Below are 115,343 nucleotides of genomic sequence, written 5' to 3' on the forward strand. Positions count from 1 at the left end.
AAAGCATGAAGTTGAAGAGAGCCAGCTTCCACTAAAAGAGGTGTGAAGGGAAGGCTCTCAGAGTCTGGACTTAGTACGCCCCTATGGGGCGTTATCAATGCCACCTGCTATGCAGGTGGTTTTTTACGCCATTTATTTCTCGTTAAACCGTTTACCGGCCAGGTTTTCAGTGTCGGCGTTTCGCCACCAGCGTGAAGTTGTAGTCGTCGCTATTGAATACGTTACGGCTGAACTCAAACACTCTGCCGTCTTTCAAAAACCCGCGAGAGACTTTTTCGAGGATCGGTTTTGCCGGATCGAGCGACAGGGCGGCGATCGCCTCTTCTGAAGGCATGACCGGCAACAGCTCCTGCTCGCTGCGATCGATAACCATCTTTTTGATCTGCTCAATATAGTGATATTTCGAGTTTTCCATCACCTCCCAGGTGAGGTCGGCAAACAGCGCCAGCGGCATCCAGGTCTCTTCCAGATTGACCGGTTTTTGCTTGATAAAGCGCACGCGTTTAACGTGCCAGACCTTGTCATCCGGGGCGAGCTGTAACTTTTCGGCAAGCCTTGCATCGGCTTTTATAACCTCAAACACTTTCACATCGCTGTGGGTGTCGACGTTGCGGTCCGCCAGTTTTTCGTAAAAACCGGTAAGCTGATAGATGTCGTAATTCACCCGCTCCTCTTTTACGTAAGAGCCGCTGCCCTGAATACTTTCGATAATCTGCTCTTCCGTCAGCCGCTTTAAGGCTTGCCTGATCGTCACGCGGCTGACGCTGAACATCGCCTGAAGCGCTGATTCGGTGGGGAGCGCGTCACCCGGCTTCAGTTCGCCGCTGCTGATCTGTTCGCGCAGGGTGTCGGCGATCTGGCGGTACATCGGTTTCTGACTCATAAACGTCCATTTTTGTATTGTTCAGCTAATACCATTCTTTTGAATTATGCCCTGAGTATTCGGATTGTAAATAATACAATATTAATACAAATTTAGCGGTTAAGTGAAAATGATCACATAAAGGTATTATCTGGTGTGCCAGAATCTGCCGTACATTAAAACGACAATTCTGTGAGGATCTGATGAACCTGACGACTCTGACCCATCCCCAGGCGATCTTTCTGCATGCGCGATTTACCGATCGTGACGATGCGATCCGCCAGCTGGCACAGCGGCTACACGATCTGGGAAAAATAGCCGATCCGGAGCGTTTTCTGGCTGATGTTTTACAGCGCGAAGCGCAGGGACCAACCGCGCTGGGTGAGGGGCTGGCGGTTCCGCACGGTAAAAGCGCGGCGGTGAACGAAGCGGCTTTTGCGGTCGCGACGCTGCGCAATCCGCTTGAGTGGGAGGGGGTCGATGGGCCTGAAAACGTCGAGCTGATTTTCCTGCTGGCGATCCCGCCTGCCGAAGCAGGGACCACGCACATGAAAGTGCTGACGGCGCTGACCTCGCGTCTGGCCGATGATGTATTGCGGGCGCGTGTGATGGCGGCTGATACGCCCGACGCCCTGCTGGCCGCGCTGGACGAAGCACCCGAAGAGCAAACCGTGGCGCTGCTGTCAGATGCACCGACGATTGTTTGCGTCACGGCTTGCCCGGCGGGGATCGCCCACACGTATATGGCGGCGGAATACCTTGAGAAGGCCGGGCGCAAGCTTGGCGTCAATGTGATTGTCGAAAAACAGGGGGCGAACGGCATTGAAGGGCGCTTAACGCCCCAGCAGCTCAAGGAGGCGAAGGCCTGCATTTTTGCCGCCGACGTGGCGATTAAAGATCATGAACGTTTTAACGGCATTCCTGCACTGTCGGTCCCTGTGACCGAGCCGCTGCGCCACGCCGAAGCGCTGATCACTCAGGCGCTGGCCCTGAAAACTTCTGAGGTTCAACGGCAGCATCAATCCGACGCCGACGGGCGAAAAAGCCTGAAAACGGAGCTGAAGCAGGCCCTGCTGAGCGGGATTTCGTTTGCCGTGCCCTTGATCGTTGCAGGGGGCACGGTGCTGGCAGTGTCGGTATTACTGGCGCAAATGCTCGGTTTGCAGCACCTCTTCGATCAGGAGAATTCATGGCTGTGGATGTATCGCAAACTGGGCGGCGGGATGCTGGGCGTTTTGATGGTGCCGGTGCTCGCAGCCTATACCGCGTATTCGCTGGCAGATAAACCCGCGCTGGCCCCCGGTTTCGCGGCGGGACTTGCCGCCAACATGATTGGCTCCGGGTTTTTGGGCGCTATCGCCGGGGGCCTGATCGCGGGCTATCTGATGCGCTGGGTGAAAAATCACGTTCGCCTGAGCAATCGCTATAACGGTTTCCTGGTCTATTACCTCTATCCGGTGATAGGCACGCTCGGCGCGGGCAGCCTGATGCTGTTTGTGATCGGTGAGCCGGTGGCGTGGATCAATAACGCCCTGACTGCCTGGCTGAACGGACTGTCTGGCGCAAACGCGCTGTTGCTTGGCGCAATCCTCGGATTTATGTGCTCGTTCGATCTGGGCGGTCCAGTGAATAAAGCGGCCTACGCCTTTTGCCTGGGCGCGATGGCGAATGGGGTGTACGGCCCATACGCTATTTTTGCGTCGGTCAAAATGGTTTCAGCATTTACCGTGACGGCCTCAACGCTCATCTCCCCGCGGCTGTTTAAACCTTTTGAAATCGAAACCGGAAAATCGACCTGGCTGCTGGGGCTGGCAGGGATCACCGAAGGGGCGATTCCGATGGCAATTGAGGATCCGCTGCGGGTGATTGGCTCGTTTGTGCTCGGCTCCCTGGTGACAGGCGCGATAGTCGGCGCGATGGGAATGGGGCTTTCCACTCCAGGGGCCGGAATTTTCTCCCTCTTTTTACTGCATCCCGCCGGACTGAGCGGCGTTGCGGCCGCAGCGGGCTGGTTTGGCGCCGCGCTGGTGGGGACCGCCATATCGACCAGCGTGCTGCTCCTTTGGCGGCGTCAGGCGGTAAAAAACGGCAAATACATTCCCAATAGCATCATGCCTTAACTGGACAGGAAACGAAGATGAAAGCTGTATCTCGCGTTCACATCACGCCGCACATGCACTGGGACCGTGAGTGGTACTTCACCACCGAAGAGTCACGCATTTTGCTGGTCAATAATATGCAAGAGATCCTCGCGCGCCTTGAGCAGGATGAGGAGTACAAATACTACGTTCTCGACGGGCAGACGGCGATTCTGGAAGATTATTTCGCGATAAAGCCGGAGAGCAAAGCACGCGTCAAAGCGCTGGTGGAAGCCGGAAAGCTGATTATCGGGCCGTGGTACACCCAGACGGACACCACGATTGTTTCGGGCGAATCTATTGTGCGCAACCTGTTGTACGGAATGCGTGATTGCCTGGCCTTCGGCGAGCCGATGAAAATTGGTTATTTGCCGGATTCCTTCGGCATGTCGGGTCAGCTTCCGCACATCTACAACGGGTTTGGCATCCAACGCGCGATGTTCTGGCGCGGCTGTTCTGAACGTCATGGCACCGACAAAACGGAGTTTTTGTGGCAGAGCAAAGACGGCAGCGAAGTGACAACACAGGTGCTGCCGCTGGGCTACGCGATTGGTAAGTACTTACCGGAGGACGAAGCCGGGCTGCGTAAACGGCTGGACAGTTATTTCGACGTGCTGGAAAACGCCTCGCTCACGAAAGAGATTTTGTTGCCGAACGGACACGACCAGATGCCGCTGCAGCAAAACATTTTTACGGTGATGAAGACGCTGCGGGAGATCTATCCCCAGCGGGAGTTTGTCATGAGCCGCTTCGAAGAGGTGTTTGCGCATATCGACGCTCATCGTGATGCGCTGGCAACGCTCAACGGCGAGTTTATCGACGGGAAATATATGCGCGTTCACCGGACCATCGGCTCTACGCGTATGGATATCAAAATGGCCCACGCCCGCATTGAGAACAAAATCGTCAATATTCTGGAGCCGCTCTCTACGTTGGCCTGGACGCTGGGCTTTGAGTATCACCATGGGCTGCTGGAGAAAATGTGGAAGGAGATTTTAAAGAATCACGCCCACGACAGCATCGGCTGCTGCTGTAGCGATAAAGTGCACCGTGAGATCGCATCCCGTTTCGAGCTGGCGGAGGATATGGCCGACAATCTGATTCGTTTTACTCTGCGTAAGATCGTCGACAACATGCCGCAAACGGATGAAGACAAACTGGTGCTGTTTAATCTGATGCCGTGGCCGCGCGAAGAGGTGGTCAATACTACCGTGCGCCTGCGCGCGAGCGCGTTCCGACTGCTGGACGATAAAGGAAATGAAATTCCCTACTTTATCCGCGCCCGACGGGAGATCGATCCGGGCCTTATTGATCGGCAGATTGTGCATTATGGCAACTACGAGCCGTTTATGGAGTTTGATATCCAGTTGAGCCAGATTTTGCCTTCGATGGGCTATCGCACCCTCTATATCGAACCGCACGTCGCAGGAAAAGTATTGCCGGGCCATGAGGCGACGGCGGCGCTGCTGGAAAATGCTTTCTGGCAGATTGACCTGAATGATGACGGCACGCTGCGCCTGATGGATAAAGACTCCGGCCTTATTTATGACCGCGTGCTGGAGATCGAAGAGAGTTCCGATGACGGGGACGAATACGACTATTCGCCTTCGCGGGAAGAGTGGCGGCTGACATCACGTGAGGCGCAGCATACCGTCGAGGTGTTTCACGACGCCTGGCAGAGCAGGGCGGTGATCCGAAGCCGCATGGCTATCCCGGTCAATCTGGCTGCGCGCTCTGCCCGCCGGCGAGACGGCCACCTGGGCATTGAAATTGAGGTCACGCTCAGCCATCACAGCCGTCGTATCGACGTTGAGGTCCGCCTGGATAATCAGGCTGACGATCACCGGGTGCGGGTGCTCATTCCGACTCCCTTCAACACGGCGGAGGTGCTGGCAGACACCCAGTTTGGCTCGGTCGTCCGCCCTGTGCGTGATGAAGCGATGGACCGCTGGCAGGAAGAGGGCTGGAAAGAGGCACCGGTGCCGGTGTGGAACTTACTGAATTATGCGGTGTTACAGGAGGGGCGCCACGGTATGGCGTTGTTCACCGAAGGATTACGCGAGTTTGAAATTGTCGGTGAGGAGAAGAAAACCTTTGCTCTGACGCTGCTGCGTGGCGTTGGGTTACTCGGAAAAGAGGATCTGTTATTACGCCCAGGCCGACCCTCTGGGATAAAAATGCCGGTGCCAGATTCGCAGGTGAGGGGAGCGCTGCAGTGCCGTTTCAGCCTGTTTAACTTTTGCGGAACGCCTCTCAATGCGGGCGTTGCCCAGCAGGCCAGGGCCTGGCTGACGCCGATCCAGTGCTATAACAAAATCCCATGGGATGCGATGAAGCTCAACAAAGCCAGCGTCGTCACTCCTGCGACCTACAGCTTATTGACCATGTCTCCCGTTGGCTGCCTGGTGGGGGCGCTGAAAAAAGCCGAAGATCGCGATGAGATTATCCTGCGGGTGTTCAATCCTTCCGAATCGGTTTGTTGTGATACCTCGTTCAGCTTCAGCGGTGAGATCAGCCGCTGTGCTGAAACGGGAATGGATGAAGAGATTCATAAGGGCGATAGGGTCGTCAACGGGACGGCTGAAACCCTGCGGCCCTGCCAGTCCAGAACCTTTAGCATCAAACTTGCCTAAAAACCCGGCGAACGAATCAAAGGTCACATTTTTGTGACCTTTTCGGTTTCTAAATAGTCACGCCGTGGTGTTAATTTAAAGATTAATAAAAGTAAAATAGATGTTTCCGCTTCGACTGAAAACATCGCGATGGAAAGTCACGTTAAAGCAGCTATCCTTAAGTGTTTGTCAGTGAAAATGACCAGACGGCAAACAGCGTTAAAAAAAATCACTTCAATTTATTTTCATCTCTGTATTTGATAACCATCACCTTGCTTAAATCTACATATCATTAACATTGATTTTACTATGGCTACTGCATTTAAACACCATTAACATAAAGTCGCGTTTTTGATTTAAATCAATGTTTAATGCTTGGAAAAACACCTCAAAAGGCGCTAAATTGTCGGCGATCAAACTGGCTGAAAATGTGTAAATTCGCTATATATTGATCACCGTCGTAAAACGTAAATCTCCTTCAATAAAAACCTGTTTATTGTAAGGGCTTTGCAGCGTATTATATTCGCGGGATCAATTAGAGTTTTTTCTTAACGTATTTGTAACCTTTCATCATGACTTTTTCCTCTAGTGAAGAAAATAAGTCACGACGAAGGGAACAGATAACTTTGTATTGGGGCATGTGTGTGAACCCTTCTCAGGGATTCACTCTCGGAGTCTTCATGCGATGAGCAAGGAGTCATGATGTTAGATATAGTCGAACTGTCGCGCTTACAGTTTGCCTTGACCGCGATGTACCACTTCCTTTTTGTGCCACTGACGCTCGGTATGGCGTTCCTGCTGGCCATCATGGAGACGGTCTACGTCCTTTCCGGCAAACAGATTTATAAAGATATGACCAAGTTCTGGGGCAAGTTGTTTGGTATCAACTTTGCACTGGGCGTGGCGACCGGCCTGACCATGGAGTTCCAGTTCGGGACTAACTGGTCTTACTATTCTCACTATGTTGGGGATATCTTCGGTGCGCCGCTGGCCATTGAAGGTCTGATGGCCTTCTTCCTCGAATCCACCTTTGTAGGTCTGTTCTTCTTCGGTTGGGACCGTCTGGGTAAAGTTCAGCACATGGCAGTGACCTGGCTGGTGGCCTTAGGCTCCAACCTGTCCGCACTGTGGATCCTGGTCGCTAACGGCTGGATGCAGAACCCTATCGCGTCTGATTTCAACTTTGAAACCATGCGTATGGAGATGGTCAGCTTTGCCGAGCTGGTCCTGAACCCGGTTGCTCAGGTGAAATTCGTTCACACTGTGGCCTCGGGTTATGTCTGCGGCGCGATGTTCGTACTCGGCATCAGCTCCTACTATATGCTGCGCGGTCGTGACTTCGCTTTCGCCAAGCGCTCCTTTGCCATCGCGGCAAGCTTCGGTATGGCGGCAATCCTGTCTGTTATCGTGCTGGGTGATGAATCCGGTTACGAAATGGGTGACGTACAGAAAACCAAACTGGCGGCTATCGAAGCCGAATGGGAAACTCAGCCAGCTCCGGCGGCGTTTACCCTGTTTGGTATTCCTGACCAGGATGCGCAGGAAAACCGTTTTGCTATTCAAATTCCTTACGCCCTCGGCATCATCGCCACCCGTTCTGTTGATAAGCAGGTGACGGGCCTGAAAGATCTGATGGTGCAGCACGAAGAGCGTATCCGTAACGGTATGAAAGCGTACGGGCTGCTGGAGCAGCTGCGTTCAGGCTCTACCGATCAGGCTGTTCGCGATCAGTTCAATGACGTGAAGAAAGACCTGGGTTACGGCCTGCTGCTGAAGCGTTATACCCCGAATGTGTCTGATGCGACTGAAGCACAGATTCAGCTGGCAACCAAAGACTCCATTCCACGCGTTGCGCCGCTGTACTTCGCGTTCCGTATCATGGTCGGTTGCGGCATCCTGATGCTTCTGATTATCGCGGCCTCCTTCTGGTCTGTGATTCGTAACCGTATCGGCCAGAAAAAATGGCTGCTGCGTACCGCGATGTACGGTATTCCATTGCCATGGATTGCTATCGAGTCCGGCTGGTTTGTTGCGGAGTATGGCCGTCAGCCATGGGCGATAGGTGAGGTGCTGCCAACGGCAGTGGCTAACTCATCCCTGACTGCGGGGGACCTGATTTTCTCCATGCTGCTGATTTGTGGTCTGTACACCCTGTTCCTGGTGGCCGAACTGTTCCTGATGTTCAAGTTCGCACGCCTTGGCCCGAGCAGCCTGAAAACCGGTCGCTATCACTACGAGCAGTCCAACGTGGCTACTCAGCCGGCACGCTAAGACAGGAGTCGTCAAATGATCGATTATGAAGTATTGCGTTTTATCTGGTGGCTGCTGGTCGGTATCTTACTGATTGGTTTTGCGGTCACGGACGGTTTCGACATGGGGGTGGGCATGCTCACCCGTTTCCTCGGTCGTAATGACACCGAGCGTCGAATCATGATCAACTCCATCGCCCCGCACTGGGATGGTAACCAGGTGTGGCTGATCACCGCGGGCGGCGCACTGTTTGCCGCCTGGCCGATGGTCTACGCGGCTGCGTTCTCCGGCTTCTATGTGGCGATGATTCTGGTGCTGGCATCCTTGTTCTTCCGTCCGGTCGGCTTTGACTACCGCTCGAAGATCGAAGATACCCGCTGGCGTAACATGTGGGACTGGGGCATCTTCATCGGTAGCTTCGTGCCACCGCTGGTGATTGGCGTGGCGTTCGGCAACCTGTTGCAGGGCGTTCCGTTCCACCTTGATGAGTATATGCGTCTGTACTACACCGGTAACTTCTTCCAGCTGCTGAACCCGTTTGGCCTGCTGGCGGGCGTGGTGAGTGTGGCGATGATCATTACTCAGGGTGCCACGTATCTGCAGATGCGTACGGTGGGTGAACTGCATCTGCGTTCCCGTGCCACCGCTCAGGTTGCGGCGCTGGTGACACTGGTCTGCTTCGCGCTGGCAGGTGTTTGGGTCGTATACGGTATTGATGGTTATGTGGTGACGTCTGCTATCAACCATGCTGCGCCGTCTAACCCGCTGACCAAAGAAGTCGCGCGTCAGGCAGGGGCATGGCTGGTGAACTTTAACAACACTCCTGCGCTGTGGGCTATCCCGGCTCTGGGTGTGTTGCTGCCGCTGCTGACGGTCCTTACCTCTCGTCTTGAGAAAGGCGCTTGGGCATTCGTGTTCTCTTCACTGACACTGGCGTGCATCATCCTGACTGCGGGCATTGCAATGTTCCCGTTCGTGATGCCATCCAGCACCATGATGAATGCGAGCCTGACCATGTGGGATGCGACGTCAAGCCAGTTGACGCTTAACCTGATGACGTATGTTGCTTGCGTGTTCGTACCGATTATCCTGCTCTACACCACCTGGTGTTACTGGAAAATGTTCGGTCGTATCACGAAAGAAGACATCGAAAGCAACACTCATTCCCTGTACTAAGTAAGGAGCTGAATATGTGGTATTTCGCATGGATTTTGGGGACGCTTCTTGCCTGTGCATTTGGTGTCATTACCGCGCTGGCGCTTGAGCATATCGAAGCGACCAAAACCGGTGAAGAAAAGCACTGATGATGAATGTTATCGCAAAGCTATATGCGGTAATGGACAAGCGCCCGTTACGGGCGCTTTCCTTAGTGATGGCATTACTGCTCGCAGGCTGTATCTTCTGGGACCCGTCGCGCTTTGCGGCGAAGACGAGCGAACTGGAAATCTGGCATGGTTTCTTGATCATGTGGGCAGTTTGCGCGGGCGTCATTCACGGTGTGGGCTTTCGCCCGAAAGCCGTTCACTGGCAAGGCATTTTCTGCCCGCTGGTCGCTGATATTGTGCTTCTCGCCGGACTTGTTTTTTTCTTTAGCTGAATAAGAACTGTCCGTTAATCTTATGGGCTTACTCGAGCCCATAAAAATTTACTCTCCGTTTACTTTCCCCCATTCCAAACCATCATTCCCGCGCGTATAGTAGCGAAGTTTAAAAGCTCTAACTTTTGTTGCATTACCAGGATGTAAAGTGAATACAACGCTGTTTCGATGGCCGGTTAGGGTCTACTACGAAGATACCGATGCCGGGGGTGTGGTCTACCACGCCAGCTACGTTGCTTTTTATGAACGGGCACGCACTGAGATGCTGCGCCATCATCACTTCAGTCAGCAGGTTTTGTTGGCTGAGCGAGTTGCCTTCGTGGTACGCAAGATGACGCTGGAGTATTTTGCACCCGCCAGACTCGACGATATGCTCGAAGTCCAAACGGAAATAACATCAATGCGCGGGACCTCACTGGTTTTCACGCAGCGGATCGTCAACGCAGAGAACACAGTACTGAACGAAGCAGAAGTCCTGATTGTTTGTGTTGATCCACTCATCATGAAGCCTCGTGCGCTTCCTAAGTCTATTGTCGCGGAGTTTAAGCAGTGACTGACATGAATATCCTTGATTTGTTCCTGAAGGCTAGCCTTCTGGTTAAACTTATCATGTTGATTTTGATTGGTTTTTCAATCGCATCCTGGGCAATCATTATCCAGAGAACCCGTATTCTTAACGCTGCTGGCCGTGAAGCCGAAGCCTTTGAAGATAAATTCTGGTCTGGTATTGAGCTTTCTCGTTTGTATCAGGAAAGCCAGGGGCGCCGTGATAACCTTTCAGGCTCCGAACAAATTTTCTATAGCGGTTTCAAAGAGTTCGCTCGCCTCCATCGCGCAAATAATCATGCGCCTGAAGCGGTCGTTGAAGGGGCATCGCGTGCCATGCGCATCTCGATGAACCGTGAGCTGGAATCACTTGAAACACACATCCCGTTCCTTGGCACGGTGGGTTCCATCAGCCCGTATATCGGTCTGTTTGGTACCGTGTGGGGGATCATGCATGCCTTCATCGCACTGGGTGCGGTTAAACAGGCTACGCTGCAAATGGTTGCACCGGGCATCGCAGAAGCACTGATCGCGACCGCAATCGGTCTGTTTGCCGCAATTCCGGCAGTTATGGCGTATAACCGACTGAACCAGCGAGTGAACAAACTGGAACTGAACTACGACAACTTCATGGAAGAGTTCACTGCGATTCTGCACCGTCAGGCGTTTACCAGCACCGAGAGTAACAAGGGGTAAACCATGGCCAGAGCGCGTGGACGAAATCGTCGCGAACTTAAGTCCGAAATCAATATTGTACCGTTGCTGGACGTATTGTTGGTGCTGCTGCTGATCTTTATGGCGACAGCGCCAATCATCACCCAGAGCGTGGAAGTTGATCTGCCGGATGCGACAGAATCACAGGCGGTAAGCAGCAATGATGAACCTCCGGTTATCATTGAGGTTTCCGGCGTGGGGCAATATAGCGTTGTGGTAGAGAAAGATCGCATGGATCAGCTGCCGCCTGAGCAGGTTATTGCTGAAGCGCAGCGTCGCCTGACGTCGAATCCGAAAACGGTCTTCTTAATCGGTGGCGCCAAAGATGTGCCTTACGATGAAATAATTAAAGCGCTGAACTTGCTACATAGCGCGGGTGTTAAGTCGGTAGGCTTGATGACGCAACCGATTTAATCCTCTGCACAGTTTTTGGGAACCGATAGTGTCAAAGGCAACCGAACAAAACGACAAGCTTAAGCGAGCGATTATTATCTCCGCGGTGCTGCATGTGATTCTCTTTGCAGCGCTGATCTGGAGTTCGTTCGATGAGCATATTGACGCGTCAGCCGGCGGCGGTGGAGGCTCTTCCATCGACGCCGTCATGGTGGACCCAGGCGCGGTAGTGCAAAACTATAATCGTCAGCAACAGCAGCAGGCGAGTGCAAAACGGGCAGAAGAGCAGCGTGATAAACAGGCGCAACAGCAAGCCGAGGAGCTGCGTGAAAAGCAGGCCGCGGAGCAGGAACGTCTGAAGCAGCTCGAGAAAGAACGTTTGCAGGCGCAAGAAGCGGCGAAGGAGCAGGCAGAACAGCAGAAGCAGGCTGAAGCTGCGGCCCAGAAAGCACAAGAGCAGCAAAAGCAGGCAGAAGAAGCGGCAGCTAAATCCGCTGCGGATGCCAAAGCAAAAGCAGACGCTCAGGCAAAACAAGCTGCTGACGCAGCGAAGAAAGCCGCTGCTGATGCTCAAAAAGTCGCAGAAGCGGAAGCCGCGAAGAAAGCTGCCGCCGACGCACAGAAAAAAGCGGAAGCAGAAGCCGCGAAGAAAGCTGCTGCCGACGCACAGAAGAAAGCAGAAGCGGAAGCCGCGAAGAAAGCAGCCCAGGAAGCGGAGAAGAAAGCCGCTGCCGATGCTGCGAAGAAAGCGGCTGCAGCAGAGAAGGCCGCTGCTGAAAAAGCCGCCGCTGCTGAGAAGGCTGCGGCCGACAAAAAAGCCGCTGCCGCTGAAAAAGCTGCTGCAGATAAGAAAGCCGCTGCCGATAAAGCAGCAGCCGCCAAAGCCGCCGCAGCCAAAAAAGCGGCAGCAGAGAAAGCGTCGGCATCTGATGTTGACGACCTTTTCGGTGACCTGAGTTCAGGTAAGAATGCGCCGAAATCGGGCGGTGGGGCGAAAGGAAACGGCCAGCCAGCTAAAGACAGCGGAACGAGTGGGGCGAATGGCGGTGCATCGGGTGCGGACATCAGTGCTTACGCCTCGCAAATCCGTACTGCTATTCAGAGCCGTTTATATGGCGCTGATCTGTACGCCGGTAAATCTTGCGTCTTGCATATCAAGCTTGCGCCAGATGGACTGCTACTGGACGTAACCCAAGAAGGGGGCGATCCAGCGTTATGTCAGGCTGCTTTGACGGCTGCCAAAACGGCCAAAATTCCTAAACCGCCTTCACAGGCTGTTTATGAGAAGGTAAAAGATGCCAAACTGGACTTCAAACTGTGATGTTTTCCCGCTCAAAGTGGGAAATACAGGCTAAGGTTTGATGCTGGGGATGGGTAGTTTTGTCTATTTGAGTTTGTTAACATTCTGCTAAATTATCGTGGGTAACGTTACCCAGATAAGGGAGATATAATGAAGCAGGCATTACGTGTAGCAGTAAGTTTCTTTATGCTGTGGGCAGCCGTGCTGCACGCAGAGGTACGCATCGAGATCACCCAAGGGGTGGACTCTGCGCGTCCAATTGGCGTTGTTCCGTTCCAGTGGGCCGGCCCTGGCGCTGCCCCTGAAGACGTTGGCGGCATTGTGGCGGCTGACTTGCGTAACAGCGGCAAATTCAATCCCTTAGATCGTTCTCGCCTGCCACAGCAGCCGGGTACCGCTCAGGAAGTTCAACCGGCAGCCTGGTCTGCGCTCGGTATTGATGCCGTGGTAGTGGGTCAAGTGACTCCGAATCCGGACGGTGGCTACACAGTGGCTTACCAGCTGGTTGATACTGGCGGCGCTCCAGGTACTGTTCTGGCGCAGAACTCGTATAAAGTGAACAAGCAGTGGCTTCGCTACGCGGGTCACACTGCGAGTGATGAAGTGTTCGAGAAGCTGACCGGTATTAAAGGTGCCTTCCGTACCCGTATCGCCTATGTGGTTCAGACCAACGGCGGCCAGTTCCCGTATGAACTGCGCGTCTCTGACTACGACGGCTACAACCAGTTCACCGTGCACCGTTCACCACAGCCGCTGATGTCTCCGGCCTGGTCTCCGGACGGTTCTAAACTCGCTTACGTGACCTTCGAAAGCGGTCGCTCTGCGCTGGTGATTCAGACTCTGTCCAACGGCGCTGTGCGTCAGGTTGCTTCGTTCCCGCGTCACAACGGTGCGCCAGCGTTCTCACCTGATGGGACTAAACTGGCATTTGCTCTGTCTAAAACAGGCAGCCTGAACCTTTACGTGATGGATATCGGCTCCGGCCAGATTCGCCAGGTCACGGATGGTCGCAGCAACAACACTGAACCTACCTGGTTCCCGGACAGCCAGAACCTGGCGTTCACATCTGACCAGGCCGGTCGTCCTCAGGTGTACAAAGTCAATGTAAATGGCGGTGCACCGCAGCGCATCACCTGGGAAGGTTCACAGAACCAGGATTCTGATGTAAGCAGTGACGGTAAATTTATGGTAATGGTCAGCTCTGCTGGTGGCCAGCAGCACATTGCCAAACAAGATCTGGTAACGGGTGGCGTGCAAGTTCTGTCGTCAACGTTCCTGGATGAAACGCCGAGTCTGGCACCTAACGGCACGATGGTAATCTACAGCTCTTCTCAGGGGATGGGATCTGTGCTGAATCTGGTTTCTACAGATGGGCGTTTCAAAGCGCGTATTCCGGCAACTGATGGACAGGTAAAATCACCTGCCTGGTCGCCGTATCTGTAAATAATAATTAATTGATTACTAAAGGAATCATAGAAATGCAACTGAACAAAGTGCTGAAGGGGCTGATGATCGCTCTGCCTGTAATGGCAATCGCGGCGTGTTCTTCCAACAAGAATGCAAGCAACGACCAGAGCGGCGAAGGCATGATGGGTGCCGGCACTGGTATGGACGCTAACGGTAACGGCAATATGTCTTCTGAAGAGCAAGCGCGTCTTCAGATGCAGCAGCTGCAGCAGAACAACATTGTTTACTTCGATCTGGACAAGTATGACATCCGTTCTGACTTCGCTGCGATGCTGGATGCGCACGCAAACTTCCTGCGTAGCAACCCATCTTACAAAGTCACCGTAGAAGGTCATGCTGACGAACGTGGTACTCCTGAGTACAACATCTCCCTGGGTGAGCGTCGTGCGAACGCCGTTAAGATGTACCTGCAGGGTAAAGGCGTTTCTGCTGACCAGATTTCCATCGTTTCTTACGGTAAAGAAAAACCTGCAGTACTGGGTCATGACGAAGCGGCTTACTCCAAAAACCGTCGTGCCGTACTGGTTTACTAAGAGAATTGCATGAGCAGTAACTTCAGACATCAACTTTTGAGTCTGTCGTTACTGGTTGGAATAGCGGCCCCCTGGGCCGCTTTTGCTCAGGCACCAATCAGTAGTGTCGGCTCCGGCTCGGTCGAAGACCGTGTCACTCAACTCGAGCGTATTTCTAACGCTCACAGTCAGCTTTTAACCCAACTCCAGCAGCAGCTCTCTGATAACCAAAACGATATTGATTCTCTCCGTGGTCAGATCCAGGAAAGTCAGTATCAGTTGAATCAGGTTGTCGAGCGTCAGAAGCAGATCCTGTTGCAGATCGACGGCATGAGTAACGGCGGCGCTGCAGCGCAACCTGCGGCGGGCGATCAGAGCGGGGCGGCGACAGCCACTCCGGCACCGGCAGCAGATGCGTCAGCTTCGACAGGCGCGCCTGTACAGAGCGGTGATGCAAATACTGACTACAACGCAGCTATTGCCCTGGTGCAGGATAAATCGCGTCAGGACGATGCCATTGCGGCGTTTCAGAACTTCGTGAAAAAGTACCCTGACTCAACTTATCAGCCAAATGCGAATTATTGGCTTGGTCAGTTGAACTACAACAAGGGTAAAAAGGATGATGCGGCGTTTTATTTTGCCTCTGTGGTAAAAAATTACCCAAAATCGCCTAAAGCCCCTGATGCCATGTTTAAGGTCGGCGTCATCATGCAGGATAAAGGCGACAGCGCGAAAGCGAAGGCCGTTTATCAGCAGGTGGTCGCGAAGTACCCAGGCACCGAAGGTGCGAAACAAGCGCAAAAACGTCTTGGATCGATGGGTTGAGTGTCGCATGACCAGAAATCGCGTTATTTCTGGTCGTGCCGCCTGATTCGTAAGCAGTTAAGTGATCTTCGTCGAAATTTTTGTTGCGCTGAATTCTTAAATCAGTAATATATGCCGCCGTTGCCAAGGGATATCGAACAGCCCGAAAGCCGCGAAAAAAGTGGGTCGTTAGCTCAGTTGGTAGAGCAGTTGACTTTTAATCAATTGGTCGCAGGTTCGAATCCTGCACGACCCACCACTTAAGATTTTCCTGTAGTGCCCTGTAGTACGGCGTTGGGTGATTAGCTCAGTTGGTAGAGCACCTCCTTTACACGGAGGGGGTCGGCGGTTCGAGCCCGTCATCACCCACCATCGGGTCGTTAGCTCAGTTGGTAGAGCAGTTGACTTTTAATCAATTGGTCGCAGGTTCGAATCCTGCACGACCCACCAATACTACAAAATTCAGGCAACACCCGAATGGGTCGTTAGCTCAGTTGGTAGAGCAGTTGACTTTTAATCAATTGGTCGCAGGTTCGAATCCTGCACGACCCACCAGCCTGAATAAAAATTTGCAAGTCCCGAAAGGGGTCGTTAGCTCAGTTGGTAGAGCAGTTGACTTTTAATCAATTGGTCGCAGGTTCGAATCCTGCACGACCCACCAATGTAGAAAGGCGCCCTAAAGGCGCCTTTTTGCTATGCGCGATTCGGCAGGATGAGAACCTGCTGCAGGTTCGAGTCGAACGCAGTGAGACAACGGAGCCGCCTGCGGCGACGGCCCGAAGGGCGAGCGAAACGAGTTATCCTGCACGACCCACCAATGTAGAAAGGCGCCCTAAAGGCGCCTTTTTGCTATCCAAATATTGTGACTTTTTTCCCTCAACGCGCTATCTTGTTTAGTATACAAAACACAATTGTCGTATCTTTCGTTCATAACGCAAAAGAGAGACATTATTGTTAAGCCAGTAAAACGAGAAGCAATGATGAGCGTGATGTTTGATCCTGAAGCCGCAATCTATCCTTTCCCGCCTAAGCCCGTGCCTTTAAACCGGGACGAAAAACAGTTCTACCGTGAAAAAATAAAGCGCCTGCTGAAGGAGCGTGATGCGGTAATGGTCGCTCATTACTACACCGATCCCGAAATCCAGCAGCTGGCCGAAGAGACCGGCGGTTGTATCTCCGATTCTCTTGAGATGGCCCGCTTTGGTGCGAAACATCCGGCCTCAACGCTGCTGGTGGCTGGCGTTCGCTTTATGGGCGAGACGGCAAAGATCCTCAGCCCGGAAAAAACCATTCTGATGCCTACGCTTAATGCGGAGTGTTCTCTGGATTTAGGCTGTCCGATCGACGAATTCAGCGCGTTTTGCGATGCCCATCCGGACAGAACCGTCGTTGTTTACGCCAACACCTCCGCCGCTGTCAAAGCGCGTGCAGACTGGGTGGTCACCTCCAGTATCGCCGTCGAACTCATTGAGCATCTGGATAGTCTCGGGCAGAAGATCATCTGGGCGCCGGACAAACATTTGGGCAACTACGTGCAGAAGCAAACTGGCGCGGATGTGTTGTGCTGGCAGGGTGCATGTATTGTGCACGACGAATTTAAAACCCAGGCGCTGGCACGCATGAAAGCCCTCTATCCTGACGCCGCGATCCTTGTCCACCCGGAGTCACCTCAGTCGGTAGTCGATATGGCTGATGCGGTGGGGTCCACCAGCCAGCTGATCAACGCCGCGAAAACTCTGCCGCAGCAGAAGCTGATCGTCGCCACCGATCGCGGCATCTTTTATAAAATGCAGCAGGCGGTTCCGGACAAAGAGCTGTTCGAAGCCCCAACAGCCGGAGAAGGCGCCACGTGCCGCAGCTGCGCGCATTGCCCGTGGATGGCGATGAATGGTCTTAAGGCGATTGCTGAAGGTCTGGAGTCAGGCGGAGCGGCACATGAGATCCATGTGGACGCTGCGTTGCGTGAGGGGGCGTTAATTCCTCTTAACCGTATGCTCGATTTTGCGGCTACACTACGCTCCTGAGATGAGATAACGCGTATCAGTACGCTCTGGGGAAAAGATGGATTTTTTTAGCACGCAGAATATCCTGGTTCATATACCAATCGGGGCGGGCGGCTACGACCTGTCATGGATTGAAGCTATCGGCACCCTGGCGGGGCTGCTCTGCATTTGGCTCGCAAGTCTGGAGAAGATCAGCAACTACGCGTTCGGCCTGATTAACGTCACGCTGTTCGCGATTATCTTTTTCCAGATCCAGCTCTATGCCAGCCTGCTGTTGCAGCTCTTTTTCTTCGCCGCGAATATCTACGGTTGGTACGCATGGTCCCGGCAAAACAGCGCTCAGGAAGCGGAGCTACAGATTCGCTGGCTACCTCTGCCAAAAGCCATCGCCTGGCTCGCGGCCTGTGTCGTCGCCATTGGCCTGATGACGGTCTACATCAATCCGGTATTTGGTTTCCTGACGCGGGTGGCAGTGTCGGTGATGTCCAGCATGGGGTTAAACGTCACCATGCCTGAACTGCAGCCCGATGCGTTCCCGTTCTGGGATTCCTGCATGATGGTGCTGTCGATCGCAGCGATGATTCTGATGACGCGTAAATACGTCGAGAACTGGCTGCTGTGGGTCATCATTAACGTGATAAGCGTGGTGATCTTCGCGTTGCAGGGCGTCTACGCCATGTCGCTGGAATATCTGCTCCTCACCTTTATCGCCCTGAACGGCAGCCGGATGTGGATTAACAGCGCGCGTCAGCGTGGCTCCCGCGCGCTATCCAGTTAATGGTGGTGATGGTGTGAATGGTCGGGCTGCGTCTCATTGAGATGGCAGTCCGGCCCGCTACAGGTCTGATACTCCATCTGAATAGTGGCGTGCGAAATCTCGTAGTGGTGCTCCAGGAAGTGCTGAATGCGACCCAGAAGTGCATCGTGGTCGTGCGGAGGGATCACCTGGACATGCAGGGTCATCACCGGTTTCTCGCCCACCAGCCAGACATGCACATGATGAACATCGCGCACTTCCGGAATATCCCGGCACAGCTTGCGCTTCAGCGCCGAAATATCCAGCGAAACGGGCGCACCCTCCAACAGTTCGTTCACACTCTCGCGTAACAATCCCCATGCACTGCGCAGCACCAGGCAGGAGACCAGCACCGACAAGATGGGGTCGATCGGTGTCCAGCCGGTGGAGATAATCACCAGTGCCGCCACAATCGCCCCGACCGAGCCCAGCAGATCGCCCAGCACGTGTAACGCGGCCGCGCGGACGTTGAGGTTTTTCTCTGCGCTACCGCGATGCAAAATCCAGAAGGCGAGGACATTGGCCAGCAGCCCGGCCACGGCAATCACCATCATCGTCGTTCCGGCGACAGGCTGCGGGTCGCGGAAGCGCTGGAACGCCTCCCAGACAATCAAAATCGTAATCACCACCAGCGCAATGGCATTGACGAAAGCGGCGAGAGTCGTGAGACGCAGCCAGCCGAAGGTGTGGCGCGCGTTGGGTGGACGGCGGGAAAACTGCACGGCGATCAGCGCAAACAGCAGCGCTGCGGCATCCGTGAGCATATGGCCCGCATCCGCCAGTAATGCCAGAGAGCCAGAAATCAGCCCGCCGATAACCTCGATAACCATAAACGTGGCCGTGACGCCGAAAGCCAGCATCAGACGTTTAGCGTTTTCGTCCCCTGGAGAGTGTGAATGCGAATGCGTGTGCGCCATGAACTCTGTCCTGATGAGTAATCATTCTAAGTGTAGATTTTTTAACATTTTGCACAAAAAAGAAAGGAGAGCCTTCGCTCTCCTTCATTTATCCGATCCGACTCGTATTACTGCGTTGTGCCATCGGTTTTGGTATCAACATCGTTGTTGATGCCGTTGCCGGTTTCAACTTTCTTATTGATGTCCGGACATTTCCCGTCTTTACACATCGAGTTTTTGTGAATTTCGTCCTTGGTCATCCCGTCATGGTTCATGGTGCCCGAGTCGGTCCCGTTCGGGTGCAGCATGGTACCGCCGCTGGTTCCGCTGCCCGTGTTGATATTATTGTTATCAACATTGTTTGGCGCCACGTTCTGTTTGGCGTCCGGCGCGACCTGGCCTGCTGCAGCTGCAGCGTTCGCCTGGCCATTATTATCTGAACCCGTAGAATCTGCTGCAAGCGCTGCGCCGCTCGCCATGGTCAGGGTTGCTGTCAGGAAAAGGGTTGCCAGTTTAGTCATTTTCATCATGCTGCTCCTGTTCTGGTCGTTATTTGCTGGATAACTTCTTCCAACAGTGCATCCGCGAAATCAATCGCTGAGTGGTCAAAGATTCCATTATCTGAGCTTATGTCAGGATAGAATCACGTTTAAATGCATAAACAGAGTGGTTACATTTAAAAAGTTTAGGGCAGATCTCGTTATTCGCTACTTTGTCGCGTTTTTTAGGGTAATTCCAGGAATTATCCGTGCGAAGTGTAAAAGCCCGTTTACACTTCCAGGCTGACAAGTTAGATTGAAAGGATTGCATTCATTACTAAAAATATGTCAGAGCCGGAACGATCATGAATTATCAGAACGACGATTTACGCATCAAAGAGATCAATGAGTTATTACCCCCTGTAGCGCTCCTTGAAAAATTTCCCGCCACGCAAAACGCCGCCAATACGGTTTCTCATGCCCGCAAAGCGATCCATAAGATCCTGAAAGGTAACGACGATCGCCTGCTGGTGGTGATTGGCCCTTGTTCCATTCACGATCCTGCGGCGGCAAAAGAGTACGCTGCGCGCCTGCTGACCCTGCGTGAAGAGCTGCAAGGTGAGCTGGAAATCGTCATGCGCGTCTATTTTGAAAAACCACGCACCACGGTGGGCTGGAAAGGGCTGATTAACGATCCGCACATGGATAACAGCTTCCAGATCAACGACGGGCTGCGCATCGCGCGCAAACTGCTGCTGGAAATTAACGACAGCGGATTACCGGCCGCAGGCGAGTTCCTGGACATGATCACCCCGCAATATCTGGCCGATCTGATGAGCTGGGGCGCGATTGGTGCGCGTACCACGGAATCTCAGGTTCACCGCGAACTGGCGTCGGGTCTTTCGTGCCCGGTCGGTTTCAAAAACGGTACCGATGGCACCATGAAAGTGGCGATCGACGCCATCAACGCCGCCGGTGCGCCGCACTGTTTCCTGTCGGTCACCAAATGGGGGCACTCTGCTATCGTCAATACCAGCGGGAATGGCGACTGCCATATCATTCTGCGTGGCGGTAAAGAGCCTAACTACAGCGCAAAACACGTCGCAGAAGTGAAATCGGGCCTCGAAAAAGCGGGTCTGTCACCGAATGTGATGATCGATTTCAGCCATGCTAACTCCAGCAAGCAGTTCAAAAAGCAGATGGAAGTGGGCGCGGACGTTTGCCAGCAGCTGGCTAACGGCGAGAAAGCCGTGATCGGCGTGATGATTGAAAGCCACCTGGTGGAAGGTAATCAGAGCCTGGAGAGCGGCGAGCCGCTGGTTTACGGTAAGAGCGTCACTGATGCCTGCATCGGCTGGGAAGATACTGACGCGATCCTGCGCCAGCTGGCAAACGCGGTTAAAGCGCGTCGCGGTTAATCCTTCTTAATCCAATAAAAAAGCGTGGATTGCTCCACGCTTTTTTTATATCGGGCGAATCATTACTTCGCTTTACCCTGGTTCGCTACCGCCGCCGCTTTCGCTGCGATTTCGTCAGCGTTACCCAGATAGTAACGTTTGATTGGGTTGAAGTTCTCATCGAACTCATACACCAGCGGTACGCCCGTTGGGATGTTCAGTTCAAGGATTTCGTCTTCGCCCATCTTATCCAGGTATTTCACCAGCGCACGCAGGGAGTTACCGTGAGCGGCAACGATGACGCGCTCACCGCTTTTAATGCGCGGCAGAATGGTGTCGTTCCAGTAAGGCACAACGCGATCGATGGTCAGCGCCAGGCTTTCAGTCTGTGGCAGCTCAGCATCAGTCAGTTTCGCGTAACGCGGATCGTGGCCCGGATAACGCTCATCGTCTTTGGTCAGCTCTGGTGGCGTTACCGCAAAACCACGACGCCACTGCTTAACCTGCTCGTCACCGTATTTTTCAGCGGTTTCAGCTTTGTTCAGCCCCTGCAGCGCACCGTAATGACGCTCGTTCAGCTTCCAGGATTTCTCAACCGGCAGCCAGGCCTGATCCAGTTCGTCCAGCACGTTCCACAGAGTGTGGATGGCACGTTTCAGCACAGAGGTATAAGCAAAATCAAAGCTGAAGCCTTCATCTTTCAGCAGTTTACCTGCAGCTTTTGCTTCGCTTACGCCTTTCTCAGACAGATCAACATCATACCAACCGGTGAAGCGGTTTTCGTTGTTCCACTGGCTTTCGCCGTGGCGCACCAGGACCAGCTTAGTTACAGCCATATTGCACTCCTTAAGCTTATTGAATGATAACAATTCTCATTATATTGCCGTGATCGCTCAGGCGGCAACGCTTAACCCTAACCATAGCGAAAATAGTGGCCCAGTGTAAGATGCTTGTGAATTGAGGGTTATGATTTTGTCCGCGATCGACGCTATTTTCAGCAAGACGGACAAAAAAAGCCCTCAGCATGAGGGCCTGGCGGGATGTCGTTCGGGTGGGGCCGGGGAAACAATGCGCCACCCAATATTGTTAGCGGGCGATAAACTGATAAACGGTCTCGCTCACATATTCCTGGCCCGGACGCAGAATGCAGTCAGGCTGTGGCCACTCGGCATGGTTAGGGCTATCCGGCAGAAACTCACTTTCAAGCGCCATTCCCTGCCAGTCGTGGTAATCACCCTGTTCGCGCGCAGGCGTACCGCCGAGGTAGTTCCCGGAATAGAATTGCAGGGCGGGAGCGCTGGTATACACCGTCATCTGCAGCTTTTCGTCGGCGGACCACACCTGAGCGGCAGGTTGGGTAGCATCTCCCTTGGCCTGCAGCAGGAATGCGTGGTCATAGCCTTTCACGTTGCGCTGATGGTCGTCGCTCAGGAAATCCGTTGCGACGGTTTTCGCGACGCGGAAATCAAAGCTGGTGCCCTCTACGGACTTCAGTCCTTCAAGGGGAATTCCCATCGCATCGACCGGTAAATACGCATCGGCCAGGATCTGCAATTTGTGATTGCGCACATCCGTCTGATCGCCGTCGAGATTGAAATAGGCGTGGTTGGTCAAATTGACCGGACAAGGCTGGTCGACCGTCGCACGGTATTCAATACTGATACGGTTATCGTCCGTCAGGCGGAAGAGGGCAGAGGCGGAGAGGTTACCGGGGAAGCCCTGATCGCCGTCGGCGGATTCCAGCGCAAACAGCACTTCGCTGTCATTCTGCTGCACGATACGCCAGCGGCGTTTATCAAAACCTTCCATGCCACCGTGGAGCTGATTCTCGCCCTGGCTTGGCGCTAAGGAATAGGTTTTACCGTCCAGATCGAAGCGGCTTTTGGCGATACGGTTAGCGTAGCGTCCGACAGAGGCGCCCAGGTAAGCCGCCTGGTTGACGTACTGTTCCGGCGATGCGCAGCCGAGCAGGGTCTCGCGCACGCTGCCGTCTGGCATGGGTACGCGGGCAGAGAGTAGCGTTGCGCCCCAGTCCATCACCGTCACCACCATTCCTCCGCTGTTACGCAGGGTCAACAGGCGATACGGCAGACCGTCAGGGGCGAGGGTTGGCGTTTCGTTTAGCACTGTCCAGCTCCTTGGGTTGCTTTGCAGACATAGAAGGTTTCTTTAATACCGGTTTTGGCTTCATACTGTTTCGCCACGGCATCCTGAACGGCGTGAACCAGCTCTTCCGGAATCAGCGCCACAATGCAGCCACCAAAACCGCCGCCGGTCATGCGCACGCCGCCTTTCTCGCCGATGGTCGCTTTCACGATCTCAACCAGCGTATCAATTTGCGGAACCGTGATCTCGAAATCATCGCGCATGGAGGCGTGGGATTCCGCCATCAGTTCGCCGATGCGTTTCAGATCGCCTTTCTCCAGCGCAGAGGCTGCTTCCACGGTACGGGCGTTTTCGGTCAGAACGTGACGCACGCGTTTGGCCACGACCGGGTCCAGTTCGTGCGCCACTTTATTGAATTCGTTTAACGAAACATCACGTAGTTTAGGCTGCTGGAAGAAGCGCGCGCCGGTTTCACACTGCTCACGGCGGGTGTTGTACTCACTGCCGACCAACGTGCGTTTGAAATTACTGTTGATAATAACCACCGCCGCGCCTTTCGGCAGGGAGACGGCTTTGGTGCCCAGCGTGCGGCAGTCAATCAGCAGGGCATGCTCTTTTTTACCGAGCGCAGAAATCAGCTGGTCCATAATCCCGCAGTTACAGCCGACGAACTGGTTTTCCGCTTCCTGGCCGTTGAGGGCGATTTGCGCCCCGTCCAGCGGCAGATGATAAAGCTGCTGGAATACGGTGCCTACCGCCACTTCCAAAGAGGCAGAGGAACTCAGGCCTGCGCCTTGCGGAACATTACCGGTGATCACCAGATCCGCGCCGCCGAAGTTTTTATTGCGCTTTTGCAGGTGTTTTACCACCCCACGCACGTAGTTTGACCACTGCTGGGTATCATGAGCCACAATCGGCGCATCAAGGGAAAACTCGTCGATCTGATTGTCGTAATCGGCGGCAATCACCCGCACGGTGCGGTCGTCACGTTTGGCGCAGCTGATGACGGTCTGATAATCGATCGCACAAGGCAGAACGAAACCATCGTTATAGTCGGTGTGCTCACCAATCAGATTAACGCGGCCAGGAGCCTGTATCGCGTGGGTGGCAGGGTAGCCGAATTTTTCAGCAAACAGGGATTGTGTTTTATCTTTCAGACTCATTTATTAGACTCCTGATTCGCGGTAGTGGACATCGCTGACGGCACGAAGACGTTCTGCCGCCTGTTCTGCCGTCAGATCGCGCTGGGTTTCTGCCAGCATCTCATAGCCCACCATAAATTTACGCACCGTCGCGGAACGCAGTAGCGGCGGATAAAAATGGGCGTGTAACTGCCAGTGCTGATTCTCTTCGCCATTAAACGGCGCGCCGTGCCAGCCCATGGAATAGGGGAAAGAGCACTGGAACAGATTGTCATAGCGACTGGTCAGTTTTTTCAGCGCCAGGGCCAGATCGTCACGCTCGGCATCGCTCAAATCGGTAATGCGCAGGACGTGGGCTTTTGGCAGCAGCAGCGTCTCGAACGGCCACGCCGCCCAGTATGGCACTACGGCGAGCCAGTGTTCGGTTTCAACGACCGTGCGGCTGCCGTCAGCCATCTCGCGCTGAACGTAATCCGCCAGCAGCGCTGACTGGTTTTCATCGTAATAAGCTTTTTGCAGACGATCTTCGCGCTCAACTTCATTTGGCAGGAAGCTGTTCGCCCACACTTGGCCATGCGGATGCGGGTTAGAGCAGCCCATCGCCGCCCCTTTGTTTTCAAAAACCTGCACCCACGGATAATCCTGTCCCAGCTCGGCGGTCTGCTGTTGCCAGGTGTTGATCACGTCGGTGAGGGCGCTGAGGCTCAGCTCCGGCAGCGTTTTGCTGTGGTCCGGCGAGAAGCAGATCACCCGGCTGGTGCCGCGCGCGCTTTCGCAACGCATTAGCGGATCGTCACTTTCCGGGGCATCCGGCGTGTCGGTCATCAGGGCAGCAAAATCGTTGGTAAACACATACGTGCTCTGATAATCCGGATTTTTATCGCCGGTGACGCGGGTATTCCCCGGACACAGGAAGCAGTCCGGGTCATGCTGAGGCAGCGTCTGTTTCGCCGGCGTCTCTTGCGCGCCTTGCCATGGGCGCTTCGCACGATGCGGAGAGACCAAAATCCATTGCCCGGTTAACGGGTTATAACGCCGATGCGGATGATCGACGGGGTTGAATTGCGTCATGTCGGATCCTTAATCCGGATAGCCCTGGGGATGGCGTGACTGCCAGTGCCAGGTATCCTGTGCCATTTCTTCCAGTGTGCGCGTGACACGCCAGTTAAGCTCTTTGTCGGCTTTGGAGGCATCTGCCCAGTACGCGGGAAGATCGCCATCGCGGCGTGGCGCGAAGTGATACGCCACCGGTTTGCCGCAGGCTTTGCTAAAGGCGTTAACCACGTTCAGCACGCTGCTGCCCACGCCAGCACCGAGGTTATAAATATGCACGCCGGGTTTATTCGCCAGCTGCTGCATTGCCGCCACGTGACCATCGGCCAGATCCATGACGTGAATGTAGTCGCGCACCCCGGTGCCATCTTCGGTTGGGTAGTCGTTGCCAAATATTGCCAGCGAGTCGCGGCGGCCCACGGCCACCTGCGCGATGTAAGGCATCAGGTTATTCGGGATGCCCTGCGGATCTTCGCCCATATCGCCTGACGGATGTGCGCCAACCGGGTTGAAATAACGCAGCAGAGCGATGCTCCAGTCCGGCTGCGCTTTTTGCAGATCGGCCAGAATCTGTTCCACCATCAGCTTGCTTTTGCCGTATGGGCTTTGCGGCGTGCCGGTTGGGAAGCTCTCGACGTAAGGAATTTTAGGCTGGTCGCCGTAGACGGTGGCCGATGAGCTGAAGATAAAGTTTTTCACGTTCGCGGCGCGCATCGCGGAGATCAGGCGCAGGGTACCGTTCACGTTGTTATCGTAGTATTCGAGAGGCTTAGCGACGGATTCGCCGACCGCTTTCAGGCCCGCAAAGTGAATCACCGTATCAATGGCGTGGTCGTGAAGCATTTCGGTCATCAGCGCTTCGTTGCGGATATCGCCTTCCACAAACGTGGGCTGTTTTCCGCCAAGGCGCTCAATGACGGGCAGCACGCTGCGCTTACTGTTGCACAGGTTGTCGAGGATGATGACATCATGGCCATTTTGCAGCAGTTGCACACAGGTATGACTTCCAATGTAACCGCTACCACCCGTTACCAGAACTCGCATATTTCGCTCCATTAGGCTTATGGTATGTAATAACCATAGCATAACAGAGACGTGAAAAGTGTGACATGGGATAAAATAGTGGAATCGGTTACACTGAATCACGCACGCGAATTTGTAATGAGATGGCCCATTATAAATCAAAGAGATAACAATGTATTACTGCAGGTTGTCTGAAAAAGAGGGGCACGCCCCTCTGAGAGAACGATCAGCGAATGCGGCTTAACTCATAGCGATAGTGCTCGCCGTCAGGAACAAACTCCAGCCGGTGGGTGATACAGGATGGCGCATCTTCCGCATGGTGGGAAACGAACAGCAGTTGCGTTTCGCCTTCGCTGATTAAAACGTCCACAAAGCGGCGGATCAGCTGGCGATTAAGCGGGTCGAGGCCCTGCAGCGGTTCATCCAGAATCAGCACCGTAGGGTGCTTCACCAGCGCGCGGACGATCAGCGCCAGCCGCTGCTGTCCCCACGATAAACTGTGAAACGGCGCATCCGCCACGCGTCTATCCATCCCCAGAATATCCAGCCACTCCTGTGCCAGCTTGTGCTGTTTGTCAGAAACTGCCTGATAGATACCAATGGAGTCGAAATATCCCGACAAAATCACGTTTCGCACCGTGGTGCTGACGCGGTAATCGAGGTGCAGGCTGCTGCTGACGTAGCCGATGTGTTTTTTGATATCCCAGATGGTTTCGCCGCTGCCGCGACGACGGCCAAATAGCGTCAGATCGTTACTGTAACCCTGGGGATGATCGCCGGTAATCAGGCTGAGCAGCGTGGATTTCCCCGCGCCGTTGGGGCCGGTGATCTGCCAGTGCTCGCCGGGGTTCACCGTCCAGCTCAGCCGATCGAGGATCGGGCGATCGTTATAAGAGACGGTACCGTTTTTCAGCTCGATGCGCGGCTGGTGGTTGTCCAGCAAATGCCGCGCCGAAGGGGCGTCTGGCTCGGGGAGTGCAATACCGTCGAGTTTTTCGCTGTGTGCCAGCTGGGCGATCAGGGCCTGCTGAAGCAGCGCCTCTTTTTCGCCGGTTTCTGTCAGACAACAATCCGCCAGCACGCCCGCGAACTGCACAAAATCGGGGATCTCATCGAAACGGTTCAAAACCAGCATCAGGGTATAGCCCTGCTGGTTCAGCGTCGCGAGCAGGGAGGCCAGCTGCGCGCGGGATTGCACATCCAGCCCGTCGAACGGCTCATCGAGGATCAACAGATCCGGCTCGTTCATCAGCGCCTGGCAAAGCAGAGTTTTGCGCGTTTCCCCTGTCGAGAGGTACTTAAAGCGTCGCTCCAGCAGGCCAGTAATGCCAAATAGTTCGGCCAGCTGCTGGCAGCGAGCAGCGTCTTTTCTTTCGTCCTGAATGATTTCAGCGGTGGTACGGCCCGTATCCTCTTCGCCTGGGCTGAGCAGATCGGTGTTATTGCGCTGCCACTCGTCGCTGACCAGTTTTTGCAGCTGTTCGAAGGAGAGGCGCGTGATGCGGGTAAAACTGCACTGACGTTCTCCCTTAAGCAGGGTGAGCTCACCCGCCAGCGCGCGAGCCAGCGCGGACTTGCCGCTGCCGTTGGTGCCGACAAACGCCCAGCTTTCGCCGGCGCGCAAGTTGAGTTCGGGCAGTGAGAGAGTTCGTGTGTCGCTAAGACGAAACGTGCCTTGCGAAATTTGCAATGATGACATGACTTATCCCATTTTTTGCAGCGATATGCATCAGGGATACTCACTGGCGGCAGGTTTGTCAACGCACTTAGCACAACGTGGCGATAATCACCCGGTCAGCATTAAAATATGCGGTGACGTCAGCACCTTCCGATAAATCTTCTGATTCGGCCAGCGGGACCGTGGCGCACAGCACTTGCCCGTCGGGCAGGGTCATAAGCACTTCGCTCTGTTCGTCGCCACGCGCAATATGGCAGATCTTTCCGTGCAGCTGGTTATCGGCGTCTTGGGCCTGCTTTTCATCCAGCGTGATATTCACCCACGGCGCTTTCAGCAACACCAGCACTTCTTTGCCTTCGTCCAGCCCCAGTCGTTCGCCGCTCTGCGCGGTAATCGCCACTTTGAGCCGCGTCGTGCCGTCGGCCAGCAGAATATCCACGTGCTGCTGAACCTGGTCGCGATCGCGTGCGGTCACGGTGCCAAACCACTGGTTTCGCGCGCTGGTTTGCAGGGAGAAGCGGGAGATGGCGGCCAGCAGGCTGTCGAGGGGTAACGCGTCGTCGTCGCTCAGTACATCGAAGGCTTTTTGCTGGATCTGCGCCAGCAGATCGTAGAGCTGAATCAGGCGCTGGCCGTAGCGGGTTAGCATCGCGCCGCCGCCGCCCTTGCCGCCGGTCGCCCGATCTACCAGCGTCTGTTCGCTCAGGCTGTTCATCTCATTGATGGCGTCCCAGGCACTTTTGTAGCTAATGCCCGCATTCTTTGCGCCCTGGCTGATTGAACCGGTTTGTTCTATCTGTTTAAGCAGGGCAATACGTCGCGGATCGGCGAAAAGCTTCTGCTGAAGTCGAAGGGTAAGGAGAATTTCGGCCTGCATAGACGGTGTCCTGGCAAAAAGCGTATTGTGACCCAATTGCCCGACAGCGCAAAGCCTACCGCACAAAAGGGGATGTTTTTCTGACTTTTCAGGGTAGAATACGCCATTCACAGTGTCTGGAGAAAACCATGTTAGAGTTGTTGAAAAGTCTGGTATTCGCCGTGATCATGGTACCCGTAGTGATGGCCATCATCCTCGGCGCCATCTACGGCCTGGGTGAAGTGTTCAACGTCTTTTCGAACATCGGTCACAAAGACCAGCCTAAAAAGCAGCATTAATTCCTCCCAAAACGCCCGGTCAGTCCGGGCGTTTTGCTCTCAAGTTTCCGCCTCTCCCGCCGATAGTAGTTTCAGAATCAGCTTTGTTTACCCCTTAAACGGTACGATTTAACGCTAGGTTATCCCTGCAGTTATCGTTATATTTGTCTGTATATAACGACACTCACAGGAGCTACAAATGGCACGTACATGGTTACGCCTTTTCGCAGGGGCAACACTGACACTTACCGTCGCCGGACAGGTACTGGCTGACGAAGGGAAAATCACGGTCTTTGCGGCGGCGTCGCTGACCAACGCAATGCAGGACATTGCGGCGCAGTATAAAAAAGAGAAAAACGTCGATGTGGTTTCGTCGTTCGCCTCGTCTTCCACTCTGGCTCGCCAGATCGAAGCCGGTGCGCCTGCGGATCTGTTTATTTCTGCCGATCAGAAATGGATGGATTACGCGGTGGAGAAAAAATCGATCGATACGGCCACCCGTGAAACCCTGCTGGGTAACAGCCTGGTGGTGGTTGCGCCAAAAGCCAGCGCGCAGGGTGAGTTCACCATCAACAAAGAGACTAACTGGACCAGCCTGCTGAAAGACGGGCGTCTGGCGGTGGGCGATCCGGACCACGTTCCGGCAGGCATCTACGCGAAAGAAGCGCTGCAAAAACTGGGTGCCTGGGATACATTATCGCCGAAACTGGCTCCGGCTGAAGATGTGCGCGGCGCCCTGGCGCTGGTGGAGCGCAACGAAGCGCCGCTGGGGATTGTCTACGGTTCCGATGCGGTTGCCGGTAAAGGTGTGAAAGTGGTTGGGACCTTCCCGGAAGATTCGCACAAGAAAGTGGAATACCCGATCGCTATTGTTGATGGACATAAAAATGCGACGGTCAGCGCCTTTTACGACTATCTGAAAGGGCCTGAAGCGTCTGCCATCTTTAAACGTTACGGATTTACGACTCACTAATGATATTGACCGATCCTGAATGGCAGGCCGTGCTGCTGAGCCTTAAAGTCTCTTCCCTGGCAGTTGCCTTTAGTTTGCCCTTTGGGATCTTTTTTGCCTGGCTGCTGGTTCGCTGCCAGTTTCCGGGCAAAGCCCTGCTCGACAGTGTGCTTCATCTTCCTCTCGTGTTGCCGCCGGTGGTGGTCGGGTACCTATTGCTGATCGCGATGGGGCGACGCGGTTTTATCGGCCAGTGGCTGTATGACTGGTTCGGCCTGACGTTTGCTTTTAGCTGGCGCGGCGCGGTTCTGGCGGCGGCAGTGATGTCTTTCCCGCTGATGGTGCGCGCGATACGCCTGGCGCTGGAAGGGGTGGACATCAAGCTGGAGCAGGCGGCACGCACTCTCGGTGCCGGGCGCTGGTGGGTGTTTTTCACCATTACGCTTCCCCTTACGTTGCCGGGGATTATCGTCGGTACGGTACTGGCGTTTGCCCGTTCTCTGGGTGAATTCGGCGCGACCATTACTTTTGTTTCAAACATCCCCGGCGAAACGCGGACCATTCCGTCGGCGATGTACACCCTGATTCAAACGCCGGGCGGGGAAGGGGCTGCCGCACGGCTGTGCATTATCTCCATTGTGCTGGCGCTGGTGTCGCTGCTGATTTCTGAATGGCTGGCGCGTCTGAGCCGCGAGCGGATGGGGAAATAATCATGCTGGAACTCAACTTTACTCAAACGCTCGGCAACCACTGTCTGGTGCTCAACGAAACGTTGCCCGCCAGCGGAATTACCGCCGTCTTTGGCGTTTCGGGCGCGGGAAAAACCTCGCTGATTAATGCCATCAGCGGGCTGACGCGCCCGCAAACCGGGCGGATCGCGCTGAACAATCGCGTGCTTCACGACGCGGAAAATAAGATTTACCTGGCCCCTGAAAAACGGCGCATCGGCTATGTGTTCCAGGACGCGCGCCTGTTTCCGCACTATAAAGTGCGCGGCAATCTGCGCTACGGCATGGCGAAAAGCATGGCCGGTCAGTTTGATAATCTGGTCGCGCTGTTGGGGATTGAATCGCTGCTGGACCGGCTTCCGTCGTCGCTCTCCGGCGGTGAAAAACAGCGTGTGGCGATTGGCCGCGCGCTGTTAACCGCACCGGAACTCCTGCTGCTGGATGAGCCGCTGGCGTCGCTCGATCTGCCGCGTAAGCGCGAGTTGTTGCCTTATCTGCAACGCCTGGCGCGGGAAATTAACATTCCGATGCTCTACGTCAGCCACTCGCTGGACGAGATTCTGCATCTGGCGGACAACGTGCTGGTGCTGGAAAACGGCAGCGTGAAGGCCTTTGGGCCGCTGGAAGAGGTGTGGGGCAGCAGCGTGATGTATCCGTGGCTGCCGAAAGAGCAGCAGAGCAGCATCCTGAAGGTCAGCGTGCTGGAGCACCATCCGCACTACGCCATGACGGCGCTGGCGCTGGGCGATCAGCATCTGTGGGTCAATAAGATCGACAAGCCGCTGCAATCCGCGCTGCGTATTCGCATTCAGGCGTCGGATGTTTCTCTGGTACTTCAGCCGCCGTTGCAAACCAGTATTCGTAATATTTTGCGCGCGAAAGTGGCCCAGTGTGTGGACGATAACGGCCAGGTGGAAGTGCAGCTGGAAGTGGGCAGCAGAAAGCTATGGGCGCGCATCAGCCCGTGGGCCAGGGATGAGCTTGGCATCAAACCTGGCCTGTGGCTTTACGCGCAGATCAAGAGTGTCTCGATCACCGCCTGATCACAGCAGATGGGTGTAAATGTACTGCGCGATGCTGTCGGTGGTGTTGTCGCCAATGACAACGTTGGCGCGCGCTTTCACGGCATCGTCGGCATTGCCCATCGCCACGCCAGTGCCGGCAGCCTCCAGCATGCTAATGTCATTGTAATTATCCCCGAAAGCGATCACGTCTTTCATTGACCCGCCCTGAGATTCAACAAACTGCGTCAGGCGTTTGCCTTTGCTGTTGCCTTTACGCGCGATATCCACCTGATCGTGCCAGGACCATTCGCACTCCAGCCCCAGCGTCTGCTCAACATGTTTCGCGAACGCGTTCAGCTTGTTCGTATCTTCGTCCGTCAGGGCAAATTTCCAGATAGCATCGACGTCGGCAGCCGCCTGGCGTAGAGATGACACCTGCGTAAAGACCGGACGCTGGGCCTCGGGCAGTGACTGCGCCCAGTTGCTGGTACGGATGACATGCCCGGTCGGGCGCTCATAGACCATGGCGTTATCCACGTACATCAGGCCGTGAATGGCGTGCTCATCCAGCAGATCAATCAGTTGTAACGCCTCAGTCACCGGCAGCGGATCGGACTCAAGAACCTTTTTTGCATGATAATCATACAAATAAGTGCCATTACAACAAATTGCAGGTGTATCTAACGCCAGTGCCTGATAAAAAGGATGAATGGCAACGTGATGTCGACCGGTAACAATCAGGAGTTGATATGCCGCTTCCTGAGCACGTTTCAGTGCTTCGAGCGAAGAGGGGAGCAGGGTTTTTTGCGGGGTTAACAGCGTACCGTCTAAATCCAGAGCAATCACACGCGAGGTCATTTGTTCTTCCGGGTTAATGTTGAATTATGGTCTTAGGGGATGGTACACCGAGAGGCGTGACCCACAAAATGCCAGGCTAAAATTCAGCATTCACCGTTAAAAAGTTAATCACTTTCACGCGCAGTGAGGAGAGGAGTATTCATGAAACAAACCGTTTATACCGCCAGTCCTGAGAGCCAGCAGATCCACGTCTGGCGTTTGAATGCGGAAGGCTCGCTCACGCTGGTGCAGGTTGTTGATGTGCCGGGACAGGTGCAACCGATGGTTGTCAGCCCGGATAAACGTTTTCTGTACGTAGGCGTGCGTCCTGAGTTTCGCGTGCTGGCCTACCGCATTGCACCGGACGATGGTGCCCTGACCTATACCGCCGAAGCGCCGCTCCCGGGTAGCCCGACGCACATCTCGACCGATCGCAAAGGCCAGTTCATCTTCAGCGGTTCTTACAATGCGGGCTGCGTGAGTGTCACGCGTCTGGAAGATGGCCTTCCGCGCGACACCGTGGAAGTGGTTGAAGGGCTGGAAGGCTGCCACTCGGCCAATATCTCTCCGGACAACCGCACGCTGTGGGTTCCAGCGCTGAAACAGGATCGAATCTGCCTGTTTACCTTGGGCGACGACGGCCACCTGGCTGCGCAGACTCCGGCGGAAATCACCACCGTTGAGGGCGCGGGCCCGCGCCACATGGTGTTCCACCCGAATCAGCAGTACGCCTATGTGGTGAATGAGCTAAACAGCTCTGTTGACGTGTGGGCACTGAACGATCCGAACGGCAAGATTGAACGCGTTCAGACCCTGGACATGATGCCGTCAGACTTTACCGACACCCGCTGGGCGGCGGATATTCACATCACCCCGGATGGTCGTCATCTTTACGCCTGCGACCGTACTTCAAGCCTGATTACCATTTTCAGTATCTCTGAAGATGGCAGCGTGCTGGCAATCGAAGGCTTCCAGCCAACCGAAACCCAGCCGCGCGGCTTTAACATTGATAACAGCGGTAAATTCCTGGTGGCGGCGGGGCAGAAATCCCACCACATCGCGCTGTATGAAATCAAAGGCGAGCAGGGCCTGCTGGAAGAGAAAGGCCGTTATGCCGTAGGCCAGGGCCCAATGTGGGTGGTGGTAAACGCGCACTAAGTGGCGTGAAAACAAAAAACCTCGCATTTGCGAGGTTTTTTTATGCCCGGCGTTCGGGATTACTGCTTCGGCTCTGCAACCACTTTGCTGCCCAGACCGCGGTTGTTGTATTCCCACATGCGGTTGAAGTTAGCGTCGTTCAGGTTGCGCTGCACGTTTCCTTTATCATCCATCGCGCCGGTGTTACCGGAGTAAGGACGTTTGGAGATCGCCGCGTCGGCCCATGGTTTTGCCATGTTAAAGCCTTCGTTAATCACGCTGTCGCGGATCACGACCTGACCGTTGGTGGCAGAGTCGATGTCCAGCGAACGTCCCAGCTGCGCCACGCCGTCACCGGCTGCGGTAAAGCGGCTGTTCACGGCCAGGAAGCCGTAGAACATGTTGGACAGCGTTGCTGGTGCAAACACGTAACCTTCCTGCTGAGTACGGGAGTTCACCACGCGGAATTCGGTGTTATCAAACACCACCGCGCCGCGACCGGAGACGATATCCACATCACCTTCGATATAGCTGTTGGTCACCTGAGTACGGGTCAGACGGTTATTCTGCAGGGTGTTCTGCACACCGCTGTTGGTCACGAAGAAGGTGTTCTGACGACCCAGAATATTCACGTTGTTGATCTGAACTTTGTCGCCGTCAGTACGCAGCGCCACAGCCTGATGGTTACCCGCATCCACGCTGTCACCCAGGGTGTTCTGAATGGTCAGGTTCTGCAGTTGCAGGCCGTTGTTCTGCGACCAGAACACCGCCGAGCACATCATGCCGATAGTGGCGCTCTGCTTGCTCTGGCAGCTGTCGAACATATACCACGCTGGTTTGCCCGGCATATATTTACCGGCCGGGTTCACCAGGTGACGCCAGGTGTTGCGGTCGATTTCAGAGTCGATCGCCAGACCGATTTTCACGTCAATCGCTTTATCACCGGTACCGTAAATCGTAATGCTGCCCGGTGCGGCGGGAACGTAGACCGTCCCTTCGTACTCGCCTGGCAGAATTGCGATGTACTGGCGTGATGCGCTGTGTTTCGTGATGGCAGCGTCAACGGCAGCCTGAATGCTGGTGTGCGTCACGCCCTGCGTGCCTGCCGGGCCAACCACGAAGTTAGGCTGCGCAGGAAAGTTAATAGAAGAAGGCGTCCACGGTGCCGCGTTCGGGTCCATGGCAGTGTAATAATGTGCGGCGGTGAAGTTTTTCGCTTCGCCAGCAGACAGAATTGGGCGAGATGCCGTGCCTGGTGCGGCCTGCTCAGAGGGCAGCTGGTCAGGTGGCGTTGAGCTGCACGCTGACAGCGTCACGCCAAAGGCGAGTGCCAACGCCAGACGAGAAATCCTGGAAATATTCAAGGGAAAGCTCCTTGCTTCGCGAGTCTTAACGGGATGATCGAAATAGCCTGCTTTTTTATACTAAGTTGAGCGAAACGGGAAGATGAAATACGAAAAAGTTGCATATTTCACCCGCGCCCGCCGGGGAAGTCGTCACAAATAAATAACAATTTCCGTAAAGCCGGTTGACACGGGCAAACGAATGAAAATAAATGTCTATACAACCCATGACAAGCGGAAGTCCTATGCATCAGCTTCATCCCGACGATCTTATCTGGCGTAACGCACGACTGGCGACCATGAACCCTGATGAACCCGCACCTTACGGCCTGCGTGACAATGCGGCTCTGGTGGTGCGCGGCGAGAGGATTGTGGCGATTATCTCTGAAACGGCGGTCCCGGTTGCACATGCTCATCAGGTCGATCTCGGGGGACGACTGGTGACACCTGGTCTGATCGATTGTCACACCCATCTGGTGTTCGGTGGCGATCGCGCCGCAGAGTGGGAACAGCGTCTGAACGGCGTCTCTTATCAGACCATCAGCGCTCAGGGCGGCGGAATCAATGCGACCGTGGCTGCCACCCGCGAAAGCGATGAACCATCATTACTGAAGCGGGCGGAACAGCGCCTGCATCGCCTGATGCAGGAAGGCGTCACCACCCTTGAGATTAAGTCGGGCTATGGCCTGAATGCGCAGACCGAAGAGAAAATGCTGCGCGTCGCCCAGACTCTGGCGCAAAGCCATCGGGTTGAAATCAGCCCAACGCTGCTCGCCGCTCACGCCGTACCGAAGGAGTACCGTCAGGATCCGGACGCTTATCTGACGCAGGTTTGCGAGCAGATCATGCCGACTCTCTGGCGTGAAGGGCTGTTTGAAGCGGTGGACGTATTTTGCGAAAACGTCGGCTTCACGCTGTCGCAAACCGAACGGGTATTTCAGGCGGCCGCCGCGCTGGGCATTCCCGTCAAAGGCCATGTCGAACAGCTTTCCAGGCTGGGGGGCGCCGCATTAGTGAGCCGCTACCACGGCTGGTCCGCCGATCATATTGAGTATCTCGATGACGCGGGGGTCAACGCGATGGCGCACAGCGACACGGTCGCAGTGCTGCTACCCGGCGCGTTTTACTTCTTACAGGAACGTCAGCGCCCGCCTGTCGATCAGCTGCGTAAACAGGGCGTGCCGATGGCTGTCGCCACGGACTACAACCCCGGCACCAGCCCGTTTGCCAGCCTGCATCTGGCGATGAACATGGCCTGCGTGCAGTTTGGTTTAACGCCGGAAGAGGCATGGGCAGGCGTGACGCGTCACGCGGCACAGGCGCTGGGTCGGGGGGCCACCCACGGTCAGCTTAAGGCCGGTTTTGTCGCTGATTTCGTCATCTGGGATGCCGAGCGGCCGGTGGAAATGGTCTACGAGCCGGGGCGTAATCCGCTCTATCAGCGTGTGTTTCGAGGGAAAGTATCATGACACTCTGGCGGCCAACGCCCGCTGATCTCTGGCAGGGGCGCGATGACAGCAGCGAAGCCAGCAACGCGCTGCGAATTTTTCAGACTATCGCCCAGACCGATCGTTTTGCGCCCCAAAGTTCAGGCATTGCGCTGTTAGGTTTCGAGTGTGATGCAGGCGTGCGGCGCAACCATGGGCGGACCGGTGCTGCGCAGGCGCCCGACATGCTGCGTAAAGCGCTGGCAAATATGGCCAGCCACAGTGGGCACGACACGCTGACCGATATGGGCACCATCGCCGTTGCGGGCGATCGGCTCGAAGATGCTCAGCGCGCGCTGAGTGATGCGGTGCTGGCCTGCCAGCAGTCGGGCATGCGCACGCTGGTGTTCGGCGGCGGCCACGAAACGGCCTGGGCCCACGGTCGCGGAGTGCTGGATGCCTTTCCCCACGAACGCGTTGCGATTATCAATCTCGACGCGCACCTTGATCTCCGCAAGGCCGACCACGCCACATCAGGCACGCCGTTCCGCCAGCTCGCGCAGTATTGCGAGGCGCAGAACCGCGAATTTCAGTACGCCTGTCTGGGCGTCAGCCGGGCGGCGAATACGCAGGCGCTGTGGGACGAAGCGGCCCACCTTAACGTAACACTGGTGGAAGATCTCGATTTTCGCCGCGAGGCGTTACCGGTGCTGGAAAGCGTCCTGGCGCAGGCCGACCGCGTCTATCTGACCATCGATCTCGACGTACTGCCCGCCGGTGAAATGCCTGCCGTCTCAGCCCCGGCGGCGCTCGGCGTGTCGGCCCTGGATATAATGCCGGTGATTGGCGAAATCTGTCGCAGCGGAAAACTGCAGGCAGTAGATTTGGTCGAGTTTAATCCGGTTTACGATCGCGACGGACAGGGCGCGCGGCTCGCGGCGCGTCTGGCCTGGCAAATTGCTCACTGGTGGGCATAAATCATTTTAAGGAGTAACAATGTTTTCACGCTCACCGAATCCGCCTTCCAGCGCGCCAGCCCCTTTCTACGAAAAGGTGAAACAGGCCATCAGCGAGAAGATCGCCACCGGCGTCTGGCAGCCGCACGACCGCATCCCCTCCGAGGCCGAACTGGTGGCCCAGTTTGGTTTCAGCCGTATGACCATCAACCGCGCGCTGCGTGAACTCACGGACGAAGGGCTGCTGGTGCGTTTGCAGGGGGTGGGAACGTTCGTCGCCGAGCCGAAAGGGCAGTCGGCGCTGTTTGAAATCCGCAGCATTGCCGACGAGATCGCCTCGCGCAATCATCAACACCACTGTGAAGTGCTGGTGCTTGAGGAGACACAGGCCAGTGCCGAGCAGGCGGTTGAGCTGAATGTCAAAGAGGGGGCGCGGATTTTCCACTCGGTGATGGTGCATTTCGAGAACGACGTTCCGGTGCAAATCGAGGATCGCTGCGTCAACGCCGAACGGGTGCCCGATTATCTTCAGCAGGATTATACCCAGACCACGCCCCACGCCTGGCTGTCACAGGTCGCTCCGCTGACCGAGGGCGAACACATTGTCGAAGCGGTGCGCGCCACGCCGCAGGAGTGCGAACGACTGCGCATTAAAGAGCACGACCCGTGCCTGCTGATCCGCCGCCGCACCTGGTCTTCCGGGCAGATTGTCTCGCACGCCAGACTGTTATTCCCCGGTTCCCGTTACCGGTTACAAGGCCACTTTATGTCATAGATTTTCAAAGCGTGATAGCTAACACAATATAACAAAATTGTATCTTTATTGTTAAATCTGACCTTGTGCGTGGTTGTCTATACAAGTATATCTGTTTGTATCTTTCATCCCGTATGAGGACCACACAATGTCGTCAGGTAAATACCGTCAGCAGGATGTCCGCGCCCCGCGCGGCACCACGCTCACCGCCAAAAGCTGGCTCACCGAAGCGCCGCTGCGCATGTTGATGAACAACCTCGATCCCGACGTCGCCGAAAACCCGCACGAGCTGGTGGTGTACGGTGGCATCGGTCGCGCGGCGCGTAACTGGGAATGCTACGACGCCATTGTGGACGCGCTCACCAACCTCGAAATCGACGAAACCCTGCTGGTGCAATCCGGTAAACCGGTCGGGGTGTTCAAAACCCATAAGAATGCGCCACGGGTGCTGATTGCCAACTCAAATCTTGTTCCGCACTGGGCAACCTGGGAACACTTTAATGAGCTGGACGCCAAAGGGCTGGCGATGTACGGCCAAATGACCGCGGGCAGCTGGATCTACATTGGCAGCCAGGGCATCGTGCAGGGCACCTACGAAACCTTCGTCGAAGCCGGACGCCAGCACTATAACGGCTCCCTGAAAGGGCGCTGGGTGCTGACCGCCGGACTGGGCGGCATGGGGGGCGCACAGCCGCTGGCAGCAACTCTCGCGGGTGCCTGTTCCCTGAATATCGAATGCCAGCAGAGCCGCATCGATTTCCGCCTGCGCACCCGCTATGTCGATGAGCAGGCCGACAATCTCGATGACGCGCTGGCGCGCCTTCAGAAATACACCGCCGAAGGCAAAACCGTGTCGATTGCCCTGTGCGGCAACGCGGCGGAGGTCGTTCCGGAACTGGTGGCGCGCGGCGTGCGCCCGGACCTGGTCACCGACCAGACCAGCGCCCACGATCCGCTTCACGGCTACCTGCCAAAAGGCTGGAGCTGGGAAGAGTACCAGCAAAAATCCCAAACCGACCCGGAAGGGACTGTGCTGGCCGCCAAACGCTCGATGGCTGAGCATGTGTCGGCGATGCTGGCGTTTAGCAAAATGGGCGTACCGACCTTCGACTATGGCAACAACATTCGCCAGATGGCGAAAGAGATGGGCGTGGAAAACGCGTTCGACTTCCCTGGTTTTGTCCCGGCCTATATCCGTCCGCTGTTCTGTCGCGGAATTGGCCCGTTCCGCTGGGTAGCGCTCTCGGGCGACCCGGAAGATATCTACAAAACTGACGCCAAAGTGAAAGCCATCGTCGCCGACGACGCGCACCTGCACCACTGGCTGGACATGGCGCGCGAACGCATCAACTTCCAGGGGCTGCCCGCGCGTATCTGCTGGGTAGGGCTGGAGTGGCGCCAAAAACTCGGCCTGGCCTTTAACGAAATGGTGCGTAGCGGCGAAGTCTCCGCGCCGATTGTGATTGGTCGCGACCACCTGGATTCCGGCTCAGTCGCCAGCCCGAACCGCGAAACCGAAGCCATGCAGGACGGCTCTGACGCGGTCTCTGACTGGCCATTACTCAACGCCCTGCTGAACACCGCCAGCGGCGCGACCTGGGTGTCGCTACACCACGGCGGCGGCGTCGGGATGGGCTTCTCCCAACACGCGGGCATGGTGATTGTCTGCGACGGTACCGACGAAGCTGCCTCCCGCATCGCCCGCGTACTGCATAACGACCCGGCGACAGGCGTCATGCGCCATGCCGACGCGGGCTACGACATCGCGATTGACTGTGCGAAAGAGCAGGGGCTGAACCTGCCGATGGTCGCCGCCACACAAGGAAAACACTGATGAATGCACTGACTATTACGCCCGGCGCGCTGACCTTCGCTCACCTGCGCAGCGCCTGGCGCCACCCGGTGACGCTGACACTGGATGAAAACGCCCATCAGGCGATCAACGACAGCGTCGCCTGCGTGGAAGCCATCGTCGCCGAAGATCGCACGGCCTATGGCATCAACACCGGTTTCGGCCTGCTGGCGCAGACGCGCATCGCCACGCACGATCTGGAAAACTTACAGCGCTCGCTGGTGCTGTCACACGCGGCGGGGGTCGGCGAACCGCTGGATGACGAGATCGTCCGTCTGATGATGGTGCTGAAAATTAACAGCCTGGCGCGCGGTTTCTCCGGTATCCGCTTGAGCGTGATTCAGGCGCTTATCGCTCTGGTCAACGCGCAGGTCTATCCGTGGATCCCGGCCAAAGGCTCGGTGGGTGCCTCGGGCGATCTGGCGCCGCTGGCGCACATGTCGTTGCTGCTCCTCGGCGAGGGCAAAGCTCGCTGGCAGGGGCAATGGCTGTCCGCCAAAGAGGCGCTGCAAAAAGCCGGATTAACGCCAATTACCCTGGCGGCGAAAGAGGGGCTGGCCCTGCTGAACGGCACCCAGGCTTCCACAGCCTTCGCCCTGCGCGGTCTGTTCGAAGCTGAAGACCTGTTTGCCTCGGCGGTGGTGTGCGGTGCGCTGACCACGGAAGCCGTGCTCGGTTCGCGTCGTCCGTTTGATGCCCGTATCCATGAGGTGCGCGGCCAGCGTGGGCAAATTGATGCGGCGGCGATGTACCGTCATCTGCTGACCGACACCAGCGCAATTGCGGATTCGCACCATAACTGCGACAAGGTGCAGGACCCGTACTCCCTGCGCTGTCAGCCGCAGGTGATGGGCGCGTGTCTGACGCAAATTCGTCAGGCTGCCGACGTGCTGCTGGTGGAAGCGAACGCGGTTTCCGATAACCCTCTGGTGTTCGCCGAGCAGAATGACGTGGTGTCGGGCGGGAACTTCCACGCGGAGCCGGTGGCGATGGCCGCCGATAATCTGGCGCTGGCGATTGCCGAAATAGGTTCGCTCTCTGAGCGTCGTATCGCGCTGATGATGGATAAACACATGTCGCAACTGCCGCCATTCCTGGTGCGCAACGGCGGCGTAAATTCCGGGTTTATGATTGCGCAGGTGACGGCGGCGGCGCTGGCGAGCGAGAACAAAGCGCTGTCCCATCCGCACAGCGTGGACAGCCTGCCGACCTCGGCCAATCAGGAAGACCATGTCTCTATGGCGCCGGCGGCCGGGCGTCGTCTGTGGGAGATGGCCTACAATACGCGCGGCGTGATCGCGGTCGAGTGGCTAGCGGCGGTGCAGGGGATCGACCTGCGCGAAGGGCTGAAGTCCAGTCCACTGCTGGAGCAGGCGCGCCAGACGTTGCGAGAACACGTCACGCACTACGACGACGACCGTTTCTTTGCGCCGGATATTGATAAGGCGATGGAATTGCTGATGGCGGGGAGCCTGGTGACGTTATTACCCGCGGTGCTGTAAAGCAAAGCCCGGCAGCGCTGCGCTTGCCGGGCCTGAAAACGACGTTTTCGTGATGAATGAACCGTACAGGTCGGGTGAGGCGACGCCGCCGCCCGGCTTTTTTTACGAATACATCGCCGTAATCGACGCACTTCCCAGCGTGTGAAAATGCACGTTAAAGCCGACCATTGCGCCGCTCGCGCCTTCATCCACATCGATCTTCTCAACGTCCAGGGCATGAACGGTGAAAATATACCGGTGCGTCTCGCCCTTTGGCGGCGCCGCGCCGCCGTATCCCGCTTTGCCGAAATCGGTGCGGGTCTGAATAGCCCCTTCCGGCAAGGCCGTTAAATCAGAGCCGGAGCCCTGCGGCAGCACGCGCGTGTCGGCGGGCAGGTTTGCCACAATCCAGTGCCACCAGCCGGAGCCGGTTGGCGCATCCGGGTCGTAGCAGGTGACGACAAAACTCTTCGTCCCCGGCGGAACATCATCCCAGGCCAGGTGCGGCGAAATATTATCGCCCTGATAACCCATGCCGTTAAACACGTGACGCTCGGGTAATTTTTCACCGTCGCGCAGATCCTGACTGATTATCTTCATGCGATCTCTCCGTACGTAGCCATGCAAAAAGTGTACTGCATAAAACAGCATACCGAAGCTAACGCGTTGGGTTAAATCGCAAAATGTGCGGGAATGTTAACAGCCTCATTCACCGCGCGGGTCAGCTTCTGCAGTTGCTCTGGGGTAATGATGTACGGCGGCATCAGGTAGATCAGTTTGCCGAACGGTCGCACCCACACGCCACGATCGACGAAGAAACGTTGCAATGCCGCCATGTTCACCGGATGGCGCGTTTCGACCACGCCAATTGCGCCCAGCACCCGCACGTCGGCCACGAACTCTGACTGCGCCGCGCTCGCCAGTTCACGCGAGAGCTGGGATTCAATCGCCGCAACCTGCGTCTGCCATTCACCGCTTTCCAGAATAGCCAGACTTTCACTGGCGACCGCGCAGGCCAGCGGATTGCCCATAAACGTCGGGCCGTGCATAAAGCAGCCGGCTTCGCCGTCGCTGATGGTGTCGGCTACGTGACGGGTCGTGAGCGTTGCGGAGAGGGTCATGGTGCCGCCCGTCAGGGCTTTACCGAGGCACAAAATATCCGGGGCGATGTTCGCATGGTCGCAGGCAAAGAGCTTGCCGGTGCGGCCAAATCCAGTGGCGATTTCGTCGGCAATCAGCAGGATACCCTCCCGATCGCACATCTTTCGGATGCGTTTCAGCCACTCGGGATGATACATGCGCATTCCGCCCGCGCCCTGTACGACAGGCTCAAGGATCACGGCAGCAATTTCGTGGCGATGGGCGGCCATCAGACGGGCAAATCCGACCATATCCATTTCGTTCCACTCGCCGCCAAAACGGCTTTGCGGCGCCGGGGCGAACAGGTTTTCCGGCAGATAACCCTGCCACAGGCTGTGCATCGAGTTATCGGGATCGCAGACCGACATCGCGCCGAAGGTGTCGCCGTGATAGCCGTTGCGGAAGGTGAGGAAACGCTGGCGCGGCTCGCCTTTCGCCTGCCAGTACTGCAGCGCCATTTTCATCGCCACTTCCACCGCCACCGAACCGGAATCGGCGAGGAAAACGCATTCCAGCGCGTCCGGAGTCATGGAGACCAGCCGACGACACAACTCAATCGCCTGCTGATGGGTGATCCCGCCAAACATCACGTGGGACATCTGGTCAATTTGCGTTTTCATCGCCGCGTTCAGGCGCGGATGGTTGTACCCGTGGATGGTTGCCCACCAGGAGGACATCCCGTCGATCAGCGTTTCGCCGGTGGCCAGATGCAGTTCACACCCGTGCGCCGAGGCGACCGGATAAACGGGCAGCGGCCGGGTCATGGAGGTGTAGGGGTGCCAGATATGTTGCTTGTCGAAGGCGAGATCGTCCGGGGTCATAATCGACTTGTAAACCATTTTGAAAAGTTTTAGGTTTACAAGTATAAACCGAACCCACAATGAACTGAACCCCTTTTTGGAGAAGCCCGATGGCTAACCCTGTACGTTGGACAATGTCGCAAGTCACCGAATTATTTAACAAACCTTTCCTCGAACTGATGTTCGAAGCCCAGCAAATCCACCGCCAGCACTTCGATCCGCGCCATGTGCAGGTCAGTACGCTGCTGTCGATCAAAACCGGTGCCTGCCCCGAAGACTGCAAATATTGCCCACAAAGTGCGCGCTACAAAACCGGGCTGGAGGCCGAGCGGCTGATGGAAGTGGAGCAGGTGCTCGACTCGGCACGCAAGGCGAAAAACGCCGGTTCGACCCGCTTCTGCATGGGAGCCGCGTGGAAAAACCCGCACGACCGTGACATGCCGTATCTGGAGCAGATGGTGCAGGGCGTGAAAGCGATGGGGCTGGAAGCCTGCATGACGCTCGGCACGCTCAACGAAACGCAGGCGCAGCGCCTGTCGGCGGCGGGTCTGGACTACTACAACCATAACCTCGATACCTCGCCGGAATTCTACGGCAACATCATCACCACCCGTACCTACCAGGAGCGTCTCGATACGCTCGACAAGGTGCGCGACGCGGGGATTAAAGTCTGCTCCGGGGGGATTGTCGGTTTAGGTGAAACGGTAAAAGATCGCGCGGGTCTGCTGTTGCAGCTGGCGAATTTGCCGACGCCGCCGGAAAGTGTGCCGATCAACATGCTGGTGAAGGTCAAAGGCACGCCGATGGCCGATAACGACGACGTGGATGCGTTTGATTTTATCCGCACGATTGCCGTCGCGCGCATCATGATGCCGACCTCGTTTGTGCGCCTCTCCGCGGGCCGTGAGCAGATGAGCGAGCAGACTCAGGCGATGTGCTTTATGGCGGGCGCAAACTCAATTTTCTACGGCTGCAAACTGCTCACCACGCCAAACCCGGAAGAGGACAAAGACGTCCAGCTGTTCCGCAAGCTGGGGCTGAATCCGCATCGGACCGAGGTGTTGACGGGGGATAACGAGCAGCAGCACCAGCTGGAACAGCAGCTTTTCAACGCCGACACCGAACAGTTCTACAACGCGGCAGCCCTATGACCTGGCAACACCGCATCGACGCCGCACTGGAGGAACGCCGGGCGGCGGACGCATTTCGCTCGCGCGCGGCGGTCGAAAGCGGCGGGCGTTTTCTGATCCGCGAAACGCGCCGGTTCTGCAACTTTTCGAGCAACGATTATCTCGGCCTGAGCCAGCATCCGGCGATCATTCGCGCCTGGCAGCAGGGGGCGGAAACCTGGGGCGTCGGCAGCGGCGGGTCGGGGCATGTGACGGGCTACACCACCGCGCATCAGGCGCTGGAAGAGGCCCTTGCCGACTGGCTCGGCTATCCCCGCGCGCTGCTGTTTATCTCCGGTTTTGCCGCCAATCAGGCGCTGATTGCGGCTCTGATGGGAAAAGAGGATCGGATTGTCGCCGACCGCCTGAGCCACGCCTCCCTGCTCGAAGCGGCCAGCCTCAGCCCGGCGCAGCTGCGCCGGTTTGCCCATAACGACGCCGCCCAGCTCAACGCGCTGCTGGCGAAATCCTGCGACGGGCAACAGCTGGTGGTGACGGAGGGGGTCTTCAGCATGGACGGCGACTGCGCTCCGCTGGGTGAACTCCATGCCGCGGCACGTCAGCACAACGCCTGGATGCTGGTGGACGATGCCCACGGCGTTGGTGTGCTGGGCGCGGAAGGGCGCGGAAGTGCCGCCCGCCAGGATGTTAAACCGGAGCTGCTGATTGTGACCTTCGGCAAAGGGTTTGGCATCAGCGGTGCGGCGGTGTTATGCAGCGAATCCGTCGCGGATTACCTTCTGCAATTCGCCCGCCATCTGATCTACAGCACCAGTATGCCGCCTGCGCAGGCCGTGGCGCTGCTGGAAGCGCTGAGGGTTGTTCGCAGCGCAGAGGGCGATCAGCGGCGACACACTCTGGCTGCGCACATCCAGCGCTTTCGGGAGGGCGTGCGCGAGCTACCCTGGCAGATGACCGATTCGCAAAGTGCCATCCAGCCGCTGATTGTGGGCGAGAACAGCCGTGCCTTGCATCTGGCGCAGCAGCTTCGCGAGCGTGACATGTGGGTGACGGCGATCCGCCCGCCAACCGTTCCGGCGGGTACCGCGCGTTTACGCCTGACCCTGACGGCCGCACACCACACGCAGGACATTGATGATTTGCTGGAGGCGCTGCATGACGCAGGTTAACAAGCAGGCCATCGCCTCTGCTTTCGGGCGGGCGGCGCAAAGTTATTCCCGACACGACGACCTGCAGCGCCGGAGCGCCCAGGGGCTGAAAACGCTGCTCGGCGAGGGGCGTTTCCACGCCGTGCTGGATGCAGGCTGCGGGCCTGGCGCAAACAGCCGTCTCTGGCGCGAGGCGGGCAGCCATGTGACGGCCCTCGACCTCTCCCCGCAAATGCTGGAACAGGCGCGCTATCAGCAGGCGGCCGATGATTATCTGGTGGGGGATATCGAGTCTATTCCGCTGCCGGACGCACAGTTTGATCTGGTCTGGAGCCATCTGGCGGTGCAGTGGTGCGCCAGTCTGCCGCAGGCGTTGCGCGAGCTGTATCGGGTCACGCGCCCAGGCGGCACGGTCGCCTTCACCACGCTGCTCGATAACTCTCTGCCGGAGCTTAATCAGGCCTGGCGTGCGGTGGATGAACGGCCGCACGCCAACCGTTTCTTACCGGCGCAGGCGGTGAACGACGCCCTCGCCGGGTGGCGCTACAGGGCCATCACGGAGGTCGTTACCCTCTCTTTCAGCGATGCCCTGAGCGCGATGCGCTCGCTGAAAGGGATTGGCGCCACCCATCTGCACGACGGACGGGCGCGAAAACCCCTCACGCGCGGCGAACTGACGCAGCTTGAGCTGGCGTGGCCGCGTGTGCGCGGGGAATTCCCGCTCTCTTATCAACTCTTTCATGGGATTATCGAACGTGACTGAACGCTATTTTGTCACCGGAACCGACACTGAAGTCGGTAAAACCGTCGCAAGCTCGGCGCTGTTGCAGGCGGCGCGTTTGCAGGGATTCATCACCGCCGGGTACAAACCGGTCGCCTCCGGCAGCGAGATAACGCCGGAGGGCATGCGCAACTCCGACGCGCTGGCGCTGCAACGCCACAGCACGCTTGCACTGCCGTATCAGGCGGTGAATCCGTACACCTTCGCCGAGCCAACCTCGCCGCACATCATCAGTGCCGACGAGCAGCGCCCGATTGCATTTTCGGTTCTTTCTGCAGGCCTGCGCGCGCTGGAGCAGCAGGCGGAATGGGTGCTGGTCGAAGGGGCTGGCGGCTGGTTTACGCCGCTCTCGGCGCATCAGACGTTTGCTGACTGGGTGCAGGAAGAACGGCTGCCGGTGATCCTAGTCGTGGGCGTTAAGCTCGGCTGTATCAACCACGCGATGCTCACCGCGCAGGCGATTCAGCAGGCCGGTTTACGCTTCGCAGGCTGGATCGCCAACGACGTGGTGGCCCCAGGTAAACGTCATCAGGAGTATCTTGCGACGCTGAAAAACGTCCTTCCTGCGCCGTTCCTCGGGGAGATCCCCTGGCTTGCTGAGGGCGCAGAGCAGGCCGAGACCGGGCAGTATCTCGATCTCAGCGTCTTGCATCCAGCGACATCCAGTGGGCGATAAGCTCATCATCCAGCTCGTTAACGTGGCCCTGAGCCACGTTACGCCCGCGATACAGCACGCAAAAACGATCGGCCACCCGGCGAATAAACGACAGCTGCTGTTCCGCTAACAGCACCGTCATTCCCAGCTCCCGACTCAACCGCATCAGCAGCTGCCCAAGCCGGATGGCAAAGGTGCTTCCCGTGCCGTGCAGCGGCTCGTCCAGAATCAGCAGGCGAGGGCGGCAAATGAGCGCATTGGCCAGCGCCAGCTGGTACTGCTCGTCGGGCGACATCCCCGTCGCTCTGGCGTGGCGCAGCGGCCAGAGCTGGGGAAAAAGCTCGTAAATATCACTGCTCGCCGCCGCATCGGGCGCACCTTTGGCGCGCATGGCCACGTGCAGATTCTCCTCGACGGTGAGCTGCGAGAAGATCCGTCGGTCCTGTGAGACATAGCCAATGCCCGGCATCGCGCACTGCTCAGGTGCAGCGCTGCTCAAATTGCACGGTGGCGCGCCCGCTTCATGCCAGATGATGGTGCCGCTCTCGATGGGCAACTGGCCGGTGATGCAGTTGATAAGCGTGGTTTTCCCCATACCCGGCAGCCCGATAACGCCTGTACACATCCCTGGCGGCAAATCCAGATCGACATTCCACAGCGTGTGCTGACTTCCATAGAACTGATTAACGGCGCGCAGACTTAGCATATTTCACTCCTTAAAACGCATGAGGGATGAGACGTCTCAGGATAATCTGCAAAACCCTTGCCATAACCGATGGCGTGGTTCGATATGCTGCACTTTTCAGATTTGGCTCACAGCCGTTAAAAGGGCGTGCTGTGCACATAATGACGGAAATGTGATTAAGATCTCGCCAGTCGGTTATGCGCGGTGGGGCTGAATATCATCAAAAAAGAGCTATAAATATTTTTTACGGACATGCCCTTGGGAAAAACCGGGAATTTGCGGAGTCGCGGTCTGTACGGGCTGGAAGCACTTATCCACTATTCCTGTGGATAACCATGTGCATTAGAGTTAGAAAACCTGAGGCAAGCGAGAGAAGACGCGGCCTGCGCATGAATTGATGCGAAACGCGGCTTTAAGAAATATCTTCTATGAATTAACGAGTTAGACAAAAGCAATCATCGTCATGAAAGTGTCACTGACTGCCATAAAACTATCATTACGTGGCTTGACAAATGTTAAAAATAGAAATGTTCTGGGGATAACCGAACATTGCTGGTGTTTTATCTCGTCACAGCCTAAATTTTGGCCCCTTTCGCGCTCATCAGGCGGATGCTAATCCAGATATCCTTACACGCCACTGGTTTTACATCCAGTATTTATTACTGGCAAATTTGCCAGCCGCGAGTAAAATTACTCACCTGCCGCTTTTTCCGTCATCAGGTTGTCGCCCATGAGTAAATTGTTCAAACTGAATTCTGCTTTCCGTCCGTCTGGCGATCAGCCGGATGCGATCCGTCGCCTGAAAGAGGGGCTGGAAGACGGGCTGGCGCACCAGACCCTGCTGGGTGTGACCGGTTCGGGCAAAACCTTTACCGTTGCCAACGTGATTGCGGATCTGCAGCGCCCGACGATGGTGCTGGCCCCTAACAAAACGCTGGCGGCGCAGCTGTATGGCGAGATGAAAGAGTTCTTCCCGGAAAACGCCGTTGAATATTTCGTCTCCTACTACGATTACTACCAGCCGGAAGCCTACGTACCCAGCTCAGACACCTTTATCGAGAAGGATGCTTCGGTCAACGAACATATCGAACAGATGCGTCTGTCGGCGACGAAAGCGCTGCTTGAGCGTCGGGATGTGATCGTGGTGGCGTCGGTCTCCGCCATCTATGGTCTGGGCGACCCGGACCTTTACCTCAAGATGATGCTGCACCTGACCATCGGGATGATTATCGATCAGCGCGCGATTTTACGCCGTCTGGCGGAGCTGCAGTATGCCCGTAACGACCAGGCGTTCCAGCGCGGTACTTTCCGCGTGCGCGGCGAAGTGATCGACATCTTCCCGGCAGAATCCGACGATCTGGCCCTGCGCGTTGAGCTGTTTGACGAGGAGGTCGAGCGTCTGTCGCTATTTGATCCCCTGACTGGCCACGTTGAGTCGGTGATTCAGCGCTTTACCATCTACCCGAAAACCCACTACGTCACCCCGCGCGAGCGTATCGTGCAGGCGATGGAAGAGATCAAAGTGGAGCTGGCGGACCGCCGTAAGGTGCTGCTGGCAAATAACAAGCTGCTCGAAGAGCAGCGCCTGAGCCAGCGTACGCAGTTCGATTTAGAGATGATGAACGAGCTGGGTTACTGCTCGGGCATTGAAAACTACTCGCGCTATCTCTCCGGGCGTGGTCCTGGCGAGGCACCGCCGACCCTGTTCGATTATCTCCCGGCTGACGGTCTGCTGGTGGTGGACGAATCTCACGTCACTATTCCGCAGATCGGCGGCATGTATCGCGGTGACCGCGCGCGAAAAGAGACGCTGGTGGAGTACGGTTTCCGTCTGCCGTCGGCGCTCGATAACCGCCCGATGAAATTTGAAGAGTTTGAGGCGCTGGCCCCGCAAACGATCTACGTGTCGGCCACGCCGGGGAACTACGAGCTGGAGAAATCCGGTGATGAAGTTATCGATCAGGTGGTGCGTCCAACGGGCCTGCTGGACCCTATTATCGAAGTTCGACCGGTGGGAACGCAGGTGGACGATCTGCTCTCAGAGATCCGCGCTCGCGCATCGGTTAACGAGCGTGTGCTGGTCACCACGCTGACCAAACGTATGGCGGAAGACTTGACTGAGTATCTGGAAGAGCACGGGGAGCGCGTGCGCTATCTGCACTCGGATATCGATACCGTTGAGCGTATGGAGATCATTCGCGATTTACGTCTTGGCGAGTTTGACGTGCTGGTGGGGATCAACCTGTTGCGAGAAGGTCTCGACATGCCGGAGGTGTCGCTGGTGGCGATTCTGGATGCCGACAAAGAGGGCTTCCTGCGTTCTGAGCGCTCCCTGATTCAGACCATTGGCCGCGCGGCGCGTAACATCAACGGGAAAGCGATTCTGTACGGTGACAAAATTACGGCGTCGATGGCGAAAGCGATCGGCGAAACGGAACGTCGTCGTGAGAAACAGCAGCAGTACAACGAAGAGCATGGCATCACCCCACAGGGGCTGAACAAGAAAGTGGTGGATATTCTGGCGCTGGGCCAGGGGATTGCGAAAACCAAAGGCCGCGGAAAAGCGCGTCATCCGGTTGAGGCTGATGCGGTGGAAGTGCTGCTGACACCGAAAGCGCTGCAGCAGAAAATCCACGAGCTGGAAGGGCAGATGATGCAGCATGCGCAGAATCTGGAGTTTGAAGAGGCGGCGCAACTTCGCGATCAGCTGCATAAGCTGCGCGATCTGTTTATCGCGGCGTCGTAACTCGCGTTGCCGGGCGGCATTGCGTCTGCCCGGCTAACCGTTCGGATGCGTTGTCGGCCCGGTTAGCGTAACGCCACCGGGCGCAGTTCGGTTATCCCAACGCCTGAATCGCTTTTTCCAGCGCCAGGCGCAGCAAATGCCGGTCGTGGCGATATTTAATATCACTCGCTTCCAGCTCTGTCTGCACCACCACACGGCCTTCCATACCTGAAACATCCACCTTAGGCCCTACGACCACGCCGTCGATGATTTTTTTACCGACGTACTGCTCCATCAGATTGAGTTTATCGGCAAGCGAAAGGCTGGCGGCGGCAGGGCTAAGTTCTTTCCCAAGATTACCGATATACACCATCGGCGCGGGTGTTCTGCGCAGCGCCTGAGCCAGCTCTTTTACCAGCAGCAGCGGCATCAGGCTGGTGTAAAAACTGCCAGGGCCGATGAGGATCAGATCCGCTTCGCTGATTGCTTCCACCGCTTCGCGCGTGGCGGGAACAGTTGGGTAGGTCATCAGCTCTTTGGGTGGGACTACCAGCTGGTCAATATTGACCTCGCCGTAAACTTCATGCCCTTCCATGTCGATCGCCATCAAATCGACCGGTTGTTCCGACATAGGAATCAGGAAAGCATCCACTTTCAGCAGATTTCGGATTAAATTGATCGCCTCAAGCGGGCGTACGCTCAGGTGATCCAGCGCCTTTAACATCAGATTTCCGAGGTTATGCCCGGAAAGTTCCCCGTTACCGCCAAAACGATACTCAAACATCGCCGATGCGACGCTTTGTTCGGTAATTAACTGGTTAAGACAGTTACGCATATCGCCCCAGGCGATACCGCCTTCTGAACGACGAATACGACCTGTTGAGCCACCGTTATCGGTGGTGGTCACGATCCCGGTGAGCCTGGAGCCCAGCGAGGATAATGACGACATAACCCGCCCCAGCCCATGCCCTCCGCCGAGAGCGACCACACGGTCAAGATCCGCAAAAGTGCGATTGCGCATACAGATTCCTTATGACATTTGATCCGCGTAACAGTAACCCAACTACCCCTAAAAGACGATGCCCGACCCCTGTCAAAATGACGTATATCAATGCGAAACATTGATTTTTACGTATTCTGTAGTGAAAGTGCACGATCAGGTCGCTATATATATAATTATATAGCGAAATCGGTGAATGGCGAAAGCGCCATTTCCGCGCTACTATCGGCATAACCCACGTTTTCAAATTTGAAAACATACACTCTAGCCCTGGCGCCTGTGTCACACGATATGGCGCCCTGGCCGTGACGGAAACGTCACCAGGGTACAGAAAGAAATGACTGTGCCTCCCGTACTGGAAAGGTGTACATGGCTTCTCAACTCACAGATGCTTTCGCGCGTAAGTTTTTCTATTTACGTCTGTCGATTACCGATGTGTGCAATTTTCGTTGCACCTATTGCCTGCCAGACGGCTACAAGCCGGGCAGCGTCACCAATAACGGATTTCTTTCCGTCGAGGAAGTGCGCCGCGTCACGCGTGCGTTTTCTGAGCTTGGCACGGAAAAAGTCCGTCTCACGGGTGGCGAACCCTCTCTGCGTCGTGATTTTCCCGACATCATCGCCGCCATTCGTGAAAACGAGAGCATTCGCCAAATCGCCGTCACCACCAATGGCTATCGCTTGGCCCGCGATGTGGCCCAGTGGCGCGATGCGGGTCTCACGGCCATCAACGTCAGCGTCGACAGCCTCGATGCACGCCAGTTTCACGCCATCACCGGGCAGGATAAGTTTCGCCAGGTGATGGAGGGGATCGATGCGGCGTTCGAAGCCGGTTTCGACAAAGTCAAAGTCAACACGGTGCTGATGCGCGATGTAAACCATCACCAGCTCGACACCTTCCTCGCGTGGGTCAAACCCCGCCGCATTCAACTGCGTTTTATTGAGCTGATGGAGACGGGCGAGGGCAGCGACCTGTTCCGTCGTCATCATATCTCCGGCATGGTGCTGCGCGATGCGCTGCTGAAGCGCGGCTGGATCCACCAGATTCGCCAACGCAGCGACGGGCCGGCGCAGGTCTTTTGTCACCCGGATTATGAAGGGGAAATTGGGCTTATCATGCCCTATGAGAAAGACTTCTGCGCCACCTGCAACCGTCTGCGCGTCTCGTCTGTGGGCAAGCTGCATCTGTGCCTGTTCGGCGACGGCGGCGTGGATCTTCGCGATCTGCTGGAAGACGATGCGCAGCAGGAGGCCCTCGAAGCGCGCATTTCTGCTGCTCTGACGCATAAAAAACAGACCCATTTCCTGCATCAGGGCGACACCGGGATTACACAAAACCTGTCTTACATCGGCGGGTAATCGGCTTAAAAGGAACCAGAAAATGAGTCAGGTCAGCGCTGAATTTATTCCGACGCGTATTGCTATTCTTACCGTTTCTGAACGTCGTGGTGAGGAGGATGACACCTCCGGCCACTGGCTGCGCGACGCCGCCCACGAGGCGGGGCACAGCCTCATTGATAAAGCGATAGTGAAAGAGAATCGCTACGCCATTCGCGCTCAGGTCTCCCAGTGGATCGCCAGCGCAGAGGTGCAGGTGGTATTGATCACCGGCGGCACCGGTTTTACCGCAGGGGATCAGGCGCCAGAAGCGCTGCTCCCGCTCTTCGACCGCGAAATCCAGGGCTTTGGCGAAGTGTTCCGGATGCTCTCCTTTGAGGAGATCGGTACGTCCACGCTGCAGTCGCGCGCCGTGGCCGGGATCGCCAACAACACCCTGATTTTCGCCATGCCAGGCTCCACCAAAGCCTGCCGCACCGCGTGGGAGAACATCATCGCTCCGCAGCTGGATGCCCGCACTCGTCCGTGTAATTTTCATCCTCATTTGAAGAAATAAGCTATGTCGCAATTGACCCACATTAACGCCGCTGGCGAAGCGCATATGGTGGATGTTTCCGCCAAGGCCGAAACGGTGCGTGAAGCGCGCGCCGAGGCTTTCGTAACCATGTTGCCAGAAACCCTGGCGATGATTATCGACGGCAGCCACCACAAGGGTGACGTTTTCGCTACCGCGCGTATCGCCGGAATTCAGGCCGCGAAACGTACCTGGGATCTTATCCCGCTGTGTCATCCGCTGATGCTCAGCAAGGTTGAAGTGAGCCTGCAGGCCGAGCCGGAGCACAACCGCGTGCGTATCGAGACGTTGTGCCGTCTGACCGGCAAAACAGGCGTCGAGATGGAGGCCTTAACGGCGGCCTCGGTTGCGGCGCTCACCATTTACGATATGTGCAAAGCGGTGCAGAAGGATATGGTGATTGGCCCGGTTCGTCTGCTGGCGAAAAGTGGCGGCAAATCCGGTGATTTCAGGGCGGACAATCATGATTAAAGTGCTTTTTTTTGCTCAGGTGCGAGAGCTTGTCAATACCGACAGCCTGACCCTCGAGACGCCGTTCGACAACGTCGAAGCCCTGCGTGCCCATCTGGCGGCGCAAGGCGATCGCTGGGCGCTGGCGCTCGAAGAGGGAAAACTGCTGGCGGCGGTGAATCAGACGCTGGTGGAGTTTTCCCATCCGCTTCACGCCGGTGATGAAGTGGCGTTTTTCCCGCCGGTCACAGGGGGTTAATCATGGCTGACACGCGGATTATTGTTGGACCGGAACGCTTCAATGTCGGCACGGAATACAGCTGGCTGGCCGAGCGCGACGAAGACGGCGCGGTGGTGACCTTTACCGGTAAAGTCCGGAACCATAATCTGGGGGAGAGTGTGAGCGCGCTGACCCTCGAGTATTATCCGGGGATGACGGAAAAGTCGCTTGCCGCTATTGTGGAAGAGGCCCGTCAGCGCTGGCTACTCGGTCGCGTCACGGTGATTCACCGCGTCGGCGAAATGTGGCCTGGCGAAGAGATTGTCTTTGTTGGTGTCACCAGCTCGCATCGCGGTAGCGCGTTCGATGCCGGTGAATTTATTATGGATTATCTCAAAACCCGCGCGCCGTTCTGGAAGCGTGAAGCCACACCGGAAGGGGAACGCTGGGTGGAATCGCGTGACAGCGACAAGCAGGCTGCCAGCCGCTGGTAACCGGATGGCGCGGATGTGTTAATCTTAAAAGGTGTGCCCACTTAATCAGGAGTTATCATGGACCGATTTCCACGTTCGGATTCAATCGTTCAGCAGACGCGTAGCGGCCTGCAAACTTATATGGCGCAGGTGTACGGCTGGATGACCTGCGGCCTGCTGTTAACTGCGTTTATCGCGTGGTACGCTGCCAATACCCCCGAACTGATGATGTTTATCTTTTCCAGCAAAATCACCTTCTTTGGGCTGATTATCGCCCAGCTGGCGCTGGTGTTTGTGCTTTCCGGACTGGTGCAAAAGCTCAGTGCGGGCATGGCGACCACGCTGTTTATGCTCTATTCGGCGCTGACCGGCCTGACGCTCTCCAGTATTTTTATCGTCTACACCTACTCCTCTATCGCCAGCACCTTTGTGGTGGCCGGTGGGATGTTCGGTGCCATGAGCCTTTACGGCTACACCACCAAACGTGATTTGAGCGGTTTCGGCAATATGCTGTTTATGGCGCTTATCGGGATTGTGCTGGCGTCGCTGGTAAACTTCTGGCTGAAAAGCGAAGCGCTAATGTGGGCGGTGACGTACATCGGGGTGATTGTGTTTGTCGGCCTGACGGCGTATGACACTCAGAAGCTGAAAAACATCGGCGAGCAGATTGACGTGCGTGACAGCGGTAACCTGCGCAAATACGCCATTCTTGGCGCGTTAACGCTCTATCTGGACTTCATCAACCTGTTCCTGATGCTGCTGCGGATTTTCGGTAACCGCCGCTGATTGCTGTGCCCGGCGGCGTTTACGCCTGCCGGGCATGCAATTCATATTTCTGATCAGTGGATCGCCACCCGGTTTTTGTTATTTCGCCATCGCTTTCTCATTCTTCGCCCGCAGCTTTTTCGCCCGACTCTCCAGAATCAAATAGCCGACCGTCGCCAGTGCCAGCGGCAGGAAGTAGTACAACATTCGATAGGCCAGCAGCGCCGCGATAATCGTGCCGTGAGACACGTGTTCCCCCGCCAGCAGGGCAATAAACACTGCTTCTAACACCCCGATCCCGGCCGGAATGTGGACAATTACCCCGGCTATACTGCTCACCAGCAGCACGCCAAGCACGAAGAAATAGTTCACCTCTTCGCCAATCAGCAGCCAGATAATGGCCCCCATCACCATCCAGTTAGCGCTGGAGATCACCATCTGCACCAGCGCGAACTTCCACGACGGCAGCACCAGTTTCTGCCCTTTGACGGTCATATGACGGCGTTTTGCGAATGCGCAGGCCCAGAGATACGCCGCGATGATCAGCAGCAGGACGATGCCCAAAATCCGCAGCGTCGTTTCGTCGATATACCAGTGGGCCGGAAGCTGCACCACGCCAATGGTGAAAATCACCCCGCCGAGCAGGATATACCCGAGCCAGTTGGTGGTGATGCTTAGCGAGAAAATGCGCGTGATGGTACTGCCCGGCAGCCCGAGGCGCGAATAGAGGCGGTAGCGCATGCCGATGCCGCCCACCCAGGTGCTGAGGGTCAGGTTAAAGGCGTAGCAGATAAACGATACCAGCATGACCTGGCGTTTCGCCAGCTTATGCCCGCAGTAGGCGCGGCCCAGCAGGTCGTAGCAGCCGTAAATCAGATAGCTGACGATCACCAGCCCGACGGCGCTGAGCAGCACCAGCCGGTTGTAGTTGCGGATGACTTTCCACACCTCTTCCCAGTCAATTTTCTGCGCGTAGACCACCAGCAGCACGGCAACAGCGATAAAAAACAGCCAGGTGAGAATGCGTTTAGCCAGCCGCCAGCGCGGATGTGATTTGCTCATTACGGTTTCACCCCTGAGTTTTCGGCTTCAACCCTGTCCTGGGTCTCCATTTCCGGCTGAACAGGCGCCGGCACCAGTGCGAGCTTGGGCGTATGAGCCGGCAGCCAGCCCACCAGCGCCGGGAAGTGGCGCAGGAAGTGGAACACCACCACGCTTTTGGTCAGATTCCACCAGGTGCGTTTCGGCACCATCGAATCATCTACCCGCACGCAATCGCGAGCGATAATGCCCGTAAGATTGTCGCGCAGGGTCTGGTTAAATGCGCGATCGTGGATGATCAGGTTAGCCTCCAGATTAAGGGACAGGCTCAGGGGATCGAGATTGCTGGAGCCAACGGTCGCCCAGTGATCGTCCATCAGCGCCACTTTTCCGTGCAGCGGGCGGCGGCGATACTCGTAAATCTGCACGCCGCCTTTGACCAGATAGTCGTACAGCAGCCGCGCGCCGACGGTGACAATCGGCATATCCGGCTCGCCCTGTACAATCAGTTTGACCCGCACCCCACGCCGTGCGGCATTGCGCATGGCGTGCAGCAGACGGTAGCCGGGGAAGAAATAGGCGTTGGCGATGATCACTTCGCGCTTCGCATTGGCGAGCATTTTCAGATAATGGCGTTCAATATCGTCCCGATGCTCGTCGTTATCGCGCCAAATAAACAGCGCCTGCGCCTCACCGGGCTGGCGGTTTTCTTCCGGGCGATGATGGCGTTTCCACCAGCGGCGCACCGCCGACTGCCCCGGCAGATTTTCCAGCTCAAAGAGCAAGATATCCTGCACCACCGGGCCTTCGACTTTCACCGCATAATCCTGCTTCGCCTCCGGGCCGTAGTCGGACATGTGTTCGTCGGAGTAGTTGATCCCGCCCACGAACGCGACGTTGCCATCCACCACCACAATTTTGCGGTGCATCCGGCGAAACACGTTGGTACGCATGCCAAACAGCGGCGGGCGCGGATCGTAATAGCGGAACACGACGCCTGCGGCGGTCAGCTCGTTGACGAAGCTGTCGCTGAGGTCGGGCGAACCGTAGCCGTCGAGCAGCACTTCGACTTTGACACCGCGCTGAGCCGCGCGCAGCACGGCCTGATGGAGCTGACGGCCCACGTCGTCCTCGAACCAGATAAAGGTTTCGAGAATAACTTTTTGCTCTGCGGCATCGAGGGCAGCAAAAACGGCGGGATAATACTCATCGCCATTTTCCAGCAGCGTAATTTGGTTACCTTCTCGCCATGAACTTTTCATAAGTGAATCTCCGCACTTAACGGGGCATGGTCAGACAGGTGACGCCAGCCGCGCAGCGCCAGGGTGCTCGGATGGCTGGCGTGGGCGTTTTTGACGTAAATGCGATCCAGGCGCAGCAGAGGAAAACTGACCGGGAAGGTGCGCGCCGGGCGACCATGCGCCCGGGTGAAAATCTCATCCAGCCCGGAATCGGCCTTCAGCGGGCGGTTTGCGCGCTGTCGCCAGTCGTTAAAATCACCGGCGATAACCACCGGATCGTTATCCGGCAGCGAATTGACCCAGCGGGTCATCATCTGCAGCTGTGCCTGGCGATGCGCTTCCCGCAGGCCGAGATGAACGCAGCCCACGTGAACCGGAAAGGCCAGATCCGGCGGTTTTATCCGACAGTAAAGCAGCCCGCGTTTTTCACTTTCTCCCACCGACACGTCGTGATTTTCATAATGTTCGATGGGAAAACGTGACAGCACCGCGTTGCCGTGGTGCCCTTCCGGGTAGACTGCATTGCGGCCATAGGCATAGTCGCTCCACATGGTATCAGCCAGAAATTCGTAGTGGGTGGTGTCCGGCCAGTTCTCGACGTGCAGCGGGTGAATATCGTGCGCGCCCATCACTTCCTGCAGGCAGACGATATCCGCGCCGACGGTACGTACCGCGTCACGCAGCTCGGGTAAAATGAAGCGGCGGTTAAATGCCGTGAAGCCTTTGTGTGTGTTAATCGTCAAAATTTTGAGCGAAAAATGCCGGGTTTTTTGCGTCATATGCTCCTGCCAGCGTCACTATCCTGATGAAAATAAAGTGTAGTCGGCGTCACAAAAAGATGCGGTGTTACGGAATTTTCCGTAAAGTGCGGTACTCTGAACTAGCAGAGAAATATCCTTCAGGAGAGAAGCCATGAAGTGGCAACAACGCGTTCGTGTCGCAACTGGCCTCAGTTGCTGGCAGATAATGTTGCATTTACTGGTCGTGGCGGTACTGGTAATGGGCTGGAAGAGCGGCACGCTGGTGCATGTCGGCTTGGGATTATGTGCGATGTATGGCGTGACCGTGCTGTCGATGCTGTTTTTACAGCGTCACCACGACGCGCGCTGGCGTGAAGTGGGTGATGTGCTCGAAGAGCTCACCACCACCTGGTATTTTGGTGCAGCGTTAATCGTCCTGTGGCTGCTGTCGCGGGTGCTGCATAACAACCTGCTGCTGGCCCTGGCGGGCCTGGTCATTCTGGCAGGACCCGCAGTGGTCTCATTGCTGACCAAAGAGAAAAAGCTAGGCGATATTGCGTCTAAACATCGCGTACGCCACTGAGCCTGTCGTGGCCGCTATGACCAGTAGCGGCCACAAACTTCCCCACACAATATCCAGACTCGCATCCTTCAGATAGATCTGCTTGGTGATATCGGTAAAGTGCCGAATCGGATTCACCCAGGTCAGGTCCTGTAGCCACACCGGCATGTTCTCGACAGGCGAAACATACCCTGAGAGCAAAATCGCCGGCATCATAAAGACAAACACCCCGATAAACGCCTGCTGCTGCGTTGAGCAGAGCGCCGAAATCAACAGCCCGAATCCCACCAGCGACAGCCCGTAAATCAGCATGGTGAAGTAAAACAGCGCCAGCGATCCGGCAAACGGAATTTGATACGCCCAGATACCTATGCCGAGCACAATACTGGCCTGGAAAGTGGCGACAATCAGCGCAGGCACGGCTTTGCCGACGAAAATCTGCCAGGTGGCGAGCGGGGAAACCAGCAGCTGATCCAGCGTCCCTTGTTCACGTTCGCGCGCGACGGAGAGCGACGTCACGATCATCACCCCAATGGTGGTGATCATCGCGATAAGCGACGGCACCACGAACCATTTGTAATCCAGGTTCGGGTTATACCAGTTGCGCACCACCAGCTCGCTGTTATTCGGCCTGGCTTTCCCCTCCATCAGCTCCTGCTGGTAATTCTTCACGACCTGCTGCAGGTAGTTGGCGGCGATTTGCGCACTGTTGGAGTTGCGCCCGTCGAGAATCAGCTGCATCGGCGCGGTCTGGACGTTATCCAGGTTACGCGAAAAATCGGCCGGGAAACGCACCAGCAGCAGCGCCTTTTGCGTGTCGATGGTGGGCTGGATCTCTTGCGGACTTTTCAGCAGCAGCACATGGGTAAAGGCTTTGGCGCGGGCAAAACGCTGGGTCAGCTCCACGGAGTGTTTGCCGTTGTCTTCGTTGTAGACGGCGATGGTGGCGTTGGTCACTTCCAGCGTCGCGGCAAACGGAAACAGCAGAACCTGGATCAGCACCGGCAGGATCAGGATCGCGCGGGTCTGCGGTTCACGCAGCAGCGATTGCAGCTCTTTGCGAATTAATGTCCATAAGCGATGAAACATCGTGTCATCCTCGTGTCGGGTGGCGCTTCGCGACCCCGACCTACAAAACCACGTCGGCCCGGCAAGCCTCTCTACCGGGTATGTTTTAGACGGCGTTTAATCCAGACGCCGTTTTGTTTTCAACCACGTCAGGCCGATAAACATCACCGCCGACGCCATCAAAAACAGAATATTGACGATCAACACCGCCGGAATATTGCCCGCCAGGAACAGGCTTTGCAGCGTGTTCACAAAGTAGCGCGCCGGGATGATATAGGTCACCGCGCGGATAATGGCGGGCATACTGTCGATCTGGAAAATAAACCCGGAGAGCATAATCGACGGCAGAAACGCCGCGTTCAGCGCCACCTGCGCGGCGTTAAACTGGTTGCGGGTGATGGTCGAAATCAACAGGCCCATGCCCAGGGTGCTGAGCAAAAACAGGCTGGTGATCAGGAACAGGAGAATCAGCGAGCCGCGATAGGGCACCTCAAGGATAAACACCGACACCAGCATACAGAGCAGCATCGCCAGCATGCCGAGGAAGTAATAGGGGATGAGCTTGCACAGCAGCAGTTCCACGCGCGTCACTTCCGTGGAGAGCAGGGCCTCCATGGTGCCGCGCTCCCATTCGCGGGCAATCACCAGCGAGGTGAGGATCGCGCCGATGACGGTCATGATTATCGTCACCGCGCCGGGGATAATAAAATGCTGGCTGATGGCGGCAGGGTTAAACCAGTAGCGGGTTTGCACGTCGATCAGCGGCTCAAACTTTTCGCCGCGATCTTCCGCTCGCTGCATCTGCCACAGCTGCCAGATCCCCTCGACATACCCCTGCACAAAATTGGCGGTGTTTGGCTCGCTGCCGTCGGTGATCACCTGAATCGGTGCGTCGGTATTTGCCCGTGCCATATTGGCGGCAAAATCCACGGGGATCACCACCAGCCCACGAATTTTCCCGGCCTGCATCTTCTGGATCAGCGCTTCACGGTTATCGCTGATGGTGGCGTCGATGTATGGCGAGCCGGTCATTGCATGGGTGAAATCGAGCGCTTCTTCGCTCTGCTGTTCCAGTAAAATCCCCACCCGCAGCTTGCTGGAGTCGAGGTTTATCCCGTAGCCAAAGATAAACAGCAGCAGCAGGGGGATCACCACCGCAATCAGCCAGCTGCTCGGGTCGCGCACGATCTGCCGCGTCTCTTTGACGCACAGAGCGCGCACCCGGCGCCAGGAAATCGCCTTAATGCTCATGGGCGTGCTCCTTATCCCAGTCGTTAATCAGGGTGATAAACGCTTGTTCCATGGTGGGATCGGGCTGCTCGTCGTCGGCCGCCTCAGCTTTTAAATCGTCCGGCGTGCCGTGGGCAATCAGCTTGCCGCGATAGACCAGCCCGATGCGGTCGCAATACTCCGCTTCATCCATAAAGTGGGTCGTCACCATCACCGTGACGCCTTTCTCCACCATGCTGTTAATGTGCAGCCAGAACTCACGGCGGGTGAGGGGATCGACGCCGGAGGTCGGTTCATCGAGAAACAGGATATCCGGCTCGTGCATCAGGGAGCAGGCCAGCGCCAGCCGCTGTTTAAAGCCGAGCGGCAGTTCGTCGGTGGCGTGCGAGGCAATATGAGTAAGACCAAAGGCATCGCTCATCCGGGCAATTTTTTCACTTTGCGCCCGCCCACGCAGGCCGTAGACCCCCGAGAAAAAGCGCAGATTCTGCTCGACGGTCAGGTTGCTGTAGAGCGAGAATTTCTGCGCCATATAGCCCAGATGCTGACGGGCTTTGCCGGAGCTGACCTTCAGATCCATATCCAGCACCAGCGCTTTACCGGAGGTGGGCACCAGCAGGCCGCACATCATTTTAAAGGTGGTCGATTTCCCTGCACCGTTCGGCCCGAGCAGACCAAAAATTTCCCCGCGCTTCACGGCGAAATTGACGTTATCCGTCGCGGCGAAATCCCCGAACTTTTTGGTTAAGGATTTGGCTTCGATCACCGTCTCGCCGGGCGTACCCTCCACCGTATGCAGAATGGCTCCCAGCGGTGACTCAGAGGTGCTGGCGCCGCCAAGGAGGTCGATAAACGCATCCTCAAAGCGCGGGGCGGTCTCTTCTATCTCAATTTGCGGCATGCCCTGTGCCTGGCGGATATCGTCGGCGGTGGCCTCTTTTTTGAGGATCACGCGCACCGAACGCCCTTGAATCATGCCGTCGCTCACCTGAGGACATTTCAGTACCCGCTGCAACAGTTTGCGGTTGGTCTCATCGGGGCTGTGCAGGAGAAAACAGCGCCCGGACATCTGCTGCGTCAGCGCCGTCGGCTCGCCCTGATAGAGCAGTTCGCCTTCGTTCATCAGCAGGACGTCGCGGCACTGTTCGGCCTCGTCGAGATACGAAGTGCTCCAGAGAATCAGCATTCCGTCACCGGCCAGTTCGTGGACCATCTGCCACAGCTCGCGGCGAGAAATCGGGTCCACGCCGACGCCGGGTTCGTCCAGCAATAACACTTTCGGTTCGCCGACCAGGGTGCAGGCCAGCCCCAGTTTTTGCTTCATGCCGCCGGAGAGCTTACCGGCCAGCCGGTCGGTAAATGGCCCCAGCGAGGTAAATTCCAGCAAACGGGCGAAGGTTTTTTGCCGCGTTTCGCCCGTGACGCTGCGCAGATCGGCATACAGATTAAGGTTTTCCATTACCGTCAGATCTTCGTACAGGCCAAATTTCTGCGGCATATAGCCGAGCATCGCATGCAGTTCGCTATCGTCTTTGATCGGGTCCAGCCCGAGGACTGAGGCCGTGCCTTCGTCGGGTTTCAGTAATCCGGCGAGCATCCGCATCAGCGTCGTTTTGCCTGCGCCATCCGGGCCGACCAGCCCGGTGACATAGCCTTTTTGCAGGGTGCAATTAAGGGGTGCTACTGCGGGCTTATCCATGCCCGCAAAGCGTTTCACCAGATTATTGAGCTGGATAACCGCATCATTCATGTCGGTCCCCATCGTTAAATTTCACCGTGATCGGCATCCCCTGGCGCAGCGCGTCGTCGGCATCGGTCACAATAATGCGCAGGCGATAGACGAGGTCCGTGCGCAGATCCGGGGTTTCAACGGTTTTTGGCGTGAACTCGGCGGTCGGAGAGACAAACCCGACTTTACCGTGATAGGGCTTATCGGGACGCCCGTCGGTGTAGAGCAACAGCTCGCGCCCTGGCTGGGCCTGATTCAGATTCGGTTCATCAATGTAGGCGCGCACCCATACCGGGCGGGTGAGGGAGAGCGTCAGCACGGTGCTGCCCGCGCTTAACATGCTGCCTGGCTCCACGGCGCGGGTCATCAGGGTGCCGTTGGACGGGGACACCAGCGTGGTGTCGTGCAGATCCAACTGCGCCTGCGCCAGCTGTGCCTGAGCCTGTTCGAGACTGGCTTTTGCCTGGGCGATATCCTGCGGACGGTTACCGGTGCGGTACTGGCTTAATTTGTCCTGGGCGGATTTCAGCGTGGCCTGGGCCTGATCGCGTGAGGAGCGGGCATTTTCCAGATCGTTTGCGGAAATGGTGCGGCTTTTCCATAACCCCTGCTGGCGGTTGTAGAAGTTCTGCGCATAATCAAACGCGGCCTGTGCCTGTTTAACGGCGGCTGCGGCCTGCGCGACCTCTTCATCGCGATAGCCCGCCAGCATCAGATCATATTGCGCCTGAGCCACGGACACGCTGGCTTTGGCCTGCATCAGCGCATTTTCGTACGGTGCTTTGTCCAGCTGGCCCAGCGTCTGCCCGGCGGTGATGGTATCGCCTTCGTCCACCGTGAGAGATTCCAGCCGCCCTCCGACGCGGAAGCTCATATTAAGCGTGCGGATATCCACGTTGCCGTAGAGCGTAAGACCGCGATCCTGCTGGCTCTGATACCACAGCCAGCCGCCGATCCCGGCTGCCAGTACAACGACCACCGCCAGTATGGCGACGACAGGTTTTTTCATGACTCCAGGCTCCTTTGCGTTAAACCTTGCAGGATCAGGTCGAGATGACAGGTGATGACCTGACTGATCTGCGCGGATTTATCCTCATCAAATTGTGTCCAGCCCGTGCGCAGCAGGATGGTTTCCCGACCCAGGCGAAAAGCGAGCACTTCGCCGAGTAGCGCATGGGTATGCAAAATGGTCTGTGTGTCGCTCGCGTCGCGCCCGGTGTAGGCCGCAATCAGCTGCGTCAGGTGGGTGTGCATCGGGGCAATCACCTGATCGTGGACCCGCTGGTAGGCGGCGGTGGGCGAGAGCTGCTCCCGCGAAATAAACTTACTCAGATTCAGCGTATCGTCGTGGGTGAGCAGGGCGATCATATTGTTGCAGGCGTTCAGGATAAGCGCGCGGATGGCGGCGCGATCCGGTGATGGCTCGCTAAGCAGCGCGGTGGCGGCGGCAACCTGTTCGTGAAAACGGCTGCCAATGAAATCGGCGATCCACTGGGCGCACGCGAGATACAAATCTTCCTTCGAACCGAAATAGTAGGTGATGGCAGCAATGTTTTGCCCGGCCTGCGCGGCGATATCGCGGGTGGTGGCGTGCAGGCCATATTCGCCAAACTGGGCAAGTGCTGCGGCAATCAGCTGGCTTTTGGCCTGTTCACCTTTGGTGGTCGTCGGAGTTGGATTCATAGCGTCATTAAAAATTAATCAATCGATTGATTAAGATTATGTTTAAATTTTCACCTTGTCCAGTCGGGTGGAGCAATATTTTGTTGATGAATCCCGCCGGGATATTTTATGCGCCATGTCACAAAATCTGCTACACTCCGCTGCTTCGTGACATTGTGGTTTTTGTCCTACTCGTTTCGTCTTATCTCCCTGAAAACTACACCTGTGACGGTCGGGGCGGTTCGGAGTTTTTATGTCTTTTGATACCCTTGGCCTGAACCCGGAAATTCTGCGCGCTGTTGCAGAGCAGGGCTACGTTGAGCCAACCCCTATTCAGCAGCAGGCGATCCCTGCGGTGCTGGAAGGCCGTGACCTGATGGCCAGTGCCCAGACCGGCACCGGTAAAACGGCTGGCTTTACCCTGCCACTGCTGCAGCGTCTGGTTCAGAAAGAGCCTCACGCGAAGGGCCGTCGCCCGGTCCGTGCACTGATCCTGACCCCCACCCGTGAACTCGCTGCGCAAATCGGCGAAAACGTCCGGGAATACAGCCGTTACCTCGACATCCGTTCGCTGGTGGTTTTCGGTGGTGTGAGCATTAATCCACAGATGATGAAACTGCGCAGCGGCGTTGACGTTTTAGTCGCCACGCCGGGCCGTCTGCTGGATCTGGAACATCAAAACGCGGTCAAACTGGATCAGGTTGAAATCCTGGTGCTGGATGAAGCAGACCGTATGCTGGATATGGGCTTTATCCACGATATTCGTCGCGTGCTGGCGAAACTGCCTGCACGTCGTCAGAACCTGCTGTTCTCCGCGACCTTCTCCGACGAGATCAAAGGGCTGGCGGAAAAACTGCTGCGTAATCCGCTGGAAATCGAAGTGGCACGTCGCAACACCGCCTCTGAGCAGGTGACCCAGCACGTTCACTTCGTCGACAAGAAGCGTAAGCGGGAACTGCTGTCCCAGATGATTGGCGAAGGTAACTGGCAGCAGGTGCTGGTCTTTACCCGTACCAAACACGGTGCCAACCACCTGGCAGAACAGCTGAATAAAGATGGCATTCGCAGTGCAGCCATCCACGGCAACAAGAGCCAGGGGGCGCGTACCCGTGCGCTGGCCGATTTCAAATCGGGCGACATTCGCGTTCTGGTGGCAACGGATATCGCGGCGCGTGGCCTCGACATCGAAGAGCTGCCACACGTCGTGAACTATGAGCTGCCAAACGTTCCGGAAGATTATGTTCACCGTATTGGCCGTACTGGCCGTGCGGCGGCAACCGGTGAAGCGCTGTCTCTGGTTTGCGTCGATGAACACAAACTGCTGCATGACATCGAACGTCTGCTGAAAAAAGAGATCCCACGTATCGCCCTCGAAGGCTATGAAGTGGATGCTTCCATCAAAGCGGAGCCGATTCAGAACGGTCGCCAACAGCGTGGCGGCGGTGGTCGTGGACAGGGCGGTGGTGGCCGAAGCCAGCAGCCGCGCCGTTCAGAAGGTGGCGCACCAAAAGCGGCAGGCAAACCGCCGCGCCGTACAGGTGACGCGAAACCCGCCGGGGAAAACCCATGGCGTAGCGGGGAAGCAAAACCCGCAGGTGAAGGCCAACGCCGACGCCGCCCGCGTAAACCTGCCTCCGCGCAGTAATCTGGAAGCCCGGCTCTAACGCCGGGCTTTTCTTTTTGCGACAACCCCGCGAACGTGCCACAATAGTGGCTGTTTATACAGTATTTCAGGTTCCCCGATGGCTTTAACCGCTGCGCTCAAAGCGCAAATTGCCGCCTGGTATAAGGCGCTGCAACAGCAGATCCCCGACTTTATTCCCCGAGCCCCGCAGCGGCAGATGATTGCCGATGTGGCGAAGACGCTCGCCGGGGACGACGGGCGGCATCTGGCGATCGAAGCACCCACCGGCGTCGGGAAAACCCTTTCCTATTTAATTCCTGGCATTGCCATCGCACGCGAAGAGCAAAAAACGCTGGTGGTCAGCACCGCCAACGTGGCATTGCAGGATCAGATCTACAGCAAAGATTTACCGCTGCTGCGCAAAATTATCCCTGAGCTGCGGTTCACCGCCGCGTTTGGACGCGGGCGCTACGTGTGCCCACGCAATCTGGCGGGGCTTGCCAGTACCGAAGCGACCCAGCAGGATTTGCTGGCGTTTCTGGATGATGATCTCACCCCGAATAACAAAGCCGAGCAGGAGCTGTGCGCAACGCTGAAGGTCGATCTCGACGGCTATAAATGGGATGGCCTGCGCGATCACACGGATAAAGCCATCAGCGACGATCTGTGGCGTCGCCTGAGCACTGATAAAGCCAGCTGCCTGAATCGCAACTGCCATTACTACCGTGAATGTCCGTTCTTCGTTGCACGTCGCGAAATCCAGGAGGCGGAAGTGGTGGTGGCTAACCATGCGCTGGTGATGGCGGCGCTGGAGAGCGAATCGGTCCTTCCCGATCCGAAAAACCTGCTGCTGGTTCTTGATGAAGGACACCATCTGCCGGACGTGGCGCGCGATGCCCTGGAGATGAGTGCGGAAATCACCGCGCCGTGGTTTCGCCTGCAGCTCGATCTGTTCTGTAAGCTGATTGCCACCTGCATGGAGCAGTTCCGCCCCAAAACCACGCCGCCCTTGGCGGTGCCTGAGCGGCTGAGCGCACACTGCGAAGAGATCTACGCCCTTATCGCTTCACTCAACACGATCCTTGATCTGTATCTTCCGGCCACCCAGGAAGCGGAGCATCGTTTTGCGATGGGTGAGCTGCCGGATGAGATCATGGAGATCTGCAAGCAGCTGGCGAAGCACCTGGAAAAGCTGCGCGGGCTGGCGGAGATGTTCCTCAACGATCTCAGTGAAAAAACCGGGACGCATGACGTAGTGCGCGTGCATCGCGTTTTGTTGCAGATGAATCGCGCATTGAGCATGTTTGAGAGCCAAAGCAAGCTGTGGCGGCTGGCGTCGATGGCGCAGGCCTCCGGCGCGCCGGTGACCAAATGGGCGACGCGGGAAGCCAAAGACGGGCAAATTCACCTCTTCTTCCACTGCGTGGGGATCCGCGTCAGCGATCAGCTGGAAAAGCTGATCTGGCGCAGCGTGCCGCACGTGGTGGTTACGTCTGCAACGCTACGCTCCCTCAACAGCTTTTCGCGGTTGCAGGAGATGAGCGGTCTCAAAGAGAAAGCGGGCGACCGCTTTGTCTCGCTGGATTCCCCGTTTAACCACTGCGAGCAGGGCAAACTGGTGATCCCGAAAATGCAGCATGAGCCGCTGATGGAGCATGAAGAGCAGCATATTGCCGAGATGGCCGCCTATTTCCGCGAGCAGGTCGAAAGCAAGAAATACCCCGGCATGCTGGTGCTGTTTGCCAGTAATCGCGCGATGCAGCTGTTTTTAACCTATGTCACTGACCTGCGCTTATTGCTGCTGGTGCAGGGCGATCAGCCGCGCTACCGGCTGGTGGAAACCCACCGTAAACGCATTGATAACGGCGAGCGCAGCGTGCTGATCGGCCTGCAGTCCTTTGCGGAAGGGCTGGATTTGAAGGGCGACTACCTGACGCAGGTGCATATCCATAAAATCGCATTCCCGCCCATCGACAGCCCGGTGGTGATTACTGAAGGCGAGTGGCTGAAAAGCCTCAACCGCTATCCGTTCGAGGTGCAAAGCCTGCCTGCGGCATCATTTAACCTGATTCAGCAGGTGGGGCGACTGATTCGTAGCCACGGCTGCTGGGGCGAAATCGTCATTTATGACCGACGATTGCTGACCAAAAACTACGGCCAGCGCCTGCTCAACGCCTTACCGGTATTTCCTATCGAGCAACCCGACGTACCGGAAGTGACAAAGCGGCCAACGACCGTGGTGGCGGCGCGGAAAAAAGCGCCGGGAGCGAGACGACGAAGTCCCGGCAGAAAATAAGCAACACTATCGTTGATGGCTTTTTCAGGGCTATAGTGTGTCAATGATGTTGCCAGGAGAAATGTCGTGGATTATCGCAAAATTATCAAAGAGGTAGGACGCGGGAAGAATCATGCCCGCGATCTGGACCAGGAAACCGCTCGCGCGCTCTACACCCACATGCTGAACGGCGATGTGCCAGAGCTGGAGATGGGCGGCATTCTGATTGCCCTGCGCATTAAAGGCGAAGGAGAAGCGGAGATGCGCGGGTTTTATGAGGCGATGCAGGCGCAAACCTTCCGCCTGACGCCGCCTGTCGCCAAACCGATGCCGATTGTCATTCCCACCTATAACGGCGCGCGCAAACAGGCGAATCTGACGCCGCTGCTGGCGGTGCTGCTGAACAGACTCGGTTTCCCGGTCGTTGTGCACGGCGTCAGCGCCGATCCCACGCGCGTGCTGACTGAAACCATTTTTGAATTAATGGGCATTGCGCCGACGCTTCATGCCGGACAAGCGCAGGCCAAACTCGAAAGCCATCATCCGGTCTATATTCCGGTGAGCGCGCTGTGCCCCCCTCTCGAAAAACAGCTGGATATGCGCTGGCGCATGGGCGTGCGTAACAGTGCTCATACGCTGGCGAAACTGGCTACGCCGTTTGAGGAAGATGCTGCGCTGCGTCTGTCCAGCGTCTCGCATCCGGAGTATGTCACTCGCGTGGCGGGCTTCTTCGCCGATATTGGCGGTAAAGGGCTGTTGATGCACGGCACCGAAGGCGAGGCGTATGCCAATCCGCAGCGCTGCCCGCAGATAACGCTTATCGACAAGCAGGGCACGCGCGTCGTGCTGGAGCGCGGTGTGGAGCCGGAAGGCGACCTCGTTCTGCCGACGGCAAAAGATGCTGAAACCACGGCCCGCTGGACCGAGCGCTGTCTGACCGGGAGTGAACCGGTTCCGCACTCTCTGAAGCTACAGATGGCGTGCTGTTTGCTGGCGACGGGGGAGACGGGTTCCGTTGAGGCTGGGCTTAAACGCGTGGCAGAGTTTTTCTAGGCAAAAAAAAGCCCGTCCGGTGAGGACGGGCAAACAAAGGGTAACAACAACAGGGTCAATGAGGGTTGGAGCAACTCGCCAGAGGGTATAGCGAGCGTGGAGCATAATTCGTTGGGTTATTTGTAGATAACCGCAGTACCGCTAAGTTTGTTGTTGGTGTTAGCAGAAGTGATGGTGTAACCACTTGCACCCGCAGCAGACGCTTTCTCAGCCAGTTTTGCTTCCAGACCATCCAGCGTGGTCGCGCCTTCAGCACTCACCACACCGATTTTATTCATGTTCTGCGCCTGAGCAGAAGTCACAGATTCCGCAGCGAACGCGCCAAATGACAGAGCAGACAGGGCAACAGCGGCAACAGCATATTTGATGGTTTTCATAGTTAATCTCTCGCAGGTTATTCTGTTAAGGGGACGATGTTCCGTCGATGTGATAAGTATCACGTTTTTTTGCGAAAGATAAAATCGAAGAGAATTGACAGCATTGCTCAAAAAAATTGAATGACAAATAACTTATTGATTATTAATAAATTCAGAGCAGCGTTTTACAGTTCTTGTCGTTGCGCTTTACAGAGGGAGTAAAGAGGGCACGTTTTGCCACGCGGTCTTAAAAAATCCGTGAGCGTAAAGGTAACCGCTTGCGGCTTCGTTTAAGGTAAAGAAGAGTCAACGTAGCTGGCTGTCTTTCGATCCTCTGCGATTATATCCTGAATGTGAAGTGTTTTTTGAATCTTTACTCTGCTGGCATGCGATGCACAGCCTTACGCCTGGCATGGCTTTACGCCGCGCCTCGGGAATGATCTCCCCACACTCCTCACACTCATACAGACTTTCACCCTGCGGTATCTCACCGCGAACGCGCGCGACAGCATCTTCAATTGTACTGTTGATCTGTTCGTTCACGGCATCGTCATTTGCCCAACCGGAAGCCATAGCTCTCTCCTGATGGAAGATAAACCTTTATAGAATGAATATGGGGTTGAAAAACGTACAGTCAAGAAAAGCGAAAAGAGAACTGCATCTTTTTAAACAGATGCAGTTCGTTGGCGGGGAGACTATTTGTAGATGGTTGCTGTGCCAAACATACGATTGTCGCCGCTGGCGGATTCCACAACGAACCCTTTAGCCCCTTCCTGGCGGGCTTTCTCAGCCAGCTTATGCTGAAGATCGTCAAGATTCGCTGCACCGGTTGCGGAGACTGTCCCTGCAGGACGTAGCTGGCTGGTATCGCTATCGGTTGTAAGCGGCTGAACGGACCAGGCGGGAAGCGAGGCGGTTGCAAGGGCTCCGGCAACAACGATGAGTGTCAGGTATTTTTTCATAATCACATCCTCTGAGTCTGAATGACGATGGGTGATTCAGATTAAGTTTAGAAGGATACGGAATGTGATTTAGCGCAAAAATTTGATGGTGATCTGCTTATTTTTTGAACGATATAAATTGACAAATTATTGACAGATCATAGACATACAGGTTGCTGATTTTTGGCGATTTGTTGTGCCAGAAAGAGAGTTATTTACCGTTGGGTCATCAGAGGGTATCTTACGCCGCTGTGAAAAGGAGAATGCCATGACTGCCCAAAAGCCGGGATTACACCCGCGTAACCGCCATCGTAGCCGCTACGACATGAATGCCCTGTGTCAAAGCTGCCCTCAACTGCAGGAATTTATCGTGCAGACCCCAGCGGGTGAACCCTCAGTTAATTTTGCCGACCCGCTGGCGGTAAAGGCGCTGAACAAGGCGCTTTTGGCCCATTTTTATGGTGTTGCGCAGTGGGACATTCCCGAAGGTTTTCTCTGTCCACCGGTGCCGGGACGCGCGGATTATATCCACCATCTCGCCGATTTGCTGGCGGAAGGCAATGGCGGTGAGATCCCGAAACAGGCGACGGTGTTAGATATCGGAACCGGCGCGAACTTGATTTACCCGCTGATTGGCGCGCATGAGTACGGCTGGCGTTTTACGGGCAGCGAAACGGGGCCGGAAGCCTTTGCCAGCGCCCAGGCGATCATCAATGGTAACGAGGGCTTAACCCGCGCCATCCGTTTGCGTCGCCAGAAAGATGCCTCCATGATTTTCAACGGCATCATTCATAAGAATGAAAACTACGATGCCACAATGTGTAATCCGCCGTTCCACGATTCGGCAGCCACCGCCCGCGCCGGTAGCGAGCGCAAACGCCGCAATCTCGGCCAGCCGGAAGAGGGTGCGCTTAACTTCGGCGGCCAGCAGCACGAGCTGTGGTGCGAAGGGGGCGAAGTGGCCTTTATCGAGAAAATGATCGCCGAAAGTAAGCCGTTTGGCCGTCAGGTGAAATGGTTCACGACGCTGGTCTCTCGCGGCGATAACCTGCCGCCGCTCTACCGTGCACTGACCGACGTCGGCGCGGTGAAAGTGGTGAAAAAAGAGATGGCCCAGGGACAGAAGCAGAGCCGCTTTATCGCCTGGTCCTTTATGGATGACGCGAAACGCCGCCGACCATTCTGATGCCCGTTGCCCGTTGCCCGGTGGCGCTTGGCTGACCGGGCCTATAGGGTTGGCTCCTGCGGCGGCGGTGGTGACACCGGCGCGGGGAGGACCTGGTAGGTTTGCACTGGCGGTCGCACGTCGGCGATATCGAAGTGTTTCTTCACCATGCTGTCGAGTGCAAACCGCACCGTCCACTGCTTGAGTGGCTGGGTAGTGAACGAAACGCGCAGGGTAAAGGCGGTATTCGTCAGCCCGACAATCCCGGCAAACGACGGCTCACCGATCACCAGCCCGCGAATATCGTCCATCTCCATAAGCTCTTCAACCGCCGATTTCAGCGCCTGCTTCGCTTTATCCGCATCCTCATGCCGATCCACGTCGTAATTGGCCACAACCGAACCGATACCGCGCACAAAGTTGGCGAAGGTGGTAATCGATGACCACGGAATGATGTGGTACGCGCCGGTGTCCTGGCGCACGCCCACGGAACGAATCGACATCCGCTCGACGGTGCCGGTTAACGGCCCAATCGTGACCAAATCGCCCGTATTCATCCCGTTCTCAAACTGAATAAAGATCCCGGTAATAATATCTTTCACCAGGGTTTGCGACCCGAAGGAGATCGCCAGACCCAGCGCACCGGCACCTGCCAGCAGCGGAGCGATATTCACGCCGATTTCAGACAGCACAATCATGATGGTGATGGTACTGATGATCACCGCCAGTGCGTTGCGAAACAGGGTCAACAGCGTGCGTGCGCGAGCGCTGGGGAGCGGGCGGCCGTGAATATCGGACACCAGCCGGTTTTCAATCAGGCTGGCGAGCAGCGTCCAGCCGATAGCCGAGAAGAACAGAATCAGTGCGATGCGAATTAAAATATCCACGGTTTTTTCGCCCGCGCCGTTGTGCATCCAGTTCCAAAAATCAAACAGACTCCAGGCGCTGAGCAGAAGCATCACGGCGATGCAGACGGTCAGGATCCGCGCCACTTTCAGGGAGGCGGAGATCCAGCCATTCACCCGTTTTTGCAGTTCGGGATAATTTCGCTGTACCTGCGGGGACAGGGTGATGGTTTTTGAAATCCAGCGTGAAAGCAGACCGGAGACAAAGGCCGCGATGCCGATAATCGCCAGACTGTGGAAGGTGGCGCCCATCATAAATTTCAGGCTGTTACCCGGATCGAACAGGGAGAAGAAGCACAGTACGATGAAATAGGCGCTCGCCAGCCAGTGCCACACCAGCGCGAACGCGCGGATAAACAGGCTGAAGAATGAGAGCGAGCGGTCCGCCAGGTGCAAAAGGCCGTTGGTAATCGCCTTTTTATTATGAAAAATCAGGTACAGCGCCCAGACGGTAATCCCGAGCATAATCAGCACGTTTGCCAGGGCGCCAATTTGCACATTGACCTGATTCGAGATAATGGGCACCGCGACCAGCAGGCCGTAGCCTATCAGACCGCTTAGAATGCTCAGGCGTAGCGCCCAGTATTTGGCGCTTTCGTCATTGACGGTGAACGGGCGTAAATCCGGCACGCGCGGGCTAAATATCAGGCGTAACAGGGCTTTGAAGAACTCGATCAGGGCGAAGGCATTGAGGAACAGGCTTTGCTGGAAGGCGATGGTTTGGCTTCCGGCATTAAGGTTATCGCTCAGCACCTGGCCCACAAACAGCGTCAGGGCCAGAATCAGTAAATCAATGACGAATGCGCCTGCAATCATGAGCGGCAAGTGAAGCCAGCTGCTTTTCTCACGATTTTTTCTGCGTCCCCACTCTCCCATTTTGCGGTACAGCGGCCACGCGCACAGCCGCGCCAGCCAGTAAAAAGCGAAGATCGCCCCGGCCAGCATCAGGAAGTGGCTGGCGGCGTTGCTGAATGTTTGTGGATTAAAGGGTTTGTGCGGGGAGCCAATCAGGTTGCGGTAGAGCTGTGCGAAGCGGGCGGAGAGGGCTTCGCCGTAGTGCCGGCTGACGTCAGTCACATTCTCCAGCACGGTTTTTTCGCTTGTCACTTCAGGTGGCGTAATGCTGGGGACCGGCTCCTGCGGCGGCGTTTTCGCGACGGTGCGCAGCTGGTCGATGAGTTCTTTGCGCGAGGTGTCATTCTCCAGCACGTCGGCCAGCGCGCCATAGGCAGCTTTCTTTTGCTCAACATCCGGCTCCGCAGCAGGCGTGCTCGACTGAGAGGCAGACGCGCCTGAGGTAACGCCCGGGAGGGTGACAGCCTGAGCGGGTGCACCGAACAGGCAAAGCAAAAGCAGCAGGATCCACGGCACGGCTTCCTCCGATGAAGAAAATGTTCAGCAAAATGATAAGTATAGATGGCAGGTGGGGCAGAGAAGTTTTTGGGAACAATCCGGCATAAAAAAGCCGGGCGACAGAGCGGCCCGGCTGGTGTGAAGCAACGGCGATGATTACGACACGTGCTGCAAGAATTCCTGCAGGCGCTGGCTAGGCGGGTTAGCAATCAGCTCTTGCGGATTACCGTCTTCCGCAATACGCCCTTTATCAATGAAAATCAGCCGGGATGCCACTTTCTCGGCAAAGCCGATTTCATGGGTCACGATGACCATTGTCATCCCTTCTTCCGCCAGATCCTGCATAACCTTCAATACTTCGTGACGCAGTTCCGGGTCGAGCGCGGAGGTTGGCTCATCGAACAGCATCATTTTCGGTTTTACAGCCAGCGCGCGGGCGATAGCCACACGCTGCTGCTGGCCGCCAGAAAGTTCGGACGGATAGTGGTGGGCACGCTCGGCAAGGCCGACTTTCGCCAGCAGTTCTTTTGCAAGCTTTTCAGCCGCCGCTTTATTGGCACCGCGCACGCGCTGTGGACCAAACATCACGTTTTCCAGCGCCGTCAGGTGCGGGAACAGGTAGAACTGCTGGAACACCATACCCGCTTCCTGGCGAATCAGACGCTCGTCCACTTTCGGGTCGTTGACCTTCAGGCCATCAACGATCAGATCGCCGCTGGTGATCTCTTCAAGCTTGTTAATGCAGCGCAGCAGCGTCGATTTGCCGGAACCTGACGGCCCGATAATGACGACAACTTCGCCCTGTTTGATGTCCAGATCGATGTTATGCAGCACCTGGGTTGGACCAAAATGCTTGGAGACGTTTTTAAATTCAATCACAGGATTTTCATCCTTCTTTCAAGGCGACGCAGAACAAAGCTCAGCAGCAGCGTAATAATCAGATAAACAACGGCCACGGCACTCCAGATTTCCAGTGCGCGGAAGTTACCGGCAATGATCTCCTGGCCCTGACGGGTCAACTCGGCCACGCCAATTACGATAAACAGCGAGGTGTCTTTAATACTGATGATCCACTGGTTACCGAGCGGCGGCAGCATACGGCGCAGCGCCAGCGGCAGGATCACGTGGCGGATGGTTTCGCGACGAGACAGCCCCAGCGCCAGACCCGCTTCGCTAAAGCCTTTATGAATCGACAGTACCGCGCCACGCGTGATTTCCGCGATGTAGGCGCCGGAGTTGATCATAATGGTCACCACGGCGGCGCTGAACGGATCAATGCGCAGATCGGTGAAAGCCATTGGCAGGGCGAAGTAGATAAACATGACCTGGACGACGATAGGCGTTCCGCGGATCACTTCGATGAAAACCAGTGCGATGTGGTTTGCAATCCAGCCGCCGTAGGTGCGAGCGAAACCAGCCACGAGGCCGATAAACAACCCGCCAACCAGACCGAGGACCGAAATCCACAGGGTCATTTTGGCGCCTTCAAGCAAGAGAGGAATGGCAGGCCAGATGGCGCTCCAGTCAAACTGCATGATAATTTCCTGTTACCGTGGTTCTAAAAAGCAGGGGCGAAAGGTCGCCCCCGAGCGTACTTCTTCTTTTAAGAATATTATTTTGGCTCAGTGCCGAACCATTTTTTGTAGATTTCGTTGTAGGTGCCGTTTTCACGCAGGGTTTTCAGCGCGCCGTTCACTTTGGTACGCAGATCGTCGCTGCCTTTCGGGAAGGCGATACCGTACTGCTGTGCTTCTAAAGACTCGCCAACCGCTTTGAATTTGCCGTTGCCCGCAGTTTTGATGAAGTACAGGATGTTTGGTGTGTCGTGCAGTACCGCGTCAGCGCGGTTGGTGCCCAGTTCCATGTAAGCGTTATCGATGTTCGGGAACTGACGCAGGTCTTTGGATTTGATGTTGGCTTTCGCGTAATCAACAGAGCCGGTGCCGCTTTTCACTGCAACCACTTTGCCGTCGAGATCTTTTACGCTTTTCACGTCGTTGTTATCAGCCTTAACCATCACCAGCAGGCCGCTTTTGTAGTAGCCGTCAGAGAAGTCGATCGCTTTTTTACGTGCGTCAGTGATGGTGATACCCGCCAGCGCTACGTCAACGTTTTTGGTTTGCAGTGCAGGGACGATACCGCTGAAGTCCATTGGCTTCAGGGTGTAATCAAGTTTAAGTTCCTTCGCGATAGCTGCCCACAGATCGACGTCAAAACCAACATACTGATCGCCCTGTTTGAATTCAAAGGGGACGAAGGCGGTGTCGGTTGCGACGATGAGTTTTTTATCTGCAGCGTGAGAGGACACGGCAAAAGCCAGGGTAAGTGCAGCCAGTGAAACTTTTAATACAGACTTCATAGCATTTCCTTTTATATCCACGGGGCGATCCCCTGCGAGAACAAACGGCTACATGAAAAAATCGTGCCAACATTGCAACTCATTGTTTTGCAAAGAGGATGATGTCATGTGTTGCACAGTAAACGGTGCAAACCGCATTTGTTGCACCAAAATGGAGCGCTGTTTTGGTGCAGTCGGGTTTGCTTAGCCGACGGGTGGCTATTAAGCGCAGATAACGGCGATAAAACAATCTTTCGTTAACGATTTTGTGAGGTGATTATTACAACTAATTTACTTTTGTAGAAAGGGAGAGCAAAAGTGTGCACCACAAACGTGCAAAACCCCCGCCGGGCGGCGAGGGTTTTATAGATAATTCGTATGGATTATTCGATGTTAGATTCGATAAACCACAGGAATTGATCCAGGTCGCGAGAAGCCGCGGTTAAGATATCTGCGGTGTCTTCGTCTTTGGTTTCGCCAATCGCTTTACGTACATCGTTCGCGACGATAGCGTAACGGTCAGCCAGCTCTTTCAGGTGATCCTGAACGGTGTGGATATCCAGCGGGTAGCTTTTCAGTGGCGTTTTGCTGTTAATCACCTGAGTGGTACCCAGGGCAACACCGCCCAGCTGCACGGCACGTTCAGCCATGGTGTCCAGGTGGGTCACTAACGCAGTCCGGAATCCATCCAGCATTTCATGAACGGCGATAAAGTTGGCGCCGCGCATATTCCAGTGGGCCTGTTTAGTGATCAACGACAGGTCAATGAACTGGATCACCTGGCGATTCAGCAGCTCAATCGTTGCTTTCTTATCGCTATCCGAGACATCGTTACGGGTATAAAGCAGATTAGACGCTTTCGTTTTAACCAGTTTAGCGGTACTCATAATCTCATATCCTCTTGATGTTTTATGTTCCAGGTAATTACCGGAAATAAGTATAGCACCGCTTTTATATTCTGCCGGGATGGCTGTGCCTATCGGTTTAATAGTGAAAGAGGAGGGGTTTGTGTAACTCATTGATATAAAATGATTATGATTTATTTTATGCGGATGAGTCTTAATTACGCCCTCTTTTCATGGGCGACAGGGGATATTTCACCGTGATGACAAAATATGTAAGAAAATAAAACCAGGAGTAAGTTGGCCTCTATTCTGCATGGCTATAAAACCATGCAGAACAGGGAGCATTAATTGACGTCGATTTTCTTGATTTTGGTTTCAGGCCGCATGGTGAGCGTCGATCCCATTGACGCGGCAATAATCGAGCACAGCGCCAGCGTCTGAGTGAAGGTCAGGCTTTCTCCCAGGAAAACCATCCCCGACAGGGCGGCGAGCGCCGGTTCCATGCTCATCAGCGTGCCGAAAATGCGGGTTGGCAGGCGCGTCAGGGCAATCATTTCGAGGGAGTAGGGCAACGCGGTGGAGAGAACGGCGACCGCCAGACCTATCGGCAAAATGGACCACTGCCAGATGGATTCCGTTGCTTGCGCCATCCCAATCGGCACAAAGATGATCGCAGCGATGAGCGAGCCGAGCGCGACGGTGGCAGGGCCATGCTCTTCACCCGCACGCTGCCCGGTAAGGATATAGACCGCCCAGCAGGCTCCCGCACCGAGCGCCAGCGCGGCACCGGTTAAATCCACATGAGAGATGTTCTGTCCCAGCGGCAGCAGGAACCACAGGCCCAGCACGGCCAGCACCACCCAGACAAAATCGACGGGGCGACGGGAAGAGAAGAGCGCCACGGCCAGCGGGCCGGTGAACTCCAGCGCTACCGCGATGCCCAGCGGTACGGTCTGGATCGACAAATAGAACAGATAGTTCATTCCGCCGAGCGACAGCCCGTAAAAGAGCAGCGGCAGGCGTTGCTCTTTTTTAAATCTCAGCCGCCAGGGTTTGAAGATCACCACCAGAATTAAGGTACCCAGCGCAATACGCAGCGCCGTGACGCCAGGGGCGCCCACCAGTGGAAAAAGGGATTTTGCCAGTGATGCACCACTCTGAATGGACAGCATAGCGATGAGTATTACAACGATGGGCAACCAGACTGGCGCCTTGCGAGACATCCCAGGCATCCTTTCTCCTGTCAATTTGTGTCAAAGGGAGTAAAGGTCGCAGTGTAATTGAAATAATCAGGCAGCGGTTGAGACTTTGTTGAAAAAAAATGCCGCGAAATCCGTAGAATGAGCCACTATTGATGGATTAATAAGCTAACAGATTAGGATTAATCTGGATGAATGTAATGGCGTTGACGCGCAAAATCAGCGTATAAATGTGGAAATTCAGTGTTTTTTGAACAAGATAGCTGACCTTTGAAATGTTCTGTTACATCAAAGGATCGGTTAGACAACACGAATCACAAAGAGTTTCACAAGATTTTTTGATATATTTAAAACTTACGGATTTACTTGAAGCACATTTGAGGTGGTTATGAAAAAAATTGCATGTCTTTCAGCACTGGCCGCTGTTCTGGCTGTTTCCGCAGGTACCGCTGTAGCTGCTACTTCCACTGTTACCGGTGGTTACGCTCAGAGCGATATGCAGGGCGTAGTAAACAAAGCTAACGGCTTCAACCTGAAGTACCGCTACGAGCAGGACAACAATCCGCTGGGCGTGATCGGTTCTTTCACTTACACCGAGAAAGATCGTTCTGAAGATGGCGCTTATAACAAAGCTCAGTACTACGGTGTTACCGCTGGTCCTGCTTTCCGCCTGAATGACTGGGCAAGCATCTACGGCGTTGTAGGTGTTGGCTACGGTAAATTCCAGCAGACTGAAAACGAAAGTCTGAACCGCACTGCTTCTACCAGCGACTACGGTTTCTCCTACGGCGCAGGTATGCAGTTCAACCCAATCGAAAACGTTGCTCTGGACTTCTCCTATGAGCAGAGCCGTATCCGCAACGTTGACGTTGGCACCTGGATCGCAGGCGTGGGTTACCGCTTCTAATCACTTCGGTGAGCCAGTAAAAAATCCGCCCAATGTGGCGGATTTTTTTTTGCCCTCTCCCAGTGGAAGAGGGTGCCAGACCGACGTCAGCTTACCTGCTTTTCACCTCAAAAACATCCGTGCCCAGATGGGTATACTCCACTTTCTGTAACTTGAAGTTGGTGATATAGACCGGCGGCGCTTTCTTGTTTGAAATGAACGAATAGCTGTTGGCGATCTCTTTTGCCGAAATTCCCGTCCATTGTGAGAAGAATTTCAGGAAATCATTGGCTGAACGACGCGCTTTGATGATGCGATGAGTTTTGTCATCGCTGGAGAGCACCATAAACGGCACCTGGAAGTTCTGCTGGAACTTATCGTCATGGGCCAGATACTGCACCTCTTTGCCGCGCTCTTTAAACGCCAGACCGTGATCCGAGAAGTAGACCATCGAGAAACTGTCGCCCGTGTTGCGCAGCTGGGTATAGAGTTTACTCAGCAGGTCGTCGGTTTGCGTCATGGTGTAGAGATAGCACGACGTCTCTTTTGACTGCACGAATTCCGCGTATTTCCCCTGAGTACGATCGCAAGCCTGCGGATGCGAGCCCATCAGATGCAGAACGATCAGCTGTGGCTGGGTGCGCTGGCTGGCGAAGACCTGCGACGTCATCTTCAGTAAGGCTTCGTCTTTGGTATTCTTATCGGCCTCAAAATCTCCGCTCTTCAGGAACTGCGCTTCATCCGCACGTTTGGCAATGCTGGCGATGGCCGTGTCGTATTCACCGATCTGCCCCTGATTGGAGAACCACCAGGTCTGGAAACCGGCGCGGTTGGCCAGAGTCACGAAATTATCCTGATACTGCGGTTTGCCATCGACCACACGGCTGAGCGTCAGGCCGAGCGATTTCTGCGTCGAGCCGCTTGCCGCGACATAATCGGTAAACAGGGTGCCGTTTACTGAGCTGGCAAACGGTGTGTTATCCCAGTGCCCGCCGAATGCGCCCAGCGCATCGCGGCGCGCGCTCTCGCCAATCACCACCACGTAGGTGTGATATTTCGGTTTGACCGCCAGCACGTTCCAGGTGTCTTTCATATTCGACAGCTCCGCCATACGCGTCTGCTCGTCGAGCACTTCTTTATTGTTCACCACAATATCTTTGACGAAGCGGAAAACCGGATAGCCGGTGTCTTTTAGCTTGAACACGCCACCCCACGCCAGGTTTTGCACCGGCGCGACAAAAAAGGTCGCCACGCCGATAACCAGGCACAGGTTTTCAATCATGCTCCACGGTTTTTTCTCCTGCGGCTTGCGGCGAACGGCAATCACCCCAAGGGCAAAAATAAACAGGCCGATGACGTAGCTGTACCACGGGAAGATCGTCAGGATCTCCGTGGACTCTTCCATATTGGTGGAGTGCAGCGCCAGCAGGGTATTGAAATTGGGGGCGCCATACGCCTGACCAAACGGGTAGTACATCGCCGCGACGACCGAACAGATCCCGACCACCACTTTTTGCGCACGTGGCGCGCTGCGCCACATCAAATGGAGCAGACAGGTAAAAGCGACGGCGTAGAGCAGGCTAAAGGGATAGCCCAGCGCAAAGTTAATGAGCAGCGATTGCAGAAAGTAGAATCCCGTCCACGGGCTTAAGGCCCGACTGCGGGTAATAAATGTTTCTTTCAGGGTTAAATTCATAGGTCACTATCATGAAAACGCCATGTGCTCACCCTGGCGTCGAGGGTCAAAGCCTGCCTGACAGTGCGTGGAGAGGGAATGAGGGTCCGCTTCAGCGAGCCGCAAATGGTGCAGGGCTGCAAGAAGATAGAGCCAGTCGGCATTCAGGTCAACAGTTGCTAAGAAGATGTTTTGCGAGAGGGATTACAAATCCGTAAAAAAGATCGGGAATTGAGGGCTAACAGGGCAGTTTGCGCGGAAAGTGTGACGGAAAAATGAAGCGGCGTACCGCGACGCCGCTTAGTGGGACGGTTTATCGTTTTGCTCTGATTTACCGTTAAAGATATCGCACAGCATGTTCAACAGCATCAAGCGTACTTTAAAGGGAGAGTGGCTAAACACTTTCATACACCTCTTGAATTCGTTCATGTGACCTCCTGATTTCTGATCCCTTCGATCCGTGAAGGGTGACTGCATTACATACAGATATAGCACAGGCTATATTGTATAGCTATGGCTAATTCGTTAATTTTTTGTGCTTGTAGAGGGATCGTTTACACTGTGCGCTCAAGATATATGACGCCAGGGGCGTCACCCACTGAGGAAGGACAATGAACCGTCGCGCAGGTAAGCCCATTACAAAAAAAAAGACGCAACTGGTGAATGTTGAAGAGCATGTTGAAGGGTTTCGTCAGGTGCGTGAGGCGCACCGTCGCGAGCTGATTGATGACTACGTCGAGCTGATTTCCGATCTCTTTCGTGAGGTCGGTGAAGCGCGTCAGGTGGACATGGCTGCGAGGCTTGGGGTGTCACAGCCTACGGTTGCCAAAATGTTAAAACGTCTGGCCTCGGTTGGGCTGATCGAAATGATCCCGTGGCGCGGCGTGTTTCTGACGCCAGAAGGGGAGAAACTGGCTCAGGAGAGCCGGGAGCGCCATCAGATCGTTGAAAACTTTTTACTGGTGCTCGGCGTGAGCGAAGACACGGCCCGTCGCGATTCGGAAGGGATTGAACACCACGTCAGCGAAGAAACGCTGGAGAAATTCCGCGAGTTCACGCGTAAATTTGGGTCCCCTGCTGAATGAGCATTCCTGGACTGCGGGCACTCGCCCGCGATCGCTTTTTCCATCTTCTGTTATTGATTGGCCTTGGGCTGAGCTTTTTTGTTCCCTTTGCGCCTGCGTCCTGGCCGGCGGCTATCGACTGGCACACCATTATTACCCTGAGCGGGCTGATGATGTTGACCAAAGGGGTGGAGCAGAGCGGCTACTTTGACGTCATCGGGCGCAAAATGGTGCGCCGCTTTGCCACCGAGCGCAAACTGTCGCTGTTTATGGTGCTGGCGGCGGCGCTGCTGTCGACCTTTCTGACTAACGATGTGGCGCTGTTTATTGTCGTGCCGCTGACCCTGACGTTACGCAAGCTGTGCGAGATCCCGGTTAACCGGCTGATCATCTTTGAAGCGCTGGCGGTTAACGCCGGATCGTTACTGACGCCAATTGGCAATCCGCAGAACATTTTGCTCTGGGGACGTTCCGGATTGTCCTTTGCGGCCTTCACCTGGCAAATGGCGCCTCTCGCGTTGGTGATGATGCTCTCTCTGCTGGTGGTCTGCTGGTTTGCCTTTCCGGCGAAACCGCTTCGCTATCACAGCGGCACCCAGGCCTCCCCGTGGAATGCGCGGCTGGTGTGGGGCTGCCTCGCCCTGTACATCATTTTCCTGACGGCCCTCGAACTTAAATATGCCCTCTGGGGCGCACTGCTGGTGGCGGGCGGCTTCCTGCTGCTGGCGCGGCGGGTGCTGATCAGCGTCGACTGGACGCTGCTGCTGGTCTTTATGGCGATGTTTATCGATGTGCATCTGCTGATCCAGCTGCCGGTATTGCAGGGCGCGTTGCACAGCGTTAGCGGACTCTCGCCGCTCGGCCTGTGGCTGACGGCCATCGGGTTGTCGCAATTTATCAGCAATGTTCCCTCGACCATTCTGCTCATCAACTACGTGCCGCCAACGGTGCTGCTGGCCTGGGCTGTTAACGTCGGCGGTTTCGGCCTGCTGCCGGGATCGCTCGCCAATCTGATTGCGCTGCGTATGGCAAATAACCGCCGGATCTGGTGGCGATTCCACCTCTGGTCCCTGCCAATGCTGGTGTGGGCGGCCGCGGTCGGTTTCGGATTATTCCTTCTCATATAGTGCGCTAATTGTCAGCTTTTCCTGGCAAATGTATAGCAACGTCCTAACTTTAGTGAACGGCATAACTGTGATGCCGTTCACTGACAGGAACGTTGTTGGCATATGGCAGAGACAAACGAAAACGCTGAACAAAACGAAAGCGCAGATCAAAACGAAAAAAGCGAGCGCAAACGCCCGGGTAAAAAGCCCCTCATTATCCTTGGGATAGTGGTGGTCATCATGGTTATCGTGGCGCTGGTGTGGTGGCTTCTGACCCGAAATGAAGAGACCACCGACGATGCGTTTACCGATGCAGACGTGGTGACTATTGCTCCGAAAGCGGCGGGCTACGTTACCGAACTGCGCGTGCGTGATAATCAGCGGGTGAAAAAGGGCGATCTGCTGGTCGTTATCGATCCGCGTGATACCACCGCTCAGCGCGATCAGGCGCAGGCGCAGTTAGGGCTGGCCGTGGCGCAGTTGCACCAGGCACAGGCCCAGCTGGCGCTCTCAAAAGTGCAATATCCGGCCCAGCGGGACGAAGCGAAAGCGCAGGTGCTGAAAGCGCAGGCGGATATGGCGAACGCGCAGGCTGAATATCGCCGTCAGCGCGGTGTCGATCCGCGCGCCACCACGCAACAAAGCATTGATTCTGCAAACGCCCAGCTGCGCAGCGCTCAGGCCGGTCTGGCCAGCGCCCAGGCACAGCTGGAAGTGGCGGAGCAGGTCCAGCTCCAGATCCGCCAGCAGGAAACCAACGTCGAAGCGCGTGAACGTCAGGTCGATCAGGCGAAAGCTCAGCTCGAAACCGCCACGCTGAATCTCTCTTACACCGAAGTGCGCGCCCCGTTTGATGGGTTTGTCACCAAACGTAACGTCCAGCCGGGTACCCTGGTGCAGGCCGGAACGGCGCTCTTTTCGCTGGTCTCACCGGATATCTGGGTGGTGGCGAACTTCAAAGAGTCGCAGCTTGAGCGTATGCGTCCGGGCAATAAAGTGGCGATCACCGTGGATGCCTGGCCGGACATGAAGCTGGAAGGGCATATCGACAGTATTCAGCAGGGGAGCGGTGCGCGTTTCTCGGCCTTCCCGGCGGAAAACGCTACCGGCAACTTTGTGAAAATCGTGCAGCGCGTCCCGGTGAAAATCGTGATCGACAAAGGGCTGGACCCGAACATGCCTCTGCCGCTGGGCCTCTCCGTTGAGCCGAAGGTTACGCTGGAATGACGGAACACAGCCACGACAACTGGCGGCCCGCCAGTAATCCCTGGGCGGTGGCGATTGTGGTCACGCTCGCGGTGTTTATGGAGATCCTTGATACCACCATCGTTAACGTGGCGCTGCCGCACGTGGCAGGCTCGCTCTCGGCAAGCTACGACGAGTCGACCTGGGTGCTCACCAGCTATCTGGTTGCTAACGGTATTGTGCTGCCCATCTCCGCGTTTCTGAGCCGGGTGTTTGGGCGCAAGCAGTTCTTCCTGATCTGTATCGTGATGTTCACCATCTGCTCCTTTCTGTGTGGCATCGCGACGGAGCTGTGGCAAATCATTCTGTTTCGCATCATGCAGGGTTTTTTTGGTGGCGGGCTTCAGCCAACGCAGCAGTCGGTGCTGCTCGATTACTTCAAACCCGAGGATCGTGGCAAAGCCTTTGGCCTGTCGTCGATTGCGATCATCGTCGCCCCGGTGCTGGGGCCGACGCTCGGCGGCTGGATCACCGATAACTACTCCTGGCGCTGGGTCTTTTTTATCAATATTCCCGTTGGGATCGTGACGGTACTGGCGATTTATCAGCTGCTGGAAGATCCACCCTGGGAGCGTAAATCCGAAGAGAAACTGAGTATCGACTGGACCGGGATTGGCCTTATCGCTCTGGGCCTCGGCTGCCTGCAGGTGATGCTCGATCGCGGCGAAGATGACGACTGGTTCTATTCAAACTTTATCCGCACCTTTGCGGTACTGACGCTTATTGGCATCATCGGCGCGATTTACTGGCTCTTGTATGCCAAAAAACCGGTGGTCGATCTGCGCTGCATGAAGGACAAAAACTTTGCCGTCGCCAGCCTTTTAATGGCCGGAATGGCGATGATTTTATACGGCAGTTCGGTTGTGATCCCGCAGCTTGCCCAGCAGGATTTAGGTTACACCGCCACCTGGTCGGGGATGGTGCTCTCGCCCGGTGCGGTGCTGATTGTCCTGACCATTCCGCTGGTGTTAAAGCTGATGCCCGTCGTGCAGACGCGCTGGATCATCGCCTTTGGTTTTGCCTGTCTCGCGGTGTCGTTCTTCTGGTCGCGAACCCTGACACCGGATATCGATTTCGAAACCCTGGTGCTGTTTCGTAGCGCCCAGTCGTTCGGGCTGGGGTTCCTGTTTGTTCCGCTCACCACCATTGCGTTTATTTCGATACCGAGGCGGCTTAACGCCGACGCCGCCGCGCTGTTTACCATGTTCCGTAACGTCGCGGGTTCGATTGGGATCTCGCTTTCCACCGCCGCAATCACGGAGCGTGCGCAGACGCACAGCGCGCATCTGGCCTATCACGCGTCGCCTTTTAATGAGCAGTTCCAGCTGGCGCTGCGGGAGTCGGCGCAGGCGATCCAGAACTTCACCACCCAGGTCGGCAATCCGCTGGATATCGCCACCGGACGCATGTACCAGACCATGATTGAACAGTCGCGCTTCCTGGCCTACGTGGACGTTTTCACGATCCTGAGCGCGGTGGCGCTAATACTGATCCCGTTTTGTTTGTTGCTCTCGCCGGTGAAAAGCGAGGGGAGTGCAGGAGCACATTGATGATGTACAGACGTTTATCCCCCCTGTTTTTAATGCTGCTGTTAGCGGGGTGCGCCGTAGGGCCTGATTACCAACCGTCCGCACCGCAGACGCCTACGACATGGAACGATCCTGGCGATGCGAGCGTGAAGTCACAAACGCAGAGCAGTGCGGTAAACCCGCGCTGGTGGAAAACGTTTGGCTCCGCGCAGCTCGACAGCCTGGTTGAGCGGGCGATTGCCGGAAACCTCTCGCTTCAGCAAACCGTCCTGCGCATCGCCGGTGCCCGCGAACAGATAAACCAGGCAGGCGGGGCGTTTTATCCCTCGGTGAACGGCAATCTGCAGGCGACCCGCCAGCAGCTGGGGCTGGAGGGGGAGCTAAAATCGCACGGCGTTTACGATCAACTGGATGACGTTGATCCCGATTTGAAAGGGGCGCTGGGGCCGCTCACCCAGCCGATAAATCTCTATCAGGGAAGTTTTGATGCCCAATGGGAACTCGATCTGTGGGGCAAAGTGCGCCGTCAGGTGGAAGGTGCCGAAGCCCAGCAACGTGCGGCTATCGAACAGCGCAACGACGCCCTGGTCTCACTGGAAGCAGAAGTGGCGCGGGCCTGGCTGCAACTGCGCGGGGCGCAAAGCGTGATGGCTACGCTCAATACGCAAATTGAGAGCGCACAGCAAACGCTCGATCTGACCGAAAGCCGCCAGCGTGGCGGTCTGTCACCGCAGATGGACGTGGAAAATGCCCGCGCGCAGCTGGGCAATCTGGAAGCGCAACTGCCGCAATATCAGGCCCAGGAGCGTCAGGCGATGAACGGTCTGGCGATTCTGCTGGGTAAACCGCCGGGTGCGCTGGACAGCGAGCTGCATTCCGTTCAGCCGCTGCCCTCATTGCCTGACATTGTGCCGACAGGTATTCCGTCGACGCTCGCCCGTCGCCGTCCGGACGTGCGCGAGGCGGAGGCCAATCTTCACGCCGCGACGGCGCAAATTGGTGTCTCCGTTGCTGAGCTGTTCCCGAGCGTGTCGCTCTCCGGCCAGTTTGGCCTGCGCAACAGTGAAACCAACTGGCTCACCGACTGGAGCAGCCATTTCTATAGCGTCGGTCCGCAGGTATCGATCCCGATTTTCCAGGGCGGACGGTTAGTTTCGAGCGTCAAAGTGGCGCGTGCGCAGCAGGGCGCCGCCGTGCTCGACTACCGCCAGACGGTACTCACTGCGCTCGGCGATGTGGAAAACGCGCTGGTGAGCTATCGCACGGACCAGCAGCGGGAAGCGGGCTTAGGCAAAACCATCGACGCACTGCAAAACGCCTTCGATCTGGCGAGCGACAGCTATCGTCAAGGGATCGCCAGCTTTATCGACGTGCTGGATGCTCAGCGCCAGCTGGCTCAGGCGCAGCAGCAGCGTGCACAGTCGCAGGTGCAGAGTGCTCTCGATCTGGTGGCACTCTACAAGGCCCTCGGCGGAGGCTGGGAGCCGTATCAGCAGGTGAATTTGCCGGACTATTCGGTGTTTGGCGACGCCCCGCGCGGATAACGTTCAGAGGATTGGGCAAGAAACAAACAGGAACGCCACATTCGCGTTTTGCAGGCGCGGGGTATAACTATCCGGCACCCATCAAACGAACATTATGAGGAACGTCATATGCGTTATCAAAAACTGGGCAATACCGGTCTGTTTGTTTCTGAGCTTTGCCTTGGCACCATGACCTTCGGCGGGGAAGGTGGCATGTGGGGAAAAATCGGCCAGCTTCAGCAGAGCGATGCGGAAAAACTGGTTGGCCGTGCGCTGGATGCCGGGATTAACTTTATTGATACTGCGAACGTCTATTCAGAAGGGCGCTCGGAGGAGATCACCGGTCAGGCGCTGAAAAACCTCAAAATCCCGCGTGAAAACGTCGTTGTCGCCACTAAAGTGTTCGGTGAAACCGGCACCGCAGGCGTTAACTCACGCGGCAGTTCGCGTTATCACATCATCAGCAGCGTTAAAGAGAGCCTGCGTCGTATGCAGCTCGATCATATCGATCTCTATCAACTGCACGGTTTCGATCCGGCAACGCCGATAGAAGAGACGCTCTACGCCCTCGATAATCTGGTGCAGCACGGCCATGTGCGCTACATCGGTGTTTCGAACTGGGCGGCATGGCAAATTGCGAAAGCGCTGGGGATCTCCGAGCGTCTCGGGCTGGCGCGTTTTGCCTCGCTACAGGCGTACTACACCATTGCCGGGCGCGATCTGGAGCGTGAACTGGTGCCGATGCTGCAAAGCGAAGGCGTCGGGCTGATGGTCTGGAGCCCGCTGGCGGGGGGGTTACTGAGCGGCAAATACGGTCGTGACGGCCAGAGCGAGGCGGGTGGACGTCGTCTGGAATTCGATTTCCCGCCGGTGGAAAAAGAGCGCGCGTTCGACTGCGTAGATGTAATGCGAACCATTGCTGAAAGCAAAGGCGTTTCAGTCGCGCAAATCGCGCTGGCGTGGCTGCTGCATCAGAAAGTGGTGAGCAGCGTTATCATCGGAGCCAAACGCGTGGATCAGCTGGATGACAACATTGCCGCAACGAATATTCGCCTGAGTGATGACGAACTGAAACAGCTCGACGCCGTCAGCGCACTGCCGCGGGAATATCCGGGCTGGATGCTGGAGCGTCAGGGTGAATATCGCCAGAATCAATTGAAAGGGTAATGGTCATTATTCAGGCTGTGCTTAGTTTATCTCGCTTCTAATATCAACGAAGATGCTCGCTATGCCGGAGAAGTAAAAAGTGTCTGTATAAGGTTTACAATCAGACTTAACGAGATTGTTATCCGTACTCTCTGACTGATGTGAATCAATAAAGCCCCCTGTGGAAAGTCTCTGCAGGGGTTTTTTGCATGGCTAGATATTAACCCTGGTGACGAAACTGTTTAAGGAGATCGCCGACACAGCTGCCGGATTGATTTCTACTGTAGAGTTGACAAACATAAGTCATTTATACTGGAACGCTCACTATATAAAAGTACTAAATAGTCATTTAGCAAAACTAAATAGTGATAACGCAGACATCAAAGCGTTAATATTTTACTATTGTGGATAAAGATTTTTTGTCTAGTCCACATTCTTTCATTTTAGAAAGTGTTTCTCTAACCGTGGATGAATAAATATTCAGATTCATAAACAATGAAAATTAATCGATTGAAAAGCATTAATGCATACAGCGGGGGCGAATCAGTCTCACCAGCGTTGGAATACCACTGTCACTCTCCTTGATATTTACCCATAGCCAGGCGCTGAGCCCTGTCTGGTACTCGTGGTAGTACAATTAACGCCCTGTATGCGATGTAAATCAAGTAGTTGAATGGTATGCCATTCGGTACGCATTTCCCCTCTGGCTTTAATGCTGCCGTAGGCTTCAGGACAGTGAAAATACAACGCAGCAAATGAATATTTACCGATGCCAGGGTATGGAGTGTGCGAGAGAAGTTGCCCGCTGTATGCAGGAAAGACTGACGTTCAGAGGAGTAACAGACATCGTTAACCGACCGCCTGACCTGGAGCACTAAAATTTTTTCACAGAATGTGACGTGATTAGCGAGATGTATAAAGGATTGAGTATTCTCAAATGAACGCTAACTGATTATGGAAGATTATAAATGATTCATCATAAATTAAGTAAAGCAGAAATAGGCCGCATACGAATTTTTAATACAGTCATGAAAACGAAAAGCATGAGCCAGTCAGCTTTTGCGCTGAGTATTTCGCACTCCAGCGTCTACCTGGCCATAAAAAAACTACGGCTTTTATATAACGATGTGCTTTTTATCCGTGAAAAAAATTCGCTGATACCGACAGAATTTGCAAAGCGATTGCATACCGAGTCCCTGGCCATGCTGAATAACCAGCAAGACGTTCAGTCTGCTAATGTGGAAACAGACAAACAACGTTTCGTCTTTGCCTGCGCGCCGCATATCGCTGCCACCGTTATCCCGGTCACCTATTTGTTGATGGAGCAATCCATCTCCTTTCCCCTGGAGCATACTGCTCTTCCCGTTTCGCCAGAGGGAAGGGCCGATTTGTTGTTGAGCAATAAGGCGGATGTTATTTTTGACTATGAGCCTATTCAACATGAAGACATTTTCTTCAAGCGACTGTTTAAGGAAGATTATGCGATTGTTTGCCGTAACGACCACCCGAGGCTTTCGGACTCGATCTCGCTGAAAGAATTTTCCTATGAAAAACAGGCGGCGCTAGGGTGTTCCTCACTTTTCGATAACTTACTGGATGAGGGGCAAACCGCAAACGTATTTTTCTCCAGTCATTACTATCTTGATCTGCTGGCAATGGTCGAGGTCAGCGATATTATTTGTGTTATACCATTGAATATTTATTTGAAGCTTCACGCATCTTTTGATATCAAATCGTTAAATTATAAATTTAAATTGAATGTCCAAAAAACGAGTTTATACATTAACTATTTAAAAGATCCTTCCAGACGAAAAGATAAAAACGATTTGCTCAAAAAAATAGCAATGATGCGCTAACTTTTGAAGAGTAAAGCAGGGGGGGAAGGTTGTAGTGCTATGAAGGGAATAGCCATAATCGTTGTGCAGGCTATTCCCTTTGATTCATAACTCTTTGAATTTGTTAAGCACTTGTAAAAGCTCGAGAAAGTGTGGGCTTTTCAATGAGGCTTTATTGTACGTCATATACATGGTGACGGGTTCCAGAGTGAAATTGCACTCCAGCACTTTGATATTGAAGCTGGAGGCAAATTTTTCAGCAAACCAGGCGGGCACGAAACTGACCACGTCTGATTTTTCTACAATGGCGGCGTTAACAATAATGGAGCTGCTGCTAAAGAAAAAGTTGCGATCGCCTAAATACTCCATAATCCCCGTCTGCGTGCGTTTGACGTTTTCAGAACCGGCATTCAGGAAGCTGGAGGTTTCAAACGCCATCTCCTCATATGTCAGCGTCTTCTTTAACCGTGGATGATCCACCCGGCAAATAGGAACAGTCTGCTCAACCAGATACGGCTCTACCACGGTGGAAAAATTATAATAAGGCTTAGTGTCAAAGACGATATCGGCTTTGCGGTAAGTCAACGCATCTTCAATGGTATCCAGTAGTGCATCAGCGCTGATATGACTTATTTCACAGTTAAGCCCTTCTTTTAGAACCTCAGCGCTGACATGAGGTAAGATGCGCATCGCCGCATAGGGCGTTGAGTGGACCACAAATTTGCTGCGGGTCGTTGTATCCTTGAAATAATCAAGGCTACCGAGTAGCTGCCTGAAACCTGCACGTAACTGATTATGCAAATTTTCTGCAATAGTGGTTGCCACAAGTCCTCTCCCTTCACGGATAAAAAGGGGATCGGAGAAAAAACTGCGTAGCTTCGTCAATGACTGACTGACGGCCGAAGGGCTAACACACAGCAGTTCCGCCGCTTTAGATACGCTCTTATGAACATAAATGGCTTCAAAGATTAAAAGAAGATTTAAATCAAATCCTTTGACCCTACTGATATTTGCGATAAGCGAATTTTCTGTCATTTTCAAATCCCTGATGAATGATGGACAAAGCTGTGACTTCATTCTGCGATATATTCACATAAAGAATAGTATAGCCACAGCTCAGCTCCTTTTTCTCGTGGTCTTAGAAAGAGACTTTCACATTTGCATTCGCGCTGTATCCCTCGATGTCAGAACCAAAACCTTTCTGGTAACTCACATCAGCATTCAAGAGGGTATTCTCTCCAAGACTTATGGTGACGCCCGCTGCACTCTGCCACCAGTCTTTACCGAAATCTGCTTGTGTACGTTTATCGGCAATTTGCACATTTGCTTCATCACCCATAACGCTTACGGCATTAATTGCTAAGTAAGGGGTCCAGTCTGGATTATCCATGAAGAAACGAAGCCCTGTCCGACCCTGTGCGTTACTCATGGAAACGCCTGATACTGAACTGATCTCGTCGCTAAAATCCTCGAGATTAAGGTACTGATAAATAATCTGCGCCTGAGGTTCTACTTTGAGATTTTGATAAAGAACAAATGGCTTACCCGCTTCTACTGACAGTGCGGCACCATAGCCATTCTGACTGGCGTCATGGGTGCTGTCATAATCGGTTTTATGCCAGCTTCCCTGACCAACAACGTCAATGTACGCGCCCTCGTGGGTTTTCAGAGTGTAATACCCGCCTAAGCTGTAAATACGACTGTCAATGCTGCCGGTTTTTGTCGAGAGAGAGGGATTATGACGACGTAAACTGTCTTCGGAATCTGTGGTTTGGCGGCCCAACGTCGCCATAATACCTGCACGAATTTCCCCGCCATCAGCGGTTTTATCCCACAATAAATCCTGACCAAACTGGATTAAGCTCATATCCGTATCATAGCTATAACGACCGGCATCATAGTTTGTATGTTGATACGCTGTCCGCGCCCATGTCTCGTCTGTGTGCATAACGTTACTGCTATTACGTTGATGATAAGTGCCGATAGCATCAAATCCATAATTCATGAGCAAAGTAGGGGCTGCGAGATAAGAAGGCACCTCTTCACGCCATGGCAGGTTTCCATCAGACGGAATTGGGGCAGGTGTCGGGTCCGGAATAGGATCGGGTTCCGGCGCCGGCTCCGGATCAGGGGTCGGTTCTGGTTCTGGAGCCGGGTCCGGATCGGGAACAGGGTCTGGATCGGGCGTCGGGTCTGGATCAGGAGTAGGATCAGGAGTTGGGTCGGGTTCTGGCGTCGGGTCCGGATCGGGAACCGGGTCCGGAATAGCTTCGGAGCACGTATAATCAGCGCAATCACTCAAGTACCAGTTTTCCCCTTCGCCACTTGAAATGTCGCCTTTGTGCAACGTGTAGTTAAACGCGCCAGCAGACACGGTGTTTCCAAGCGTAAAGGCGTTACTGCCCTCGGTATTGGTACCGTCGACCTGTATAACCTGAATGCCGTTAGCCGGAGTGTAATCACCCTGACCACCCGTGTTGTTAACGTACAGAATATTACTGCCGGTAACGTCACCCGTCACATGGATGGTATCGGTGGGGGAGTTGCTATCATCGAGGAATGTATTGATGTGGTAAATACCATCACCGTTCATGTTGCCAGTGATATTCAACGTCGAATAAGCACTTCCTGTATGAGAGAAAAAGACATTCCCTGCGGAATTCAATGTATTAACCGTAGAATTATCAGGAATAACCCATTTACTGGTAGCATCAATATTTACGCTGTTAGTGGTCTCGGTTGCACCCTTCCATTGCGAGTCCGAATTCAGATAAACATCAACAAGGTTTCCCTGAGCCGCGATAATGTCACCCTCAAGGAGTGAATCACTGGCCGATAGGTTCACCTTGCTCGCAGTAATCACCCCGGTACTCGTATTGATAGTGCTGTTCGCACGCAACAAAATACCGCTGCCGCTGGTAATCGTTGAATGATCGTTCACATTGATTTGCTCATTCGCACCCGAAATGATGATTCCTTCGGCAGCGGCGCTGCTCAGGTCACTGTTAATAAGCGTGACTATCGCCGGGTTGTCCGCGTCAAACCCCGTTCCATAAATCGCGTTCGCATTGGCTCCCGTTGCACTCAGTTGGCTCCCTTTAAGCGTGATATTACTGTTTGCGTATGAGCGTATTAAATCGGCATTCTCGCCCGAAGAGTGTCCAGTAACAGACTCCGCAGTAATGATGGCATCATTCATCGCCGCCAGCAGGTAACTACCCGTACCGGAGGTCGTAATTGAGGAGTTGCTGATATCAAGGATACCTGTGCAGGCGATGTTGGCGGAACACGCGGCGACTGCCGCAGCAGAACTATTTCCCTCTGTAACCAGCGTCATGTTGGAGGCCGTCAGGGTGACAGGCGGGAGCTGGTTATAGGTCATATCACCAGAGTCGACATACAAGGCATACGATTTATCCCCTGTCGTCTTAACAATATCGTTATCGATATGCATATTATTGCGAGCATCAATAGCGTTGGATCTGACGCCGTTCGTGATAAGTGTAAGATTGTTGGCCGTGAGACTGCTCTCTTTCCCCGATAAGAAAAAGGCCGTGATATTATCGCCATAGCTCTGATAAATACCGCCATCCAGCCGAACGTCACTGTAGGCGTTGGCATTAATCATTGTGCTGTTAATGCCCGTCAAATTGACGTGCCCATTGGTGATTGTTGCCACCGCTTTTTGGTTCGAATTCGAACCAATGGCATAAATAGCATTTTGATAGCCCGTGGAGGACTGATTGATAGTGAGATTATCAATCACTGCTGTAGATGAATCGAGCTGAATCCCATACATGGCATCACTGAGTGTAATAGTGACATTACTCAGATCGTTAGCGGAAGCGCCATAATGCAAAGAGATGCCAGTACCTGTAGAGTTAGTATCGGTAATACGAATATCATCACCATGAAATGAGGAACCGGCCCCACTGACATAAACCACATAACTTCTTGATTGATTCGCACTAATATCAGCATTATTCAATGTTGCTGATGCACCGGAGCTTATGTTGATGGTTCTGCTCGCGTTTTTGGTGTCAATAGCGGCATTGGTAAGGGTTAAATTGGCAAGGTTAGAAAGGTTAAACGCATAGGACTCTTTTCCTGAAGTAGATATAACTGATTTTTCAGGAATAAGCGTACCGCCAGCATTATCACTCCCCTGAACATTGACTGCGGTTCCCGCACCGGTAATGATAAACGCAGGATCATTATTCGCTGTGGTTTCTGTTGAAGGTAAAAAGTTAAAAAAATGTTCTTTACCGTCGCTATAGGTTATGGATGCGTAAACACTCAAAGGAGAAAGCAGAAGCCAATAGAACGGCCTAAATAGCCATTTACCCTTTAATGAATAATCATTTTTTTTACATATTTCCATGTTTAAATTTCCTTATAAATCATGGTTAAAAAGATATTGTACCTACGCCAGAAGCCAGGCGTTCTCAAGAATTAAATAGCGAAACAGGAATCAGTATTATTCAAAGGATTTAGTCAGTCCGTTTTTACACACTGATAAGCGTATTATTATCTGTTCACTTAACATGAAGGCATAAAGTGTAACTGTCTGTTTAATACGCTAAAAAAAGGGTGCCTTCATTTGTGGTGTTCAAGAAGTAGCCAGGAATTGACAGGTGTTCACCAGCATTTACATTTATTAGCAATGTAAGAATAAAGTCAATAAATTAATACTTGCATACCTTAAGTTAAGCTTAATGCATCTGTAAGCATTACTGACTGTACCGCCATTAAGGTTTCCTGAATAATCCACTCCAACGTAGATGTCTGGCAAAGAGGCATCCGTAATGGTTGTTAGATTCATAAACTAACAATATATAATCTTGATAGGATAAAAATGAAAATGACTTCATGGTTCAAACTTACAGTGCTTGCTGCAGCTGCTGCTGCAACAATGGGCGCAAACGCAGCTGCTGTTAATACTGGTACTATCACTGTTAATGGCCGTATTAACACCACCGGCTGTGTTATTGATGCAGCAAGTACTTCTGCCGCAATTGAATTAGGTACCATTATTGCTGCTGACTTCGGTGGTACTAAGGGCGCTAAGTCTCCTGCGAAAGATTTTACCATTCACCTGACTCAATGTCCGGAAGCACAGGCAGGTGTTAGCCTCACCGCAAACGGTACAGCAGATGCAACTGATTCAAAACTGCTGGCTATCACTGGCGTAACCGGCATTGGCTTGGGTTTATATAACCCAGACGATACCCAAATTAATTTAAACAGCGCTTCTGCGGTAACAACCATTGATGCCACTTCACACGAAGCGAATATTCCACTGCGCGCAGCAGCGGTTTATACCGGTGGGACTGTGACTGAAGGTCAGTTCACTGCAACGACTAACTTCACCCTGACCTATAACTAATCACCGGCTGTCATTTATTTCCAGAAATACAGTCTGAGAAAATGGCAAAGGTTAAAAGGATTAAACCAATTATGAACATGAAAAAATTAAGTATTGCAGCAGTCGTAATGATGGGCTTTGGTGTTTCTGGTGCCCAGGCTATTGACGGCACCCTGAATTTCCACGGCACCGTAGCGTCCACCGCCTGTTCTGTTGCGGCCGGTTCTGAAGCCCTGATTGTGCCAATGGATGCTGTGCCGATTTCATTAGTTAGCGCACTGCCTGGCGCAGCTGTTACCAGCGCTAACCTGCAGAAGAGCTTCAGCATTAAGCTGGAAACCTGCCCAAGCGTTGTAGAAAACGTGTCGATCAAATTAACCGGTAAAACCTCATCCGGTTCTGGTGCCAACGTCTTTGTTGATTCCACGTCCTCTGGTGCTGCGAAATATGCAGGTTACATTATTACTGATGCTCAGAGCGGCGCAGTCATTCCTGCCAACGTTGTAACGCAGTACAGCACGCCACTGGTAGTCGGTAATAACAATCTGAACTACCGTGTTGGCTACGCGAAGACAGGGTCTACCACCCCTACCGCTGGTCCGATGGTTTCCGTAATCAACTATGAGCTGTCTTATCTGTAATAATCATTTGATGATTTAATTACTCTTAATACAAGTGACTTTTGATGACAAAAGTCACTATTTTTTTAACCAAAGAAGAAACTTATGAAAATGTTAGTCAAGTCTATTCTCGCTAGCGCATTGCTGGTAACGGCTATCCCAAGTTTTGCCGGTTTAACCGTTGGCGCAACTCGGGTTATCTTTACAGGTGATATGAAAGAGGCGTCTCTGCCTATTATGAATGGTGAAGATTCCTCAGTGTATCTCATCCGTTCATGGGTCAGTACCGATAATGCGGGCGAGAAAGTCCCATTTATGACCACGCCGCCTCTTTTCCGAATTGAGCCAGGCCAAAATAATACTGTGCGTATTACTCAGACCTCCTCAAATTTACCGCAGGATAAAGAGTCTGTTTTCTGGATCAATACGCTGGCCATTCCACCAGAAGCGAAAGTGAAATCTGAAAACTCGTTGCAGTTCTCTTTGAATACGCGAATTAAACTTTTCTACCGACCTGTTGCGATCAATAAGCCGGAAGAAGTCAAACACGCCTATGAAAAAGTAACATTTAACTACGCTGGCGATTCGCTGGTAGCGAAAAACCCAACGCCATATTTTGTGAATATCTCGAGAATAAGTATTAATGGCCACGATGTGAAACAGGGTTACATGGTTGCCCCTGGCTCGTCTGTCAATATCAAGGAGTCTGCAAGCAGCGGCACAATCACCTGGCAGTCGATAAATGACTACGGTGGGTTGAGCGAAAAGGCGACCGCTAAATTCTAAACAACAATGTTGTTACCTGATTGATAAACGAAAATGCTGGATGTATGAATTATGGATGATAATAAAATAAAAAATATGTCAGGTAAATTTTCACAGAAGCTGTGTGAGGCTGATGGCTGCGATTTTAAAAAATCAAATTACGATTGCTTTCATTCTTTAGCAAAGCCAGCTTCTTTTTTTATCTTATTATCATTTCCTGTTGCTTCTTTTGGTGCTGAATCATTTAACCCTGAAATGCTCAAAGCTACGGGTGGGGTAAGTGACCTGCAAGATGTGGACCTGAACTATTTTGCCGAGAAAGGCGGCCAAATGCCGGGTTCATACAAAGTCAATGTCTATCTTAACAACCAGCAGGTGGATTTGAGGACGGTTAATTTCGTCAGTCTGAAAGAGTACCCGGGCAAGCTTTATGGGCAACTCACGCCGGAAGAGCTGGTTGGCTACGGGGTGATTTTAGATACGTTCCCCGATCTCAAAGCGGCACCGCAAACTGAGATAATGACCAAACCGCTTAATGTGTATGTGAAAGATGCCACTGAAACGCTGGATTTAAACCGTATGCGCTATGACATTACGGTTCCGCAGGTGGGTGTGGATACGCGTCCACGTAATGCGATTGACCCGAAACGTTGGGAAGCAGGCATTCCGGCAATCATTCTCAACTACAGCTATTCGGGATCAACGACATCCAGGGACGACAGTGATTCCCAGAGTCACTTTGTGAACTTAAGAAGTGGAGCCAACGTCGGTCCATGGCGTTTACGTAATTACTCCACCTATAGCGAAATTCACAACTCGTCTGACAACGGGCATGGCAACAGTAGCGACAGTAACCAGCGTGAATTTCAGTCGATCAATACGTACGTACAGCGTGATGTCCAGTTTTTACAGGGTGGCCAGCTCACATTAGGGCAAACAGCAACGCCGGGCGACGTCTTTGACAGTATTCAGTTTACCGGGGCACAGCTCGCGTCTGACGATCAGATGCTGCCTGACTCGATGAGCCAGTTCGCGCCCACGGTCCGGGGTATCGCGAAATCAAACGCCCAGGTTACGGTTAAACAGAACGGTTATACGATTTATCAGACCAACGTTTCCCCGGGGGCTTTTGCGATCACCGATCTCTATCCGTCGAGTAACGGTGGTGATTTGGAAGTGACCGTGAAGGAAGCGGACAACTCAGAAACGAAATTTACCGTCGCGACCAGCTCGGTACCTATTTTGCAGCGCGAAAAACGCCTGAAATACAATCTGGTTATGGGTGAATATCGTACCGGCACTGACGACACGAAAACACCTCAGTTCATTCAGATATCAAATATTTATGGTCTCACATCACGGACGACCATATATGGCGGTGTACAATATGCCAATAATTATCGTGCCGTTACTGTCGGATTAGGCAGAGACTTAGGCGCGTGGGGGGCGATCTCATTTGATGGTACTCAGGCCACCAGTCAGTTTGATGATAATTCCCTGGGGACGAAAAAAGGCCAGTCCTATCGTGCAATGTATGCTAAAAACTTTGAACGTACGGATACTAACTTAGAAATTGCGGGTTATCGCTATTCTACCAAAGGGTATTATTCATTCAGCGATGTTCAGGACTATCAGGCTGATCCTGATTCAGATAATGACTTTGATAATTATAATCGCTCACATAACCAGCGAAGTAAAATTCAGTTGACGATTAGCCAGTCTTTCGGCGACTACGGCTCAATTAATATTAGCGGTAGTCGGCAGAATTATTGGGGCGGTGATGGTGTAGAGAAACTTATTCAGTTAGGTTACTCAACGACTATCTATGGGGTGAGTCTGGGGCTGAATTATAACTATTCCAAAAATCCGGGAACTGCAGAAGCCGATAAAATTGTCGCATTTAATATGTCTGTGCCGTTCGATCTCTTATTGGGACATACCGGGGCATGGATGACCTATAATATGAGCAGTAACAAGAATGGCACGACATCTCAACAGGCAGGTATCAGCGGTAACTTACTGCAGGATAATAACCTGAGTTATGCCGTGCAACAGGGCTATGAAAACGAAGGTCAGGGTTCATCGGGGAATGCCTCTCTCGATTACAAAGGTAATCTGGGCGAAAGTAATCTTGGATATAACTATGATGATCATACTCAACAATGGACGTATGGCGTACAGGGCGGCGTGGTAATACATCAGAACGGTGTAACATTATCACAGCCTCTTAGCGATACAATTGCCCTTGTTAAGGCGCCTGATGCCGGTGGCGTGAATGTTAAGAATAATACCGGCGTTAAGACTGACTGGCGCGGATATGCAGTCGTACCGTACGTTCAGCCTTATCGTAAAAATTCTATTGAACTCGATACGCAAAGTTTTGGCGATGATGTAGACATGGATTTCAGCAGTCAGACGGTTATTCCAACGCGTGGCGCTGTTACCATTGCCGACTTTAAAACACGTGTTGGTCAGCGAGCGCTTATCCAGCTTCTGTTCTCCGGGAAGCCCGTTCCTTTCGGCGCGACGGTGACCTTAATTCAAGATGAAACAGATGATGACAAAATTATTACCGGCATCGTCAGCGATCAAGGCCAGGTGTATTTATCGGGTCTGCCGGAAGAAGGCAATTTAATGGTGAAGTGGGGCGATGACAGCAACCAGAAATGTAAGGCAAATTATGCGTTACGTTCTGATAAAAAGAGTGCTGATAGCGCTGAGCTGATCAAGCAAATCACAGCCCAATGTCATTAATATAATTAAGAAGGTAGCCAATGAAGAGTCAAGTAGTGAAGTTAAGGAAATATACGGCGGGAATTGTGTTTAGTATTCTTGGTCTGGTAGGGTTGCATCCTTTCGCAGCCTATGCGCAGGGTTCTTGTGAAGTGACACCAACGACTCAGATGAAAATGCTGCACACTATAGAAATTCCACATAATACACCGGTCAATACCGTTATATATTCGTCTTCATTTCAAAGACGTTATGTTGCCACATGCACTTCTGGTGGTTACCAAACTTTAACACTTTTGTCAACACTGTATTCCGGAAAGCCATCGAAGACTATCAATGGCGATACTGTTTTTCCGACTGCGATAACCGGTATCGGTGTTGCTGTGCGAGTTGACGGTAGACCATTAACTGGTACTATCTTAACTAACCACACTGAAACAAACCTGCAAACGCCTGATTTTACATATAAATTATATAAAACAGGTAACACCACCTCGCCTTCACAAACCTTTGGTGGTGATTTATTTTCATACCAGGTCGTAAGTTCCGCTGGAACTAAAGTTGCCGGCAACTACTCGCTCTCGGGGGGGCCGCTGAGTCTGACCCCGTGTAGTTTGGGTTATACCGGGACTCTTGGTGTTGATATGGGCACACTGTTTCCGGGTACGCTCAACGGAAAAGGTAACACGGCATCGCCTGTCAGTTTTAAGATCCCGTTAGATTGTGATGCCGGAACCCGGTTAAATATAAGTTTTGACGCGGCGTCGACAAAAGGAGACGGCATCATTGACCTGTCCAACAGTACTGCACGCGGTGTTGGGATAAAACTCATGTACAATGAGTCGGCGGTTAAATTTGGTCAGGATACCTATATTCAGACAACGCAAACAGGGGGAATATTCAATATTCCTTTGACCGCGGCCTATACACAGACAGAAAACGACATCACCCCAGGTACAGTGAGCGCTGTTGCTAATTTCACTGTTTCCTATGAATAATATTGCCCAGGGCAGAGTGATAATTACCCTTGAGGCCAACCAAAAACGTACGTAAAGTACGTTTTGAGCTAGAGTTATTTCCCATGGTAAAGCAATTAACGAATAATAATATCGCTTTAACAACGGTGTTTTTGTACGCGGAACACCTAAAACAGTGAGATTCGTCTGGTGGTAACCTTTGGGCATATTCTCACAGACAGCGCACTTTATTATATTTAACGAAGTCACCCGCGATTGAACGACATGGTGCCAGAAGAGCATTTTCAAAAATTGAACGTTCTAAAGGGACGAAATAAAGCTCTCGAAAATATTAATCATGAAAGGTATGTCAAGGAACGTCTTATGCTCTCTTTTAAAACAGAAAAGGTGGAAGCCGAACGACTGAAAATTTTTGATATGGTTATGCAAACCCAAAACCTGAGCCATGCCGCAGCGTCGTTGAATATATCCTACTCAAGTGTTCATCTGGCGATAAGAAAACTGCGGGTTTTATATAATGATTTGCTATTTATACACGATAAGAAAGCGATGGTGCCTACTGCTTTCGCCATTATGTTATATAATGAAATACAGGCATCGCTGTACAAGTCGCAGCCAAATAGCTTTATGAACAATGAAGAGCCAGACAATCTCCGTTTTGTTTTTTCCTGTGAATCACATATTGCTACCATCGTGACGCCCCTTGCTTTTCTGTCAATGCAGAATGTAGCACCATTCCCTTTGGTACATCTGCCTCTTCCGTCAACAGTACAGAATAAAAAGGATATCCTTCTTAATAATAAAGTGGATGTCATTTTAGATTATGCCCCTCTTGAGCATGAAGATATTTTCTCTAAACGGTTGTTCAAAGAGGACTATGTGATTGTTTGCAGCAATAATCATCCCAGACTGTTGAAGTCAATTAGCCATAAAGAGTTTTGTCAGGAGAAACATGCGGTTCAGACGTCACCGTCTGGTGTTGATACACAAACTAAATTTAGCAATGCGCATTGCGCACTGTTTAGCAGTCATAACTACCTTGATCTCCTGGCTATCGTTGAAGTCAGTGAATTGATTTGCGTTGTACCATTAAATATCTATCTGAAGTTAAACCTCGCCTTCAACATCAAAACATTAAGCTATAACTTCAAGTTGAACATTCAAAATACCAGCCTTTATATTAACTATCTGAAAGATCCCTTTCGTCCTGTCGAGAAAGCGTATTTGCTGGAAAAAATTAAGAAAATGAATTAAATGTTTTCGCAGCGTCAATATCATGCCCAAGGGTCTTCGCTGAGATCTGTACATTAACTTTTTTCCGGAAAATACCTTGTTGTTAGTTAATTATGTGAAAAATGTTATTGTTATGATGCAAAAAAAGTAAGTGTGATTGAGTATTTGTGGTAAGTCTATTAACTCTCCCTCGTGACATTTAGAAATCCCCAATGATTTTAGTGTGTTACCTTCCACTGTTTTAAAATAATTAACAGCATTAGTGCTCCTTCATAAGTCCTTAAGTATATCTCACTACATGGTTTAAGTTGCCAGGGATACTATTGTCATTCATTCAATTAATCTTAATTGAATATCCCTTTTACTTATTAAGTGTGGTTTTATGAAAAAGTTAAATACCTATCTTGTATCATTGTTATGCGTAGCGCCTTTATCGTCTTTTGCTGCGGATGGCGACATCACCTTCACCGGTAAAGTGACTGCATCGGCCTGTACCCTTAAGGGCTTTAACGGTATGGCGTCTACCTCTTCAGTGATGACACTGACGACCGTAAGCCCTAACTCCTTTAATGGCGCAGGGGGTTATGCAGGCATGAAGGACTTCACTATCAACCTGCAGGATTGTGATATCACCACCATGAAAAATGCCCGCGTGGCTTTCAGCGGCACGCCCGACACCCTCGATAACGAAATATTGAAGAACACCGAAACCAACGGCCCTGCTGATGGCGTGGGTGTTGCTATTTTAGAGAATGACGGCGTCTCGCTGGTTGATATTAACGGCGGTATGCCTTCTCAGTCCCAGGCATTAAGTGCGGGCGACACCGAGCTTAAATTTAAAGTGGCCTATAAAGCTAACTCGGCCACGCCGGCCGTCACCCCCGGTAATGTCAAAGCGAAAACCTTTGTCGATATTACCTATAATTAATCTCCCTGTTATTTAATTTATTTTCTGGTTAATCATTTGTGATGAAAAAGCAGGCCTCTTTTGAAAAGACATCATTCCTATTTAATAATGAAGGCTTTCATTTTAGCGTCTGCTTTAGTTTCATCTTATTCTCTGGCAGCAGCCAGTGACAGCGCCTTTGACGCTGACTTCCTGCGCAAAGATTCCCAGGAAATTCCCGAGCAATTTTATCACCCGGACCAGGTGGACGCGGGTGTCAAAACCGCCGATATCGTCCTTAATGGTCATATTCTGTTTAAAACCAAAGTTGAATTTATTGCCACCCGAGCCGGTGAGAGCGCCACGCCCTGTCTGACTCAGGCGCTGCTGCACCAGATGGGGCTGGACACGCATCTCGACGCACTGGCGAAAGCGGGGAATGAAACCTGTTACGACTTCCTCAAGAAATGGCCGGACGCCCTGATCACTTACGACGAGTCGATGCAGCAGCTGGTTATCAGCGCGCCGCAGGCGGCGACCAGCGTGGCCGGCCAGACCGAGATGATCGACCCGTCACTGTGGGATAACGGGGTCAATGCCCTGCGTCTGGGCTATTCAGGCTACGTGTATCACACCGACAACCACAGTGACGACTCTGGTTCGGGCAGCAGCGACAATGCCTACCTGAGCCTGAACTCCGGCGTAAACCTCGGGAGCTGGCGTTTCTACAGCTTTGATACGTTTAACAAATCTGACCTGGGCTGGGAGCAGAACCACGACCGCGCCTACGCCGAGCGGGATATTGCGGCGCTGGTTTCCCGTTTTACCGCCGGGGACGTGTATGCCAGCACCTCCAGCGACGTGCTGGGGATTTTACCCCTGCGGGGTGTGACGCTGGAGACCAACGCCCAGATGCTGCCGTCGGACACCTTTAACTACTCGCCGGTGATCCGCGGCGTGGCGCGCAGTAACGCCCGCATCGTTATCCGCCAGCGCGGCAACATTATCTACAGTGAAACCGTCGCCCCCGGCAGCTTCGCGATTAAAGATTTGAATAACGGTCAGATTGGGGCGGATTTAGACGTCACGGTGGAAGAGAGCGACGGCAGCAAACAGCAGTTCACGGTGCCGTACACCGCGCTGCCGAACATGCTGCGCCCCGGCACCTGGCGCTACAGCCTGAGCGCGGGCCGCTATCGCGATGACGGGCTTTCTTATCAGCCCCTCGTGGGGCAGGGCAGCCTGCAGTACGGCTGGGACCGGTTCACGCTGAGCGATTTGATTGTGGCGGGGGAAGGGTATCAGTCCATGGCCCTGAGCAGTGCGGTCAACCTCGGCGTGCTGGGCAGCGTGTCGCTCGACTGGGCGCTGGAGCGTCACCAGACGGCAACTGACAGCGACAGCACCGGGGACGAAGACATCAGTGACAACGGCCGCGCGCTGCGCCTGCTGTACGCCCGGCGTTTTGACAGCACCGACACCTCGTTGCAGGTGATGGGGTTTCGCTATCAGAGCAAAGATTTTATGGATTTCCCGGACTATGCCAGCTGGCGCTGGGGCGACAGCGACAGCCGCAGTCACCGCAAAAACGAAGTGCAGGCCACCCTTAACCAGGGGATGGGCGATTTTGGCAACGGCTATCTGACCCTGCAACAGGACAGCTACTACGACTCGGATGCGCGCGACACCTCCCTGACGCTGGGCTACAGCTTCATGATTAAATTTGTGAACGTCAGTCTGAACTACAGCTATCAGAAAAATTCCGACGCGGGTGACGATAGTGATGATGACCGCCAGTTCTCGCTTAACTTATCGATACCGCTCGATGCGGGCGACCGCAACAGCCGCACCCTGTCGGTGAGCACCAACAGCAGCAATCATGACAGCGGCTCGCAGATGGCGACCGTGTCCGGAACGGAGCTGGACAATGCCCTGAGCTATTCCGTGTCGGCCCAGCACGACAGCAGCGGGTATTCGCCCGCCGCGTCGATGGCGTATCGCAACAGCATGGTCAACATGAACGTCAGCGCCAGCACCAGCCGGGGCAGCAGCCAGTATTCGGCAGGCGCCTCCGGCGGCGTGGTCGCCTACGGTGACGGTCTCGTGCTCTCGCAGCAGCTGGGGGACACCATCGCGATTATCGAAACGCCGGGCGCCAGGGACATCAGCGTGGAAGGCCAGCCGGGGGTCTCGACCAACCGCTGGGGCCGTGCCGTGGTGCCGTCGGTGTCGGCCTATCGTGATAACCCGCTGTCGCTCGACACGCGTCACGCCGCCGACAACGTCGAGCTGATTGATGCCGGGCAGAACGTCATTCCGACCCACGGCGCCGTGGTTGTGCGCCGTTTTCAGACCAAAGTAGGACGCCGTGCGATCGTGATGTTATCACTCCCGGACGGCAAACCCGCCCCGTTTGGCGCCAGTGCGTGGCAGGAGAAGGAGCAGGTCGGCATGGTGGCCGATAACGGACTGTTGTACCTCAACGGCATTCTGGCCGACGGGAGCGCAACGCTGCATGTGGATCTGGGCAATCACGCTCAGTGCCAGTTCACATTACCGGATGCCGGCGGCCCTTCTGAGCCCTGGTACCAGCAAATTAATGCGGTTTGCCGCTAAGCAGAGAACATCATGAAATTCACTAAACTTGCCGTTCCCGCTCTGATGAGCCTCCTGTTACTGACGAATGCCGCCTCCGCGGCGGTGCGCCCGGCGCTGACCCGCGTGGTGGCCCTGGAAAGTGATAAAGAAACGTCGATTAAATTACTCAACGACGACACCACCCAGGACTACCTGGTTCAGTCGTGGGTGGAAGACCTGAAAGGCAGCGATAAAAACCTGCCGCTCATCCTCACGCCGCCGCTGTTTAAAATCGGGGCCGGGCGCGAAGGGAAGCTGCGTATGGTTATCCTGCCGGGCCGCATTCCGCAGGACCGGGAGTCGGTGTACTGGCTGTGGATCCAGGAAGTGCCGCCGGTCAGCAAAGTGAAAGGCAACCAGCTGCAGGTGGCGGTGCGCACGCGTCTGAAAATCTTCCTGCGCCCGACGACGCTGTCCGAAAAACCGGCTGAGACGGTCAGTAAACTGCAGTGGCAGGTGAGCCACGACGGCGGCAAAGCCTGGCTGGTAGTGAAAAACCCGACGCAGTATTACGCCAGCTTCTCTGAGCTTTCGGTCACGACTGGCGGCAGCGCGCAGCCCGTTGCGGATAAAAGGAGCATGGTACCGGCCAAAGGCGAAATGCGTTACGCGCTGCCGGCGGGCGTGAGCGGTAAAGCGGGCACGCTCAATTATTCGCTGATGAATGATTTCGGGGGGGAATCCCCGGTTCAGCATCAGTCCCTGACATTCTGACGGACAGCGATTATGAAACTCTTGTGTAGCCTGCTGTTGTGTCTGCTGCCTGCCTTCAGTTGGGCAGGGGCGTTGCACTGTGATATTGACACCGGGGGGGCGCTGCCGTTCGCCCCCTTTACCCGGGAAAACCCGATTGCGGTGGACGAAGAAACACCCGACTACACCGTCGTGCTGTCGCTGGACTACGCGCAGTTTCTGCCCAACATGCGCCTGTCCTGTACCTCGGACGGCCAGGACCTGGACGCCCCGGCGAATTTCGACGGCAACATCACCCTCAGCCTCAGCACGGTGAATGATAAGGCGCTGGACTGGACCGGAGAGGCGCAGACCACCAACAACGGCATCAAAATGAAGATGTACATCAAGGCGGTGTCGTTAAGCGAAGAGACCCCGCCGGACAGCTATCCGTCTGCCCGTATGGTGCTGGGGAAACGCCTCGGTGTGGAATACCCGATTATTAACGGGAAAGATGACTCCACGCTGGTGCAGTTTGGTGCCCAGTACAACGCCGGCAAAACCCTGTACCGGTTTGATAATAAATACAATTTCGCCATCGAATCGATGCGCGTGGAGCTGATTAAACTGGGCTGGGTGGATTACCGCTCAGAAGCGGTCATTCCGCCGGGGGCGCACCTCACGTTCTCCATTGACGGCCTGGGCGGCGCCTCAAGCGTGGACGTGCCGCTCGGATCGGGCGTCTATATGGCAGCGCCGTCGTGCTCGCTGGATAACAAACATCAGACTGTGGACCTGGGGGAATTTCGCAAAAGCAGCAGCGGTTCATTCCCGCGTGAAGGGAAGATGACCCGTTTTGGCATGGATTTTACCTGCAGCAGCTACACCAACAATGTCGAGTTTACCTTTGATGAGCCCTACACCGTCCTTGCCGGACGAGACACGATCTCGGCAGTCAGCGTGCAAAATGGTCAAAAGCTGAAAGGCCTCGAAGTGGGTCTCTATAACAGTGAAGGGAAAGTGGTGCGAATGGGCGTGAAGCAGAACATTGGTGTGGGGCAGAAAGGGAAAAATACGGCGTTTTTCCAGGCGGCGGCCATACAGACAGCCCCCGAGATAACCGACGCAAATGACAATACCTTTTCCGGGGATTTTACGGCAAAAGTGAATGTCACGATCACGTATTACTAGGGCAAAGGTTAGCGTTCATCACTTTCTACAATGATCGAATCCGAGAGAACCCTGTGCTGTTTTTAGATAAACAGCAGGGCTTTCCGGCTTCTTTATTTCTATCCCGCTCACAAAAAACGATCCTTTCGTTTGCTTGATTTTTCATCTTTGCCTATATGACTAGTCATGAAATTTAAATGACTAGTCATATAGGGAGAAACCATGAAGCAATCACTGCCAGCTAACTTTTTATGGGGTAACTCGGTTTCCAGTATGCAGACCGAGGGGGCGTGGAACGAGGGCGGAAAAGGGATGTCGGTGTATGACATTCGCGAAGCCGGGGAAAATGCCTCTGACTGGAAAGTCGCTACCGATTCGTATCATCGCTACCAGGAAGATTTCGACCTGATGCAGGATCTGGGCATGAACTGCTACCGCTTCCAGATCTCCTGGAGCCGTGTCTGCCCGCAGGGTGACGGCGAATTCAACGAAGAGGGCATCGCGTTTTACGATCGCTTTATCAACGATCTCATCGCGCGCGGCATTGAGCCGATGGTCTGCCTGTACCACTTCGACATGCCGCTGGCCCTGGCGCAGGAGTACAACGGGTTTAACGATCGCCGGGTGCTGGACGCGTTTGTGCGCTATGGCAAAAAGATGATCGACTGCTACGGCGACCGGGTGAAGTACTGGCTGACCTTTAACGAGCAGAACATTTTCCATATGCCGGAAGCGTTCAGAGTCTCAGGCTACATGAAGGGCGAGCAAACCCTGCGTGAACTCTACGAAATCCAGCATCATACGATGGTGGCGCACATGGCGCTGACGGAGTACCTGCACCAGGCCAAACCGGGGCAGTTGATGGGCGGCATGCTGGCGCATCAGCTGATCTATCCGGCCACCTGCAAACCGCGCGATATCTTCTGCGCTCAGCAGTACGACGAATTCCTCAACCAGAATCTGCTGCGCGTCTTTGCCGGTCAGGGCTACAGCCCGGCGGTGATGGCAGTGGTTGAACAGCAAGGATTTGGGGATATCTATCGTGAGGACGATTTGGCCCTGCTGGCGCGAACCAAAAACGACTTTATGGCGTTTAGCTACTACGCGAGTAAAACCCTCGACAGCGACCCGATTCCGGAAGGCACGCCGGTGAACTACTACCTGGCCCATGGCGAGAAGAACAATCCGTTCCTGAAAGCCACCGAATGGAACTGGCAAATCGATCCGCTCGGTTTTCGTACCATTATCACCCGCTATTACAACGACTGGCGTTTGCCGGTCTTCCCGATTGAAAACGGTATCGGGGTAATTGAGTCTTGGGACGGGGTGAATCCGATAGAAGATGATTACCGCATCGATTATCACCGCAAGCATTTCGAGGCGATGAAAGCGGCGATCTTTGAAGACGGCGCGCAGGTGGTAGGCTACCTCGGCTGGGGGTTGATCGACATTCTCAGCTCGCAGGGCGATATGCGTAAACGCTACGGCGTGGTGTACGTCAACCGTGAAAACCACGATCTCAAGGATCTGAAACGTGTGCCGAAAAAGAGCTACGCGTGGTTAAAACAGGCTATTCATAGCAACGGAAGCGAGCTGTAAGCCTTACGCTGCCGGACCGGTTTTTGTGACTGATTGATGGGAATATCCGCTATGTCTGATACAAAAATTACACCTGCGATGCAGTCGTTTGTCGACAGATTTGTTGAGTTCTCCGCGCGCCTGGCAAACCAGGTGCACTTACGTTCCTTACGCGACGCCTTCGCCACGGTAATGCCGATCTTCATCCTTGCCGGTCTCGCGGTGCTGGTGAATAACGTGGTGTTTCCGTGGGTGTTCGAAGGGGAAACGCTCGCCCACTTCAAGGTGTGGGGTGAGGCGATCATCAACGGCACGCTGAACATCGCGGCGTTGTTACTCGCCCCGATGATTGCCTGGTCGCTGGCGCGCAACAAAGATTTCGACAACCCGGTTTCGGCAGTGGTTATCGCCGTAAGCAGTTTTATCATTATGATGCCGATGCAGCTCCAGCTGGTGCCCATCGGCAGTCAGGCGCCGGTGAATGTCACCCAGGTGCTGACGTTCAGCAATATCGGCTCAACGGGCATATTTGCCGGGGTGCTGATTGGTCTGATTTCAACGGAAGTGTTTATTGCGATTTCGCGCCTGAAAGTGTTGCACATTTCGCTGGGCGAGAACGTCCCGCCTGCGGTGAGCAAATCCTTTACCGCGCTGATCCCGACGATCATCACGCTTTCCCTGTTCGCCATTCTGGCGGCGCTGCTGGCGAACGTGCTGCATACGGATCTGATTCACCTGATCACCCATTTTATCCAGCAGCCTCTCAGACTCATTAATACCAGTTTGCCCGGCACAATTTTTATCTACAGCTTCGGTAATTTCCTGTTTACGCTGGGTATTCACCAGTCGGTGGTGAACAGCGTGATTCTGGAACCGTTCCTGTTAATCAACACCAATGAGAACATGCTGGCCTTCGCCAACGGGCAGCCGATTCCGCATATCATCAATAACATTTTTGTCCCGACGTTCGGGATGATTGGCGGAACGGGCAGCACCATCTCGCTGCTGATCGCCATTTTTATCTTCTCACGGCAAAAATCGGCCAAACAGGTGGCGCGGCTGTCGCTGGCTCCGGGGCTGTTTAACATCAACGAACCGGTGATTTTCGGCCTGCCGATTGTCTTTAACCTGCCGCTGATGATTCCGTTTGTGCTGCTGCCAGCGATAGGGATTTACTTTGCCTGGCTGTGTACCACGCTCGGCCTGATGTCGCGCTGTGTGGTGATGATCCCCTGGACCACGCCGCCAATACTCAGCGCCTGGCTGGCGACGGCGGGGGACTGGCGGGCGGTGGTGGTTCAGTTGGCAATCATTGTATTTGGTGTATTCTTCTACCTGCCTTTCCTCAAGATTGCTGAGAGGGTGGCATTGAAAAACAGTGCGATAGCGGATTAATCATAAGGAAAAGGCGATGGCGGCGAAGTACATCACCATAGCGCGGGAAATTAAGAAACGCATTATTAGCCAGCAGTATGCCGCCAATGAACCGCTGCCGGACCAGTTTGCGCTGGCGGCGGAGTTCAGCACCAGCCGGATGACCATTCAGCAGGCGATGCGCCAGCTGATTGTGGAAGGGCTGGTCTATACGCGACAGGGGCAGGGGACGTTCATTCGTAAAAACTTCCTGCAGCTTTCCCAGTGGGATCTCTCCGGTAGCGACTATTTCGGCGCTACTAAAACCTGGGAACATCTGGGCACGGTGAGCAGTAAAGTGGTCCATTTCGAACTGCGCTTTCCGAACGAGAAAGAGCAGTCCTCCCTGATGATAAACGCCGATACGCCGATCTATGATTTTATTCGCCTGCGCAGCCTCAACGGTGAGCCGATGTCGCTCGATTCCACCGTCATGCCGCTGAATCTGGTGCCGGGGCTGAATAAAACCCATCTTGAAAGCTCGGTGTTCCAGTACGTGCAGGAGACGCTGGGGCTGAAAATTATGGGGTCATATCGGGTGGTGCGGGCGCTAAAACCGAACGCGCTGGATATGCAGCATCTGATCTGCGAGCAAACCGACCCGGTGCTGGAGGTGGAGCAGGTGATCTATCTGGAGGATGGCACGCCGCTGGAATACGCCCATTGCCACTACCGGTACGATCACGGTGGAATCGTCATCGTGAATAACGGGTAATAAAAAAGCGGGCTAAGCAGCCCGCTTTTTTGTTTGAAGCTGAGTCAATCAGTTCAGACGTACCGGCATACCGGAACGGTTCTGTACCGCCTGATCCACAACGGTGGATTCAACGTCGGCCTGGCTGGTGACAGCCTGCACGTTGCTCTTCAGGGTAATCGGCACGATCTCGTTATTGTTGATCTGATCTTCGCTGGTAGACAGCGGGTTGTGCACTTCGATATAGCGGCTGCCATCTGGCTCAGAGGTCGCTTTCACCGGTTCGTTGATGAACTGAACGCGGGTACCGACCGGCACATTCTCGAACAGGAACTTGATATCGTCGTTACGCAGACGCACACAGCCGTGGCTCACGCGCAGGCCGATACCGAAGTTGGCGTTGGTGCCGTGGATCGCATACAGACGACCAATGTACAGCGCGTACAGACCCATAGGGTTGTCCGGGCCGGCAGGAACAACGGCTGGCAGCGGCTCACCGGCAGCGATGTACTCGGCGTGCATCTTCGCGGTTGGCGTCCAGGTTGGGCCTGCTTTCTTACGTTCTACTTTGGTGGTCCAGTTCAGCGGGGTGTCTTTGCCCAGCTGACCGATACCAATCGGCAGAACGATCACGGTATTGGTGCCTTTCGGGTAGTAATACAGGCGCATTTCAGCGCTGTTGATCACGATACCTTCGTGGACGGTGTCCGGCAGGATCAGCTGCTGAGGAATGTTCAGCACGGTACCGGCTTTCGGCAGATACGGGTCAACGCCCGGGTTTGCTTCGAGCATGTTGGACAGGCCCAGCTGGTATTCAGCGGCGTAATATTCCAGCGGCTGGGAGTTGCCTTCCGGAACAATAACCACCTGGTTTTGACCCACCAGACGGCTACCGTCTGTCGGCAGCGGATAAGTCACCGCAGAAGCGGTATTGCAAAAACCTACTACGGCTAACGCCGCCGCAAAAAGCGTTGATAATTTCATATTCATGTTATGCGAGGTATCTTTGCCACTCTGGCGATTAGTTGATGAGTCTGAATCATTGATGGGAGCGCATTATATGTGCATTCCCTCGCGCATGGAATTCAGATGTGTACGAAATCACATTTTTTTCGATTTTGTTAAAGTTTAGTGGTTGGTTGCAACACGGGATTTCAATTCGGAATTGTGGCATAATGCCGTGTTTATCACACTTTTTCGCAGGAATCTCCCCGTGTTAGTTACCAGCAACGTCACTATGCAGTTTGGCAGTAAGCCGCTGTTCGAAAACATTTCCGTCAAATTTGGCGGCGGCAACCGTTACGGCCTGATTGGTGCCAACGGTAGCGGAAAATCCACCTACATGAAAATCCTCGGCGGCGATTTAGAGCCGACGCTCGGCAACGTGTCGCTCGATCCGAACGAGCGTATCGGTAAGCTGCGTCAGGACCAGTTCGCCTTCGAAGAGTTTACTGTGCTCGACACCGTGATCATGGGACACGGGGAACTGTGGGAAGTGAAGCAAGAGCGCGACCGCATCTACGGTCTGGCTGAAATGAGCGAAGAAGACGGCTATAAAGTGGCCGATCTCGAAGTGCTTTACGGCGAAATGGACGGTTACTCTGCCGAATCCCGTGCCGGTGAACTGCTGCTCGGCGTCGGTATTCCGGTTGAGCAACACTACGGCCTGATGAGCGAAGTCGCACCGGGCTGGAAACTGCGTGTGCTTCTGGCGCAGGCGCTGTTCTCAAACCCGGACATTCTGCTGCTCGATGAACCGACGAACAACCTGGACATCGACACCATCCGCTGGCTGGAGCAGACGCTGAACGATCGCGACAGCACCATGATCATCATTTCGCACGACCGTCACTTCCTGAACATGGTCTGCACCCACATGGCCGACCTGGACTACGGCGAGCTGCGCGTTTATCCGGGCAACTACGACGAGTACATGACGGCTGCCACCCAGGCGCGCGAGCGTCTGCTGTCTGACAACGCCAAGAAAAAAGCGCAGATTGCTGACCTGCAATCCTTCGTCAGCCGCTTCAGTGCTAACGCCTCTAAATCTCGTCAGGCGACGTCTCGTGCGCGTCAGATTGATAAAATTAAGCTGGACGAAGTGAAAGCCTCCAGCCGTCAGAACCCGTTCATTCGCTTCGAGCAGGACAAGAAACTGTTCCGTAACGCACTGGAAGTGGAAGCGCTGGCGAAAGGTTTTGATAACGGTCCGCTGTTCAAAAACTTCAATCTGCTGCTGGAAGTGGGCGAGAAGATTGCGGTACTGGGCGCAAACGGTGTGGGTAAATCAACCCTGCTGAAAACCCTGGTGGGTGAATTGGCGCCGGATAACGGTACCGTGAAGTGGTCTGAAAACGCCCAGCTCGGTTACTACGCGCAGGACCACGAATTTGAATTCGAAAACGATCTGACCGTCTTCGACTGGATGAGTCAGTGGAAGCAGGAAGGCGACGACGAGCAGGCCGTGCGCGGCATTCTGGGCCGTCTGCTCTTCAGCCAGGACGACATCAAAAAGCCTGCCAAAGTGCTCTCCGGTGGTGAAAAAGGTCGCATGCTGTTCGGTAAGCTGATGATGGAAAAACCTAACATCCTGATAATGGACGAACCAACTAACCACCTGGACATGGAATCTATCGAATCCCTGAACATGGCGCTGGAAATGTATCAGGGCACCCTGATCTTCGTCTCCCACGACCGTGAGTTCGTAAGCTCCCTGGCGACCCGCGTGATTGAAATCACACCGGAACGCATCGTGGACTTCACCGGTAATTATGAAGATTACCTGCGCAGCAAAGGCATCGAAGGCTAACCGGTCTATCAGGCAACAGCAAAACGGCAACCCAGGGGTTGCCGTTTTTTATGGGTGTTTTACATCGCACCGAACGCGCAGGGTGGCTAAGGCGCAGCAGCCACCCGGCACTCAGTGATTACCGTGCCCACTCACTGCACGCTTCACCATTAATCAACAATTTACGCTTCTCGCCCACCGGTAACGACACCTTCAGCGCGTGCCACGCCGGACGATAATCGCCGCGTGCCGCGGCCTTCAGATTGATTGTGGTGCCATCGCACACCATCTCCCACTCCAGCCACAGCGCATTTCCTTTCTGATAGCCCCAGCTCTCGCCATCGTCCTCAAACAGCAGGCCCGACGTTGTACCCACGCCCTTCACCGGGAACAGTTTTAGTTCGCGGGTATCATCTTTCCCGGCGCTCACATGGGTAATGCGTTCGCTGAGCGGCAGACCGGCCCCGGCGCGTACCAGCAGCGGCAGTTTTTCCAGCGGCGCATCGCGGACGATCCACTGGCCGCCGGAGAACCACTCGTGGGTGTAAAAATCGTACCAGCCCGTTTCGTTGTCCGGCAGCCAGAGGCGGCGCTCGCGCTGGCCTTGTTCAACGACGCTGGCAACCAGCAGATCGCGCCCGAGCAGGAAATCGTCACACTCTTCGAATGTCTGGGCATCATGCTCGTGATCGAGGAAAGTCGGACGCAGCATCGGCTCGTCATCGGCATGGGCCTGCCACAGCAGAGTATAAAGATACGGCAGCAGACGATAGCGCAGCTCAATTGCGCCACGGATCGCCGGCGTTACGCCCGGATACATCCACGGCTCGTTCACCGTGTGATCGTCATTCCACGAGTGAATGGTGAAGCGCGGGTGCATGACGCCGTTCTGAACCCAGCGCACAAACAGCTCCGCGTCTGGCTTATCGCCGGAGAAACCGCCGACATCGTGGCCGACGTTGAACAGCCCGGAGAGGCTCATCCCCAGCCCCATACGGGTGTTATAGCGCAGGGTGTCCCAGTTGGTGCGGTTATCGCCGCTCCAGGTCTGGACGTAGCGCTGCATCCCGGCGCAGCCTGAGCGGGAGATCAGGTACGGACGTTTATCCGGCGCAAAGCGCTGCTGGGCTTCCATCGAGGCGCGCATCATCAGCAGCGGCATCACCGGCCGAATATGCTTGATAGCAATCTCCTGGCCAAAACCGTGGCAGCGCGCCTC

Annotated in this window: 103 protein-coding genes, 5 tRNA genes, 1 other RNA gene and 1 riboswitch (1 of these 110 running past the window's edge); of the genes, 70 read left to right on the forward strand and 39 right to left on the reverse strand. The window is 54.7% G+C overall.

Translation table 11 applies throughout. The features are described 5' to 3' along the window. Positions 1-166: 166 nt before the first annotated feature. Positions 167-883, reverse strand: a complete 717-nt coding sequence (locus F153LOC_RS14450) for a GntR family transcriptional regulator (protein ID WP_102105256.1) — start codon at positions 881-883, stop codon at positions 167-169. Between the two features lie 182 nt (positions 884-1,065). Here F153LOC_RS14450 and mngA point away from each other — a divergent pair, with 182 nt between their 5' ends. The 21 genes from mngA to pnuC all read left to right on the forward strand — a co-directional run bounded on the left by mngA (position 1,066) and on the right by pnuC (position 17,976). After that, the gene (gene mngA, locus F153LOC_RS14455) at positions 1,066-2,982 is read left to right on the forward strand and encodes a PTS 2-O-a-mannosyl-D-glycerate transporter subunit IIABC (RefSeq protein ID WP_102105255.1); all 1,917 of its coding nucleotides are present in this window, start codon (positions 1,066-1,068) and stop codon (positions 2,980-2,982) included. A gap of 17 nt (positions 2,983-2,999) precedes the next feature. Beyond that, entirely contained in the window at positions 3,000-5,633 is a 2,634-nt protein-coding gene (mngB, locus tag F153LOC_RS14460; protein ID WP_102105254.1) for a mannosylglycerate hydrolase, read from the forward strand. A 681-nt stretch (positions 5,634-6,314) separates the two neighbouring features. Further along, a complete protein-coding gene (cydA, locus tag F153LOC_RS14465; RefSeq protein WP_100777169.1) occupies positions 6,315-7,883 on the forward strand; it encodes a cytochrome ubiquinol oxidase subunit I in 1,569 nt (522 codons plus the stop codon). Between the two features lie 15 nt (positions 7,884-7,898). Then, positions 7,899-9,038: a cytochrome d ubiquinol oxidase subunit II gene (cydB, locus tag F153LOC_RS14470; RefSeq protein WP_102105253.1), complete on the forward strand. Its 1,140-nt coding sequence runs from the start codon at positions 7,899-7,901 to the stop codon at positions 9,036-9,038. Between the two features lie 14 nt (positions 9,039-9,052). Further along, entirely contained in the window at positions 9,053-9,166 is a 114-nt protein-coding gene (gene cydX / locus F153LOC_RS14475) for a cytochrome bd-I oxidase subunit CydX (RefSeq protein WP_095281280.1), read from the forward strand. Positions 9,167-9,168: 2 nt separating this feature from the next. Continuing rightward, the gene (ybgE, locus tag F153LOC_RS14480) at positions 9,169-9,459 is read left to right on the forward strand and encodes a cyd operon protein YbgE (protein ID WP_100780748.1); all 291 of its coding nucleotides are present in this window, start codon (positions 9,169-9,171) and stop codon (positions 9,457-9,459) included. A gap of 148 nt (positions 9,460-9,607) precedes the next feature. Continuing rightward, entirely contained in the window at positions 9,608-10,012 is a 405-nt protein-coding gene (gene ybgC / locus F153LOC_RS14485) for a tol-pal system-associated acyl-CoA thioesterase (protein ID WP_032617092.1), read from the forward strand. Continuing rightward, positions 10,009-10,701, forward strand: coding sequence for a Tol-Pal system protein TolQ (gene tolQ / locus F153LOC_RS14490; protein ID WP_100777167.1), 693 nt, complete (start codon positions 10,009-10,011; stop codon positions 10,699-10,701). Before ybgC ends, tolQ begins: the two co-directional genes overlap by 4 nt. 3 nt (positions 10,702-10,704) lie before the next feature. After that, on the forward strand, positions 10,705-11,133 hold the full coding sequence (gene tolR, locus F153LOC_RS14495) for a colicin uptake protein TolR (protein WP_100777166.1): 429 nt from the start codon (positions 10,705-10,707) through the stop codon (positions 11,131-11,133). A gap of 28 nt (positions 11,134-11,161) precedes the next feature. Further along, positions 11,162-12,433 carry a cell envelope integrity protein TolA gene (gene tolA / locus F153LOC_RS14500; RefSeq protein ID WP_102105252.1) on the forward strand — a complete coding sequence of 424 codons (1,272 nt, stop codon included), beginning with the start codon at positions 11,162-11,164 and terminating at the stop codon, positions 12,431-12,433. Between the two features lie 129 nt (positions 12,434-12,562). Next, the gene (gene tolB / locus F153LOC_RS14505; RefSeq protein WP_102105251.1) at positions 12,563-13,855 is read left to right on the forward strand and encodes a Tol-Pal system beta propeller repeat protein TolB; all 1,293 of its coding nucleotides are present in this window, start codon (positions 12,563-12,565) and stop codon (positions 13,853-13,855) included. Positions 13,856-13,890: 35 nt separating this feature from the next. Further along, positions 13,891-14,412, forward strand: coding sequence for a peptidoglycan-associated lipoprotein Pal (pal, locus tag F153LOC_RS14510; protein ID WP_003858578.1), 522 nt, complete (start codon positions 13,891-13,893; stop codon positions 14,410-14,412). 9 nt (positions 14,413-14,421) lie between these two features. Then, positions 14,422-15,216 carry a cell division protein CpoB gene (gene cpoB, locus F153LOC_RS14515; protein ID WP_102105250.1) on the forward strand — a complete coding sequence of 265 codons (795 nt, stop codon included), beginning with the start codon at positions 14,422-14,424 and terminating at the stop codon, positions 15,214-15,216. A gap of 162 nt (positions 15,217-15,378) precedes the next feature. Then, positions 15,379-15,454, forward strand: a tRNA-Lys gene (locus tag F153LOC_RS14520). A gap of 37 nt (positions 15,455-15,491) precedes the next feature. After that, positions 15,492-15,567, forward strand: a tRNA-Val gene (locus F153LOC_RS14525). Positions 15,568-15,569: 2 nt separating this feature from the next. Then, positions 15,570-15,645 (forward strand) — tRNA-Lys (locus F153LOC_RS14530). A gap of 29 nt (positions 15,646-15,674) precedes the next feature. Beyond that, positions 15,675-15,750: transfer RNA gene (locus F153LOC_RS14535), tRNA-Lys, on the forward strand. 30 nt (positions 15,751-15,780) lie between these two features. Further along, a tRNA-Lys gene (locus tag F153LOC_RS14540) sits at positions 15,781-15,856 on the forward strand. 31 nt (positions 15,857-15,887) lie between these two features. After that, positions 15,888-16,012, forward strand: a non-coding RNA gene (locus F153LOC_RS14545) — RtT sRNA. A gap of 163 nt (positions 16,013-16,175) precedes the next feature. Beyond that, positions 16,176-17,219 carry a quinolinate synthase NadA gene (gene nadA, locus F153LOC_RS14550; protein WP_102105249.1) on the forward strand — a complete coding sequence of 348 codons (1,044 nt, stop codon included), beginning with the start codon at positions 16,176-16,178 and terminating at the stop codon, positions 17,217-17,219. Positions 17,220-17,256: 37 nt separating this feature from the next. After that, positions 17,257-17,976: a nicotinamide riboside transporter PnuC gene (gene pnuC / locus F153LOC_RS14555; RefSeq protein ID WP_102105248.1), complete on the forward strand. Its 720-nt coding sequence runs from the start codon at positions 17,257-17,259 to the stop codon at positions 17,974-17,976. Here the strand turns inward: pnuC and zitB are convergent. After that, positions 17,973-18,911 (reverse strand): CDF family zinc transporter ZitB, encoded by a 939-nt coding sequence (gene zitB, locus F153LOC_RS14560; protein ID WP_102105247.1) that lies wholly within the window; start codon positions 18,909-18,911, stop codon positions 17,973-17,975. The genes pnuC and zitB overlap by 4 nt on opposite strands. Positions 18,912-19,018: 107 nt before the next feature. Next, positions 19,019-19,417, reverse strand: a complete 399-nt coding sequence (locus F153LOC_RS14565; protein WP_102105246.1) for a YbgS-like family protein — start codon at positions 19,415-19,417, stop codon at positions 19,019-19,021. Between the two features lie 317 nt (positions 19,418-19,734). Here F153LOC_RS14565 and aroG point away from each other — a divergent pair, with 317 nt between their 5' ends. Continuing rightward, on the forward strand, positions 19,735-20,787 hold the full coding sequence (gene aroG / locus F153LOC_RS14570) for a 3-deoxy-7-phosphoheptulonate synthase AroG (protein WP_102105245.1): 1,053 nt from the start codon (positions 19,735-19,737) through the stop codon (positions 20,785-20,787). A gap of 62 nt (positions 20,788-20,849) precedes the next feature. Here the strand turns inward: aroG and gpmA are convergent, their stop codons facing one another. The 7 genes from gpmA to modE all read right to left on the reverse strand — a co-directional run bounded on the left by gpmA (position 20,850) and on the right by modE (position 28,645). Beyond that, on the reverse strand, positions 20,850-21,602 hold the full coding sequence (gene gpmA, locus F153LOC_RS14575; protein ID WP_102105244.1) for a 2,3-diphosphoglycerate-dependent phosphoglycerate mutase: 753 nt from the start codon (positions 21,600-21,602) through the stop codon (positions 20,850-20,852). Between the two features lie 250 nt (positions 21,603-21,852). Further along, on the reverse strand, positions 21,853-22,893 hold the full coding sequence (galM, locus tag F153LOC_RS14585) for a galactose-1-epimerase (RefSeq protein WP_102105243.1): 1,041 nt from the start codon (positions 22,891-22,893) through the stop codon (positions 21,853-21,855). Next, positions 22,887-24,035 (reverse strand): galactokinase, encoded by a 1,149-nt coding sequence (galK, locus tag F153LOC_RS14590; RefSeq protein ID WP_102105242.1) that lies wholly within the window; start codon positions 24,033-24,035, stop codon positions 22,887-22,889. The genes galM and galK overlap by 7 nt, the downstream gene beginning before the upstream one ends. 3 nt (positions 24,036-24,038) lie before the next feature. After that, complete coding sequence (galT, locus tag F153LOC_RS14595; protein WP_102105241.1) at positions 24,039-25,085, reverse strand: galactose-1-phosphate uridylyltransferase; 1,047 nt, start codon at positions 25,083-25,085, stop codon at positions 24,039-24,041. 9 nt (positions 25,086-25,094) lie between these two features. Continuing rightward, a complete protein-coding gene (galE, locus tag F153LOC_RS14600; RefSeq protein WP_102105240.1) occupies positions 25,095-26,111 on the reverse strand; it encodes a UDP-glucose 4-epimerase GalE in 1,017 nt (338 codons plus the stop codon). Between the two features lie 205 nt (positions 26,112-26,316). Continuing rightward, positions 26,317-27,789: a molybdate ABC transporter ATP-binding protein ModF gene (gene modF, locus F153LOC_RS14605; RefSeq protein WP_102105239.1), complete on the reverse strand. Its 1,473-nt coding sequence runs from the start codon at positions 27,787-27,789 to the stop codon at positions 26,317-26,319. A gap of 67 nt (positions 27,790-27,856) precedes the next feature. Next, positions 27,857-28,645, reverse strand: coding sequence for a molybdenum-dependent transcriptional regulator (gene modE, locus F153LOC_RS14610; RefSeq protein WP_102105238.1), 789 nt, complete (start codon positions 28,643-28,645; stop codon positions 27,857-27,859). A 128-nt stretch (positions 28,646-28,773) separates the two neighbouring features. On the opposite strand from modE, the gene F153LOC_RS14615 reads away from it, so the two are divergent. From F153LOC_RS14615 to modC, 4 genes are all read left to right on the forward strand, one after another. After that, positions 28,774-28,923: an AcrZ family multidrug efflux pump-associated protein gene (locus F153LOC_RS14615; RefSeq protein ID WP_072241805.1), complete on the forward strand. Its 150-nt coding sequence runs from the start codon at positions 28,774-28,776 to the stop codon at positions 28,921-28,923. A gap of 178 nt (positions 28,924-29,101) precedes the next feature. Then, positions 29,102-29,875 (forward strand): molybdate ABC transporter substrate-binding protein, encoded by a 774-nt coding sequence (modA, locus tag F153LOC_RS14620; protein WP_100777150.1) that lies wholly within the window; start codon positions 29,102-29,104, stop codon positions 29,873-29,875. After that, positions 29,875-30,564 (forward strand): molybdate ABC transporter permease subunit, encoded by a 690-nt coding sequence (gene modB, locus F153LOC_RS14625; RefSeq protein WP_102105237.1) that lies wholly within the window; start codon positions 29,875-29,877, stop codon positions 30,562-30,564. The genes modA and modB overlap by 1 nt, the downstream gene beginning before the upstream one ends. A gap of 2 nt (positions 30,565-30,566) precedes the next feature. Next, positions 30,567-31,625 (forward strand): molybdenum ABC transporter ATP-binding protein ModC, encoded by a 1,059-nt coding sequence (gene modC, locus F153LOC_RS14630; RefSeq protein WP_102105236.1) that lies wholly within the window; start codon positions 30,567-30,569, stop codon positions 31,623-31,625. Here modC and F153LOC_RS14635 read toward each other — a convergent pair whose 3' ends face one another. Beyond that, entirely contained in the window at positions 31,626-32,444 is an 819-nt protein-coding gene (locus F153LOC_RS14635) for a pyridoxal phosphatase (protein WP_102105235.1), read from the reverse strand. It abuts the gene before it with no gap. Positions 32,445-32,585: 141 nt separating this feature from the next. Here F153LOC_RS14635 and pgl point away from each other — a divergent pair, with 141 nt between their 5' ends. Further along, positions 32,586-33,581 (forward strand): 6-phosphogluconolactonase, encoded by a 996-nt coding sequence (pgl, locus tag F153LOC_RS14640; RefSeq protein ID WP_102105234.1) that lies wholly within the window; start codon positions 32,586-32,588, stop codon positions 33,579-33,581. Between the two features lie 59 nt (positions 33,582-33,640). Here pgl and F153LOC_RS14645 read toward each other — a convergent pair whose 3' ends face one another. Beyond that, complete coding sequence (locus F153LOC_RS14645) at positions 33,641-34,924, reverse strand: putative acyl-CoA thioester hydrolase (RefSeq protein ID WP_102105233.1); 1,284 nt, start codon at positions 34,922-34,924, stop codon at positions 33,641-33,643. A 224-nt stretch (positions 34,925-35,148) separates the two neighbouring features. Here F153LOC_RS14645 and hutI point away from each other — a divergent pair, with 224 nt between their 5' ends. The 5 genes from hutI (at position 35,149) to hutH (ending at position 41,394) form a co-directional block, all read left to right on the forward strand. After that, positions 35,149-36,372, forward strand: a complete 1,224-nt coding sequence (gene hutI, locus F153LOC_RS14650; protein ID WP_102105232.1) for an imidazolonepropionase — start codon at positions 35,149-35,151, stop codon at positions 36,370-36,372. After that, entirely contained in the window at positions 36,369-37,307 is a 939-nt protein-coding gene (hutG, locus tag F153LOC_RS14655; protein WP_102105231.1) for a formimidoylglutamase, read from the forward strand. The genes hutI and hutG overlap by 4 nt, the downstream gene beginning before the upstream one ends. Before the next feature lie 19 nt (positions 37,308-37,326). Further along, positions 37,327-38,061 carry a histidine utilization repressor gene (locus tag F153LOC_RS14660; RefSeq protein WP_102105230.1) on the forward strand — a complete coding sequence of 245 codons (735 nt, stop codon included), beginning with the start codon at positions 37,327-37,329 and terminating at the stop codon, positions 38,059-38,061. 127 nt (positions 38,062-38,188) lie between these two features. Continuing rightward, complete coding sequence (hutU, locus tag F153LOC_RS14665) at positions 38,189-39,874, forward strand: urocanate hydratase (RefSeq protein ID WP_102105229.1); 1,686 nt, start codon at positions 38,189-38,191, stop codon at positions 39,872-39,874. Next, positions 39,874-41,394, forward strand: a complete 1,521-nt coding sequence (gene hutH / locus F153LOC_RS14670; RefSeq protein ID WP_102105228.1) for a histidine ammonia-lyase — start codon at positions 39,874-39,876, stop codon at positions 41,392-41,394. Before hutU ends, hutH begins: the two co-directional genes overlap by 1 nt. Before the next feature lie 102 nt (positions 41,395-41,496). On the opposite strand, the gene F153LOC_RS14675 is transcribed toward hutH, so the two are convergent. Continuing rightward, complete coding sequence (locus F153LOC_RS14675; protein WP_100777139.1) at positions 41,497-41,973, reverse strand: kinase inhibitor; 477 nt, start codon at positions 41,971-41,973, stop codon at positions 41,497-41,499. 71 nt (positions 41,974-42,044) lie between these two features. Next, positions 42,045-43,352, reverse strand: a complete 1,308-nt coding sequence (gene bioA, locus F153LOC_RS14680; RefSeq protein WP_102105227.1) for an adenosylmethionine--8-amino-7-oxononanoate transaminase — start codon at positions 43,350-43,352, stop codon at positions 42,045-42,047. Positions 43,353-43,423: 71 nt separating this feature from the next. Here bioA and bioB point away from each other — a divergent pair, with 71 nt between their 5' ends. The 4 genes from bioB to bioD are packed head-to-tail and all read left to right on the forward strand — an operon-like array spanning position 43,424 to position 47,048. Further along, a complete protein-coding gene (bioB, locus tag F153LOC_RS14685; RefSeq protein ID WP_102105226.1) occupies positions 43,424-44,464 on the forward strand; it encodes a biotin synthase BioB in 1,041 nt (346 codons plus the stop codon). Then, positions 44,461-45,612, forward strand: coding sequence for an 8-amino-7-oxononanoate synthase (bioF, locus tag F153LOC_RS14690; protein ID WP_102105225.1), 1,152 nt, complete (start codon positions 44,461-44,463; stop codon positions 45,610-45,612). The genes bioB and bioF overlap by 4 nt, the downstream gene beginning before the upstream one ends. Next, positions 45,599-46,354, forward strand: coding sequence for a malonyl-ACP O-methyltransferase BioC (bioC, locus tag F153LOC_RS14695; RefSeq protein ID WP_102105224.1), 756 nt, complete (start codon positions 45,599-45,601; stop codon positions 46,352-46,354). The genes bioF and bioC overlap by 14 nt, the downstream gene beginning before the upstream one ends. Then, a complete protein-coding gene (bioD, locus tag F153LOC_RS14700) occupies positions 46,347-47,048 on the forward strand; it encodes a dethiobiotin synthase (RefSeq protein WP_199174675.1) in 702 nt (233 codons plus the stop codon). The genes bioC and bioD overlap by 8 nt, the downstream gene beginning before the upstream one ends. On the opposite strand, the gene F153LOC_RS14705 is transcribed toward bioD, so the two are convergent. Further along, positions 47,011-47,733, reverse strand: a complete 723-nt coding sequence (locus F153LOC_RS14705; RefSeq protein WP_102105222.1) for an ABC transporter ATP-binding protein — start codon at positions 47,731-47,733, stop codon at positions 47,011-47,013. The two genes, bioD and F153LOC_RS14705, sit on opposite strands and share 38 nt — an antisense overlap. A 709-nt stretch (positions 47,734-48,442) precedes the next feature. On the opposite strand from F153LOC_RS14705, the gene uvrB reads away from it, so the two are divergent. Then, positions 48,443-50,458, forward strand: a complete 2,016-nt coding sequence (gene uvrB, locus F153LOC_RS14710; RefSeq protein ID WP_102105221.1) for an excinuclease ABC subunit UvrB — start codon at positions 48,443-48,445, stop codon at positions 50,456-50,458. A gap of 91 nt (positions 50,459-50,549) precedes the next feature. Here uvrB and yvcK read toward each other — a convergent pair whose 3' ends face one another. Then, a complete protein-coding gene (gene yvcK / locus F153LOC_RS14715; protein WP_100777131.1) occupies positions 50,550-51,458 on the reverse strand; it encodes a uridine diphosphate-N-acetylglucosamine-binding protein YvcK in 909 nt (302 codons plus the stop codon). Positions 51,459-51,685: 227 nt separating this feature from the next. Continuing rightward, positions 51,686-51,819: riboswitch (molybdenum cofactor riboswitch) on the forward strand. On the opposite strand from yvcK, the gene moaA reads away from it, so the two are divergent. The 6 genes from moaA to F153LOC_RS14750 all read left to right on the forward strand — a co-directional run bounded on the left by moaA (position 51,807) and on the right by F153LOC_RS14750 (position 55,278). After that, on the forward strand, positions 51,807-52,796 hold the full coding sequence (moaA, locus tag F153LOC_RS14725; RefSeq protein WP_100777130.1) for a GTP 3',8-cyclase MoaA: 990 nt from the start codon (positions 51,807-51,809) through the stop codon (positions 52,794-52,796). It overlaps the preceding riboswitch by 13 nt. Positions 52,797-52,818: 22 nt before the next feature. Beyond that, entirely contained in the window at positions 52,819-53,331 is a 513-nt protein-coding gene (gene moaB / locus F153LOC_RS14730; protein ID WP_102105219.1) for a molybdenum cofactor biosynthesis protein B, read from the forward strand. 3 nt (positions 53,332-53,334) lie between these two features. Beyond that, on the forward strand, positions 53,335-53,820 hold the full coding sequence (gene moaC / locus F153LOC_RS14735) for a cyclic pyranopterin monophosphate synthase MoaC (protein WP_100777128.1): 486 nt from the start codon (positions 53,335-53,337) through the stop codon (positions 53,818-53,820). Further along, positions 53,813-54,058: a molybdopterin synthase sulfur carrier subunit gene (gene moaD / locus F153LOC_RS14740; protein WP_102105218.1), complete on the forward strand. Its 246-nt coding sequence runs from the start codon at positions 53,813-53,815 to the stop codon at positions 54,056-54,058. The genes moaC and moaD overlap by 8 nt, the downstream gene beginning before the upstream one ends. 2 nt (positions 54,059-54,060) lie before the next feature. Further along, positions 54,061-54,513, forward strand: a complete 453-nt coding sequence (gene moaE / locus F153LOC_RS14745) for a molybdopterin synthase catalytic subunit MoaE (RefSeq protein ID WP_102105217.1) — start codon at positions 54,061-54,063, stop codon at positions 54,511-54,513. Positions 54,514-54,570: 57 nt separating this feature from the next. Further along, the gene (locus F153LOC_RS14750; RefSeq protein WP_100777125.1) at positions 54,571-55,278 is read left to right on the forward strand and encodes a Bax inhibitor-1/YccA family protein; all 708 of its coding nucleotides are present in this window, start codon (positions 54,571-54,573) and stop codon (positions 55,276-55,278) included. 78 nt (positions 55,279-55,356) lie between these two features. On the opposite strand, the gene F153LOC_RS14755 is transcribed toward F153LOC_RS14750, so the two are convergent. From F153LOC_RS14755 to F153LOC_RS14765, 3 genes are read right to left on the reverse strand one after another with little or no spacing between them, the layout of a single operon-like run. Then, the gene (locus F153LOC_RS14755; RefSeq protein ID WP_102105216.1) at positions 55,357-56,319 is read right to left on the reverse strand and encodes a YbhN family protein; all 963 of its coding nucleotides are present in this window, start codon (positions 56,317-56,319) and stop codon (positions 55,357-55,359) included. Further along, positions 56,319-57,560 carry a cardiolipin synthase ClsB gene (gene clsB / locus F153LOC_RS14760; protein WP_100777123.1) on the reverse strand — a complete coding sequence of 414 codons (1,242 nt, stop codon included), beginning with the start codon at positions 57,558-57,560 and terminating at the stop codon, positions 56,319-56,321. The genes F153LOC_RS14755 and clsB overlap by 1 nt, the downstream gene beginning before the upstream one ends. Next, the gene (locus F153LOC_RS14765; protein WP_102105215.1) at positions 57,557-58,318 is read right to left on the reverse strand and encodes an endonuclease/exonuclease/phosphatase family protein; all 762 of its coding nucleotides are present in this window, start codon (positions 58,316-58,318) and stop codon (positions 57,557-57,559) included. Before F153LOC_RS14765 ends, clsB begins: the two co-directional genes overlap by 4 nt. A gap of 133 nt (positions 58,319-58,451) precedes the next feature. On the opposite strand from F153LOC_RS14765, the gene F153LOC_RS14770 reads away from it, so the two are divergent. Then, positions 58,452-58,862, forward strand: coding sequence for a YbhQ family protein (locus tag F153LOC_RS14770; protein ID WP_100777121.1), 411 nt, complete (start codon positions 58,452-58,454; stop codon positions 58,860-58,862). Here the strand turns inward: F153LOC_RS14770 and F153LOC_RS14775 are convergent. From F153LOC_RS14775 to cecR, 5 genes are all read right to left on the reverse strand, one after another. Further along, entirely contained in the window at positions 58,824-59,930 is a 1,107-nt protein-coding gene (locus tag F153LOC_RS14775) for an ABC transporter permease (RefSeq protein WP_100777120.1), read from the reverse strand. The genes F153LOC_RS14770 and F153LOC_RS14775 overlap by 39 nt on opposite strands. A 96-nt stretch (positions 59,931-60,026) precedes the next feature. Continuing rightward, entirely contained in the window at positions 60,027-61,160 is a 1,134-nt protein-coding gene (locus F153LOC_RS14780; RefSeq protein WP_100777119.1) for an ABC transporter permease, read from the reverse strand. Further along, positions 61,150-62,889: an ATP-binding cassette domain-containing protein gene (locus tag F153LOC_RS14785; RefSeq protein WP_102105214.1), complete on the reverse strand. Its 1,740-nt coding sequence runs from the start codon at positions 62,887-62,889 to the stop codon at positions 61,150-61,152. The genes F153LOC_RS14780 and F153LOC_RS14785 overlap by 11 nt, the downstream gene beginning before the upstream one ends. Further along, on the reverse strand, positions 62,882-63,877 hold the full coding sequence (hlyD, locus tag F153LOC_RS14790) for a secretion protein HlyD (protein WP_100777117.1): 996 nt from the start codon (positions 63,875-63,877) through the stop codon (positions 62,882-62,884). Before hlyD ends, F153LOC_RS14785 begins: the two co-directional genes overlap by 8 nt. Continuing rightward, a complete protein-coding gene (cecR, locus tag F153LOC_RS14795; protein ID WP_102105213.1) occupies positions 63,874-64,551 on the reverse strand; it encodes a transcriptional regulator CecR in 678 nt (225 codons plus the stop codon). Before cecR ends, hlyD begins: the two co-directional genes overlap by 4 nt. A gap of 232 nt (positions 64,552-64,783) precedes the next feature. On the opposite strand from cecR, the gene rhlE reads away from it, so the two are divergent. The 3 genes from rhlE to ybiB all read left to right on the forward strand — a co-directional run bounded on the left by rhlE (position 64,784) and on the right by ybiB (position 69,482). Beyond that, the gene (gene rhlE, locus F153LOC_RS14800) at positions 64,784-66,175 is read left to right on the forward strand and encodes an ATP-dependent RNA helicase RhlE (RefSeq protein WP_102105212.1); all 1,392 of its coding nucleotides are present in this window, start codon (positions 64,784-64,786) and stop codon (positions 66,173-66,175) included. Positions 66,176-66,272: 97 nt separating this feature from the next. Beyond that, positions 66,273-68,450: an ATP-dependent DNA helicase DinG gene (gene dinG / locus F153LOC_RS14805; protein ID WP_102105211.1), complete on the forward strand. Its 2,178-nt coding sequence runs from the start codon at positions 66,273-66,275 to the stop codon at positions 68,448-68,450. A 66-nt stretch (positions 68,451-68,516) separates the two neighbouring features. After that, positions 68,517-69,482 (forward strand): DNA-binding protein YbiB, encoded by a 966-nt coding sequence (gene ybiB, locus F153LOC_RS14810; protein ID WP_102105210.1) that lies wholly within the window; start codon positions 68,517-68,519, stop codon positions 69,480-69,482. 116 nt (positions 69,483-69,598) lie between these two features. Here ybiB and ybiJ read toward each other — a convergent pair whose 3' ends face one another. The 3 genes from ybiJ to mcbA form a co-directional block, all read right to left on the reverse strand. After that, on the reverse strand, positions 69,599-69,859 hold the full coding sequence (gene ybiJ / locus F153LOC_RS14815) for a DUF1471 family protein YbiJ (protein WP_100777112.1): 261 nt from the start codon (positions 69,857-69,859) through the stop codon (positions 69,599-69,601). Between the two features lie 285 nt (positions 69,860-70,144). Further along, positions 70,145-70,411, reverse strand: a complete 267-nt coding sequence (locus F153LOC_RS14820) for a DksA/TraR family C4-type zinc finger protein (RefSeq protein WP_100777111.1) — start codon at positions 70,409-70,411, stop codon at positions 70,145-70,147. 122 nt (positions 70,412-70,533) lie between these two features. Next, positions 70,534-70,800, reverse strand: coding sequence for a DUF1471 family periplasmic protein McbA (mcbA, locus tag F153LOC_RS14825; RefSeq protein ID WP_100777110.1), 267 nt, complete (start codon positions 70,798-70,800; stop codon positions 70,534-70,536). Between the two features lie 247 nt (positions 70,801-71,047). Here mcbA and rlmF point away from each other — a divergent pair, with 247 nt between their 5' ends. Beyond that, the gene (gene rlmF, locus F153LOC_RS14830; RefSeq protein ID WP_158238468.1) at positions 71,048-71,965 is read left to right on the forward strand and encodes a 23S rRNA (adenine(1618)-N(6))-methyltransferase RlmF; all 918 of its coding nucleotides are present in this window, start codon (positions 71,048-71,050) and stop codon (positions 71,963-71,965) included. Positions 71,966-72,006: 41 nt separating this feature from the next. On the opposite strand, the gene ybiO is transcribed toward rlmF, so the two are convergent. From ybiO to rhtA, 6 genes are all read right to left on the reverse strand, one after another. After that, the gene (gene ybiO, locus F153LOC_RS14835) at positions 72,007-74,220 is read right to left on the reverse strand and encodes a mechanosensitive channel protein (RefSeq protein WP_102105208.1); all 2,214 of its coding nucleotides are present in this window, start codon (positions 74,218-74,220) and stop codon (positions 72,007-72,009) included. Positions 74,221-74,358: 138 nt separating this feature from the next. Then, entirely contained in the window at positions 74,359-75,081 is a 723-nt protein-coding gene (gene glnQ / locus F153LOC_RS14840; protein WP_100777107.1) for a glutamine ABC transporter ATP-binding protein GlnQ, read from the reverse strand. After that, entirely contained in the window at positions 75,078-75,737 is a 660-nt protein-coding gene (gene glnP / locus F153LOC_RS14845; RefSeq protein WP_095281341.1) for a glutamine ABC transporter permease GlnP, read from the reverse strand. Before glnP ends, glnQ begins: the two co-directional genes overlap by 4 nt. A 77-nt stretch (positions 75,738-75,814) precedes the next feature. Next, positions 75,815-76,561, reverse strand: a complete 747-nt coding sequence (gene glnH, locus F153LOC_RS14850; RefSeq protein ID WP_100777106.1) for a glutamine ABC transporter substrate-binding protein GlnH — start codon at positions 76,559-76,561, stop codon at positions 75,815-75,817. Between the two features lie 362 nt (positions 76,562-76,923). Next, the gene (gene dps / locus F153LOC_RS14855; RefSeq protein WP_100777105.1) at positions 76,924-77,427 is read right to left on the reverse strand and encodes a DNA starvation/stationary phase protection protein Dps; all 504 of its coding nucleotides are present in this window, start codon (positions 77,425-77,427) and stop codon (positions 76,924-76,926) included. A 302-nt stretch (positions 77,428-77,729) separates the two neighbouring features. Further along, the gene (gene rhtA, locus F153LOC_RS14860; protein WP_100777104.1) at positions 77,730-78,617 is read right to left on the reverse strand and encodes a threonine/homoserine exporter RhtA; all 888 of its coding nucleotides are present in this window, start codon (positions 78,615-78,617) and stop codon (positions 77,730-77,732) included. Positions 78,618-78,972: 355 nt separating this feature from the next. On the opposite strand from rhtA, the gene ompX reads away from it, so the two are divergent. After that, positions 78,973-79,491: an outer membrane protein OmpX gene (ompX, locus tag F153LOC_RS14865; protein ID WP_100777103.1), complete on the forward strand. Its 519-nt coding sequence runs from the start codon at positions 78,973-78,975 to the stop codon at positions 79,489-79,491. 91 nt (positions 79,492-79,582) lie between these two features. Here ompX and F153LOC_RS14875 read toward each other — a convergent pair whose 3' ends face one another. Together F153LOC_RS14875 and mntS are read right to left on the reverse strand one after the other, a co-directional pair. Next, positions 79,583-81,166, reverse strand: coding sequence for a phosphoethanolamine transferase (locus F153LOC_RS14875; protein WP_100777101.1), 1,584 nt, complete (start codon positions 81,164-81,166; stop codon positions 79,583-79,585). Positions 81,167-81,445: 279 nt separating this feature from the next. Then, positions 81,446-81,574, reverse strand: a complete 129-nt coding sequence (gene mntS / locus F153LOC_RS14880) for a manganase accumulation protein MntS (protein ID WP_102105206.1) — start codon at positions 81,572-81,574, stop codon at positions 81,446-81,448. 182 nt (positions 81,575-81,756) lie between these two features. Here mntS and mntR point away from each other — a divergent pair, with 182 nt between their 5' ends. From mntR to F153LOC_RS14915, 7 genes are all read left to right on the forward strand, one after another. Further along, the gene (gene mntR, locus F153LOC_RS14885; RefSeq protein ID WP_102105205.1) at positions 81,757-82,230 is read left to right on the forward strand and encodes a manganese-binding transcriptional regulator MntR; all 474 of its coding nucleotides are present in this window, start codon (positions 81,757-81,759) and stop codon (positions 82,228-82,230) included. Then, a complete protein-coding gene (locus F153LOC_RS14890) occupies positions 82,227-83,336 on the forward strand; it encodes an anion transporter (RefSeq protein WP_102105204.1) in 1,110 nt (369 codons plus the stop codon). The genes mntR and F153LOC_RS14890 overlap by 4 nt, the downstream gene beginning before the upstream one ends. 102 nt (positions 83,337-83,438) lie before the next feature. Then, a complete protein-coding gene (locus tag F153LOC_RS14895) occupies positions 83,439-84,542 on the forward strand; it encodes an HlyD family secretion protein (protein WP_100777097.1) in 1,104 nt (367 codons plus the stop codon). After that, positions 84,539-86,110, forward strand: coding sequence for a DHA2 family efflux MFS transporter permease subunit (locus tag F153LOC_RS14900; protein ID WP_102105203.1), 1,572 nt, complete (start codon positions 84,539-84,541; stop codon positions 86,108-86,110). The genes F153LOC_RS14895 and F153LOC_RS14900 overlap by 4 nt, the downstream gene beginning before the upstream one ends. After that, the gene (locus F153LOC_RS14905; protein WP_102105202.1) at positions 86,110-87,633 is read left to right on the forward strand and encodes an efflux transporter outer membrane subunit; all 1,524 of its coding nucleotides are present in this window, start codon (positions 86,110-86,112) and stop codon (positions 87,631-87,633) included. Before F153LOC_RS14900 ends, F153LOC_RS14905 begins: the two co-directional genes overlap by 1 nt. A gap of 108 nt (positions 87,634-87,741) precedes the next feature. Next, positions 87,742-88,779 carry an aldo/keto reductase gene (locus F153LOC_RS14910; protein WP_102105201.1) on the forward strand — a complete coding sequence of 346 codons (1,038 nt, stop codon included), beginning with the start codon at positions 87,742-87,744 and terminating at the stop codon, positions 88,777-88,779. A 947-nt stretch (positions 88,780-89,726) separates the two neighbouring features. Continuing rightward, a complete protein-coding gene (locus F153LOC_RS14915) occupies positions 89,727-90,614 on the forward strand; it encodes a LysR family transcriptional regulator (protein WP_102105200.1) in 888 nt (295 codons plus the stop codon). 84 nt (positions 90,615-90,698) lie between these two features. Here F153LOC_RS14915 and F153LOC_RS14920 read toward each other — a convergent pair whose 3' ends face one another. Both F153LOC_RS14920 and F153LOC_RS14925 read right to left on the reverse strand, forming a co-directional pair. Further along, the gene (locus F153LOC_RS14920) at positions 90,699-91,628 is read right to left on the reverse strand and encodes a LysR family transcriptional regulator (protein ID WP_107703986.1); all 930 of its coding nucleotides are present in this window, start codon (positions 91,626-91,628) and stop codon (positions 90,699-90,701) included. Positions 91,629-91,731: 103 nt separating this feature from the next. Continuing rightward, the gene (locus F153LOC_RS14925) at positions 91,732-94,974 is read right to left on the reverse strand and encodes an autotransporter outer membrane beta-barrel domain-containing protein (protein ID WP_102105198.1); all 3,243 of its coding nucleotides are present in this window, start codon (positions 94,972-94,974) and stop codon (positions 91,732-91,734) included. A gap of 474 nt (positions 94,975-95,448) precedes the next feature. Here F153LOC_RS14925 and F153LOC_RS14930 point away from each other — a divergent pair, with 474 nt between their 5' ends. The 13 genes from F153LOC_RS14930 (at position 95,449) to F153LOC_RS14990 (ending at position 111,357) form a co-directional block, all read left to right on the forward strand. After that, complete coding sequence (locus F153LOC_RS14930; protein WP_102105197.1) at positions 95,449-95,979, forward strand: fimbrial protein; 531 nt, start codon at positions 95,449-95,451, stop codon at positions 95,977-95,979. 71 nt (positions 95,980-96,050) lie between these two features. After that, positions 96,051-96,599 (forward strand): fimbrial protein, encoded by a 549-nt coding sequence (locus F153LOC_RS14935; RefSeq protein ID WP_158238467.1) that lies wholly within the window; start codon positions 96,051-96,053, stop codon positions 96,597-96,599. Between the two features lie 84 nt (positions 96,600-96,683). Then, positions 96,684-97,364 carry a molecular chaperone gene (locus F153LOC_RS14940; protein WP_102105195.1) on the forward strand — a complete coding sequence of 227 codons (681 nt, stop codon included), beginning with the start codon at positions 96,684-96,686 and terminating at the stop codon, positions 97,362-97,364. A 51-nt stretch (positions 97,365-97,415) separates the two neighbouring features. Then, positions 97,416-100,097 carry a fimbria/pilus outer membrane usher protein gene (locus tag F153LOC_RS14945; protein WP_102105194.1) on the forward strand — a complete coding sequence of 894 codons (2,682 nt, stop codon included), beginning with the start codon at positions 97,416-97,418 and terminating at the stop codon, positions 100,095-100,097. Positions 100,098-100,117: 20 nt separating this feature from the next. Next, on the forward strand, positions 100,118-101,074 hold the full coding sequence (locus tag F153LOC_RS14950; protein ID WP_102105193.1) for a fimbrial protein: 957 nt from the start codon (positions 100,118-100,120) through the stop codon (positions 101,072-101,074). Between the two features lie 342 nt (positions 101,075-101,416). Next, on the forward strand, positions 101,417-102,307 hold the full coding sequence (locus tag F153LOC_RS14955; RefSeq protein ID WP_158238466.1) for a LysR family transcriptional regulator: 891 nt from the start codon (positions 101,417-101,419) through the stop codon (positions 102,305-102,307). Between the two features lie 361 nt (positions 102,308-102,668). Further along, positions 102,669-103,214, forward strand: coding sequence for a fimbrial protein (locus F153LOC_RS14960; RefSeq protein WP_102105191.1), 546 nt, complete (start codon positions 102,669-102,671; stop codon positions 103,212-103,214). 87 nt (positions 103,215-103,301) lie between these two features. Continuing rightward, positions 103,302-105,788, forward strand: coding sequence for a fimbria/pilus outer membrane usher protein (locus F153LOC_RS14965; protein ID WP_102105190.1), 2,487 nt, complete (start codon positions 103,302-103,304; stop codon positions 105,786-105,788). 12 nt (positions 105,789-105,800) lie between these two features. Then, positions 105,801-106,523 carry a molecular chaperone gene (locus tag F153LOC_RS14970; RefSeq protein ID WP_232730984.1) on the forward strand — a complete coding sequence of 241 codons (723 nt, stop codon included), beginning with the start codon at positions 105,801-105,803 and terminating at the stop codon, positions 106,521-106,523. Positions 106,524-106,535: 12 nt separating this feature from the next. Further along, positions 106,536-107,672, forward strand: a complete 1,137-nt coding sequence (locus F153LOC_RS14975; protein ID WP_233210366.1) for a fimbrial protein — start codon at positions 106,536-106,538, stop codon at positions 107,670-107,672. A 201-nt stretch (positions 107,673-107,873) separates the two neighbouring features. Then, positions 107,874-109,250 carry a glycoside hydrolase family 1 protein gene (locus tag F153LOC_RS14980; RefSeq protein ID WP_102105189.1) on the forward strand — a complete coding sequence of 459 codons (1,377 nt, stop codon included), beginning with the start codon at positions 107,874-107,876 and terminating at the stop codon, positions 109,248-109,250. Positions 109,251-109,301: 51 nt separating this feature from the next. Beyond that, positions 109,302-110,624 (forward strand): PTS sugar transporter subunit IIC, encoded by a 1,323-nt coding sequence (locus tag F153LOC_RS14985; RefSeq protein ID WP_102105188.1) that lies wholly within the window; start codon positions 109,302-109,304, stop codon positions 110,622-110,624. Positions 110,625-110,640: 16 nt separating this feature from the next. Beyond that, positions 110,641-111,357, forward strand: coding sequence for a GntR family transcriptional regulator (locus tag F153LOC_RS14990; RefSeq protein ID WP_100777080.1), 717 nt, complete (start codon positions 110,641-110,643; stop codon positions 111,355-111,357). A 48-nt stretch (positions 111,358-111,405) separates the two neighbouring features. Here F153LOC_RS14990 and ldtB read toward each other — a convergent pair whose 3' ends face one another. After that, positions 111,406-112,326 carry a L,D-transpeptidase gene (gene ldtB / locus F153LOC_RS14995; RefSeq protein ID WP_102105187.1) on the reverse strand — a complete coding sequence of 307 codons (921 nt, stop codon included), beginning with the start codon at positions 112,324-112,326 and terminating at the stop codon, positions 111,406-111,408. A 223-nt stretch (positions 112,327-112,549) separates the two neighbouring features. On the opposite strand from ldtB, the gene F153LOC_RS15000 reads away from it, so the two are divergent. Continuing rightward, positions 112,550-114,145, forward strand: coding sequence for an ABC-F family ATPase (locus F153LOC_RS15000; protein ID WP_100777078.1), 1,596 nt, complete (start codon positions 112,550-112,552; stop codon positions 114,143-114,145). Between the two features lie 118 nt (positions 114,146-114,263). On the opposite strand, the gene F153LOC_RS15005 is transcribed toward F153LOC_RS15000, so the two are convergent. Then, a protein-coding gene (locus F153LOC_RS15005; RefSeq protein ID WP_146003471.1) for a TIM-barrel domain-containing protein crosses the window boundary here: on the reverse strand, positions 114,264-115,343 show its final stretch. 1,284 nt of this gene lie beyond the right edge of the window; 1,080 of the gene's 2,364 nt are visible here — the last part of the coding sequence; the start codon falls outside the window, past its right edge; the stop codon is at positions 114,264-114,266.

Source organism: Lelliottia sp. F153 (assembly GCF_002870005.1).
Taxonomy (GTDB): domain Bacteria; phylum Pseudomonadota; class Gammaproteobacteria; order Enterobacterales; family Enterobacteriaceae; genus Enterobacter; species Enterobacter nimipressuralis.

Bases quoted from the DNA above. Each gene is read 5' to 3' on its own strand.
- F153LOC_RS14450 (WP_102105256.1), bottom strand. From the start codon at position 883: ATGAGTCAGAAACCGATGTACCGCCAGATCGCCGACACCCTGCGCGAA.
- mngA (WP_102105255.1), top strand. From the start codon at position 1,066: ATGAACCTGACGACTCTGACCCATCCCCAGGCGATCTTTCTGCATGCG.
- mngB (WP_102105254.1), top strand. From the start codon at position 3,000: ATGAAAGCTGTATCTCGCGTTCACATCACGCCGCACATGCACTGGGAC.
- cydA (WP_100777169.1), top strand. From the start codon at position 6,315: ATGTTAGATATAGTCGAACTGTCGCGCTTACAGTTTGCCTTGACCGCG.
- cydB (WP_102105253.1), top strand. From the start codon at position 7,899: ATGATCGATTATGAAGTATTGCGTTTTATCTGGTGGCTGCTGGTCGGT.
- cydX (WP_095281280.1), top strand. From the start codon at position 9,053: ATGTGGTATTTCGCATGGATTTTGGGGACGCTTCTTGCCTGTGCATTT.
- ybgE (WP_100780748.1), top strand. From the start codon at position 9,169: ATGAATGTTATCGCAAAGCTATATGCGGTAATGGACAAGCGCCCGTTA.
- tolR (WP_100777166.1), top strand. From the start codon at position 10,705: ATGGCCAGAGCGCGTGGACGAAATCGTCGCGAACTTAAGTCCGAAATC.
- tolB (WP_102105251.1), top strand. From the start codon at position 12,563: ATGAAGCAGGCATTACGTGTAGCAGTAAGTTTCTTTATGCTGTGGGCA.
- pal (WP_003858578.1), top strand. From the start codon at position 13,891: ATGCAACTGAACAAAGTGCTGAAGGGGCTGATGATCGCTCTGCCTGTA.
- cpoB (WP_102105250.1), top strand. From the start codon at position 14,422: ATGAGCAGTAACTTCAGACATCAACTTTTGAGTCTGTCGTTACTGGTT.
- nadA (WP_102105249.1), top strand. From the start codon at position 16,176: ATGAGCGTGATGTTTGATCCTGAAGCCGCAATCTATCCTTTCCCGCCT.
- pnuC (WP_102105248.1), top strand. From the start codon at position 17,257: ATGGATTTTTTTAGCACGCAGAATATCCTGGTTCATATACCAATCGGG.
- zitB (WP_102105247.1), bottom strand. From the start codon at position 18,911: ATGGCGCACACGCATTCGCATTCACACTCTCCAGGGGACGAAAACGCT.
- F153LOC_RS14565 (WP_102105246.1), bottom strand. From the start codon at position 19,417: ATGAAAATGACTAAACTGGCAACCCTTTTCCTGACAGCAACCCTGACC.
- aroG (WP_102105245.1), top strand. From the start codon at position 19,735: ATGAATTATCAGAACGACGATTTACGCATCAAAGAGATCAATGAGTTA.
- gpmA (WP_102105244.1), bottom strand. From the start codon at position 21,602: ATGGCTGTAACTAAGCTGGTCCTGGTGCGCCACGGCGAAAGCCAGTGG.
- galK (WP_102105242.1), bottom strand. From the start codon at position 24,035: ATGAGTCTGAAAGATAAAACACAATCCCTGTTTGCTGAAAAATTCGGC.
- galT (WP_102105241.1), bottom strand. From the start codon at position 25,085: ATGACGCAATTCAACCCCGTCGATCATCCGCATCGGCGTTATAACCCG.
- galE (WP_102105240.1), bottom strand. From the start codon at position 26,111: ATGCGAGTTCTGGTAACGGGTGGTAGCGGTTACATTGGAAGTCATACC.
- modF (WP_102105239.1), bottom strand. From the start codon at position 27,789: ATGTCATCATTGCAAATTTCGCAAGGCACGTTTCGTCTTAGCGACACA.
- modE (WP_102105238.1), bottom strand. From the start codon at position 28,645: ATGCAGGCCGAAATTCTCCTTACCCTTCGACTTCAGCAGAAGCTTTTC.
- F153LOC_RS14615 (WP_072241805.1), top strand. From the start codon at position 28,774: ATGTTAGAGTTGTTGAAAAGTCTGGTATTCGCCGTGATCATGGTACCC.
- modA (WP_100777150.1), top strand. From the start codon at position 29,102: ATGGCACGTACATGGTTACGCCTTTTCGCAGGGGCAACACTGACACTT.
- modB (WP_102105237.1), top strand. From the start codon at position 29,875: ATGATATTGACCGATCCTGAATGGCAGGCCGTGCTGCTGAGCCTTAAA.
- modC (WP_102105236.1), top strand. From the start codon at position 30,567: ATGCTGGAACTCAACTTTACTCAAACGCTCGGCAACCACTGTCTGGTG.
- F153LOC_RS14635 (WP_102105235.1), bottom strand. From the start codon at position 32,444: ATGACCTCGCGTGTGATTGCTCTGGATTTAGACGGTACGCTGTTAACC.
- pgl (WP_102105234.1), top strand. From the start codon at position 32,586: ATGAAACAAACCGTTTATACCGCCAGTCCTGAGAGCCAGCAGATCCAC.
- hutI (WP_102105232.1), top strand. From the start codon at position 35,149: ATGCATCAGCTTCATCCCGACGATCTTATCTGGCGTAACGCACGACTG.
- hutG (WP_102105231.1), top strand. From the start codon at position 36,369: ATGACACTCTGGCGGCCAACGCCCGCTGATCTCTGGCAGGGGCGCGAT.
- F153LOC_RS14660 (WP_102105230.1), top strand. From the start codon at position 37,327: ATGTTTTCACGCTCACCGAATCCGCCTTCCAGCGCGCCAGCCCCTTTC.
- hutU (WP_102105229.1), top strand. From the start codon at position 38,189: ATGTCGTCAGGTAAATACCGTCAGCAGGATGTCCGCGCCCCGCGCGGC.
- hutH (WP_102105228.1), top strand. From the start codon at position 39,874: ATGAATGCACTGACTATTACGCCCGGCGCGCTGACCTTCGCTCACCTG.
- F153LOC_RS14675 (WP_100777139.1), bottom strand. From the start codon at position 41,973: ATGAAGATAATCAGTCAGGATCTGCGCGACGGTGAAAAATTACCCGAG.
- bioA (WP_102105227.1), bottom strand. From the start codon at position 43,352: ATGGTTTACAAGTCGATTATGACCCCGGACGATCTCGCCTTCGACAAG.
- bioB (WP_102105226.1), top strand. From the start codon at position 43,424: ATGGCTAACCCTGTACGTTGGACAATGTCGCAAGTCACCGAATTATTT.
- bioF (WP_102105225.1), top strand. From the start codon at position 44,461: ATGACCTGGCAACACCGCATCGACGCCGCACTGGAGGAACGCCGGGCG.
- bioC (WP_102105224.1), top strand. From the start codon at position 45,599: ATGACGCAGGTTAACAAGCAGGCCATCGCCTCTGCTTTCGGGCGGGCG.
- F153LOC_RS14705 (WP_102105222.1), bottom strand. From the start codon at position 47,733: ATGCTAAGTCTGCGCGCCGTTAATCAGTTCTATGGAAGTCAGCACACG.
- uvrB (WP_102105221.1), top strand. From the start codon at position 48,443: ATGAGTAAATTGTTCAAACTGAATTCTGCTTTCCGTCCGTCTGGCGAT.
- yvcK (WP_100777131.1), bottom strand. From the start codon at position 51,458: ATGCGCAATCGCACTTTTGCGGATCTTGACCGTGTGGTCGCTCTCGGC.
- moaA (WP_100777130.1), top strand. From the start codon at position 51,807: ATGGCTTCTCAACTCACAGATGCTTTCGCGCGTAAGTTTTTCTATTTA.
- moaB (WP_102105219.1), top strand. From the start codon at position 52,819: ATGAGTCAGGTCAGCGCTGAATTTATTCCGACGCGTATTGCTATTCTT.
- moaC (WP_100777128.1), top strand. From the start codon at position 53,335: ATGTCGCAATTGACCCACATTAACGCCGCTGGCGAAGCGCATATGGTG.
- moaD (WP_102105218.1), top strand. From the start codon at position 53,813: ATGATTAAAGTGCTTTTTTTTGCTCAGGTGCGAGAGCTTGTCAATACC.
- moaE (WP_102105217.1), top strand. From the start codon at position 54,061: ATGGCTGACACGCGGATTATTGTTGGACCGGAACGCTTCAATGTCGGC.
- F153LOC_RS14750 (WP_100777125.1), top strand. From the start codon at position 54,571: ATGGACCGATTTCCACGTTCGGATTCAATCGTTCAGCAGACGCGTAGC.
- F153LOC_RS14755 (WP_102105216.1), bottom strand. From the start codon at position 56,319: ATGAGCAAATCACATCCGCGCTGGCGGCTGGCTAAACGCATTCTCACC.
- clsB (WP_100777123.1), bottom strand. From the start codon at position 57,560: ATGAAAAGTTCATGGCGAGAAGGTAACCAAATTACGCTGCTGGAAAAT.
- F153LOC_RS14765 (WP_102105215.1), bottom strand. From the start codon at position 58,318: ATGACGCAAAAAACCCGGCATTTTTCGCTCAAAATTTTGACGATTAAC.
- F153LOC_RS14770 (WP_100777121.1), top strand. From the start codon at position 58,452: ATGAAGTGGCAACAACGCGTTCGTGTCGCAACTGGCCTCAGTTGCTGG.
- F153LOC_RS14775 (WP_100777120.1), bottom strand. From the start codon at position 59,930: ATGTTTCATCGCTTATGGACATTAATTCGCAAAGAGCTGCAATCGCTG.
- F153LOC_RS14780 (WP_100777119.1), bottom strand. From the start codon at position 61,160: ATGAGCATTAAGGCGATTTCCTGGCGCCGGGTGCGCGCTCTGTGCGTC.
- F153LOC_RS14785 (WP_102105214.1), bottom strand. From the start codon at position 62,889: ATGAATGATGCGGTTATCCAGCTCAATAATCTGGTGAAACGCTTTGCG.
- hlyD (WP_100777117.1), bottom strand. From the start codon at position 63,877: ATGAAAAAACCTGTCGTCGCCATACTGGCGGTGGTCGTTGTACTGGCA.
- cecR (WP_102105213.1), bottom strand. From the start codon at position 64,551: ATGAATCCAACTCCGACGACCACCAAAGGTGAACAGGCCAAAAGCCAG.
- rhlE (WP_102105212.1), top strand. From the start codon at position 64,784: ATGTCTTTTGATACCCTTGGCCTGAACCCGGAAATTCTGCGCGCTGTT.
- dinG (WP_102105211.1), top strand. From the start codon at position 66,273: ATGGCTTTAACCGCTGCGCTCAAAGCGCAAATTGCCGCCTGGTATAAG.
- ybiJ (WP_100777112.1), bottom strand. From the start codon at position 69,859: ATGAAAACCATCAAATATGCTGTTGCCGCTGTTGCCCTGTCTGCTCTG.
- F153LOC_RS14820 (WP_100777111.1), bottom strand. From the start codon at position 70,411: ATGGCTTCCGGTTGGGCAAATGACGATGCCGTGAACGAACAGATCAAC.
- mcbA (WP_100777110.1), bottom strand. From the start codon at position 70,800: ATGAAAAAATACCTGACACTCATCGTTGTTGCCGGAGCCCTTGCAACC.
- rlmF (WP_158238468.1), top strand. From the start codon at position 71,048: ATGACTGCCCAAAAGCCGGGATTACACCCGCGTAACCGCCATCGTAGC.
- glnP (WP_095281341.1), bottom strand. From the start codon at position 75,737: ATGCAGTTTGACTGGAGCGCCATCTGGCCTGCCATTCCTCTCTTGCTT.
- glnH (WP_100777106.1), bottom strand. From the start codon at position 76,561: ATGAAGTCTGTATTAAAAGTTTCACTGGCTGCACTTACCCTGGCTTTT.
- dps (WP_100777105.1), bottom strand. From the start codon at position 77,427: ATGAGTACCGCTAAACTGGTTAAAACGAAAGCGTCTAATCTGCTTTAT.
- rhtA (WP_100777104.1), bottom strand. From the start codon at position 78,617: ATGCCTGGGATGTCTCGCAAGGCGCCAGTCTGGTTGCCCATCGTTGTA.
- ompX (WP_100777103.1), top strand. From the start codon at position 78,973: ATGAAAAAAATTGCATGTCTTTCAGCACTGGCCGCTGTTCTGGCTGTT.
- F153LOC_RS14875 (WP_100777101.1), bottom strand. From the start codon at position 81,166: ATGAATTTAACCCTGAAAGAAACATTTATTACCCGCAGTCGGGCCTTA.
- mntS (WP_102105206.1), bottom strand. From the start codon at position 81,574: ATGAACGAATTCAAGAGGTGTATGAAAGTGTTTAGCCACTCTCCCTTT.
- mntR (WP_102105205.1), top strand. From the start codon at position 81,757: ATGAACCGTCGCGCAGGTAAGCCCATTACAAAAAAAAAGACGCAACTG.
- F153LOC_RS14890 (WP_102105204.1), top strand. From the start codon at position 82,227: ATGAGCATTCCTGGACTGCGGGCACTCGCCCGCGATCGCTTTTTCCAT.
- F153LOC_RS14895 (WP_100777097.1), top strand. From the start codon at position 83,439: ATGGCAGAGACAAACGAAAACGCTGAACAAAACGAAAGCGCAGATCAA.
- F153LOC_RS14900 (WP_102105203.1), top strand. From the start codon at position 84,539: ATGACGGAACACAGCCACGACAACTGGCGGCCCGCCAGTAATCCCTGG.
- F153LOC_RS14905 (WP_102105202.1), top strand. From the start codon at position 86,110: ATGATGTACAGACGTTTATCCCCCCTGTTTTTAATGCTGCTGTTAGCG.
- F153LOC_RS14910 (WP_102105201.1), top strand. From the start codon at position 87,742: ATGCGTTATCAAAAACTGGGCAATACCGGTCTGTTTGTTTCTGAGCTT.
- F153LOC_RS14915 (WP_102105200.1), top strand. From the start codon at position 89,727: ATGATTCATCATAAATTAAGTAAAGCAGAAATAGGCCGCATACGAATT.
- F153LOC_RS14920 (WP_107703986.1), bottom strand. From the start codon at position 91,628: ATGACAGAAAATTCGCTTATCGCAAATATCAGTAGGGTCAAAGGATTT.
- F153LOC_RS14925 (WP_102105198.1), bottom strand. From the start codon at position 94,974: ATGGAAATATGTAAAAAAAATGATTATTCATTAAAGGGTAAATGGCTA.
- F153LOC_RS14930 (WP_102105197.1), top strand. From the start codon at position 95,449: ATGAAAATGACTTCATGGTTCAAACTTACAGTGCTTGCTGCAGCTGCT.
- F153LOC_RS14935 (WP_158238467.1), top strand. From the start codon at position 96,051: ATGAACATGAAAAAATTAAGTATTGCAGCAGTCGTAATGATGGGCTTT.
- F153LOC_RS14940 (WP_102105195.1), top strand. From the start codon at position 96,684: ATGAAAATGTTAGTCAAGTCTATTCTCGCTAGCGCATTGCTGGTAACG.
- F153LOC_RS14945 (WP_102105194.1), top strand. From the start codon at position 97,416: ATGGATGATAATAAAATAAAAAATATGTCAGGTAAATTTTCACAGAAG.
- F153LOC_RS14950 (WP_102105193.1), top strand. From the start codon at position 100,118: ATGAAGAGTCAAGTAGTGAAGTTAAGGAAATATACGGCGGGAATTGTG.
- F153LOC_RS14955 (WP_158238466.1), top strand. From the start codon at position 101,417: ATGCTCTCTTTTAAAACAGAAAAGGTGGAAGCCGAACGACTGAAAATT.
- F153LOC_RS14960 (WP_102105191.1), top strand. From the start codon at position 102,669: ATGAAAAAGTTAAATACCTATCTTGTATCATTGTTATGCGTAGCGCCT.
- F153LOC_RS14965 (WP_102105190.1), top strand. From the start codon at position 103,302: ATGAAGGCTTTCATTTTAGCGTCTGCTTTAGTTTCATCTTATTCTCTG.
- F153LOC_RS14970 (WP_232730984.1), top strand. From the start codon at position 105,801: ATGAAATTCACTAAACTTGCCGTTCCCGCTCTGATGAGCCTCCTGTTA.
- F153LOC_RS14975 (WP_233210366.1), top strand. From the start codon at position 106,536: ATGAAACTCTTGTGTAGCCTGCTGTTGTGTCTGCTGCCTGCCTTCAGT.
- F153LOC_RS14980 (WP_102105189.1), top strand. From the start codon at position 107,874: ATGAAGCAATCACTGCCAGCTAACTTTTTATGGGGTAACTCGGTTTCC.
- F153LOC_RS14985 (WP_102105188.1), top strand. From the start codon at position 109,302: ATGTCTGATACAAAAATTACACCTGCGATGCAGTCGTTTGTCGACAGA.
- F153LOC_RS14990 (WP_100777080.1), top strand. From the start codon at position 110,641: ATGGCGGCGAAGTACATCACCATAGCGCGGGAAATTAAGAAACGCATT.
- ldtB (WP_102105187.1), bottom strand. From the start codon at position 112,326: ATGAATATGAAATTATCAACGCTTTTTGCGGCGGCGTTAGCCGTAGTA.